General features: G+C 66.5%; 102 protein-coding genes, 1 tRNA gene, 1 pseudogene and 1 riboswitch (1 of these 105 only partly in view). Of the genes and pseudogenes, 53 read left to right on the top strand and 51 right to left on the bottom strand.

The window, feature by feature from the left end; all coding sequences use genetic code 11:
- The first annotated feature begins 63 nt into the window (after positions 1-63).
- The 6 genes from FFS09_RS04450 to FFS09_RS04475 all read left to right on the top strand — a co-directional run bounded on the left by FFS09_RS04450 (position 64) and on the right by FFS09_RS04475 (position 5,826).
- Positions 64-996 (top strand): dihydrodipicolinate synthase family protein, encoded by a 933-nt coding sequence (locus FFS09_RS04450; protein WP_137917654.1) that lies wholly within the window; start codon positions 64-66, stop codon positions 994-996.
- On the top strand, positions 993-2,180 hold the full coding sequence (locus FFS09_RS04455) for a mandelate racemase/muconate lactonizing enzyme family protein (protein ID WP_137917655.1): 1,188 nt from the start codon (positions 993-995) through the stop codon (positions 2,178-2,180). Before FFS09_RS04450 ends, FFS09_RS04455 begins: the two co-directional genes overlap by 4 nt.
- A complete protein-coding gene (locus FFS09_RS04460) occupies positions 2,177-3,097 on the top strand; it encodes a 2-dehydro-3-deoxygalactonokinase (RefSeq protein ID WP_137917656.1) in 921 nt (306 codons plus the stop codon). Before FFS09_RS04455 ends, FFS09_RS04460 begins: the two co-directional genes overlap by 4 nt.
- Positions 3,094-3,735, top strand: a complete 642-nt coding sequence (locus FFS09_RS04465) for a 2-dehydro-3-deoxy-6-phosphogalactonate aldolase (RefSeq protein ID WP_137917657.1) — start codon at positions 3,094-3,096, stop codon at positions 3,733-3,735. The genes FFS09_RS04460 and FFS09_RS04465 overlap by 4 nt, the downstream gene beginning before the upstream one ends.
- 67 nt (positions 3,736-3,802) lie before the next feature.
- Positions 3,803-4,807, top strand: coding sequence for a Bug family tripartite tricarboxylate transporter substrate binding protein (locus tag FFS09_RS04470; protein WP_252374234.1), 1,005 nt, complete (start codon positions 3,803-3,805; stop codon positions 4,805-4,807).
- A gap of 44 nt (positions 4,808-4,851) precedes the next feature.
- Positions 4,852-5,826, top strand: coding sequence for a Bug family tripartite tricarboxylate transporter substrate binding protein (locus tag FFS09_RS04475; protein WP_137917658.1), 975 nt, complete (start codon positions 4,852-4,854; stop codon positions 5,824-5,826).
- Positions 5,827-5,907: 81 nt separating this feature from the next.
- On the opposite strand, the gene FFS09_RS04480 is transcribed toward FFS09_RS04475, so the two are convergent.
- A complete protein-coding gene (locus FFS09_RS04480) occupies positions 5,908-7,593 on the bottom strand; it encodes an electron transfer flavoprotein-ubiquinone oxidoreductase (protein ID WP_137917659.1) in 1,686 nt (561 codons plus the stop codon).
- A gap of 194 nt (positions 7,594-7,787) precedes the next feature.
- On the opposite strand from FFS09_RS04480, the gene FFS09_RS04485 reads away from it, so the two are divergent.
- The 7 genes from FFS09_RS04485 (at position 7,788) to FFS09_RS04515 (ending at position 14,632) form a co-directional block, all read left to right on the top strand.
- Positions 7,788-8,570 carry an SDR family oxidoreductase gene (locus FFS09_RS04485; protein ID WP_137917660.1) on the top strand — a complete coding sequence of 261 codons (783 nt, stop codon included), beginning with the start codon at positions 7,788-7,790 and terminating at the stop codon, positions 8,568-8,570.
- Between the two features lie 320 nt (positions 8,571-8,890).
- The gene (locus tag FFS09_RS04490; RefSeq protein WP_137917661.1) at positions 8,891-10,072 is read left to right on the top strand and encodes an ABC transporter substrate-binding protein; all 1,182 of its coding nucleotides are present in this window, start codon (positions 8,891-8,893) and stop codon (positions 10,070-10,072) included.
- Between the two features lie 28 nt (positions 10,073-10,100).
- Entirely contained in the window at positions 10,101-10,961 is an 861-nt protein-coding gene (locus tag FFS09_RS04495) for a branched-chain amino acid ABC transporter permease (protein ID WP_137917662.1), read from the top strand.
- Positions 10,961-12,028 carry a branched-chain amino acid ABC transporter permease gene (locus FFS09_RS04500; protein WP_137917663.1) on the top strand — a complete coding sequence of 356 codons (1,068 nt, stop codon included), beginning with the start codon at positions 10,961-10,963 and terminating at the stop codon, positions 12,026-12,028. Before FFS09_RS04495 ends, FFS09_RS04500 begins: the two co-directional genes overlap by 1 nt.
- Complete coding sequence (locus tag FFS09_RS04505) at positions 12,025-12,792, top strand: ABC transporter ATP-binding protein (protein ID WP_137917664.1); 768 nt, start codon at positions 12,025-12,027, stop codon at positions 12,790-12,792. Before FFS09_RS04500 ends, FFS09_RS04505 begins: the two co-directional genes overlap by 4 nt.
- Before the next feature lie 2 nt (positions 12,793-12,794).
- On the top strand, positions 12,795-13,526 hold the full coding sequence (locus FFS09_RS04510; protein ID WP_171019872.1) for an ABC transporter ATP-binding protein: 732 nt from the start codon (positions 12,795-12,797) through the stop codon (positions 13,524-13,526).
- Positions 13,527-13,579: 53 nt separating this feature from the next.
- Positions 13,580-14,632 (top strand): amidohydrolase family protein, encoded by a 1,053-nt coding sequence (locus FFS09_RS04515; RefSeq protein WP_212745051.1) that lies wholly within the window; start codon positions 13,580-13,582, stop codon positions 14,630-14,632.
- Positions 14,633-14,656: 24 nt separating this feature from the next.
- On the opposite strand, the gene FFS09_RS04520 is transcribed toward FFS09_RS04515, so the two are convergent.
- Both FFS09_RS04520 and FFS09_RS04525 read right to left on the bottom strand, forming a co-directional pair.
- Entirely contained in the window at positions 14,657-15,673 is a 1,017-nt protein-coding gene (locus FFS09_RS04520) for a Bug family tripartite tricarboxylate transporter substrate binding protein (protein WP_137917666.1), read from the bottom strand.
- A 39-nt stretch (positions 15,674-15,712) separates the two neighbouring features.
- Entirely contained in the window at positions 15,713-16,462 is a 750-nt protein-coding gene (locus FFS09_RS04525) for a class II aldolase/adducin family protein (protein WP_137917667.1), read from the bottom strand.
- Between the two features lie 94 nt (positions 16,463-16,556).
- Here FFS09_RS04525 and FFS09_RS04530 point away from each other — a divergent pair, with 94 nt between their 5' ends.
- Positions 16,557-17,801, top strand: coding sequence for a LysR family transcriptional regulator (locus FFS09_RS04530; RefSeq protein WP_171019873.1), 1,245 nt, complete (start codon positions 16,557-16,559; stop codon positions 17,799-17,801).
- Positions 17,802-17,819: 18 nt separating this feature from the next.
- On the opposite strand, the gene FFS09_RS04535 is transcribed toward FFS09_RS04530, so the two are convergent.
- Entirely contained in the window at positions 17,820-18,803 is a 984-nt protein-coding gene (locus FFS09_RS04535) for a LysR family transcriptional regulator (protein ID WP_252374235.1), read from the bottom strand.
- Between the two features lie 83 nt (positions 18,804-18,886).
- Here FFS09_RS04535 and add point away from each other — a divergent pair, with 83 nt between their 5' ends.
- From add to FFS09_RS04550, 3 genes are read left to right on the top strand one after another with little or no spacing between them, the layout of a single operon-like run.
- Positions 18,887-19,987: an adenosine deaminase gene (gene add, locus FFS09_RS04540; protein ID WP_137917669.1), complete on the top strand. Its 1,101-nt coding sequence runs from the start codon at positions 18,887-18,889 to the stop codon at positions 19,985-19,987.
- Between the two features lie 9 nt (positions 19,988-19,996).
- Complete coding sequence (locus FFS09_RS04545) at positions 19,997-20,977, top strand: Bug family tripartite tricarboxylate transporter substrate binding protein (protein ID WP_137917670.1); 981 nt, start codon at positions 19,997-19,999, stop codon at positions 20,975-20,977.
- Positions 20,978-21,036: 59 nt separating this feature from the next.
- Complete coding sequence (locus FFS09_RS04550; RefSeq protein WP_137917671.1) at positions 21,037-22,137, top strand: nucleoside hydrolase; 1,101 nt, start codon at positions 21,037-21,039, stop codon at positions 22,135-22,137.
- Here the strand turns inward: FFS09_RS04550 and FFS09_RS04555 are convergent.
- From FFS09_RS04555 to FFS09_RS04575, 6 genes and pseudogenes are all read right to left on the bottom strand, one after another.
- Positions 22,134-23,579 (bottom strand): aldehyde dehydrogenase family protein, encoded by a 1,446-nt coding sequence (locus FFS09_RS04555; protein WP_137917672.1) that lies wholly within the window; start codon positions 23,577-23,579, stop codon positions 22,134-22,136. The two genes, FFS09_RS04550 and FFS09_RS04555, sit on opposite strands and share 4 nt — an antisense overlap.
- 1 nt (position 23,580) lies before the next feature.
- On the bottom strand, positions 23,581-24,534 hold the full coding sequence (locus FFS09_RS04560) for a 2-hydroxyacid dehydrogenase (protein WP_137917673.1): 954 nt from the start codon (positions 24,532-24,534) through the stop codon (positions 23,581-23,583).
- A 9-nt stretch (positions 24,535-24,543) separates the two neighbouring features.
- Complete coding sequence (locus tag FFS09_RS04565; RefSeq protein WP_137917674.1) at positions 24,544-25,125, bottom strand: amino acid synthesis family protein; 582 nt, start codon at positions 25,123-25,125, stop codon at positions 24,544-24,546.
- Between the two features lie 33 nt (positions 25,126-25,158).
- Positions 25,159-25,557 carry an NAD-binding protein gene (locus tag FFS09_RS31385; protein WP_289509289.1) on the bottom strand — a complete coding sequence of 133 codons (399 nt, stop codon included), beginning with the start codon at positions 25,555-25,557 and terminating at the stop codon, positions 25,159-25,161.
- A gap of 36 nt (positions 25,558-25,593) precedes the next feature.
- Positions 25,594-26,079, bottom strand: a pseudogene (locus FFS09_RS31390) (NAD(P)-dependent oxidoreductase); the annotation flags it as partial.
- Positions 26,080-26,204: 125 nt separating this feature from the next.
- Positions 26,205-26,477 (bottom strand): hypothetical protein, encoded by a 273-nt coding sequence (locus FFS09_RS04575; RefSeq protein ID WP_171019864.1) that lies wholly within the window; start codon positions 26,475-26,477, stop codon positions 26,205-26,207.
- Here FFS09_RS04575 and FFS09_RS31395 point away from each other — a divergent pair.
- Positions 26,469-26,603 carry a hypothetical protein gene (locus tag FFS09_RS31395; protein ID WP_289509288.1) on the top strand — a complete coding sequence of 45 codons (135 nt, stop codon included), beginning with the start codon at positions 26,469-26,471 and terminating at the stop codon, positions 26,601-26,603. The genes FFS09_RS04575 and FFS09_RS31395 overlap by 9 nt on opposite strands.
- 12 nt (positions 26,604-26,615) lie before the next feature.
- On the top strand, positions 26,616-27,617 hold the full coding sequence (locus tag FFS09_RS04585; protein WP_137917677.1) for a Bug family tripartite tricarboxylate transporter substrate binding protein: 1,002 nt from the start codon (positions 26,616-26,618) through the stop codon (positions 27,615-27,617).
- On the opposite strand, the gene FFS09_RS04590 is transcribed toward FFS09_RS04585, so the two are convergent.
- Positions 27,604-28,518 (bottom strand): LysR family transcriptional regulator, encoded by a 915-nt coding sequence (locus tag FFS09_RS04590; protein ID WP_137917678.1) that lies wholly within the window; start codon positions 28,516-28,518, stop codon positions 27,604-27,606. The two genes, FFS09_RS04585 and FFS09_RS04590, sit on opposite strands and share 14 nt — an antisense overlap.
- The gene (locus FFS09_RS04595; RefSeq protein ID WP_137917679.1) at positions 28,515-29,453 is read right to left on the bottom strand and encodes a CysB family HTH-type transcriptional regulator; all 939 of its coding nucleotides are present in this window, start codon (positions 29,451-29,453) and stop codon (positions 28,515-28,517) included. Before FFS09_RS04595 ends, FFS09_RS04590 begins: the two co-directional genes overlap by 4 nt.
- A 131-nt stretch (positions 29,454-29,584) precedes the next feature.
- Between FFS09_RS04595 and FFS09_RS04600 the strand changes: the two genes are divergently transcribed.
- The 6 genes from FFS09_RS04600 to FFS09_RS04625 all read left to right on the top strand — a co-directional run bounded on the left by FFS09_RS04600 (position 29,585) and on the right by FFS09_RS04625 (position 36,129).
- Positions 29,585-30,574: a tripartite tricarboxylate transporter substrate binding protein gene (locus FFS09_RS04600; RefSeq protein ID WP_137917680.1), complete on the top strand. Its 990-nt coding sequence runs from the start codon at positions 29,585-29,587 to the stop codon at positions 30,572-30,574.
- 62 nt (positions 30,575-30,636) lie between these two features.
- Positions 30,637-32,154, top strand: a complete 1,518-nt coding sequence (gene tcuA / locus FFS09_RS04605) for an FAD-dependent tricarballylate dehydrogenase TcuA (RefSeq protein WP_137917681.1) — start codon at positions 30,637-30,639, stop codon at positions 32,152-32,154.
- Between the two features lie 19 nt (positions 32,155-32,173).
- Positions 32,174-33,442: a 3-isopropylmalate dehydratase large subunit gene (locus tag FFS09_RS04610; RefSeq protein ID WP_137917682.1), complete on the top strand. Its 1,269-nt coding sequence runs from the start codon at positions 32,174-32,176 to the stop codon at positions 33,440-33,442.
- A gap of 25 nt (positions 33,443-33,467) precedes the next feature.
- A complete protein-coding gene (locus tag FFS09_RS04615) occupies positions 33,468-33,989 on the top strand; it encodes a LeuD/DmdB family oxidoreductase small subunit (RefSeq protein ID WP_137917683.1) in 522 nt (173 codons plus the stop codon).
- The gene (locus tag FFS09_RS04620; protein WP_137917684.1) at positions 33,986-34,969 is read left to right on the top strand and encodes a tripartite tricarboxylate transporter substrate binding protein; all 984 of its coding nucleotides are present in this window, start codon (positions 33,986-33,988) and stop codon (positions 34,967-34,969) included. Before FFS09_RS04615 ends, FFS09_RS04620 begins: the two co-directional genes overlap by 4 nt.
- Positions 34,969-36,129 (top strand): 2-methylaconitate cis-trans isomerase PrpF family protein, encoded by a 1,161-nt coding sequence (locus tag FFS09_RS04625; protein ID WP_137917685.1) that lies wholly within the window; start codon positions 34,969-34,971, stop codon positions 36,127-36,129. The genes FFS09_RS04620 and FFS09_RS04625 overlap by 1 nt, the downstream gene beginning before the upstream one ends.
- Before the next feature lie 301 nt (positions 36,130-36,430).
- On the opposite strand, the gene FFS09_RS04630 is transcribed toward FFS09_RS04625, so the two are convergent.
- Both FFS09_RS04630 and FFS09_RS04635 read right to left on the bottom strand, forming a co-directional pair.
- Positions 36,431-37,603 carry a mandelate racemase/muconate lactonizing enzyme family protein gene (locus FFS09_RS04630; RefSeq protein WP_137917686.1) on the bottom strand — a complete coding sequence of 391 codons (1,173 nt, stop codon included), beginning with the start codon at positions 37,601-37,603 and terminating at the stop codon, positions 36,431-36,433.
- Positions 37,604-37,634: 31 nt separating this feature from the next.
- Positions 37,635-39,113 (bottom strand): aldehyde dehydrogenase, encoded by a 1,479-nt coding sequence (locus FFS09_RS04635; RefSeq protein WP_137917687.1) that lies wholly within the window; start codon positions 39,111-39,113, stop codon positions 37,635-37,637.
- Positions 39,114-39,409: 296 nt separating this feature from the next.
- Between FFS09_RS04635 and FFS09_RS04640 the strand changes: the two genes are divergently transcribed.
- Genes FFS09_RS04640 through FFS09_RS04665 form a run of 6 tightly spaced genes read left to right on the top strand, consistent with a single transcriptional unit; the run spans position 39,410 to position 48,247 of the window.
- On the top strand, positions 39,410-41,047 hold the full coding sequence (locus tag FFS09_RS04640) for a GMC family oxidoreductase (RefSeq protein WP_137917688.1): 1,638 nt from the start codon (positions 39,410-39,412) through the stop codon (positions 41,045-41,047).
- Between the two features lie 41 nt (positions 41,048-41,088).
- Positions 41,089-42,072 carry a Bug family tripartite tricarboxylate transporter substrate binding protein gene (locus tag FFS09_RS04645; RefSeq protein ID WP_137917689.1) on the top strand — a complete coding sequence of 328 codons (984 nt, stop codon included), beginning with the start codon at positions 41,089-41,091 and terminating at the stop codon, positions 42,070-42,072.
- Positions 42,073-42,082: 10 nt separating this feature from the next.
- Entirely contained in the window at positions 42,083-42,847 is a 765-nt protein-coding gene (locus tag FFS09_RS04650; RefSeq protein ID WP_137917690.1) for a transporter substrate-binding domain-containing protein, read from the top strand.
- Positions 42,844-43,917, top strand: a complete 1,074-nt coding sequence (locus tag FFS09_RS04655; RefSeq protein WP_137917691.1) for a lactonase family protein — start codon at positions 42,844-42,846, stop codon at positions 43,915-43,917. Before FFS09_RS04650 ends, FFS09_RS04655 begins: the two co-directional genes overlap by 4 nt.
- Entirely contained in the window at positions 43,914-46,985 is a 3,072-nt protein-coding gene (ydiJ, locus tag FFS09_RS04660) for a D-2-hydroxyglutarate dehydrogenase YdiJ (RefSeq protein ID WP_137917692.1), read from the top strand. The genes FFS09_RS04655 and ydiJ overlap by 4 nt, the downstream gene beginning before the upstream one ends.
- Positions 46,986-47,023: 38 nt before the next feature.
- On the top strand, positions 47,024-48,247 hold the full coding sequence (locus FFS09_RS04665; RefSeq protein WP_137917693.1) for a PQQ-dependent sugar dehydrogenase: 1,224 nt from the start codon (positions 47,024-47,026) through the stop codon (positions 48,245-48,247).
- Positions 48,248-48,253: 6 nt separating this feature from the next.
- On the opposite strand, the gene FFS09_RS04670 is transcribed toward FFS09_RS04665, so the two are convergent.
- Both FFS09_RS04670 and FFS09_RS04675 read right to left on the bottom strand, forming a co-directional pair.
- The gene (locus FFS09_RS04670; RefSeq protein WP_137917694.1) at positions 48,254-48,559 is read right to left on the bottom strand and encodes a DUF5666 domain-containing protein; all 306 of its coding nucleotides are present in this window, start codon (positions 48,557-48,559) and stop codon (positions 48,254-48,256) included.
- A gap of 113 nt (positions 48,560-48,672) precedes the next feature.
- Entirely contained in the window at positions 48,673-49,251 is a 579-nt protein-coding gene (locus tag FFS09_RS04675; protein WP_137917695.1) for a peroxidase-related enzyme, read from the bottom strand.
- A 66-nt stretch (positions 49,252-49,317) separates the two neighbouring features.
- On the opposite strand from FFS09_RS04675, the gene FFS09_RS04680 reads away from it, so the two are divergent.
- From FFS09_RS04680 to FFS09_RS04705, 6 genes are all read left to right on the top strand, one after another.
- Positions 49,318-49,707: a carboxymuconolactone decarboxylase family protein gene (locus FFS09_RS04680; protein ID WP_137917696.1), complete on the top strand. Its 390-nt coding sequence runs from the start codon at positions 49,318-49,320 to the stop codon at positions 49,705-49,707.
- 56 nt (positions 49,708-49,763) lie between these two features.
- A complete protein-coding gene (locus tag FFS09_RS04685; protein ID WP_137917697.1) occupies positions 49,764-50,735 on the top strand; it encodes a Bug family tripartite tricarboxylate transporter substrate binding protein in 972 nt (323 codons plus the stop codon).
- Positions 50,736-50,932: 197 nt separating this feature from the next.
- Positions 50,933-52,642, top strand: coding sequence for an ATP-binding response regulator (locus FFS09_RS04690; RefSeq protein ID WP_137917698.1), 1,710 nt, complete (start codon positions 50,933-50,935; stop codon positions 52,640-52,642).
- A 389-nt stretch (positions 52,643-53,031) separates the two neighbouring features.
- Positions 53,032-54,249: an alpha-hydroxy acid oxidase gene (locus tag FFS09_RS04695; protein WP_137917771.1), complete on the top strand. Its 1,218-nt coding sequence runs from the start codon at positions 53,032-53,034 to the stop codon at positions 54,247-54,249.
- Between the two features lie 35 nt (positions 54,250-54,284).
- Positions 54,285-55,271 (top strand): Bug family tripartite tricarboxylate transporter substrate binding protein, encoded by a 987-nt coding sequence (locus FFS09_RS04700; RefSeq protein ID WP_137917699.1) that lies wholly within the window; start codon positions 54,285-54,287, stop codon positions 55,269-55,271.
- A 136-nt stretch (positions 55,272-55,407) separates the two neighbouring features.
- Positions 55,408-56,163: a transporter substrate-binding domain-containing protein gene (locus FFS09_RS04705; RefSeq protein ID WP_137917700.1), complete on the top strand. Its 756-nt coding sequence runs from the start codon at positions 55,408-55,410 to the stop codon at positions 56,161-56,163.
- Positions 56,164-56,171: 8 nt separating this feature from the next.
- On the opposite strand, the gene FFS09_RS04710 is transcribed toward FFS09_RS04705, so the two are convergent.
- The gene (locus tag FFS09_RS04710) at positions 56,172-57,071 is read right to left on the bottom strand and encodes a LysR substrate-binding domain-containing protein (protein ID WP_137917701.1); all 900 of its coding nucleotides are present in this window, start codon (positions 57,069-57,071) and stop codon (positions 56,172-56,174) included.
- A gap of 253 nt (positions 57,072-57,324) precedes the next feature.
- Positions 57,325-57,975, bottom strand: coding sequence for a response regulator transcription factor (locus tag FFS09_RS04715; RefSeq protein WP_171019874.1), 651 nt, complete (start codon positions 57,973-57,975; stop codon positions 57,325-57,327).
- Positions 57,976-58,284: 309 nt separating this feature from the next.
- Between FFS09_RS04715 and FFS09_RS04720 the strand changes: the two genes are divergently transcribed.
- The gene (locus FFS09_RS04720) at positions 58,285-60,054 is read left to right on the top strand and encodes a ShlB/FhaC/HecB family hemolysin secretion/activation protein (protein ID WP_171019875.1); all 1,770 of its coding nucleotides are present in this window, start codon (positions 58,285-58,287) and stop codon (positions 60,052-60,054) included.
- A gap of 18 nt (positions 60,055-60,072) precedes the next feature.
- Complete coding sequence (locus FFS09_RS04725; protein ID WP_137917704.1) at positions 60,073-69,753, top strand: two-partner secretion domain-containing protein; 9,681 nt, start codon at positions 60,073-60,075, stop codon at positions 69,751-69,753.
- Positions 69,754-69,772: 19 nt separating this feature from the next.
- Here the strand turns inward: FFS09_RS04725 and FFS09_RS04730 are convergent, their stop codons facing one another.
- A complete protein-coding gene (locus tag FFS09_RS04730) occupies positions 69,773-70,330 on the bottom strand; it encodes a PAS and helix-turn-helix domain-containing protein (protein ID WP_137917705.1) in 558 nt (185 codons plus the stop codon).
- A gap of 107 nt (positions 70,331-70,437) precedes the next feature.
- On the opposite strand from FFS09_RS04730, the gene FFS09_RS04735 reads away from it, so the two are divergent.
- The 4 genes from FFS09_RS04735 to FFS09_RS04750 all read left to right on the top strand — a co-directional run bounded on the left by FFS09_RS04735 (position 70,438) and on the right by FFS09_RS04750 (position 72,676).
- Positions 70,438-71,145 (top strand): CoA transferase subunit A, encoded by a 708-nt coding sequence (locus FFS09_RS04735; protein ID WP_137917706.1) that lies wholly within the window; start codon positions 70,438-70,440, stop codon positions 71,143-71,145.
- A gap of 1 nt (position 71,146) precedes the next feature.
- Positions 71,147-71,782, top strand: coding sequence for a 3-oxoacid CoA-transferase subunit B (locus tag FFS09_RS04740; RefSeq protein ID WP_137917707.1), 636 nt, complete (start codon positions 71,147-71,149; stop codon positions 71,780-71,782).
- 27 nt (positions 71,783-71,809) lie between these two features.
- Positions 71,810-71,982: riboswitch (yybP-ykoY riboswitch) on the top strand.
- A gap of 6 nt (positions 71,983-71,988) precedes the next feature.
- The gene (locus FFS09_RS04745; RefSeq protein WP_137917708.1) at positions 71,989-72,567 is read left to right on the top strand and encodes a TMEM165/GDT1 family protein; all 579 of its coding nucleotides are present in this window, start codon (positions 71,989-71,991) and stop codon (positions 72,565-72,567) included.
- A gap of 35 nt (positions 72,568-72,602) precedes the next feature.
- Positions 72,603-72,676, top strand: a tRNA-Gly gene (locus FFS09_RS04750).
- Positions 72,677-72,780: 104 nt separating this feature from the next.
- On the opposite strand, the gene FFS09_RS04755 is transcribed toward FFS09_RS04750, so the two are convergent.
- From FFS09_RS04755 to FFS09_RS04785, 7 genes are all read right to left on the bottom strand, one after another.
- Positions 72,781-73,074 carry a hypothetical protein gene (locus FFS09_RS04755; RefSeq protein WP_137917709.1) on the bottom strand — a complete coding sequence of 98 codons (294 nt, stop codon included), beginning with the start codon at positions 73,072-73,074 and terminating at the stop codon, positions 72,781-72,783.
- 224 nt (positions 73,075-73,298) lie between these two features.
- Positions 73,299-74,030 carry a nucleotidyl transferase AbiEii/AbiGii toxin family protein gene (locus FFS09_RS04760; protein ID WP_137917710.1) on the bottom strand — a complete coding sequence of 244 codons (732 nt, stop codon included), beginning with the start codon at positions 74,028-74,030 and terminating at the stop codon, positions 73,299-73,301.
- Positions 74,017-74,448, bottom strand: a complete 432-nt coding sequence (locus FFS09_RS04765) for a hypothetical protein (protein ID WP_137917711.1) — start codon at positions 74,446-74,448, stop codon at positions 74,017-74,019. Before FFS09_RS04765 ends, FFS09_RS04760 begins: the two co-directional genes overlap by 14 nt.
- 141 nt (positions 74,449-74,589) lie before the next feature.
- On the bottom strand, positions 74,590-75,963 hold the full coding sequence (locus FFS09_RS04770; protein WP_137917712.1) for an MFS transporter: 1,374 nt from the start codon (positions 75,961-75,963) through the stop codon (positions 74,590-74,592).
- Between the two features lie 51 nt (positions 75,964-76,014).
- Positions 76,015-76,998, bottom strand: coding sequence for a Bug family tripartite tricarboxylate transporter substrate binding protein (locus FFS09_RS04775; RefSeq protein WP_137917713.1), 984 nt, complete (start codon positions 76,996-76,998; stop codon positions 76,015-76,017).
- A 21-nt stretch (positions 76,999-77,019) separates the two neighbouring features.
- Complete coding sequence (locus FFS09_RS04780; RefSeq protein WP_137917714.1) at positions 77,020-77,547, bottom strand: aromatic-ring-hydroxylating dioxygenase subunit beta; 528 nt, start codon at positions 77,545-77,547, stop codon at positions 77,020-77,022.
- The gene (locus FFS09_RS04785; RefSeq protein ID WP_252374237.1) at positions 77,544-78,854 is read right to left on the bottom strand and encodes an aromatic ring-hydroxylating oxygenase subunit alpha; all 1,311 of its coding nucleotides are present in this window, start codon (positions 78,852-78,854) and stop codon (positions 77,544-77,546) included. The genes FFS09_RS04780 and FFS09_RS04785 overlap by 4 nt, the downstream gene beginning before the upstream one ends.
- A gap of 96 nt (positions 78,855-78,950) precedes the next feature.
- Here FFS09_RS04785 and FFS09_RS04790 point away from each other — a divergent pair, with 96 nt between their 5' ends.
- A complete protein-coding gene (locus FFS09_RS04790) occupies positions 78,951-79,913 on the top strand; it encodes a LysR family transcriptional regulator (RefSeq protein WP_137917715.1) in 963 nt (320 codons plus the stop codon).
- A gap of 27 nt (positions 79,914-79,940) precedes the next feature.
- Here the strand turns inward: FFS09_RS04790 and FFS09_RS04795 are convergent, their stop codons facing one another.
- Genes FFS09_RS04795 through FFS09_RS04805 form a run of 3 tightly spaced genes read right to left on the bottom strand, consistent with a single transcriptional unit; the run spans position 79,941 to position 83,178 of the window.
- Positions 79,941-80,933: a Bug family tripartite tricarboxylate transporter substrate binding protein gene (locus FFS09_RS04795; RefSeq protein ID WP_137917716.1), complete on the bottom strand. Its 993-nt coding sequence runs from the start codon at positions 80,931-80,933 to the stop codon at positions 79,941-79,943.
- A gap of 44 nt (positions 80,934-80,977) precedes the next feature.
- The gene (locus FFS09_RS04800) at positions 80,978-81,955 is read right to left on the bottom strand and encodes a hydroxymethylglutaryl-CoA lyase (RefSeq protein WP_137917717.1); all 978 of its coding nucleotides are present in this window, start codon (positions 81,953-81,955) and stop codon (positions 80,978-80,980) included.
- Positions 81,952-83,178: a CaiB/BaiF CoA transferase family protein gene (locus FFS09_RS04805; protein ID WP_137917718.1), complete on the bottom strand. Its 1,227-nt coding sequence runs from the start codon at positions 83,176-83,178 to the stop codon at positions 81,952-81,954. The genes FFS09_RS04800 and FFS09_RS04805 overlap by 4 nt, the downstream gene beginning before the upstream one ends.
- Positions 83,179-83,293: 115 nt before the next feature.
- Between FFS09_RS04805 and FFS09_RS04810 the strand changes: the two genes are divergently transcribed.
- Entirely contained in the window at positions 83,294-84,187 is an 894-nt protein-coding gene (locus tag FFS09_RS04810) for a LysR family transcriptional regulator (RefSeq protein WP_137917719.1), read from the top strand.
- 33 nt (positions 84,188-84,220) lie between these two features.
- On the opposite strand, the gene FFS09_RS04815 is transcribed toward FFS09_RS04810, so the two are convergent.
- A complete protein-coding gene (locus FFS09_RS04815) occupies positions 84,221-85,780 on the bottom strand; it encodes a gamma-glutamyltransferase family protein (RefSeq protein WP_137917773.1) in 1,560 nt (519 codons plus the stop codon).
- A gap of 68 nt (positions 85,781-85,848) precedes the next feature.
- Positions 85,849-87,321 (bottom strand): NAD-dependent succinate-semialdehyde dehydrogenase, encoded by a 1,473-nt coding sequence (locus tag FFS09_RS04820; protein ID WP_137917720.1) that lies wholly within the window; start codon positions 87,319-87,321, stop codon positions 85,849-85,851.
- A 168-nt stretch (positions 87,322-87,489) separates the two neighbouring features.
- Here FFS09_RS04820 and alaS point away from each other — a divergent pair, with 168 nt between their 5' ends.
- From alaS to FFS09_RS04835, 3 genes are all read left to right on the top strand, one after another.
- Positions 87,490-90,114, top strand: coding sequence for an alanine--tRNA ligase (alaS, locus tag FFS09_RS04825; protein WP_137917721.1), 2,625 nt, complete (start codon positions 87,490-87,492; stop codon positions 90,112-90,114).
- Positions 90,111-90,659: a TlpA family protein disulfide reductase gene (locus FFS09_RS04830; RefSeq protein ID WP_252374238.1), complete on the top strand. Its 549-nt coding sequence runs from the start codon at positions 90,111-90,113 to the stop codon at positions 90,657-90,659. The genes alaS and FFS09_RS04830 overlap by 4 nt, the downstream gene beginning before the upstream one ends.
- A gap of 110 nt (positions 90,660-90,769) precedes the next feature.
- Positions 90,770-91,891: a transglutaminase-like domain-containing protein gene (locus tag FFS09_RS04835; RefSeq protein ID WP_137917722.1), complete on the top strand. Its 1,122-nt coding sequence runs from the start codon at positions 90,770-90,772 to the stop codon at positions 91,889-91,891.
- Here the strand turns inward: FFS09_RS04835 and FFS09_RS04840 are convergent.
- The 5 genes from FFS09_RS04840 to FFS09_RS04860 all read right to left on the bottom strand — a co-directional run bounded on the left by FFS09_RS04840 (position 91,881) and on the right by FFS09_RS04860 (position 96,788).
- Positions 91,881-92,831: a pseudouridine synthase gene (locus FFS09_RS04840; RefSeq protein ID WP_137917723.1), complete on the bottom strand. Its 951-nt coding sequence runs from the start codon at positions 92,829-92,831 to the stop codon at positions 91,881-91,883. The two genes, FFS09_RS04835 and FFS09_RS04840, sit on opposite strands and share 11 nt — an antisense overlap.
- Positions 92,832-92,850: 19 nt before the next feature.
- Positions 92,851-93,579 (bottom strand): tRNA (guanosine(46)-N7)-methyltransferase TrmB, encoded by a 729-nt coding sequence (gene trmB, locus FFS09_RS04845; RefSeq protein WP_137917724.1) that lies wholly within the window; start codon positions 93,577-93,579, stop codon positions 92,851-92,853.
- 31 nt (positions 93,580-93,610) lie between these two features.
- Complete coding sequence (gluQRS, locus tag FFS09_RS04850) at positions 93,611-94,495, bottom strand: tRNA glutamyl-Q(34) synthetase GluQRS (protein ID WP_137917725.1); 885 nt, start codon at positions 94,493-94,495, stop codon at positions 93,611-93,613.
- A gap of 127 nt (positions 94,496-94,622) precedes the next feature.
- A complete protein-coding gene (locus FFS09_RS04855) occupies positions 94,623-95,759 on the bottom strand; it encodes an NAD(P)/FAD-dependent oxidoreductase (protein ID WP_137917726.1) in 1,137 nt (378 codons plus the stop codon).
- 81 nt (positions 95,760-95,840) lie between these two features.
- Positions 95,841-96,788, bottom strand: a complete 948-nt coding sequence (locus FFS09_RS04860) for a LysR family transcriptional regulator (protein WP_137917727.1) — start codon at positions 96,786-96,788, stop codon at positions 95,841-95,843.
- Between the two features lie 150 nt (positions 96,789-96,938).
- Between FFS09_RS04860 and FFS09_RS04865 the strand changes: the two genes are divergently transcribed.
- The 5 genes from FFS09_RS04865 (at position 96,939) to dnaE (ending at position 103,081) form a co-directional block, all read left to right on the top strand.
- Positions 96,939-97,640, top strand: a complete 702-nt coding sequence (locus tag FFS09_RS04865; RefSeq protein ID WP_137917728.1) for a pirin family protein — start codon at positions 96,939-96,941, stop codon at positions 97,638-97,640.
- A gap of 54 nt (positions 97,641-97,694) precedes the next feature.
- Positions 97,695-98,102, top strand: a complete 408-nt coding sequence (locus FFS09_RS04870) for a DoxX family protein (protein ID WP_137917729.1) — start codon at positions 97,695-97,697, stop codon at positions 98,100-98,102.
- Positions 98,103-98,176: 74 nt separating this feature from the next.
- Positions 98,177-98,731: a flavodoxin family protein gene (locus tag FFS09_RS04875; RefSeq protein WP_137917730.1), complete on the top strand. Its 555-nt coding sequence runs from the start codon at positions 98,177-98,179 to the stop codon at positions 98,729-98,731.
- Positions 98,732-98,761: 30 nt separating this feature from the next.
- Positions 98,762-99,475: a DUF599 domain-containing protein gene (locus FFS09_RS04880; protein WP_137917731.1), complete on the top strand. Its 714-nt coding sequence runs from the start codon at positions 98,762-98,764 to the stop codon at positions 99,473-99,475.
- Between the two features lie 36 nt (positions 99,476-99,511).
- Positions 99,512-103,081, top strand: a complete 3,570-nt coding sequence (dnaE, locus tag FFS09_RS04885) for a DNA polymerase III subunit alpha (protein WP_137917732.1) — start codon at positions 99,512-99,514, stop codon at positions 103,079-103,081.
- A 123-nt stretch (positions 103,082-103,204) separates the two neighbouring features.
- On the opposite strand, the gene tolA is transcribed toward dnaE, so the two are convergent.
- The 15 genes from tolA to FFS09_RS04960 form a co-directional block, all read right to left on the bottom strand.
- Positions 103,205-104,101: a cell envelope integrity protein TolA gene (gene tolA, locus FFS09_RS04890; RefSeq protein ID WP_137917733.1), complete on the bottom strand. Its 897-nt coding sequence runs from the start codon at positions 104,099-104,101 to the stop codon at positions 103,205-103,207.
- 19 nt (positions 104,102-104,120) lie between these two features.
- Positions 104,121-104,564: a biopolymer transporter ExbD gene (locus tag FFS09_RS04895; protein ID WP_137917734.1), complete on the bottom strand. Its 444-nt coding sequence runs from the start codon at positions 104,562-104,564 to the stop codon at positions 104,121-104,123.
- Between the two features lie 2 nt (positions 104,565-104,566).
- The gene (tolQ, locus tag FFS09_RS04900; RefSeq protein WP_137917735.1) at positions 104,567-105,265 is read right to left on the bottom strand and encodes a protein TolQ; all 699 of its coding nucleotides are present in this window, start codon (positions 105,263-105,265) and stop codon (positions 104,567-104,569) included.
- 46 nt (positions 105,266-105,311) lie between these two features.
- A complete protein-coding gene (ybgC, locus tag FFS09_RS04905) occupies positions 105,312-105,752 on the bottom strand; it encodes a tol-pal system-associated acyl-CoA thioesterase (RefSeq protein ID WP_137917736.1) in 441 nt (146 codons plus the stop codon).
- The gene (locus tag FFS09_RS04910) at positions 105,749-106,969 is read right to left on the bottom strand and encodes a pyridoxal phosphate-dependent aminotransferase (RefSeq protein WP_137917737.1); all 1,221 of its coding nucleotides are present in this window, start codon (positions 106,967-106,969) and stop codon (positions 105,749-105,751) included. The genes ybgC and FFS09_RS04910 overlap by 4 nt, the downstream gene beginning before the upstream one ends.
- Positions 106,966-107,484: a transcription antitermination factor NusB gene (nusB, locus tag FFS09_RS04915; RefSeq protein ID WP_137917738.1), complete on the bottom strand. Its 519-nt coding sequence runs from the start codon at positions 107,482-107,484 to the stop codon at positions 106,966-106,968. The genes FFS09_RS04910 and nusB overlap by 4 nt, the downstream gene beginning before the upstream one ends.
- A gap of 8 nt (positions 107,485-107,492) precedes the next feature.
- Positions 107,493-107,957, bottom strand: a complete 465-nt coding sequence (ribH, locus tag FFS09_RS04920; RefSeq protein ID WP_137917739.1) for a 6,7-dimethyl-8-ribityllumazine synthase — start codon at positions 107,955-107,957, stop codon at positions 107,493-107,495.
- 39 nt (positions 107,958-107,996) lie between these two features.
- Entirely contained in the window at positions 107,997-109,127 is a 1,131-nt protein-coding gene (gene ribBA, locus FFS09_RS04925; protein ID WP_137917740.1) for a bifunctional 3,4-dihydroxy-2-butanone-4-phosphate synthase/GTP cyclohydrolase II, read from the bottom strand.
- Entirely contained in the window at positions 109,124-109,771 is a 648-nt protein-coding gene (locus FFS09_RS04930) for a riboflavin synthase (RefSeq protein ID WP_137917741.1), read from the bottom strand. Before FFS09_RS04930 ends, ribBA begins: the two co-directional genes overlap by 4 nt.
- A gap of 120 nt (positions 109,772-109,891) precedes the next feature.
- On the bottom strand, positions 109,892-111,043 hold the full coding sequence (gene ribD / locus FFS09_RS04935) for a bifunctional diaminohydroxyphosphoribosylaminopyrimidine deaminase/5-amino-6-(5-phosphoribosylamino)uracil reductase RibD (protein WP_137917742.1): 1,152 nt from the start codon (positions 111,041-111,043) through the stop codon (positions 109,892-109,894).
- Positions 111,044-111,090: 47 nt separating this feature from the next.
- Complete coding sequence (locus FFS09_RS04940) at positions 111,091-111,579, bottom strand: type IV pilin protein (RefSeq protein WP_354595867.1); 489 nt, start codon at positions 111,577-111,579, stop codon at positions 111,091-111,093.
- A gap of 12 nt (positions 111,580-111,591) precedes the next feature.
- Positions 111,592-112,281 (bottom strand): hypothetical protein, encoded by a 690-nt coding sequence (locus FFS09_RS04945; RefSeq protein ID WP_137917743.1) that lies wholly within the window; start codon positions 112,279-112,281, stop codon positions 111,592-111,594.
- Complete coding sequence (locus FFS09_RS04950) at positions 112,278-113,054, bottom strand: PilW family protein (protein ID WP_137917744.1); 777 nt, start codon at positions 113,052-113,054, stop codon at positions 112,278-112,280. The genes FFS09_RS04945 and FFS09_RS04950 overlap by 4 nt, the downstream gene beginning before the upstream one ends.
- Entirely contained in the window at positions 113,051-113,581 is a 531-nt protein-coding gene (locus FFS09_RS04955; protein ID WP_171019878.1) for a PilV family protein, read from the bottom strand. The genes FFS09_RS04950 and FFS09_RS04955 overlap by 4 nt, the downstream gene beginning before the upstream one ends.
- A gap of 74 nt (positions 113,582-113,655) precedes the next feature.
- A protein-coding gene (locus tag FFS09_RS04960; protein WP_212745054.1) for a GspH/FimT family pseudopilin crosses the window boundary here: on the bottom strand, positions 113,656-113,759 show its final stretch. Its footprint extends 409 nt past the window's final position; 104 of the gene's 513 nt are visible here — the last part of the coding sequence; its start codon lies off the right edge, out of view — the gene reads right to left on this strand; the stop codon is at positions 113,656-113,658.

Here is a 113,759-nt window from a genome sequence, read left to right on the forward strand (position 1 = left end):
GATGGTCTACAATAAAAGTTCCATTCAACGGAACAAATTAACCAAACGAACTGGATCGACGACGTGACCTCTCCTGCTTCCCTCTCCGGGGTCTTCCCCGTGCTTCCCACCCCTTTCGATACCGCTGGCCAGCCCGATGAGAAGGCGCTGCGCGGTTTGGTGCGCTACCTGCTGGAGGCCGGTGTGGACGGCATCACCTACCCGGGCGTGGCCAGTGAAGTCGGCCAGCTCAGCGTGGCCGAGCGCCTGTCGCTGACCGCGGCCGTGCTGGACGAAGTGGCGGGCCGTGTGCCGGTGGTGGCGGGTGTGTCCAGCGCGCAGGCAGCGACCACGATCGAGCTGGCCAAGGCCGCGATCGCGCAGGGCGCGGTCGGTCTGATGGTGGCCGTGCCGCCGGACCGCCCCACGGCGGCCCAACAGATCGCGTACTTCCGCGAAGTCGCCACGGCCGTGCCGAGCGCCGTGCTGGTCCTGCAGAACGTGCCCATGCCCGTGGGCGCGGGCCTGGACCCCGAGGCGATCGTGGAAGTGGCGAAGGCCGTGCCCGCGATCCGCTACGTGAAGGAAGAGACCCTGCCCAGCGGCCAACGCCTGACGGTGCTGCGCGAGCAAGGCCCGGCCACGATGGTGGGCGTGTTCGGTGGCGCGGGTGGCCGCTACATCACCGACGAGCTGCGCCGTGGCGCAGCCGGCACCATGCCGGCGATCGAACTGGCCGAGGTGCACGTGGCGCTGTTCAAGGCGCACCGCGCGGGCGACGAGGCGCGCGTGCGCGCGCTGTTCACGCGCATGCTGCCCATCCTGAACGTGCAGGCGGTGTTCCGCTGGTCGCTCACCAAGTACGTGCTGAGCGCGCGCGGCCTGTTGAGCAGCGAGAACCAGCGCGCGGCCGGCCCGCGCCTGGACGCGCTGGACAAGGCCGACGTGGACGCCTTCCTGGGCGACCTGCAAGACCTGTTGTTGCCGACGCACCCGCTGCGCCGGAACGCGAGATGAGTTCCGGGTCGCGCATCGCCGCGGTCGAGACCTGCATCGTCTCGCTGCCACGCGACACGCCCTACCTCGGCCCTCTGGGCGAGGGCGAGCAGGTGAGCTCGCGGGGTTACCTGGTGCGCCAGGGCAACCGCACGATCTATCCGAGCAGCGACATGTCGGTGCTGATCCGGGTGACGGCCGAAGACGGCACCTACGGCTGGGGCGAGACCTACGGGATCATCGCGCCGGACGCGGTCACGGCCCTCATCGACGACGTGCTCGGCCCGGTGATCGTCGGGCGCGACCCGCGCGACGCGACCGCGATCCACGAAGACCTGTACGACCTCATGCGCGTGCGCGGGGCTTCGGGCGGCTACTGGGGTGACGCCATCGCCGGCATCGACATCGCGCTGTGGGACCTGGCCGGCAAGCTCGCCGGCCTGCCCGTGGCCAAGCTGCTGGGCGGCCAGCGCGCGTCGCAAGTGCCGGCCTACATCTCGGGCCTGCCGGGCAAGACGCTGGACGACAAGGTGAAGATCGCGCGCGATTTCGCCGCGCGCGGTTTCACCGCGTTCAAGTACGCGGCGGCCGTGTCGTTCGACGGCATCGTCGACGAGATGCGTGCGCTGCGCGAAGCGCTCGGCCCACGCGCGAAGCTGATGGTGGACCTGCACTGGAAGTTCGACGCGGGCGAGGCGATCCAGCTGATCGACCAGCTCGCGCCCTTCAACCCGTACTTCGTCGAAGCACCGTGCGCCGCTGAAGACATCGAAGGCCAGGCGCGCGTGGCCGCCGCCGCGCGCGTGCCGGTGGCGCTGGGCGAAGAGTGGCGTTCGGTGCACGAGGCGCTGCCGCGCTTCGAACGCCGCGCCATGTCCATCGTGCAGCCCGAGATGGGCCACACCGGCATCAGCCAGTTCATGCAGATCGGCCGCATGGCCAACGCCTTCCACATGCGCGTGATTCCGCACGCGAGCATTGGCGTGGGCATCTTCCAGGCCGCGAGCCTGCACGCCTCGGCCTCGTTGCCCAACGTACCCATGCACGAGTACCAACACTCGGTGTTCGACCGCAACCTGCAGTACGTCGACACCACCATGCGCTGCGACAACGGCGCGTTCATCCTTCCCGAAGGACCCGGCCTGGGCATCGAGCCCAAGGCCTTGCTGTGGTCCTTCCTGCGCAAGAAAGCCCAAGTTCCATGACCGCTTCCCCCTCCGCCTTGATCGCCATCGATTGGGGCACCTCCAACCTGCGCGCCAGCCTGCTTGATGCGGGCGGCGAGACCATCGAAACGCGCGCCGCGCCCGGTGGCGTCATGGCCGTGAAAGATGGCCAGTTCGCCGAGGCGCTGCTGTCGCTGTGCGGCGACTGGATCGAGAAGCGCGCGGGCGCATTGATCGCCAGCGGCATGGTGGGCAGCCGCCAGGGCTGGAAAGAGGCCGCGTACCTCAACTGCCCCGCAGGTGTCGAAGAGGCCGCCGCGCAGCTCACGCGCGTGGACGTGCTGCCGGGCGTGCCCCTGCACATCGTGCCGGGCCTGACCTGCCGCAATGCCGACGGCCAGGACGACGTGATGCGCGGCGAAGAAACGCAGATGTGGGGCGCCGATCTCGCGCCCAACAGCATCTGCATGCTGCCCGGCACGCACGCCAAATGGGCCTGGATCGGCGACACCGCCCAGGTCACGCGCTTTTCCACCTACATGACCGGCGAGCTCTACGGCCTGCTGACCAAGCACGGCATCCTCGGCCGCCTCATGACCTTTGGCCAGTCCGCGCCCGAGGCCTTCGAAGCCGGCGTGCGGCTGGGCCTGGAACAGAGCGACAACGCCACGCACGTGATCTTCGCGGCGCGCACCGCGGGCCTGATGGGCCGCGTCGCGCCCGAGGGCTTGCCCGACTACCTCTCGGGCATCCTCATGGGCATCGAGATCGCGAGCGCCACACGTGCCGAACGACCGCGCACGGTGGTGCTGCTGGGCGACGACGAGCTGTGCGACCGCTACGCGAAAGCGCTGGCGCTCGCCGGCATCGCGAGCACGCGCGCACCCGATGGCGCGACCACGCGCGGCCAATGGCGCGTGGCGCAACAGGCCGGTTTGCTGGGGCACGCGCCATGAGCGATGAGCACGACGTGAGCGAACGGGTGGCGCAGGCCCTCGCGGCCCAGCCGCTGGTGGCCATCCTGCGCGGCATCACGCCACCCGAAGCGGTGGCCGTGGGCCTGGCACTGGTCGACGCGGGCATCCGCGTGCTCGAGGTGCCGCTCAACTCGCCATCGCCACTGGAGAGCATCCGCCTGCTGGCCGACGCGCTCAAGGGCCGGGCGATCGTTGGCGCGGGCACCGTGCTGCGCGAGCTGGAGGTGGACGCCGTGGCGGCCGCGGGCGCACAACTGGTGCTCTCGCCCAACTTCAAGGCGCCCGTGGTGCGCTGCACGAAGGCGCATGGCCTGTATTCGATGCCGGGCGTGGCGACGGCCAGCGAGGGCTTCGATGCGCTCGAGGAGGGCGCCGACGCGCTCAAGCTGTTCCCCGGGGATCTGCTCGGCCCGCCGGTCATCAAGGCCTGGCGTGCGGTGTTTCCGAGCACCACGCCGATGTTCAGCGTGGGCGGCGTCAACCTGGAGAACCTGCCGGACTTCAAGGCCGCGGGTGCGAGCGGCGCGGGCATTGGCTCGGCGCTCTACGCGCCGGGCCGGTCGGCCGCCGAGACCGCGAGCCGCGCGCGCGAGTTCATCGCACGTTGGCGGGTCTGAGGGGCATTCGCCGCGCCGCCCGTTTTTTGTTTTTCTCATGTACGACGACAAACCAAGGAGACACGCCATGACCCTCAAGATGACCCGCCGCACCCTGGCCGCGGTGCTCGCGCTCGGCGCAACCGCGTTCGCGAGCGCGGCCCATGCCCAGGCCACCAACGCGGCGCAGAGCTACCCTTCGCGCGCCGTGAAGTTCATCGTGCCGGTGCCCGCGGGCGGCGCGGCCGACGTGATGTCGCGCATGATCGCCAACCACCTGCAGGCCAAGCTCGGCCAGCCCTTCGTGGTCGAGAACCGCCCTGGCGCGGGCTCCAGCCTGGGCATGGACGTGGTCGCCAAGGCCGCGCCCGATGGCTACACCATCGGCATGGGCAACATCGCGGCCAATGCGATCAACCCGGCGGTCAGGCCGGGCGCGTTTCCGTACCAGCCGGTGAAGGATTTCGCCGCCGTGTCGATGGTGGGCGTGACGCCGCTGATCCTCGTGGTCAACGCCGAGAAGGTGCAGGCCACCAGCGTGCCGGCCTTCATTGCCTACCTCAAGGCCAACCCGGGCAAGCTCAGCTACGGTTCCTCCGGCGTGGGTTCGTCGCTGCACCTGGCGATGGAGCTGTTCATGATGCGCACAGGCACCCAGATGGCCCACGTGCCGTACAAGGGCTCGGCACCGATGGTCACCGAGCTGATCGGTGGCCAGATCGAGGCTTCGATCGACGCGGCCACCACCTCGTTGCCGCAGGTGAAGGCCGGCAAGCTGCGCGCGCTGGGCGTGTCGACCAAGGAGCGCGCCTTCTTCGCCCCCGAGGTGCCGCCCATCGCCGACACCGTGAGCGGCTTCGACGTGAGTCCCTGGCACGGCGTGGTCGCGCCCGCGGGCACGCCGCAGGCCATCGTCGACAAACTGTCGACCGAGATCCAGGCCTTCTTGCGCCAGCCCGACACCGAGGCCAAACTGCGCGATGCAGGCGTGGTGCGCGTCGGCTCCTCCGCGAAGGACTTCCAGCAGGCCATGCAGGCGGATTTCGAGCTCTACACGAAAGTGGTGAAGGACGCCGGCGTCAAGGCGGACTGAGACACACCCATCGCGCAACGTTTTTTGACATGGAGATGAAACTGATGAACCCACAAATCAACCGCCGCACATTGCTCGCGGCTTCTGCCGCCGCGGTGGCCTCGGGCGCGCTGCCCAGCGCTTTCGCGCAGGGCACCTGGCCCACCAAGAACATCACCGTCATCGTGCCCTTCGCACCTGGCGGTGCGGGCAACGGCTCGGTGCGCATCCTGGCGGACATCATCGGCCCGAAGATCGGCCAGCCGCTGGTGGTGGAAAACCGCGCCGGTGGCGGCGGCATCCCCGGCACGCAGTACGTCACCAACAGCAACGACGACCACATGCTGCTGATGGGCAGCACGTCCATGACCATCCTGCCCGCGTTGCGCAACGACCTGGGTTATGACGTTCAGAAGGACCTCAAGCCCGTGGGCATGATCTCCTCGCAGCCGGTGGTGTTCGCCGTGCCCGCGAACTCGCCCATCAAGACGCTGGACGACCTGATCGCGCGCGCCAAGGCCGGTGAAGTCACGGCCGGCAACAGTGGCGTGGGCACGCTCTCGCACCTGACCACCGAACTGCTCAACCGCAAGCTCGGCCTGAAGCTGCTGGCCGTGCCGTACAAGGGTGATGCGCAACTGATCCCCGATGTGGTGGCCGGGACGATCCAGATGGCCGTGATGAACCTGCCGGTGGCGCTGCCGCTGATCCAGGACGGCCGCTTGCGCGCTGTGGCCGTGACATCGAAGGAGCCGGTGGCTTCGTTGCCCGGTGTGAAGACGCTCAACACCCTGGGCCCCGAGTTCGTGATCTCGGGTTGGGCCGCGTTGTTCGCAGGACGCAACGTGCCCGCTGCGGGTGTGGAACGCTTCGCTGCGCAACTGCGTGCGGCGCTGCAGCAGGAGAGCGTGCGCGAGCGTTTCGCGGGTTTCGGCGTCACGCCCGAGATCGCCACGCCAGCGCAAACGCGCGATTATGTCGCGGCCGAAATGGCGCGTTGGGCCGACGTGGTGAAGAGCCGGGGTATCAAGCTCGAATAAGGGCGGCGCACTTCTGCCAAAAAAATGCCTCGCGATTGCGAGGCATTTTTTTGCTCCCTCCCCGCTGGGGGAGGGGCGAATTCACATGCCCGCGTAGTTCGGGCCGCCGCCACCTTCGGGCGTGACCCACACGATGTTCTGCGTCGGGTCCTTGATGTCGCAGGTCTTGCAGTGCACGCAGTTCTGCGCGTTGATCTGCAGGCGGTCCGAGCCGTCTTCGTTCTTCACGAACTCGTACACACCCGCGGGGCAGTAGCGCGACTCGGGGCCGGCGTACTTGGCCAGGTTGATCTTCACCGGCACGCTCGGATCTTTCAGCGTGAGGTGGGCCGGCTGGTGTTCTTCGTGGTTGGTGTTGCTCACGAAGACGCTGCCCAGGCGGTCGAAGGTGATCTTGCCGTCGGGCTTGGGGTACACGATCTGTTCGCACTCGGCCGCGGGCTTCAGGTAGAGGTGGTCGGCCTTCTCGCGGTGCAGCGACCAGGGTGGCGCCTTGAAACCCAGGCGCGGCAGCAGCCAGTGTTCGATGCCGACCATGAGGCCGCCGACGATGTTGCCGTACTTGAACCAGGACTTGAAGTTGCGCGAGGCCTCCAGCTCTTCCTTCAGCCAGCTCTTGTGGAAGCCGACCGGGTAGGCCTTGAGTTCGTCGTGCTGGCGGCCGGCCTGCACGGCTTCGAACGCGGCTTCCGCGCAGAGCATGCCGCTCTTGATCGCGGCGTGGCTGCCCTTGATGCGCGCACCGTTGAGGTAACCCGCGTCACAACCGACCAGCGCACCACCGGGGAAGGTGGTTTGCGGCAGGCTCATGATGCCGCCGGTGGTGATGGCGCGCGCGCCGTAGCTGATGCGCTTGCCGCCTTCCAGGAACGCCTTGATGCGCGGGTGCGTCTTCCAGCGCTGCATTTCCTCGAACGGGCTGAGCCAGGGGTTGCTGTAGTTCAGGCCGGTCACCAGGCCCAGCGTGACCTTGTTGTCTTCCAGGTGGTACATGAAGCCGCCGCCATAGGTGTCGTTCTTCATGGGCCAGCCGGCGGTGTGGATCACCAGACCGGGCTTGTGTTTCGTGGGGTCGATTTCCCAGAGTTCCTTCACGCCGATGGCGTAGGCCTGCGGGTCCTTGCCTTCGTCGAGGTGGAACTTGGCAATGAGGCGCTTGCCCAGGTGGCCTCGCGAGCCCTCGGCGAACACGGTGTACTTGGCGTGCAGTTCCATGCCGAGCTGGAAGCTCTCGTTGGGCTCGCCGTCCTTGCCGATGCCCAGGTTGCCCGTGGCAACGCCCTTGACCGAGCCGTTGTCGTTGTACAGCACCTCGGCGGCAGCGAAGCCGGGGAAAATCTCCACGCCGAGGGCTTCGGCCTGCTGGCCCATCCACTTCACGACGTTGCCCAGGCCCACGACGTAGTTGCCTTCGTTGTGGAAGTTGTTGGGGATCAGGAACTTGGGCGTGTCGATCGCGCCGGTTTCGGTCAACCACAGCAGCTTGTCGTCGGTCACCGGCTGGTTCAGCGGTGCGCCGTCTTCTTTCCACTTCGGCAGCAATTCGGTGATGGCCTTGGGGTCCATCACCGCGCCGCTGAGAATGTGCGCGCCGGGTTCGGAGCCTTTTTCGAGCACGCAGACGTTGATCTCGCTGCCTTTTTCCGCGGCAATCTGTTTGAGGCGGATCGCGGTGGCCAGGCCGCCTGGGCCGCCTCCGACCACGACCACGTCGTACTCCATGGCTTCGCGTGGGCCGTAGGTGCTCAGGATCTCTTCGGGCGTCATGTGATGGTCTCTCTCTGGCGGGGAGAATGTCCCCGGGGGATGTTCAGGATGGCGTGGCCGTGGGACATGCCGGTATCGTGGTCATCAGGGATTTTAATGGGCCATGACGCACAATGATGTCGGGCAGGCAGTCTGGCCGCCGTGGCACCCCAGTCACCAGCAAATTCCACAGACGTGAAAGAGGAGGTTCTCTCATGGCATACAGCCTGGATCTCGCGGGTCGCGTGGCCCTTGTCACGGGTGCATCGGGTGGCCTTGGCGAGCAGTTCGCCAAGACGCTCGCGAAGGCCGGCGCGGCCGTGGTGCTGGCCAGTCGCCGCACCGACCGGCTCATGGCGCTGCGCGCCCACATCGAGGCCGCCGGCGGCGATGCGCATGTGGTGGCCATGGACGTGACCGACCACGCCTCGATCAAGGCGGCGGTGGCGCATGCCGAAACCGAGGTCGGCGCGATCGACATCCTGATCAACAACTCGGGCGTGAGCGCCACGCAGCGGTTGCAGGACGTGAGCGAAGAAGACTACGACTACATCTTCGACACCAACACCAAGGGCGCCTTCTTTGTCGCGCAGGAAGTAGGGCGGCGCATGCTGGCGCGCGCCAACGGCGCGGCGCCGGGCACCTATGTGGGGGGGCGCATCGTCAACATCGCGTCCATGGCCGGGCTCAAGGTGCTGCCGCAGATCGGTGTGTACGCCATGAGCAAGGCCGCGGTGGTGCAGATGACCAAGGCCATGGCGACGGAGTGGGGGCGCTTTGGCATCAACGTCAACGCGATCTGCCCGGGCTACATCGACACCGAGTTGAACAACCACCACTGGAAGACCGAGCAGGGCCAGAAGCTCATCAGCATGCTGCCGCGCAAGCGCGTGGGCGCGCCCACGGATCTGGATGCCCTGCTGGTGATGTTGTGCGCCACCGAGAGCCATTTCATCAATGGCGCGGTCATTGCGGCGGACGACGGATTCGCTGTCTAGCCTCGCGCGCATTCACGCCGCATCGCGCGAATTCCGACGCGCGAAACAGCGCTCGGCCAGCATGCCATTTATCGATGGCACTATGAAAAAGAATAATTCGCCGTTATGACCCTTCTCCCGCAAACTGCCGCGGTCGAAGAGTTCAACGGCGGGTTTCATCCGCGCAATGGATCTCGCATGTGAACCGTCGTTGGCGTGAATGCGCCAAGCGGGGATCGGCGATTGCCTGGGTTGTGTCTCGCGCTCTTCGAGGATTCGGAATACCCGAATTCGATCTCTCGACGATCGCGTGCATCACCAACTATTAGACCGAGGCAATCATGAAATTTCCATGGACGAGGTTTGCTCTTCGCAGTGTTCTGGCGGCGGGTCTGGTCGGATTCGGCTTCAGCGCCGCGGCGCAAACGCTGAAGATCGGCTGGCTGTCCTCCTTGACGGGACCGCTGTCCGCCGCCGCGCTGGCGGAGAACGAAGGCGTCAAGCAGGCGGTGGAAGAAATCAACCGAAGCGGTGGCGTGCTGGGCCGGCAGATCGAACTGCTGACCCGCGACACGGCGGGCGACCCCACCAAGGCGGTCAACTTCGCGCAGCAACTCGCCTACAGCGAGAAGGTGCATTTCGTCATCGGCCCGGTCAACTCGGGCGAGGGCCTGGCGACGACGCCGATTCTGGCGCGTGCCGGTGTGCCCAGCATCGTGATCAGCGTCGTGGACGAACTGGCCGACCCCAAGAAGTACCCGTTGGCCTTCCGGGTGGTCAGCACCAGCCAGCAGTGGCTGACCACGGCCAATGACTACGCCGTGAAGACCTTGAAGAAGAAAAAGATCGCCATCATCGCGGACACCTCCGGGTTCGGCACGCACAGCGCCAAGCAGGCGGCCGACATCCTGAAGAAGTCGGGCGGCGAAGCGGTGTATGTGGCGCTGGTCGACCCGAACAAGACCGACGTGACCGACGAGATCAACAAGTCCAGGGCGGCAGGCGCGGAAGTGGTAATGACCTGGACCTCGTCCACCGGCCTGCTGGCCCGCCTGCTCAACGCGCGCGGTGACATGGGTTGGAACGTGCCGGTGATCGGGCATCCGTCCCTGATGGCCACGCAGATCCGCAAGCTGCTCAACAAGCCCGAGTACTGGGCCAACACGTTCGCGCCTGGCTACGCGAGCACCACCTACGGTCCGGAAGGCTCGGTGCCCGAGCGCACCAAAGCGTTGATCGACAGAATGCGCCCGAAATTCGGTGGCGGTGAAATCGACCTTACGTTCTGGTGGGTGACCATGGGCTACGACACCGTGAAGGTGATCGAACACGCGGTGAAGACGGCCGGGTCCACCGAGCCTGCCGCGATACAGAAGGCGCTGGAAGGCACGCGCAACTTCCAGGGCGTGTATGCGAACTACACCTGGGGCCCGAACGAACGCAACGGCTTCCCCGACAGCAACATGGTGATGAACGCGGCCAACACCTTCAAGGACGGCAGCTTTCAGATGGCCCCGCGCTGAGCGCTGAATCCAGTAAAAGGTACGCAGCGTGCTCACGGTTTTTGTGACCGGGCTCGCGGTGGGCACGCTCTATGCAGCCATCGCTTTGGCCTACAACGTGATGTTCTCAACATCCAAAGTTCTGTCCCTCACCACGGGCCACCTGGCCATGTTGGGAGGGGTGTTCGGCGCCTGGTTCATCCAGGCCTGGCAACTGCCGTGGTGGATCGCCATGATCGGCTCCATGGCGGTGGGCGCCCTGTTCGGCCTGATCACCGAGTTGCTCGCGATCCGGCGCGTGCTCAACAAGAGCGACGAGCACCTGTGGCTCTTGAGCACGCTCGCCGTGGCCACCATGGTGCAGCAGGGCGTGGGGCTGTGGTGGGGCACGGAGCCCAAGCCGTTCCCGCGCCTCTTTGTGCAGGACTTCGGCGCGGGCGTGCTCGACCAGAAGTTCTGGCTGCCCATCGGCGCCACGGTCATCCTGGCGCTGGGGCTGAGTCTGTTTTACCGCCGCACGATGTACGGCAAGCTGTTTGTCGCCATGTCCGAAGACGCGTTCGCCGCGCGGGCACGCGGCATCTCCACCGACCGCATCCGCATGATGTCCTATGTGCTCTCGGGTGCGCTCGGCGGTCTCGCGGGCTTCGCGGCGGGCCAGCTCACTTTCGCGTTCTTCGCGCTGGGCCACCTGCTCACGCTCAACGGCTTCATCGCCCTGGCCGTGGGCGGCTTGGGCAGCAACGCGGGCGCTTTGCTCGGCGGTGCCATCCTGGGCCTGCTCAACGCCTTCGCCAGCTACTGGTTCGGGGGTGAATACCAGCAGACCATTGCGGTCGGCATCCTGTTGCTGGTGCTGCTCGTCAAGCCCGAAGGCATGTTCGGCTCCCGGAATGTGAGGCCCGTGTGATGAGCCCCACGACGTCTGGATTCAAACCCTACGCGCTGGCCGTTTGCGCGCTGCTCGTGGTGGCCTTGCCCTGGCTGACCAGCGACCAATACCAGTTGCACGTCGCGGCGCTGATCGCGGTGTACTGGATTCTGGTGGCCGGTCTGAACCTGGTGATCGGCTACACGGGCCAGATCTCCATCGGCCACGTGGGCCTGCTGGCGATCGGCGCCTATGCCTTCACCATCCTCACCGGCAAGCTCGAATGGCACCCGGGGCTGGCGGTGCTGGCGGCCGGTGCCTTGTGCGGCCTGTGCGGCCTGGTCCTGGGCCTGCCGTCGCTGCGCCTGCCGGGCTTCTACTTCGCCATGGCCACCATGGCCTTCGCGCTCATCGTCAACGAAGTGGTGCTGGCCAACGACGGCCTGACCGGCGGCGGCATCGGCATGCCCGTGCCGACCTTTCCCGCGCCGTTCGACACACCCGTGGGCTACTACTACCTGGTGGTCATGGTGGCCCTGGTCGTCACCTTGCTCACCTGGAACGTGGTGCGGCACATGTGGGGCCTGGGGCTGGTGTCCATCCGCGACAGCGAAGTCACCTCGCAATCGGTGGGCGTGCCCATCTTCCGCGTCAAGCTGACCATCTTCGTCTTCAGCGGCGTCGTGGCCGGTGTCGCGGGCGCGCTGTTCGCCAGCCTGCAGAGCTACATCACGCCCGACACCTTTGTCTTCGAGCTGAGCCTGTTCTTCTTTGTCAGCATCATCATCGGCGGGCGCGGCAGCATCATCGGGCCCTTGCTGGGCACGGCGGTGCTCACGGCGCTGCCCGAGGTGGTGGCGCCCTTGGCCAAGCTCGGCAACTTCTTCTACGGCCTGCTGCTGCTCGTGGTGGTGCTCGTCGTGCCCGAAGGCATCGGCCGCGTGTTCGAGCTGCTGGCCGAGCGCTGGAGGCCGCGCAAAGTGGTGAACGAAACCGTGCAACCCGATCTGGCGCGCCTGAAAAAGGCGCTGGCAGAACAGCGGCCGGGAGAGCCGCCACAGGGCGGACCGGCGCTGGTCAAACCGGCATTGGGAGAACAGGCATGAACGCGGCGAACGGATCCCTCGTGGCCGACAACCTCACCAAGGACTTCGGCGGACTCAAGGCCGTGGACGCCGTCACCCTCGCGGTGCACCGGGGCGAGGTGCACGGCCTCATCGGCCCCAACGGCAGCGGCAAGACCACCATGCTCAACATGCTCTCGGGCTACTACGAACCCACGCGCGGCTCCATCGCGCACGACGGCGCGGAGATCGCCCACACCACGGTGCAGCACCGCGCGCGCATCGGCGTGGCGCGCACCTTCCAGAAACCCCGGCTCATGCCTACGCACTCCGTGCTGGACAACGCCATCCTCGGCGCCTGGACCCACGCACGCGCCGGCTTCCTCGGCACCGCGTTCGGCCTGCCCAGCGTGCGGCGCGAAGCCAGGGCCTTGAAAGAACGCGCGCTGGAACTGCTGCACGGCGTGGGCCTGGGCCATGCGGTGCACCGGCGTGCCAACCTGCTCGGCCACGCGGAGCAGCGCTTCCTGGAGATCGCGCGCGGCCTCATGCTGCGCCCGCGTTTCATCCTGCTCGACGAACCCGCTGGTGGCCTGACCTCCCACGAGATCGAGCACCTGGGCGCCTTGTTGCAGACGATCCGCGGCGCGGGCATTGGCGTGTTGCTGGTCGAACACCACACCGACTTCGTCTTCCGCATCTGCGACCGCGTGACCACCTTGAACGTGGGCAAGATGATCAAACATGGAACGCCCGACGACGTGCGCAACGACCCGGAAGTGATCCGGGTCTACCTGGGGGCATGAACATGGAACGCACACGCCCCCCACAAGTGCTGCTGGACGTGCAGGACGTGCACGTGGCCTACGGCAAGGCCGAGGTGGTCCATGGGATTTCCATGGACGTGCGCGCTGGCGAGTTCGTCGTCATGCTGGGCCGCAATGGCGCGGGCAAGAGCACCTTGCTGCACGCCATTTCGGGCCTGGTGCCGATGCGCTCGGGCACGGTGCGCTTCCAGGGCCGCGACCTCAGCCGCGCCACACCGCGCGACATCGTGAAGGCCGGCATCGTGCAGGTGCTCGAAGGGCATCGCGTGTTCCACACGCTGTCGGTCGAGGACAACCTGTTGATCGGGACCTATGCGGCCAACCCGCGCGGCGACCGCAGCAAGCTCGACCGCATCTACGCGCTGTTCCCCGAACTCGCGGAGCGGCGGCACCAGATGGCGTCGCGCCTGTCGGGTGGGCAGCAACAGATCCTGGCCGTGGGGCAGGGCGTCATTGGCGATCCGAAGTTGCTCATCCTCGACGAACCCTCGGGCGGCCTGGCGCCGCTGGTGATCGACCGGATCCTGGAGGTGGCATCGGACCTTTGCATGAGCGGCATGGCGATTCTGCTGGTGGAGCAGTTGGTGGAAAAGGCGCTGCGGCACGCGACCTATGCCTACCTGGTCGAAACCGGGCGCATCGCGGCCTCGGCGTTTTCCAGCGAACTGCACGACGGCGACCTGCTGAAGCGCGTGTACCTCGGCGGGCACTGAAGCCCGGGGTTCGCATGCAGGCCCGCGAGACGACGCCTTCCTACCGGGGGACCTTGCACCGAAACACGCGCGAGCTGCTCGAGTGGCACGCGCGTGCGCCACGCGAAACCGCGTTGGAGCCTGATCTGCCCATCGTCGATGCGCACCACCATCTGTACGGTGGTGCGGGCGACGCGCACCACTACCGCTTCGAAGACCTGGAGCAAGACCTGGGTGGTGGCCACAAGGTGCTGGCCACCGTGTATGTGGAAGCATACGAACCCGGCTGGCGCACAGATGGGCCACCGGCTTTGCGGCCGGTGGGGGAAGTGGAGCGCATCATTAAACTGACGCGCACACCGACCCACCATGGATGCCAGGTGGCCGCCGGCATCGTGGCGCATGCCGACCTCACGCTGGGCGCTGCCGTGGCCGAGGTGCTGGCCGCACACGAGGCGGCGGGAGAAGGGCGCTTGCGCGGCATCCGCCACGTGACGCCCTACGAGGGCGGGGCCGTAGGCCGCTACGTCAAAGGCTCACCACGCGAGCACCTGCTGATGGTCCCGGCCTTTCGCGAAGGCATGGCACAGCTCGCGCGGTTCGGCCTGAGCTTCGATGCCTGGGTGTACCACCCGCAACTGCACGGGCTGTGCGACTTCGCCGCCGCGTTCCCCGACACGCCCATCGTCATCAACCACGTGGGCGGGCTGATCGGCGTGGAAGAAGACGGCTACCGCGCCGACCGGGCCGCACACCTCGCGCAGTGGCGCGGCCACTTGCGCCGACTGGCGCAGTTGCCCAACGTGTCGATCAAGATCGGCGGGCTGGGCATGCCCGTGTTCGGCTTCGGCTTCGAACACGCAGACGGGCCCGCCGCATCGGACGTGCTGGCGCGTGCCTGGGCGCCGTTGATCGACACCTGCATCGAAGCCTTCGGCACGCAGCGCTGCATGTTCGAAGCCAACTTCCCGGTCGACAAACAGTCGTGTGGTTACACGGCGCTGTGGAATGCGTTCAAGGTGGCGAGCCGCGCGCTGTCGGCAGACGAGCGCGGGGACTTGTTCTGGCGCACGGCGTGTCGCGTCTACAGACTGCCCGATGTCGCCGAACGCGCGGCGGGCGCTTAGGCGCGTGCCTCGCTTGCGGTGCCTTCAGCGGTTCGTTGCAGGCGCGTCCGTCGGCGCGTCTGAAGCCTGGATGCCAATGGCCTTGAACGTTCGCTCGGCTTGCGCCTGGGCCTGTGCCAGCTGGCTCGCAAACTGCGCGGGCGTACCGGGCAGCGGCTCCATGTAGTTCTGCGACGCGAAGGCCTGGAACGCGGCGCTCGTCACCGCCTTGTTCAACTCGGCGTTGATGCGCGCCACCACCGGTGCCGGCGTGTTCGCCGGTGCGTACAGACCCCAGAAGGTGGCCATGCCCGGGTCGCTGTCCAGTTCACCCAGGCTCGGCACATTCGGGAACGCCGGCGCGCGCTGTGTGCCCGTCACGGCCACCATTTTCAGCTTGCCCGCTTCCACCGCCGGCTTGGCCAGCGCCAGGCTGCTGAAGGCCAGGTTCACCTCGCCGGTGTTCACCGCCAGGAACGACGGGGCCGAGCCTTTGTAGGGCACCGGGGTCAGCTGCACGCCGTTCTGGCGCGCGATCCAGGCGTAGTAGATGGCCGGCACGCTGCCCGGACCCCAGGTCGCGAAACTGATCGCTTCGGGCTTGGCCTTGGCGTGCGCCATCAGCTCACGGAAGCTGTTGGCCGGCACCGAGGGGTGGGCGACGATCACGTCGTTGGGCGTGCGCACCACGCCACCGACCGGGGCGAAGCCCGTCTTCGCGTCGTACGGCAGCTTCGTGAACAGCAGCGGGTTGAACACCAGCGACTGGTTGTCCGTGAGACACAGCGTGTAGCCGTCGGCCGGTGCCCGGGCGCAGGCTGACATGCCGATCAGGGTGCCGGCGCCCGGCCGGTTGTCGATCACCACCGACTGCCCGAGTCCGTCGCTCATCAGCTTGCCGACCGTGCGCGCCACCAGGTCGGTCAGCCCGCCTGGCGAGGTCGACACGATCAGGCGGATGGGCTTGGCCGGGAAGGTGTCGGCATGGGCGGGGCCGCCGGCCAGGGCCAGCGCGGAAATGGCGATCACGGGGACGGTCTTCGACAGGGCAACGCGCATCATGGGAACTCCGGAAGTGGGTTGGAAACAGGAAACGGGCTGTCAGGAGAAGACGCGGGCATCGCCCAGGGTCTTGGCTCGAAAGTCCAGCTTGCGGCAGAAGTAGTTCCAGCAGTGCTCGATGTGCACGGTGCTCATGATCTGGCCGTGCCGATGGTCGCGCGCCGCCTGCGCCGGAAACGATGGCGCGCGGCCCGCCGCCGCGCCCAGCAGATGCAGGCGCGCGGCGCGCTCCAGGAACACGCCGATGCACACCGCATGCTCGATGCTGGTGCCGCAGAAGGTGACGCCGTGGTTGGCCATCAGCACGGCGAAGTGCGGGCCCAGCGCCTCGGCCAGCGCCTCGCCCTGGTCGGGCGTTTTGAGAAGGGCGTTCTCACCGGCGAAGCAGGGCACGTGCGAGAAGTAGTCGGCATCCAGCGTGTACGGCTGCGGCGCATCGCCGAAGGCGGACAACACGCTGGCATGCGGTGGATGCGTGTGCGCCACGACCTGCACGTCCGGGCGCGCCAGCAGGATGCCCGAGTGGATGGGCCATTCGGAATGGCGCCCGCCCTCGCCGGCGAGTTGGCGGCCTTCGTGGTTCACCAGCACGAAGTCGCTGGCGCCCAGGATCTCGCCGAGGCCGCGCGCGTTGCGCTTGAACCAGAAGCCCCGGCCGGCGGGGTCGCGCAGCGACAGGTGGCCCAGGGTCATGTCGCCATGGCCTTCCATTTCCAGGATGCGGCAGGCGCGCGCCAGCTTGTCCAGTTGCAATGGCAGTTCGGGGTCGATTCGGTCGTCGTGGTACATGGCGATGACTGTACCGACCGGGTGCCGATTCGCCCATTTCAATCGGCGTTCGATGGCATCGAATATTCTTATCGAAGGTCCTTATCATCAGGCCATGATCGAGAAGTTATCACCGCGAAACCTCCGCGTCCTGATCGCGGTGCAAGAGCGCACCAGTGTCGCCAGCGCCGCCAACGCGCTGCTGCGCGCACCCTCGGCGATTTCGCGCAGCGTGCAGGAACTTGAATTGGCTTTGGGAACCCCGCTGTTCGATCGGCTCCCCGCCGGCATGCTGCCGACCCCTGCCGGAGAGCTCGCGTACCGCCGGGCGAAGCTGGTCGAAAGCGAGTTCCTCGCCGCACATCGGGCGCTGACCGAGCTGGGCGCGGCGCGGCAGGCGCCCTTGTTCGCCATGTTGGCAAGCGTGCGGCAGATGGCCGTGCTGGTGAAACTGGCGGAACTGGGCCACATGCCCTCCGTGGCCGAAGCGCTGGGCGTGTCGCAGCCGGCGATCAGCAGCGCGCTGCGGGAAGTGGAGCAGTCGCTGAAGCTGCCCTTGTTTGACCGGGGGCTGCGGCGCATGGTGGCCACACCGGCCGGTGAACTGCTGGTGTTCCGGCTGCGGCGCGTGCTCAGCGAGATCGGCCACCTGCGGGCCGACGTGGGCAGCCTGCTCGGCGATGTCAGTGGCCGGGTCACCATGTCCATGCTGCCGTCGTCCCGCACCTGGCTGATGCCGCAGGCGATCGCGAATGTGGTCGGCCGCCATCCCGGCGTGCAGGTGTCGGTGGTCGATGCCCCGTTCGATGTGTTGTTCGCCGGCCTGCAGTCGGGCGAGATCGATTTCATCTACACCGGCATTGGGCCCGAGTACCGGCACCGCGACCTCCGGGTCGAGCCGGTGTCGCAGGACCGGCTGGTGGTGGTGGCCCGTGCGGGCCACCCGCTGGCGCGCAAGGCGAAGCTGAAGGCGAGCGACCTGTCGCGGTTCCCCTGGGTGTTGCGCGATCCCAGTGCGCCCTCGCGCCAACTGCTGGACCACGTGTTCCGCCGCATAGGGCTGGACTCCCCCCGCGTCGCCGTGCAGGCCGGCGACCTCGGGCTGCTGCGCGGGCTGCTGATGCAGAGCGACATGCTGACCGCCGTGTCGCCGCAGCACCTGCTGCACGAGCTGCAGGCCGGGACCCTGGCTGCGCTCGACATCGACCTGCCCGACAGCGTGCGCGAGGTCGGCTTCGTGCTGCGCAAGGACGCACAGCCCTCCGCACCCTGCGTGCTGCTGATGGAGGAAATCCTGGGCGCGGAGAAAAGGCGGCTCTCGCCCGTCAGGCCTGGACGAGCGCGGGCTTCACGGCCGTGAACGCGGCCCACCCGCCCTTCAACGTGCTTTGTCCAGGGTGCCACCCGGTTTGGCGTGCCCGCTTCGACGCGACATTCGCCTCACGCTCCGCTTCGTCGCCCCCGTCAGGTGTTCGCGTAGAAATTCGATGAAGTCTCGAGCCGCGGCATTGCGGATGGGGCCCTGCCGATAGACCAGCACCACACGCCGCTCGATGCGGGGCTCCTGCAGCGCGAGCACGGTCAACTCGGGATCGTGCAACGAGGTGGTGTAGAGCTGGGGCATGAGTCCGAGCGCCATGCCCCCGCGCACCAGCGCATAGAGGGTTTCCGAGTACTGCACGTGATACGGAGCCTGCGTGCCCTGGCCGAATTGCGCGCGCGCCGGCTCGCCGATCGCGGGCATGCTGCCGCTCTCGAACAGCACCAGGCGTTCATGGCCGATGTCCTTCCAGCTGGCTTTGCCATCGCGGGCCATGGGATGGTCGCGCCGCACCACCAGAACCAGGGGGTCCTGGAACAGCTCAATGCAGGTCAGGCCGTCGGGCGGCTCGGTGATGGCCGCCAGCGCCAGATCGAGCCGGCCCTCGCGCACCTCCTGCAGCAGCACGGTGGAGGGCGCATCGCGCCAGGTGAACTCCACCGCGGGTCCCGCGGCGGGCTTGAAGGCGTTCACTGCCATGGCCATGCGGGTGCTGGCCGAGGGGATGACGCCCATGCGCACCAGTGACCGGCCCCGCTGCACGACCTGCTGGATGTCCTGCAGCGCGAGGTCCACCGTGTTCACCAGGAAGTCGGTGCGCGCCAGCACTTCGGTGCCCAGCTGGGTGATCTCCAGCCGGTGCGTGGTGCGCGTGAGCAGCTGCGCGCCGAGCAGCTTTTCCATCTGTTTGATGGCGTTGCTCAAGGCCGGCTGCGTGATGGCCAGCCGCTGCGCCGCGCGGCCGAAATGGCCCTCTTGCATGAGCACGGAAAAGAACTGCAGGTGGCGCAGCGTCAGCGCCCGGATCGCGGGATCTTCCACCGACTTCCTTGATAACTTGGATGAATGAAATTATAGAAACATAAAACTTCTCTTATCACGAAGCCCTGCCTAGACTGGCCGGCATGTCTTCCACAAACGACCCCGCGGCACACGCGCTCGATCGCTTTCTTCTGGCGATGCCGAAGATGGAGTTGCACTGCCATCTGTTTGGCACGGTGCGGCGCCAGACGTTTGCGGAGTTGAACCGCCGCGCGGGCGCCCCCTTGACCGATGACGAGGTGAGCGGCTTCTACACCCGGGGCGAAAAACCCGTGGGTGTGTTGCGCGTGCTGCGCTCGCTGGACGCGCAACTGGTGCGCTCGGCGGCCGACCTGCACCGCCTCACGCTCGAATACCTGGAAGACGCTGCCGCGCACAACGTGCGCTACGCCGAGTTCTTCTGGAACCCGACCGGCACGGTGCAGGCGTCCGGCATTCCCTATGCCGCCGCGCAGGACGCGATCGTGCAGGCCATCCGCGACGCCGAGCGGCCATTCGGCATCATAGGCCGCCTGATCGCCGCCGTGGACCGCGAAGCGAGCCCCCAGGCGGCTGCCGAGATGGTGGAATGGGTGGCGGCGTACCGGTGCGATGAAGTGATCGGCATCGGCATCGACTACCGCGAGAACGACCGCCCGCCCGAGCTGTTCGCCCAGGCCTATCAGGACGCCCGGCGCGCCGGCCTGAAGACCACCGCGCACGCCGGCGAGTTCGGCATGCCCTGGACCAACGTGCGCACCGCGCTGGACTTGCTGCAGGTCGATCGCATCGACCACGGCTACACGGTGGTCGACAACCCGGCCTTTGCGCAGCAATGCGCCGAGCGCGGTGTGCTGTTCACCGTGGTGCCCACCAACTCCTATTACCTGCGCACGCTATCACCCGAGCGCTGGGCGCTGGACCACCCGATCCGCCGCATGCCCGGCCTGGGCCTGCGCATCCACCCCAACACCGACGACCCGACCCTGCACCACGTGACGCCCACCGGCGCGTGGCAGATGATGGTGCGCGACTTTGGCTTCGGCCTCGACGACCTGCGCGGCTTCATGCACAACGGCCTGGAGGGCGCCTGGATCGACGACACGCAGCGCCGCCGCTGGAACGCGGAGTGGAGCACGGCGTTCGATGTGCTGCGCGCGGCTTTTTGCAAATCTCTTGCCTCTTCTTCTCCCCACCTCTCCTGAAAGACCACCATGGCCCTCGACCGCTCACGCCTCGTCTTTGCCGCCTCGCTGCTGCTGGCCTTCTCGGCCCATGCCCAGGGCCCCGCCTGGCCCGCCGCCAAACCGGTGACGCTGATCGTGCCGTTCACGGCCGGCGGCAGCGTGGACTTCATCGCCCGCCAGGTGGCCACCAAGCTGGGCGAGCGCATCAACCAGACCGTGGTGATCGAAAACGTGGCCGGTGCCGGCGGCGCCATTGGCCTGCAGAAAGCCGTGAACGCGGCACCCGACGGCTACACGCTGGTGGCAGGGCCCGACAGCGCGATCGCCATCGGCAAGCTGGTCAACCCCGCTGCCTACCGCTTCGATCCGCTCAAAGACCTGGTGCCGGTGGGCATGCTGAACACCGCGCCCATGCTGCTGGTGTCGCGCACGGACCTGCCGATCAAGAACTACGCCGACTTCGTCAAGCTCGCCAAAGCCGAGCCGGGCAAGTACACGTACGCCACCTCGGGTGTCGGCACCGTGCTGCATCTGGCGATGGAACAGCTCAAGCAGCGCTCGGGTATTTTTGTGACGCACGTGCCCTACCGGGGCGGCGCGCAGATCGCCAACGACGTGATGGGCAAGCAGGTGGACCTGGCCATGCTGGTGAGCGCGAGCAGCATCCCCCACGTGCGCAGCGGCGGTCTCAAAGCCATGGGTGTGACGGGCAAGCAGCGGCTGGCCTCGCTGCCGGACGTGCCCACCTTCGACGAGTTGCCCGGCCTCAAGGGCTACGACGTGCTGAGCTGGACCGGCATCTTCGCGCCCAAGGGCACGCCGGCCGCCATCGTGAAACAGCTCAATGAAGCGCTCAACGACGCGTTGAAGGACAACGACGTGCGCGCGCGGCTCGCGGAGCAGGGCGCGTTGCCGGGCGGCGGCTCCGCCGAGGCGCTGGGCAGCTTTGCCCAGGCCGAGTTCGCCCGCAACCAGAAACTGGTGCCGACCCTCAACCTGAAGGAATGAGCGGCACGCGCGCTCGCCGATCCCGCCTCTTTTTTAAAACCCTCTCGGACATCGAACCCATGCCCCTGGACATCTCCTCTCGCCGTGGTTTTCCCTCCACCGGTTCGCTGGCCCTGGCCAGCTGGGCAACCACCGGCCTGCTGCCCGCCGCCGCGCAAGATGCGCAGACCCAGGTGCTGCTGGGCGTGGCGCCGCAGCAGTTGCCCGCGATCCCCGCGACGAAGCGCACCGTGATCATCGACACGGACCCGGGCCAGGACGACGCCATTGCGCTCCTGTTCGCGCTCGCCGCGCCCGAGCGGCTGGACGTGCGCGCGCTCACGGTGTCGGTGGGCAACATGCCGCTGAGCGTCACGGAGAAGAACACGCGCCGGGTGCGCGACTGGGCCGGGCGCACCGATGTGCCGGTGTATGCCGGCTATCCCCGGCCGCTGATCCGCGAGCCGATCTTCGCGGACGACGTGCACGGCAAGACGGGCCTGGATGGTCCGGCGCTGCACGAGCCGCGCGGCCCGCTGGCGCAAGGCCATGCGGTGGACTACCTCATCCAGACCTTGCGCGGCGCCGCGCCCGCCAGCGTGGTGGTGGTCGGGCTGGGTCCGCTCACCAACATCGCGGCGGCGCTGAACATGGCGCCCGACATCAAGCCGGCGATCAGCGAGATCGTGGTGCTGGGTGGATCCTGGGGTGTCGGCGGCAACATCACGCCGGCCGCCACGTTCAACCTCTATGCCGACCCGGAAGCGGCGTCGGTGGTGTTCCGCAGCGGCGTGCCGGTGACGGCGGTGTCGCACGACGCCGCGCGGCGCGTGCTCGTCACGCCCGAGCGCATCGCGCCGTTCCGCCAGATGGGCAACAACGCCGGCAAGGTGGTGGCCGACATCCTCGATTCGGCCATGGACTACGCCATGCGCCGCCGGGGCGTGAAGGTGGGTCCGATGTACGACCCCTGCGTGATCGCGTACCTGCTGCAGCCCGAGTTGTTCAAGGGCGCGCGCGTGCCGGTCGACATCGAAACCCGAGGTGAGTTCACCTCCGGCGCCACGGTGGTGGACTTCCGGGGCTACACCAAGCGAAAGGCCAACACGCTGTGGATCAGCGCGGTGGACATCGATGGCTTCTACCGCCTGCTGGGCCAGCAGATCGCGCGTCTGCCCTAACCTTGTACGTACGCCGTCTTCACCGACGTGAAGAACTCCTGCGCATAGCGGCCTTGCTCGCGCGGCCCATAGCTGCTGCCTTTGCGCCCACCAAACGGCACGTGGTAGTCCACACCGGCTGTGGGCAGGTTCACCATCACCATGCCGGCCTGGCTGTGGCGCTGGAAATGCCGCGCGTGGCGCAGGCTGGTGGTGGCGATGCCCGATGACAGGCCGAACGGCGTGTCGTTCGCCACCGCCAGGGCTTGTTCATAGTCGCGCACGCGGATGACGCTGGCCACGGGGCCGAACACTTCTTCGCGGTTGATGCGCATGGACGGCGTGGTTTCTGTCAGCAGGGTGGGGGCGACGAAGAAGCCGCGTTTGCCACTGTTGGTGTGGCAGTCGGCCGCGCCGCCACCGGCCACCAGCACGGCACCCTCGGTGCGCGCGCCTTCCACATAGTCCAGGTCCTGCCGAAGTTGTGCCTCACTCGCAGCGGGGCCGATGTGGGTGTCTGCGTGCAGCGCGTCGCCCACGCGCAGACCCGCCATGCGTTGCGCCATCGCTTCGACGAAGCGGTCGTGGATGCCCTCGGTGACGATCAACCGGCTCGCGGCGGTGCAGCGTTGCCCGGTGGAGAAGAAGGCGCTCTGCACGCACAGCTCCACCGCCTGGGGCAGGTCGGCATCGTCCAGCACCACTTGCGGGTTCTTGCCGCCCATCTCCAGTTGCACCTTCTTGCCGCGTTCGGCGCATTGCACGGCGATGCGGTGGCCCACGTCGGTGGAGCCGGTGAAGCTCACGGCGTCGATGCCCGGGTGCGTGACGAAGGCATCTCCGATCACGCTGCCGCGCCCCATCACCAGGTTGAAGACACCGGCGGGCAAGCCGCAGCGGTGGATGATCTCGGCCAAGGCCCAGGCCGATGCCGGCGTGAGGTCGGCGGGCTTGAGCACCACGCAGTTGCCCCAGGCGAGCGCGGGTGCGATCTTCCACGCGGGGATGGCGATGGGGAAGTTCCAGGGGGTGATGAGGGCGACCACGCCCACGGGTTCGCGCGTGATCTCCACGCCCACGCCGGGCCGCACCGAAGGCAACAGCTCGCCGCTCAGGCGCAGGCACTCACCCGCGAAGAAACGGAAGATGTGGCCGGCGCGGGTGACCTCGCCGATGGCCTCGGGGCGCGTCTTGCCTTCTTCGCGCGCGAGCAGCGCGCCGAGTTCTTCGCGGCGCGCCAGGATTTCGGTGCCGATACGGTCCAGCGCGTCGGACCGCGCCTGGATGCCGCCGGTGGACCACGCGGGAAACGCGGCGCGCGCGGCTGCAATGGCGGCGTCGAGCTGGTCTACGCTGGCTTGCGCGTATTCGCCGATGACGTCGTTCGGGTCGGACGGGTTGCGGTTCAGGCCCGCGGTGGCGCCTTGCACCCACTCACCGGCCACGAGGTTGCAGTAGGTCATCTCAGTTCACCGGGGTGAGCAGGGGTTGGCCGGCGAAGTGCCGGGTCGCATTGTCGATGAAGCGCACGACCGAGGCGTGGATGGCTTGCGGCGAGATGCCGGCAATGTGCGGTGTGAGGATGGCGTTGTCGAATGCCAGCAATGCCGCGGGCGGCAGCGGCTCGCCTTCGTACACATCCAGCGCGGCGGCGCAAATGCGCTTCTCGCGCAGCGCATCGGCCAGCGCGGCGGTGTCCACCAGCGAGCCGCGCGCCACGTTCACCAGCACGCCGTCCGGACCGAGCGCGTCGAGCACGGCGCGGTTGACGATGTGGTGGGTGTCGGGCCCGGCGGGCGCGCAGATCACCAGGTAATCGCACCAGGTGGCCAGGGCGTGGATGTCGTCGAACCAGCGGTAGCCGGTTTCATCGCGCCGCGTGCGGCTGCAGTAGCCGATGTCCATGTCGAAACCGTGCGCGCGCCGCGCCATCTGGCGGCCGATGGCGCCCAGGCCGAAGATGCCGAGCTTGCGGCCCGACACGTGGGGTGGGCGCGGGATGTCGTCGCGCCACAGGCCGTTGCGCACGCCGCTGTTGAGGAAAGGAATGCGGCGAATGGCGGCCAGCAGGATCGCCATCGCATGATCGGCCACCGCCGCGTCGTTGGTGCCGGCTGCGTTGCACACGCGGATGCCGCGCGCGGTCGCCACATCCACCGGAATGTGCTCGTAACCCACACCCAGGCTGCACACCAGTTCGAGCGCGGTCAGACCCGCGAATTCGTCGGGCGTGAGACCGGTCGCGCCGTTGGTGAGCACCACGCGAAAGTGGCTGCCGTGCGCGGCGATGAGTGCCGCTGCGGCCGACCGGTCCACGCGCGGTTTTTCGATCGGCGCGTAGACCATGTCGAACTGCTCCGCGACAAGCGCACGGTGTTCTTCGGACAGGTAGACCAGGACGAGGAGCTTGGGTTTCATGGTTGCAGCTTAGCGCTGGCCGTCACCGACGGAGATCTGGTCGACGCGCAGGCCACCCAGGCGCTCGTGCACGCGGCCACCGGTGGACATGACCAGCGCATACAGGCATTCGTTCGGGCGCGGGCCGTCGATCGCGCCCACGTCCATGGTGCTGAAGTGGCTGCGCACGTAGGCCGCCTCGATGTTGTGCATGGGAATCGGCAGCCGGAATCCGGCGCTCGCGACGACCTTTGCCGTCGGCACGATGGACTTGGCCTTGGGCAGGTTCGCGCGCATGGACCAGCCACCTGCCTCGTGCCAGATGGCACCGTGCTCCAGCTCGCCGTTCACACCGACGATCGCGCCCTTGCCGTAGGCCTGGATGCGGTCCGCACCGCCCATCGCGTTCAGCAGCTCGGGCACGAGTTCCTTGGCCAGCACCTTCGCGGCTTCCACCAGCTCGGTGAGGTCTTCGACATAGCGCCCGGCGTAGGGGTTGTTCACCACCGCCACGATGGAGCCCATGAGGATGGGCTCGGCGCGGGCAGGGCCGCCTTCGTGGTAAACGGTTTCGAGGGTCAGCAGCTTTTTGCGAACGTTGATCAGGGACATGGTGCGGTGCTCCGGAGTTTGAATGAGGGGATGTCAGACGGCGTCCGGCGCGCTGCCGAACTGCACACCCGCCCATTGCTCGAAATGGCGAATGGGGAAAACGTTGTCGCGCGGCCCGTCGCCCTGGGTGATGGCGAAAGCGAGGAACTGCCGCGCGGCCGGGCTCACCAGCATGGGCACGCCGAGCTTCTCGGCCTCGTCGATGCACATCTTGATGTCCTTGTGCAGCAGCTCGGTGGTGAAACGCACCGGAAAGCTGCGGTCGAGCACGCACTGCGGAATGCGCTCCAGCGTGGCGAAGGAGCGGCCGCTGGAGGCGTTGAGCACGTCGAGCATGGTCTTGGCGTCCAGGCCGGCCTTCACGCCATAGACCAGCGCTTCGCAGCTGGCCACCATGCTGGTGGCGTAGAGCGTGTTGTTGATGATCTTCATGGTCTGGCCCAGCGTGGGGTCGGCGCCGAGGTAGAAGATGTTCTTGCCGATCACGCGCAGCAGGGGCTCGACCTCTTCATACGCCGCTTGCGCACCCGCCGGCATCACCGCCAGCGTTCCTTTTTCCGCGGCGACCGTGCCACCGCTGACGGGGGCGCTGACGAAGGCGATCTTGCGCGCTTCGAGTGCGGTCGCGATCTCGCGCGTCACCGACGGGCCGGTGGTCGACAGGTCCAGCACCAGGCGCACCTTGCTGCCGTCGATCACGTTGCCCGCGCCGATGGCCACGTCCTTCACGATGGCGGGCATCGGCAGGCACAGCAGCACCATCTCGACCTGCGAGGCCAGTTCGTGCGCGCTGGTCGCCACCGTGGCGCCCTTGTCGGCCATGCGCTGTTGCGCGGGTGCGCTGCGGTCGTGCACCACCAGCTCGTGGCCCGCGGCCAGCAGGCGGGTGCCGAAGTGCACCCCGATGTTGCCCAGTCCTATCAGTCCGATCTTCATGGCGTTTGGTCTCCTGGATGTGCGTCGCCCCGGGTGTCGGGGTGCTTGCTGCGCATCCTAGGAGTCGCGGCGCTGTTGCGCCATTGCCAATTCGGCGGTGGGGTATAGCCCGGTGTTAAGTGGCCGTCGCGGGGCGTTCGGCGTCAACCGCCCAGGCGCGGCAAACCGTCGACCCGGCCCACGGAGCCCCGCCGCCGGCCACCGTGGCGGCGGTCCGCTTTCTCCTCGAGTGGGCTGGACTTGACCAGCGCGTCCGCCGCGCCCGTGAGCTTGGTCAGGGCCTTGTCGAACGCCGCAAGCTCCGACGCGCTCAGCGTGGCCAGCACGAGGTTGTTGAGCCGTACCGATTGCGGGAAGAACTCAAGCGCATGTGGCTGGTGCAGCGCTTCGCCGCCGGCCTTTGCACCATGGTGCACAGCTTCTCCGGCGACAGCTCGTTCGTGCGGCGCCTGCAACGCGCCGACCTCGACTACATGACCGGCACCACCGCCGGCCGCCTGCAGTTTTCCGAGAATTTCACCGGTCTTCCCATCGACGCCTGAAGGAGCATTTTCATGACAAAAATGCCCGCCATTTCTTCTTCGGTGCGCCGAGCCCTGTTGGCCAGCGCCAGTGCCGGCATGCTGCTGCTGGCCATGCCTGGTGCCGCGCTGGCCCAGGCCTGGCCGTCCAAACCGGTCCGCATCGTGGTGAACTTTCCACCGGGCAGTTCGCCCGATGTGCTGGCGCGCGCCATTTCACAACCGCTGCAGCAGGCCCTGGGCCAGCCCGTCATCATCGAGAACCGCGCGGGCGCCAGCGGCATGATCGGCGCCGAAGCGGTGGCCAAGGCCCCGGCCGACGGGCACACGTTGTTGATGACGGCGGGCAGCGCCATCACCACCAACCCGTTCATCTACGCCTCGATGCCCTACGACACGGAAAAGGACCTCACGCCGGTGGCCGCAGTGGCGCGCATCGTGTTGTTCCTGGAGGCCAAAGCCAGTCTGCCGGTGAAGGATGCAAAAGAGTTTCTCGCCTATCTCAAGGCCAACCCCGGCAAGCTGAGCTACGCGTCGGCCGGCAACGCGACCGGCCTGCACCTGGCGGGCGAAATGCTCAAGAGCCAGGCGGGCGTGTACGCGCTGCACGTGCCCTACCGGGGCTCCGCCCCCGCGCTGCAGGATCTGCTGGCCGGCCAGGTGGACTTCTTCTTCGATCCGGGCATTGGCCTGACCCACGTGCGCGCCGACAAACTGCGCCTGCTGGCGGTGGCCGGCATGCGGCGTTCCGCTGCGTTCCCCAATGTGCCGACGCTGGATGAAGTCGGCCTCAAGGGTTTTGACGCCGGCCAGACCCACGGCTTCTACGCACCGGCCGGCACGCCCGCGCCAGTGGTGGAGCGGCTCAACCGCGAGATCAACCGCATCCTGGCGATGCCGGCGGTGAAGACGCAGATCGAAACCATCGGCGCCGAGGCCACCCCGCTGACGGTGCAGCAGTTCGCCACCGTGATGGCCGACGACAGCAAGCGTTATGGCGCGATCATCAAGGAACGGCAGATCAAGGCCGATTGACCTGGCGCTGCTTGTCTTCGGCCACCTGCTGGTGGAGCACCTCGATGAACTTGTCCGCATGGGTGGTGCGCTGGTCGAACACCGAGCGCACCACGCTGGGCGTGAGCACGATCTCTTCCACCAGGGGCAACACCTGCAGGTCGGGCCAGTCCATGCCGTCCACGGTGAACTCGTCCACCAGCGCCACGCCGGCACCCGAGCGCACCAGTGAGCAGGCCACCTCGGTCTGCTGGATGTCGATGCGAGACGCCAGCTCTACATCGGCCTTGCGAAACGCCGCCGTGACGAGTTGGCCAAAGGCAATGCCGCGCTCGTGCGCGATGAGCGGGTAGCGCGCGAGATCGGCGATGGTGACGGCGGGCAGCTGGCTCAGCTCGTGCCCGCGCGGCATCACACAGACCATGCGGCCTTCCGTCAAGGGCGTGGTCTGCAGGTTGGGATGCTGCAATGGCATGACCGAGACCGCCAGGTCCACCTTGTGGCCCAACACCTCCGCCGCCATGTCGGCCAGCAGGGTGACGTGGTAGCTCACCCGGATCTGTGGGTAGCGCTGCACGAAGCGGGTGATGGCGCGCGCCATGAGGCCGCGGCTCAGGCACGGGCTGGAGCACAGGTTGAGCGTGCCGGTGGAGCCGTGCGCGAGGTTGCGCGCGAACTCGTCGACCCGCAGGGCCTGCTGGTAGAACCCGTCCACTTCGCGAAACAGCGCCTCGCCCTCGGGCGTGGGCACCAGCTTGCCTTTGGCGCGGTTGAACAGCGAGAGGCCCAGCGTCTGCTCGGTGTGCGCCACGATGCGGCTGACGGCGGGCTGCGAGATGAACAGCAGCTTCGATGCACCGTTGATGGAGCCGGTCAACATCACCGCGCGAAACACCTCCATCTGCCGCAGCCGGAATTTCATCGCTCGGTCTCCGCCTGCTGCTCGATCGCGGAGCGCACATAGTCCTTGGTGAGCTTGGGTGTGAACAGGCGCAGGAAGTCGTAGGTGTGGTTGCGCAGGTAGCTGTTGGCGCGCACCGAGATCGACAGCATGCTGGACTTGAACAGGTGGCTCGCGTCGATCGCGCGCAGGCCCTGGTCCTTGCGCCGGTCGTAGGAGACGGCGGTCATCACGGCGATGCCCATGCCCAGTTCCACATAGGTTTTGCTGACGTCGGCGTCTACGGCGCCGAACACGATGTTGGGCTCGATGCCGACCTTCTGGAAGGCTTCCATCACCTTCCAGCGGCCACTGAAGGCCGGGTCGTGCGTGATGATGGGATACGCCGCCACGTCGTGCAGCGTGGGCTTGCGGATCTTCAACAGCGGATGGCCCGCCTTCACGATGATGATGCGCTCCAGCTCGAAGCAGTCCAGCCGCACCAGGGCGGGAAAGGCCCGCATGGTCTCGGTGCCGATGGCCAGGTCGGTCTCGCCGGCCTCCACCATTTCGCAGATCTGCGTCGGGTTGCCCTGACGCAGGTGGAGCTGCACATTCGGGTGGCGCTGGATGAAGCGCTCGATCACCTTGGGCAACACGTAGCGCGCCTGCGTGTGCGTGGTGGCAATGGCCAGGCTGCCGGTGTCGCGCGCCGAAATTTCCTCACCCAGGCGCTTGAGGTTGTCGATGTCGCCGACGACCCGCTTGGCGATCGTGACCACCTCACGGCCCGGCTCGGTCAGGCCGACGATGCGGTTGCGTTTGCGGGCAAAGATTTCGAAGCCGAGCTCGGCCTCGATCTGCTGGATGTGCTTGCTGATGCCGGGCTGCGAGGTGTGCAGCGCTTCGGCCGTGTTGGAGATGTGGTTGCCGTGGCGGTGGACTTCCAGTACGTAGCGCAGTTGCAGCAGTTTCATCGGTTTCCCAGCATGAATGGATTGAATATTGTGATAACACAATATTCTGGCAGTGAATTCACAAGAGCGCTATCGTGCCGCAACGCGATGAAAAAGGGGCAAATATCTTGTCCCGATCGAAGGAGACCACGATGGAAAAAGCGATGGGGCAGGGCCGGTACTGGCTCGGCAGGTTTGTGCTCGCGGCGGGCATGTTGTGCGTGACGGGTGCCGCCGTGGCACAGGCGCCGTTCCCGAACCGGCCGATCCGGCTGGTGTCCGGTTTTGCGCCGGGTGGAGCCACCGACGTGGTGGCGCGCCTGATTGCCCAGAGCATTTCCGATGCACTGGGCCAGACCGTCATCGTGGACAACAAACCGGGCGCGGCCGGCAACATCGGCGCGGACTTCGTGGCGCGTTCACCCGCCGATGGCCATACCCTGTACCTGGCGAACGCAACGTTGGCCATGCCCTCGATGTTCCCCAAGATCACCTTCGACGTGAAGAAGGACCTGGCGCCGGTGTCCATGATCGCCTGGGGCCCATCGGTGCTGGCGGTGAACCCCAGGTTGCCGGTGCGCTCGGTGAAGGAACTGATCACGTACGCGCAGCAGAACCCCGGCAAGCTCGACTTTGGTTCCGGCGGCATCGGCAACATCACCCACATGTCCATGGAGTTGTTCAACTACATGGCCAAGGTGGACATCAACCATGTGCCCTACAAGGGCGGCGCACCGTCCACCACCGCGGCGGTGGGCGGCGAGGTGCAGGTGCTGATGGCGGCGGCCGCCAACACCATTGCCCACATCAAGGCCGGCACGCTGGTGCCGCTGGCGGTCACGGGCCGCACCCGCACGCTGGCGCTGCCCGATGTGCCCACGATCGCCGAGGCTGGCGTGCCCGGCTACGAGGCCAGTTCCTGGTACGGCATCGTCGTGGCCGCTGGAACGCCCAAGGCCGTGGTCGACAAGCTTGACGGCGCCATCCGCGCCGGGGTGAAAAAGCAGGAGGTGCGCGACAAGATGCAGGCGCAAGGCATGGACCCGGTGGAGATGGGGCCGGACGAGTTCGGGCGCTTCCTCCAGACGGAGATCACCAAGTGGGCCGGGATCATCGCCCGCGCCAACATCCGCGCCGAATGAGCCTGCCGCTTGAACCCCAACAAAGGACATACCTGAACGTGACCGAACGTGAGACTGAACCAATGAACTACGAAGAGAAAAAATACGATGTGGTGATCGTGGGAGGCGGCAATGCCGCGCTGTGTGCCGCGATATCGGCGCGCGAACAAGGTGCGGATGTGCTGTTGCTGGAACGCGCGCCGTTTGCCGAGCGCGGTGGCAATACCGCCTACACCGACGGCAAGATGCGCTTCGCCTACGAGGGCGTGGACGACATCATTGCGCTGTCCGGCGATCTCACCGCCGACGAAATCGCGAACACCGATTTCGGGTCGTACCCCGAAGCCGACTTCTTCGACGACATGGCCCGCGTCACCATGCACCGCACCGACCCGGACCTGTGCGAAATCCTGGTGCGCAACAGCAACGCGGTGATGCGCTGGATGAACGCCAACGGCGTGAAGTTCCAGCCCAACTATGGCCGCCAGGCCTACAAGACCAACGGCCGCTTCACGTTCTGGGGCGGCGCGCCACTGGCCACCTACGGCGGTGGTCCTGGCCTGGTGGAAGCGCTGTACAAACAGGCCGAAAAGAAGGGCGTGCAGATCTGCTACGACGCCTGGGTGAAAGAGCTGATCCACGACGTGGACGGCGTTCACGGTGTGGTGGTGCGCATCGATGGCCGCATGCAGAACGTTGCCGCGCATGCGGTGGTGCTGGCCTGCGGTGGTTTCGAGGCCAACAGCGAGTGGCGCACGCGCTACCTCGGCAAGGGCTGGGACCTGGCCAAGGTGCGGGGCACGCGCTTCAACACGGGCGACGGCCTGGCGATGGCGCTCAACATCGGCGCGCAGCCGTATGGCCACTGGTCCGGCTGCCACGCGGTCGGGTGGGAGCGCTACGCGACGGATTTCGGCGACCTGGATGTCACGCCGCATTTCCAGCGCCACAGCTACACCTTCAGCATCATGGTCAACGGCGATGGCAAACGTTTTCTGGACGAAGGCGCGGACATCCGCAACTTCACCTATGCCAAGTACGGCCACCTCATCCTCGACCAGCCCGGCCAGTTCGCCTGGCAGATCTACGACGACAAGGTGTCGCACCTGCTGCTCGACGAGTACCGCACCAAACACGTCACCAAGGTGAAGGCGGACACGCTGGAAGAACTCGTGCGCAAGCTCGACGACGTCGACCCGGAGCAGTGCCTCAAGACCATCCAGGAGTACAACGCGGCGGTGGACGAGAGCGTGGCCTTCGATCCCAACATCAAGGACGGCAAGGGCACGAGCGGGCTTGCGGTACCCAAGACCAACTGGGCGCTCAAGCTCGACAAGCCGCCCTACCAGGCGTTCGCCATCACCTGCGGCGTGACCTTCACCTTCGGCGGTCTGAAGATCACCAACGAGGCCCAGGTGGTCAACACCAACCACGAACCCATCCAGGGCCTGTACGCGGCCGGTGAGATGGTCGGTGGCATTTTCTACTTCAACTACCCCGGCGCCAGCGGCCTCACCAGCGGTGCGGTGTTCGGCCGCCTGGCCGGCGCGAGCGCGGGCACGTTTGCCCGAAGCCGCAAACCGATCGCCGCCAACGCCTGACCCGCATCCGAAAGCCTTCATGACCCGTCAAACCATTGCAGAAAAGATTCTCGAGGCGCACCGCCTCGACGACCGCGACCGCGTCGAACCCGGCGACGTGGTGCGCGCCCGTGTGGACATGGTGTTGCTCAACGACGCCAACGGCCCCGTGGCCTTCCGCCACTTCGCCAACATGGGTGGTGGCAAGGTGGTGAACCCCGACAAGGTGATGATGGTCTGCGACCACTTCGCCCCGGCTCCGAGCGCCGCGGGCGCGCGCATGCTGGGGGACATGCGCCGCTTCGCCACGTCCAAGGGCATCGAGCATTTCTACGACGTGGGCAAGGGCGGCATCGAACACACGCTCATGCCCGAAGTGGGCCTGTGCGGCCCGGGCGATCTGATCGCCGGGGGCGACTCGCACACCGGCACCGCCGGGGCCTTCAACGCCTTTGGCACCGGCATGAGCTGGGCCGGCATGGCCGCGATCATGCAGATCGACGAAACCTGGTTCCGCGTGCCCGAATCGATGCGCTTCAACCTGCACGGCAAGAAGGCGGTGCACGTGACCGGCAAGGACGTGATCCTGCAGATCCTGCAGGACATCGGCGTGGACGGCGCGCTCTACCGCTCCATGGAGTTCGCCGGGCCGGGCCTGGCCGACATCAACATGGACGAGCGCATGGGCATCTGCAACATGGTGGTGGAGGCGGGCGCGAAGACCGGCATCGTCGAGTTCGACGACATCACGCGCGCCTGGGCCGAGGCCACCTGCAAGCGGCCCTGGACCGCGACCGTGGCCGACGCCGATGCGCAATACCACTCGCGCCACGACATCGACCTGGCCCGCATGCGCCCCATGGTGGCCAAGCCGTATTCGCCCGAGAACGTGGTATCGGTCGACGACATCCGGCATGTGCATGTGGACCAGGTCTACATGGGCAACTGCGCCAACGGCACCATGACCGACCTGCGGCAGATCGCCAGCGTGCTCAAGGGCCGCAAGGTGGCCAAGGGCACGCGCGCCATGATCGTGCCGGCCACGCAGAAGATCTACCGCGAGGCCATGGCCGAGGGTTTGATCGACATCTTCATCGAAGCCGGCGCGGCCGTGAGCACGCCGACCTGCGGCGCCTGCTTCGGTGGCCACAACGGCGCGCTCGACGACGGCGAGGTGGGCTTCGCCACCATCAACCGCAACTTCAAGGGACGCGGCGGGCACGCCGGTGCCCAGGTCTACCTCGGCAACTCCTATGTCGCCGCCGCCACCGCCGTCGCTGGCGAAATCATCGACCCCGCCCTCTTGTGAGCGCGCAGACAAGGACAACGACGCCATGAAATTCAAAGGCAACGTGCAGAAGCTGGGCGACAGCGTGGACACCGACGTGATGGTGCCGGGCCGCTACCTTTCGCTGATGAACCCGGCGGACATCGCCAAACACATCTTCGAAGAGGTCGACCCGGGCTTCGTGGGCCGGGTGAAGCCGGGCGATGTGATCGTGGCGGGCCGCAACTTCGGCTGCGGCTCGGGCCGCGAGCAGGCACCGTTCGGGTTGAAGGCACTGGGCATCAGCTGCATCGTTGCGGCGAGTTTCTCGCGCACCTTCTACCGCATGTCCATCGACCTCGGCCTGCCCATCATCATCAGCCCGGAAGTGGCGCAAGCCGCGAGCCAGGGCCAGTCCATCGAGGTCGACACGGTCACCGGCCATGTGCTGCTCGATGGCCGCGTATACCGCGCCGAGCCGCTGCCGGCGTTCATCCAGCAGATCATCGACATGGGGGGCGTGACCGACTGGGTCAAGCAGGAGCTGGTGCGCCGCGCTGCTGCGCAACCGGCGGGGTCTGCGGCATGAAGCGCCGTCGGGTCGCCGCTGCCGCCGCAGCGCTGCTGTTCGCTTCCGCGGCGATGGCACAAACCGCTGCGCCGGCGGCGGCGGACTGGCCCAACAAACCCGTGCGCATCGTGGTGGTGTACCCACCGGGCGGCGGCATCGACCTGATCGCGCGCAACCTCGGTAAGAAACTGTCCGACCTGTGGAACGTGCCGGTGGTGGTGGACAACCGCCCCGGCGCCGGCACCACCTTGGGCGCGGGCGTAGTGGCCAAGTCGCCGGCCGATGGGTACACCTTGTTGATGACGGACGTGAGCTTCGCCATCGCACCCGGCCTGTACAAGAGCCTGCCCTACGACACGCTGCGCGACTTCGCACCGGTCACTTTGCTCAACACGGTGGACGACATCCTCGTGGTCAACCCGTCCGTGCCCGCCAACAACGTGCGCGAACTGGTGGCACTCGCGAAGGCGAAACCCGGTACGTTGATGTATGCCTCGGCGGGCAACGGCACGCTCAACCACCTCGCGCCCGAGATGTTCAAACAAGCCGCCGGCATCGACATGATCCATGTGCCGTACAAGGGCGCACTCGCGGCACTGACCGACGTGATGGCCGGGCAGGTGCAGGTCTATCTCGGCGCGTTGGGCTCGGTGGTGCCGCAGATCAAGGCCGGCCGGCTCAAGCCGATTGCCGTCACCGGCACGCGCCGTTCGCCGGTGCTGCCGGATGTGCCCACGGTGATCGAGTCCGGTGTGCCCGGTTACGACGTGGCGGCCTGGTACGGTTTGCTGGCGCCGGTGGGCACGCCCGATGCAATCGTCGACAAGATCCAGCGCGACGTGGCCCGCTTCGCCCGCGAGCCGGCGTTCCGGCAGAGCCTGTCGGCCGACGGCAACGAGGTGGTGGCGGGAACGCCCGCCGAGTTTTCCAGCTTCCTCGAACGCGAGGTCGCCAAGTGGCGAAAAGCGGTGGTGGACGCGGGCGCAAAGGTGGATTGATGCTTCAGACCAAACTGCCCGCCGTCTTCGTGCGCGCGGGCACCAGCAAGGGCCTGCTGTTTCACACCCGCGATCTGCCGGCCGACCGCGCCCATTGGGACGCGCTCGTGCTGGGCGCCATGGGAAGCCCGGACCCGTATGGCCGCCAGCTCGACGGCATGGGTGGCGGCTTGAGTTCGTTGTCCAAGGTCTGCGTGATCGGGCCGCCGAGCCGCCCCGACGCGGACGTGGACTACACCTTCGGCCAGGTGCAGATCAAGACCGCGCAGGTGGATTGGCAGCCCTTGTGCGGCAACATGTCCGCCGCCATCGGCCCGTTCGCGGTGGACGAGGGTTTGATCCGCGTGCCCGACGGCCCGGCGGCGGTCCGCATCCACAACACCAACACCGGCAAGATCATCGTGGCGCACTTCGACGTGCGCGGCGGTGTGGCCGAGGTGGACGGTGATCTGGAGATCCCCGGCGTGGCCGGCACCGGTTCGCCGCTGCGCCTGGACTTTCTCGATCCCGGTGGCGCGTCCACGGGGCACCTGCTGCCCACGGGCAACGTGGTCGATGTGTTGCAGGTGCCGGGTGTGGGCGCGATCGAGGCTTCACTGGTCGATGCCAGCAATGCCTGCGTGTTTGTGCGCGCGGCGGATGTCGGTCTTAAGGGCACCGAGTCACCGACGCAAATGGAGGAAGACAGCGCCTTGATGCAGCGCCTGGCGGCCATTCGCATCGAAGCTTCGCAGCGCATGGGCCTGGCGGCCGATGCCGAAGAGGCGGTGCGCCGCACGGCAGTGCCCTTCATTGCGGTGGTGGCGCCCCCGACGGATTCGGTGACGCTCTCGGGCGATGCGGTGGTGGCGGGTTCGGTCGACTTGCTGGCACGCGCGCTGTCCAACGGCCAGCCGCACCGCGCCTTGCCGTTGGGGGTGTCGATGTGCATGGCCACGGCCGCGCGCATTGGGGGCTCCGTGGTGAACCAGGTGTGTGCCGTGGCCGCACGCGAAGGCGGCGGGCCATTGCGCATTGGCATGCCGTCGGGCGTGTTACAGGTGGCGGCGGATGTGAAGCGGCGAGAGGATGGCCACTGGCATGTGGAGAGCGGCGGGTTTTACCGCACGCAGCGGCGCTTGTTTGAAGGAACCCTGCTGGTGCGTGCCACAGCAAGTTGAGCGCCCGTTCCCGCTCCCGCTCCCGCTCCCGCATCTTGCCGTGGGGCCGGGCTGAGCAGCGCAGGGGTGCGGGGAAAAAGAAGTTCGCGTGTTTGAGCGAAGCGAGTTGCGAACTTCTCCCCGCACACCGAGCAGCGCAAGGAACCCCGCAGGGGCCCGGACCTCGGCTCGCCTTTTCTTTGCTTACTTTCTTTTGGCGAAGCAAAAGAAAGTGAGTCGGCCGCCGGGCCGAGACCCGGCCAGCCACGAAAGAAAAGATGTCTCTGCAATGAAGAAGATCCGGGGGGAACGAGAAGAGACCCTAAGCCTTCACCACCTCATGCAACAACGTGTACTTCCTCAACGCATCCTCATCAATGATCACCCCCAACCCAGGCCCCTTAGGCACCTCCACACAACCATTGCGAATCACGAAGTCGGTCTCCGGAACGAGGGGATCCGGCGCCGTCGTATTCAGCCCGAACACGAACTCCCCCGCCCCCATCATCCGGCGCTGCGGCACGCTGGCATAGAAGTGCGCGGCGGCAGCCGCCTCCAGTTGCGACTGCGTCGCCAGACCGCCCACATTCAGCATGATGTCCGCCGCCTCCGCCACGGCCGCGATCTTGCGCGCCGGTGTGAGCCCGCCAATCTTGTAGAGCTTGATGCACAACGCGTCCGCCGCACCCGCTTCGGCCAAGGCATACGCATCCTGCAAGGTGAAGATGCCTTCGTCCGCCATCACTGGCACACCCGCCGCCTCGCGCCGCACGGCGGCCATGCCGCGCAGATTGCGCCGCGCCACCGGCTGCTCGATATAGCCCAGGTCAAACGGCCGCAGCGCGTGCGTGGCCGCAATGGCGTCGGCCACCGACCAGCCGGTGTTCGGGTCCACGCCGATCACCACGTCATCCCCCACGGCCTTGCGCACGGTTTCGAAGTTGCGCACGTCCTGCCGCCAGCCGCGCCGGTCGGCCGCCTTGAGGCACAGCACCTGGATGCCGAACTCGTCCACCGCGCGCGTGGCCTCGGCCACCATCACGCCCACGTCGTCGGCCAGGCTCACCGACCACTCCAGCGGGATGTTGGGTTGGCAGGCACCGCCGATCAGCTTGTGCACCGGCAGGCCGACGGCTTTGCCCATGGCGTCGTGCAGGGCGATGTCGAGCACGGCGCGCGCGGCCGGGTTGCCGGCCAGGCGCAGGTCGAAGCTCTCGTTGATGCCTTCGATGTCGAAGATGTCGCGGCCCAGCAGGTCCGGCCCGTAGATCTCGCGAATGGCGGCGACCACACTCTGCGTGGTGTCGGACACGAAATGTCCGGGCGCGATGGGGCGGATCTGCGCGCAGCCCACCACGCCATCGGCGTGGATGCGCACCAGCACCGGTTTGCCCAGCACCCGCCCGAGAGGGCCGGTGTCGTAGCTGCCGCTGGAGAAAATCCGCTTCAGGCGGACGGGGAGTTCGGTGACGAAAATCTCGATGCGATCGATCATGTGTGTGCGCTCGTGTGGTGTTCGGTTGGGTTCAGGCCTTGATGGCGAACGGGTCGCGCACCTCGTCGGAAAAATCGATCATCACGTTCTTGGTGATGGTGAATTCGTGCAGGCCCGCCTCGCCGCGCTCGCGGCCGTAGCCGCTTTCCTTCACGCCGCCGAACGGGCCTTGTGGCGAGACCATGCGGTAGGTGTTGACCCAGACCACGCCGGCGCGCAGTTCGCGCGTCATGCGCATGGCGCGCGAGATGTCTTGCGTCCACACGGCCGAGGCCAGGCCGAAACAGGTGTCGTTGGCGATGGCGAGGGCTTCTTCCTCGGTGTCGAACGGAATCATCGACAGCACCGGGCCAAAAATCTCCTCTTGCGCCAGGCGCATGCGGTTGTCCACGTCGGCAAAGATCGTGGGCTGCACGAAGAAACCGCGCGCCAGCGCCGGGTCGGTGCTCGGCCCGCCACCGGTGATGAGGCGCGCGCCTTCTTCGCGGCCGCGCTCGATGGACGCGAGGATGCGGCGAAAGTGCGGCTCGTTCGCGGCGGTGCCCATCTCGGTGCTTTGGTCGAGCGGGTTGCCGAGCACGATACGCTCGGCGCGCTCGGCCAGGCGCCTGGCCATGATCTCGTAAAGCGGGCGCTGCACCAGCAGGCGCGAACCCGCGATGCAGGTCTGCCCCGCCGCCGCGAAGATGCCGGCCAGCGCGCCGACCAATGCCTTCTCCACGTCGGCGTCGGCGAAGACGATGTTGGGCGATTTGCCGCCGAGCTCCAGCGTCACCGGAATGAGCTGTTTGCCGGCCATGGACGCGATGTCGCGGCCCGCATGCCCGCTGCCGGTGAAGGTGATCTTGTCGATGCCGCCACCCCCGACCAGGGCGCGACCAATGGTCACATCGCCCGTCACCACGTTGACCACGCCGGATGGAAAGCCCGCTTCTTCGACCAGCTTGCAGAACTCGAGTGTGGTCACCGAGGCATGTTCCGAGGGCTTGATGACCACGCAGTTGCCGGCCGCGAGCGCGGCGGGCAGCTTGTTGCCGAGCAGGGCGATGGGCGAATTCCAGGCCGTGATCACGCCCACCACGCCATAGGGCTCGCGCACCGCGTAGTCGAACACGTCGCGCTGGTCCAGCGGGATCACCGAGCCCCAGATCTTGTCGGCATAACCGGCGAAGAAACGGAAGATGCGCGCCACGTACAGCATCTGTGCGTGCGTCTCGCGGATGGTCTTGCCGTTGTCGGTGCTCTCCAGCTGCGCCATGCGCGGGGCTTCGCGCTCCAGCAGTTCGGCGAGTCGGTGCAGCAGCGCGGCGCGTTGGGTGCCACTGGTCTTGCGCCAGGTGTTTTCGTAGGCGCGCCGTGCCGCGGCGACAGCGTCGCGCACATCGTCTTCCGAGGCCTCGCACACCTGCGCCCACACGGTCTGGTTGTAGGGGTTGACCGCGTCGAAGCGGCGGGCCTGCGCGCCTTCGCGCCATTGGCCATCGATGAAAAGTCGGTAGGGGTCGGTCATGTGTGATGTCTTCTCTTGTCTTGTTTTCTTCCGGGCAAGCGTGGCTCTTCGGCGGGCGCGGTGCGTCCTGGGTCAGGACCCTACCTCGTCCCCAGCATCGCTACAAATAATCCTTTGGCATCCCAGTATGTGAGCAAGGCATTCTGGGTGCCGGACCATGGCTTTTTCGGCATTCGATCTCGCGATGGAACGATGCCCAAATATTATTTTTGTTCATGGTCGTGTTGCGGCAGACTCCGCTCCGGTTCACGCCGAGAGCCGCTTGAGCCTTTCACAAAACGAAGGAGACAGAACCGATGTACGTTGATTCGCTGCCCGCCGATGCGCAGTTCGATTTCATTGTGTGTGGCGCTGGCAGCGCTGGCTGCATCGTCGCCGAGCGGCTTTCCCAGAATGGCCGCCATAGCGTGCTGTTGATCGAGGCCGGCGGGCGCGACAACAACCTCAACATCAAGGTGCCGTTGCTGGTGGTCAACCTGATCAACAACCCCGACGTCACCTGGCCCTACATGACCGAGGCGCAGCAACACCTCAACGGCAAGCCCCAGCGCTGGACGCGCGGCCGCGTGATCGGCGGTTCGGGCTCCATCAACGGCAACCTGTTTGCGCGCGGTGATCCGGCCGAATACGACCACTGGGTTGAGCTTGGATGCCCCGGCTGGGGCTATGCCGACATGCTGCCGGTGTTCAAGCGCATGGAAGATTTTCCGCAAGGCGATCCCGCGCTGCGCGGCCGTGGCGGCCCGATCCACTGCACGCGGCTGGACCGCTTCGACAAGCTCTCCGGCGCCTTCGTCAAGGCCTGCACCGAGGCAGGCTACCGCGAGCTGCCGGACTACAACGATGGCAGCTACGAAGGCGCGTTCTATCTGCAGTACTCGACGCGCAAGGGCTTTCGCAACAACTCCGCCGCGGGCTACCTGAAGCCGGCACGCAGGCGCAGCAACCTCACCATCCTGCCCAACACCACGGTGTCGCGCCTGGTGATGGAAGGGCGCACGGCCGTGGGCGTGGAACTGCTGCACACCGGTGGTGCCACCTCCACGGTGCGTGCGCGCAAGGAAGTGGTTCTGTCGGCCGGGCCACTGGCCACGCCACCGCTGCTGGAGCGCTCGGGCATTGGCCAGGAGGCCGTCTTGCGTCAACACGGCATCGCCGTGCTGCACCACTTGCCGGGTGTGGGCGAAAACCTGCGCGACCACCCCAACACGCGGCTGACCTTCGAGTGCAGCGAGAGGATCACCGTGAACGATGTGTTGCGCAGCCCGCTGCGCAAGATGCGCGAAGGCCTGCGCTTCATCTTCAAGCGCGAAGGCCTGCTGACCATTTCATCGTCCACCGCGCAGATGAACTACCGCAGCAGCCCGGACAAGAAACAGGCCGATCTGGTGCTGCGGCTGCAACCGCTCTCCGGTGGCGACCGCTACGCGCGCACGCCCGGCACCGGCATGGACATGTTCCCAGGCTTCACCTTCGGCGTGACCACGCTGCAGCCCAAATCGATCGGCACCCTGCACATCCGCTCCACCGATCCGCGCGAGCAGGCCAGCATGGACCCGCGTTATCTGTCGAACGAAGAAGACGCCCAGCTGTTTCTGCGCGGCATGCGCATCTCGCGCGGCATCGCGGCCATGCCGGCCCTCACACCGCTGGTGGTGCGCGAGACGCGCCCCGGCCCTGGCGTGGTGGACGACGCGGACATGCTCGCCTACATCCGCGAGACGCTGCAGACCTCCTGGCACATGGTGGGCACTTGCAAGATGGGCACGGACGGCATGGCCGTGGTCGACCCGCAACTGCGGGTGCACGGCATTGAACGGCTCCGGGTGATCGACTCGTCGATCTGCCCGACGCTTCCCTCGTCGGGCACCGCCGTGCCCACCATGGCCATCGCGGAGAAAGGCGCGGAGATGGTTCTTTCCGCGCACCCCTGAGCTGGCCTTAACCCAAGCGCCACCGAGCGCAGGAGACAAACATGCAGACACAAAAATTCAACCGCCGCACGGCGCTCGGCCTGATCGCCATCACCGTGACCGCAGGCGCGCGCGCCCAGAGCGGCGACTACCCCAACAAGCCGGTGAAGATCGTCGTGGGTTTCACTGCGGGCGGGCCGACCGATCAGGTGGCCCGGATCATCGCCAACCACCTGAACGAGAAGCTCGGCCAGTCGGTGATCGTCGATGCACGGCCCGGCGCGGCAGGTTCCATTGGCGCGGCCTACACCGCCAAGCAACCCGCCGACGGCTACACGCTGTACCTGGCGGTGCAGACCACGCACGCGGTCGCGCCCTATCTGTACCCCAACGTCGGCTACGACGCGGTGAAGGACTTCACCGGCATCGTCCGCGTGGTGCACAACCCGCTGTTGATGGTGGTGCACCCGTCGTTCCCGGCCAAGAACCTGGCCGAGCTGGTGGCGTACGCCAAGGCCAACCCGGGCAAGATCAACTACTCCACCGGTGGCATCGGTTCTTCGCCCCACATGTCGATGGAGCTGTTCCGCAAGGCGGCGGGCGTGGACCTCACCTCGGTTCACTACAAGGGTGACGCGGCCGCGCTGGTGGATCTGATGGGCGGGCAGGTGCAGATGATGATGTCCAGCATCGCCGGCCTGCTGCCCACGGTGCAGCAGGGCAAGCTGCGTCCGATCGCGGTCTCTGGCCTGCAGCGCTCGCCCATGGCGCCGGACATTCCAACCGTCGCCGAATCCGGCTACCCCGGCTTCGAGGTGATCACCTGGTTCGGGCTGGTGACCGTGACCAAGACGCCCTCGGCCATCGTCGAGCGCATCAACCGCGAGACCCTGGCCATCCTGAAGCAGCCCGAGGTGCGCGATCAGTTCACCAGGATGGGCTTCGAGATCGTGCCCAACTCGGCCGCCGAGTTCACGCGCTTCATCGCCGAAGAAAACGTGAAGTGGGGTGGCCTGGTGAAGCAGCTGGGTTTGAAGGCCGAGTAAAAATGCGCTGATGAACCCTCAACACCCCCACACCCATCCCGCCGTCCTCGCCCCCGAGGCCGTCCGCCGCGCTTTCGCCCCCGAGGGCCGCTTGCGCGTTTCCATCAACGCCGGCAATGCCGTGCTCGCGCGCCGCGACCCCGACGGGCCGGGCGGCGTGTCGGTCGATCTGGCGCGCGCCTTCGCCGCCGAGCTGGGCGCGGAGATCGATTACGTGGTGTTCGATGGCGCAGCCAAGTCGGTGGAGGCCTTGCGCGAAGAGCGCGCGGACATCGGTTTCTTTGCCATCGATCCGGCGCGCAGCCAGGGCATCCGCTTCACGCCGCCCTATGTGTTGATCGAAGGGAGTTACCTGGTGCGCGACGGTGCCGCGATGGTGTCCGGCGACGAGGTGGACCACCCCGGTGTGCACGTGGTGGTGGGCAAGGGAAGTGCCTACGACCTGTTCCTCACGCGCGAGCTGCGGCATGCCACGCTGGTGCGCACCGCGACCTCGCAGGAGGTGGTTGACACCATGCTGTCCGAAGGCCATGCCGTGGCCGCTGGCGTGCGGCAGCAGCTGGAGCTGGACGCGGCGCGGCTCGGCGGCGTGCGCATGCTGCCGGGCAGCTTCATGGTGATCCGCCAGGCCATGGGTTGTCCGCAGTCCAAGGGCGATGCCGCGGCCGCCTACCTGAGCGACTTCGTGGAACGCATGAAGGCCACCGGCTTCGTGCACGAGGCGTTGCGGCGCAACGGCATCCAGGGCGCCTCGGTGGCTCCGGCCGGCGCATGAGGCCTGCGGTCCACGCGTATGTCGGCGCGCGGACCGCGCGCGAGCGTGGTGGACGGGGCGATGGCATCACCGTGTTTCGGGTGGACGCGGACAGCGGCGCGCTCGAGCCTGTGCAAGTGGTGGGCGATGTGCTCAATCCATCGTTCCTGGTGCTCAACCGGCGGCGCGACCGGCTCTACACCGTGCACGGCGATGGCGACGCGGTCAGCGTCTTCGCCGTTGAAGAGCAGGGCGCGCGCCTGCGTTTCCTGCAGCGCGAAAACTGCGGTGGCCAGAACCCGGTGCACGCCGCGCTGTCGCCCGACGAGCGCTGCCTGGTGGTGTCCAACCACGCGGGGCCGGACGGGGGCAGCGTTGCGGTGATGCCGCTCGACCCGCACGGTGCGCTCGGCGCGCCGGTGCAAGGGATCGGATTGCCCGGATCGCCCGGCCCGCACCGCACCGAGCAGAAGTCCTCGAGGCCGCACGCCAGCGTGTTCGATCCGACGGGTCGCTTCGTGCTGACCCTGGACAAGGGCCAGGACCGCGTCTTCTGTTTCCGATTCGAGCAAGGCCGCCTGCAACCGGCCGAGCCACCCTGGGTGGACACGCGCCAGGGAGCAGGCCCACGGCTGGCCGCGTTCCACCCCACCGAGCCGTTCGTGTACGTCGTCAACGACCTCGATTCGACCGTGGCCACCTCCCGGTTCGACGCAGACACCGGCGCGCTTCGGCCGTTGCAGGTGCTGAGCACGCTGAGCGACGCCTTCACCGGCAACAGCCGGGCGGCGACCGTGGCGGTGTCGCCCGATGGGGCGCGCGTGCATGTGTCCAACCGTGGCGAAGACAGCATCGCGGCCTTCGCGGTGTCGCCAGAGACGGGGTTTTTGCGCGCTCTGGCGCCCACACCCAGCGCCGGCAAGACGCCGCGCTTCTTCACCTTCGATCCCACGGGGCGGTGGGTGTATGCCTTGAACGAGGCGAGCGACACCATCGTCGCGTTTCGCGTCGATCCCCGCAAAGCGCGGCTCGTGCGCGCATCGACCACGCCCTGCGGCAGTCCCATCTGCATGGTCTTTCAAACCACATGACAAGCGCCGCGACCACCGAACGCCGACCCGCCATCGTGCCCATTCGCGCACCGGAAGGCGCGGCCACGCGCTACCGGGCGTTCCTCAAGGCCTTGGCCGAAGCGGGCTTCGTTGGCGAGATCAGCAGCCGCTGGGCCGACCGCACGGTGCTCGCCACCGACAACTCCATCTACCAGCGCGTGCCGCAGGCCGTCGTGTTTCCGAAACACGCCGAAGACGTCCAGCTGCTGGCGCGCCTGGCCGACGAGCCCGCGCACCGCGGCATTGCGCTGACCGCGCGCGGCGGCGGCACCGGCACCAATGGCCAGTCGCTCACCGACGGCGTCGTGGTCGACCTGTCTCGGCACATGAACCGCATCCTGTGGATCGACCCCGCCGCGCGCCGGGTGCAGGTGCAGAGCGGCGTGGTGAAAGACCAGCTCAACGCCGCGCTCAAGCCGCATGGCTTGTTCTTCGCGCCGGAGCTCTCCACCAGCAACCGCGCCACCATCGGCGGCATGGTCAACACCGATGCCAGCGGGCAGGGCAGTTGCACCTACGGCAAGACGCGCGACCACGTGCACGCGCTGGACTGTGTGCTGCTCGGCGGCGAGCGCTTCGAGAGCCAGGCGCTGTCCGAGGAAGAATTCCAATCGCGCCTGGCGCAACCGGGCCGCGTGGGCGATGCCTACCGCTGCGCGGCCCACATCGCCGACACGCAGGGCGCGCTCATCGCCGAGAAATTCCCCCGGCTCAACCGCTGCCTCACGGGCTACGACCTGGCCCACCTGCGCGAACCCGACGGCCGCTTCAACCTCAACAGCGTGCTGTGCGGCGCGGAAGGTTCGCTGGGCTTCGTCGTCGAGGCCGAGCTCCATGTGCTGCCGATCCCGCGCTACGCCGTGCTGGTCAATGTGCGCTACGCGACCTTCATGGACGCGTTGCGCGATGCGCAGGCGCTGATGGCGCACCAACCCCTGTCCATCGAAACCGTGGACTCCAGGGTGCTCCTGCTGGCCATGCAGGACATCGTGTGGAACAGCGTGTCGCCGTACTTCCCCACGGCCAACGACGCGGCCGAGACGCGCGGCATCAACCTGGTGGAGTTCAGCGGCGACGACGTGGCCGACGTGGACGCGCGGGTGGCGGCGTTTGCCGCGCACCTGCAAACCGACACCAGCGTGGTGCGCCTGGGCCACACCCTGGCCGCAGGCCACGAAGCGGTGGAATGCGTGTACGGCATGCGCAAGCGCGCCGTCGGCCTGCTGGGCAACGTGCAGGGCGAAGTGCGGCCGCAGCCCTTCGTGGAAGACACGGCGGTGCCACCCGAGAAGCTGGCCGACTACATCGCCGAGTTCCGCGCGCTGCTCGACGGCCATGGCCTGAGCTACGGCATGTTCGGCCACGTCGATGCCGGCGTGCTGCATGTGCGGCCCGCGCTGGACATGAAGGACCCGGCCCAGGCCGCGCTGGTGCGCGTCGTCTCCGACGGTGTTGCCGACCTCACGCAGCGCTACGGCGGTCTGCTGTGGGGCGAACACGGCAAGGGCGTGCGCAGCGAGTACGCGCCGAAGTTCTTTGGCGAGCTCTACCCCGCGTTGCAACAACTCAAGGCCGCCTTCGACCCGCACAACCAGTTGAACCCCGGCAAGATCGCCACGCCCGCGACCCTGCCGCAAGCGCAGCTGTTGAAGATCGACGGCGTGCCCCTGCGCGGTGAAGCCGACCGCACCATCGACGAGCGCGTGTGGCAGAGCTTTGGCACCGCCATGCATTGCAACGGTAATGGTGCCTGCTACAACTTCGATCCGGACGACGCCATGTGCCCGTCGTGGAAGGGCACGCGCGAGCGCCGGCACTCACCCAAGGGCCGGGCCTCGCTGATGCGCGAGTGGCTGCGCCTGCAGGGGCAAGCCGGTGCCGACGTGTTGCAGCGGCCTTCCACGGGCTTCTGGTCGGGCCTCGTTCGGCGCTGGCGCCACACGCGCGACCACCAGGACGATTTCTCGCACGAGGTGTACGAAGCCATGTCCGGTTGCCTCGGTTGCAAGAGTTGCGCGGGCCAGTGTCCGGTCAAGGTCAGCGTGCCCGAATTCCGCTCGCGCTTCCTGGAGCTCTACCACCAGCGCTACCTGCGGCCGCTGAAGGACTACTTCATCGGCTCGCTGGAGTCGACGGTGCCCTGGCTCGCGCGGCTGCCCGGCGTCTACAACGGTGTGATGGCCGCCCCCTGGGTGCGCCGCGCGCTGGACCGGCACGCCGGCATGGTCGACAGTCCGCTGCTCAGCCGTTTCGATTTCGCGGCCACCTGCAAACGCCTGGGTTTGCGCCAAGCCACGCCGCAGGTGCTGGAGGCGCTCTCCGCCGACGAGCGCCAGCGCAGCGTGGTGCTGGTGCAGGACGCTTTCACGCGCTGGTTCGACACGCCGGTGTTCGCCGCCCTGGCCGAGCTGGCTGTGCGCCTGGGTGTCACCGTCTACCTCGCGCCATTCCGGCCGAACGGCAAGCCACTGCACGCGCAGGGATTTCTGCAACCGTTCGAACGCGCGGCGCGCCGCAACGCCGCGTTGCTGGCCTCCTTGGCGCGGTCCGGCATTCCTCTGGTGGGAATGGATCCCGCGATGACGCTGGTCTATCGACAGGAGTACCTCAAGGTCCAGGGTGCCGAGCACTGTCCCCAGGTGCTGCTGCCGCAGGAGTGGTTGCTCGCGGCGTGGCCGAAAACCCTGCGCGCCGCGCAGCCCGTGGCCTACCGCCTGCTCGCGCACTGCACCGAAAAAACCACCGCGCCCGCCAGCACCGCGCTGTGGCCGACCTTGTTCGCCCAGGCCGGGCTGGTGCTGACGCCACAGGCCAGTGGGTGCTGCGGCATGTCCGGCACCTACGGCCACGAGTCGCGCAACGTGGCAACGTCGAAAGTGATCTTTGACCAGAGCTGGCGGCCGCTGCTGCAGGCGCCGTCGCCCCCCGAGGGCGAACTGTTGGCCACCGGCTATTCCTGTCGCAGCCAGGCGCAACGCCTGGTGGAGCGGCGCTTGCGCCATCCGGTCGAGGTGCTGCTGGAGGTCGCGCCGGGTTTGGTGCGATAGCGCACCGACGGCCGACAAGGCTCGACTAGCATGGCACCATGCGTGCCGTTCCTCTGCATCCGGCGTTGCTCGCCGCCCTGGGCCTTTCGATGGGTCTCTTGAGCGCGTGCGGGGGTGGTGGCGGCGATTCGAACGGTTCCGGCAACGCGCCGCCCGGCTTCGTGCCCACCACCGGCGCGGTGGCGGTGACCGAACTCGCCACCGGCCTGCCCAACCCCTGGAGCCTGGCCTTCCTGCCCGATGGCCGCATGCTCGTGACCGGGCGCACCGGCAGCTTGCGGCTGTACGCGGCGGATGGGCAGTCGTTCAGCAACATCAACCTCGTCGGCCTCTCGGGGCTGACCACCGCGGGGCAGGGCGGCCTGCTGGACGTGGTGGTGGACCCGGCATTCGGCAGCAACCGCCGCATCTACTTCAGCTTCTCGGAGACGGACAGCGGGAACCCGTCGCTCAACGGAACGGCTGTGGCGCGCGCCGAACTCGACACCGGTGCCCTGACCCTGGTGAACTGGCAGGTCATCTACCGCCAGCTGCCCAAGGTGGCGAGCACCGCGCATTTCGGTTCGCGCCTGGTGTTCGATCGCAACGGCCATCTCTTCGTCACCATGGGCGACCGGCAAAGCAACGACCAACGCGTGTTCGCGCAGGATGTGGGCCGTGGCAACGGCAAAGTCGTGCGCATCACCACCAGCGGCGCGGCCGCGCCGGGCAACCCGGTGATCGCCGGCGCGATCACCGGCCTGTGGAGCTACGGCCACCGCAACCCGCAAGGCGCCACGCTGCATCCGGACACCGGCGAGCTGTGGACCCACGAACACGGGCCGCAGGGTGGCGACGAGGTCAACCTCACCTTGCCCGCGCGCAACCACGGCTGGCCGGTGATCAGCTACGGACAGGAATACGGCACCACGACGCAGGTGGGCGAGGGCACGGCCAAGGCCGGCATGGAGCAGCCGGTGGCGTACTGGGAAACGATCGATGGCGCGCCGTGGACCGGTGGCCAGAAGTCGTCCATCGCGCCCAGCGGCATGGCCTTCTTCACGGGCACCTTCCCCACGAACTGGAGCGGCAGCCTGTTCGTGGGTGCCTTGGCGGGCACGGCTCTGTGGCGCCTGCAGTTCGATGGCGCGCGCGAGGTGGGCCGCGAACGCCTGCTCGCGAACCGCAACGAGCGCATCCGCGATGTGCGCCAGGGGCCCGATGGGCGCCTCTACCTGCTCACCGATGGCGGCAGCGGCAAGCTGCTGCGCATCGGTGGCTGACGGGCGTTATTGCTTGTTTTCCTTGATGTTGGACTTGTACTCGACGTCGTCGGCGTAGAGGCGACCATCCTTGCGGTTGATGTCGACCTCCACGTAGTGCCCTTGGCGCAGATCTTCGAAACGCTTGTAGTCGTTTTCGTAGTCGGTCTTGTCGGTCACGTAGATGGTTTCGCTGTTGACGGTGAAGGTCTTGGCCGTGGTGTCGATGGCCGTGATGCGGCCCTTGATGTCTTCGGCAAATGCCGCGCCGGTGCCCAGGGCGAGAGCGGCGGTGAGCAGGAAGGCGCGGGTGATGGATGGTTTGATCGACATGTAAACACTCCTTGCGTTGTGGTGTGCCCTTGATTGAACCGTGTCGGGTCAAAAAGTGCTGTCGGTCTTGTCCGATTTCGACGATACGGCGTTGTCCTACACAAACGACCCCGTCACTTGGCCTTGGCCTTGGGCACACGACCCATCAGATAGAACTCCGGGTTGGGCATCATGTTGCTGAAGCTGGCGATGCGGTTGGACAGGCCGAAGAAGGCGGTAATGGCGGCGATGTCCCAGATGTCTTCGTCGGAGAAGCCATGCGCGTGCAGCGGTGGGAAGTCGTCGTCGTTGACCTCGTGCGACCGCTCGCACACCTTCATCGCGAAATCGAGCATGGCCTTCTGGCGCGGCGTGATGTCGGCCTTGCGGTAGTTCACCGCCACCTGGTCGGCCACCAGCGGCTTCTTTTCGTAGATGCGCAGGATCGCGCCATGCGCCACCACGCAGTACAGGCACTGGTTGGCCGCGCTGGTGGTGGTCACGATCATTTCGCGCTCGCCCTTGGTCAGCGAGCCGTCTTCCTTCAGCATCAGCGCGTCGTGGTACGCGAAGAACGCGCGCCACTCGGCCGGCCGGCGCGCCAGCGCCAGGAACACGTTGGGCACGAAGCCGGCTTTTTCCTGCACCTCGAGCACTTTGGCCTTGATGTCGTCGGGCAGGTCGTTGATGTCGGGGGCGGGGTAGCGGTTCATGGGGTCTCCTTCGTCGGTGTCCCTCGAATGTAGCGACTATGCTGGCGTCTTTTCAGGAGACCCGGTATGAACCCACCCACCCACGACAAAGACTTTGACAAAGGCCTCGCCACCCGCAAGCGCGTGATGGGTGAGGACTTCGTGGCGCAGGCCTTCGGCAATGCAACGCCCTTCACCGAACCGATCCAGCAGTACATCACGCGCAACGCCTGGGGCGACGTCTGGCAGCGCCCGGGGATCGATCTGAAGACCCGCAGCCTCATCACCGTGTCCATGCTCATCGCATTGGGCAAGCAGCACGAGCTCAAGGGCCATGTGCGCGGCGCGCTCAACAACGGCGTCACGCCCGAAGAGCTGCAAGAGGTGCTGCTGCACGCCAGCATCTACTGCGGCGTGCCCACCGCGGTCGAGGCGTTCCGCACGGCGGCAAGCGTGGTCGACGGCGACAAAGCCTGAGCCCGGGTCCGGCGCTACGATCGGAGGGTTTCAACCCTACCCTCCGGAGTTTCGTCATGACCGCTTCACGCCCCTCCCTGCTCCGCCGCGCGCTGCTGGCGGCCGGCCTGGTCTGCACCGTCGGCCTGGCCCAGGCGCAGTCCACCGTCCGCATCCTCGTGGGCTTCCCGCCGGGCGGCGGCACCGATGCGATCGCGCGCATCCTGGGCGAACGCCTCAAGGACGAGCTGGGCCATGCGGTGGTGGTGGACAACAAGCCCGGCGCGGGCGGCCAGCTCGCCGCGCAAGCGCTCAAGGCCGCGCCCGCGGATGGCAACACCCTGTTCCTCAGCCACGACCACAGCATCACCATCCTGCCGATGGTGACCAAAAACCCCGGCTACGACTCGGCGAAAGACTTTGTGCCGGTGGCCGGCTTCGCCACCTTCGTCAATGCGTTCGCCGTGTCCAACGGCACGCCCGCGCAATCCTTCAAGGCCTATATCGACGGCGTGAAGGCGGCCGGTGGCAAGAGCTCGGTGGGCATTCCCGCGCCGGCTTCGGTGCCGCAGTTTCTGGTCGAGGTGATCGCCAAGCAGAACAAGCTGGACCTGGTGGCCGCGCCATACCGCGGCAGCGCGCCCATGATGGGCGACATGCTGGGCAACCAGATTCCGGCCGGTGTGGCCTCGATCCCCGATTTCATCGAGAACCACAAGGCGGGCAAGCTGCGCGTGGTGGCGGTGATGGGTTCGCAGCGCCAGGCCGCCATGCCCGAGGTGCCGACCTTCTCCGAACTCGGCCTCAAGGGGTTTGAGGACGTGCCGTACTACGGCCTGTTCGCGCCGGCCGGCACGCCCAAGGCCGCGATCGATCGCATCGCCGCCGCGGTGCAGAAAGCGATCGCGCAACCCGACGTGCGCGAAAAGCTCACCGCCATGGGTCTGACCGTGGGCTTCATGACCGGCGAACAACTCGGCGCGCGCGAGCAGGCGTATGGCAAGGTCTGGGCGAAGATCATCAAGGACAGCGGCTTCCAGCCGCAGTGAGCTGTTGACCCCTACGCTCCACCGCTGTGCGCGTCATCTCCGGGGCGAGATGAATTTTCCAGAGCACGCAGGGAACCGGCTTCGCCGGGCCGTTGCGTGCGCCCCCCCTCAAGGGGGGACGCGCGCAGCGCGGCGGGGGGTGGCCCATAGCCTCTGAGCGCGTCCGCGCCGAACTTGTCCAGTCGCAGTACGCCCGCATGCCGGTCTCGGCGCTGGGCGGTGCTCTGGGTGCGTGTGGGTTTCTGGTGGTGGCCCATGCGTTGATTCCCACCGGGCAATGGATGCTGTGGGGCGCGCTGATGGTGGGCCAGGCGCTGGCGCGTCTGGGCCTGTGGCTCGCTTACCGGCGCACGCACCGCAGCGCCTCGCACGAGGTCGGTGATTGGGCCTGGTACGCCGCGCTCGGTTCCGCCGCGGGCGGCGTGATCTGGGGCACCGGGGCCTGGCTGGTGATCCCGCCGAACGATGTCGAATACCAGCTGGTGTTCGTGCTGCTCACGTCCACCCTGGGTTCGATCTCCATTGTCGCGTCGGCCTCGCTGCTGCGCGCGTTCTACGCGTTCACCCTGCCGGCGTGCATTCCCGTGGGCATCTGGATGGTGCTGCACGAGGCGCCGATGATGCGCGGCCTGGGTTGGGTGGGGCTGGCCTCGCTGCCGCTCCTGAGCGCCTACGCCCACCAGTTGCACCGCTCCATGGCGCGGTCGCTGCGCCTGCATGTCGAGAACACCGATCTGCTGCGCGAGGTGATGGTGCGCAAGGAGCAGGCCGAAGCGGAGAACCGCAAGAAGTCCCTGTTCCTCGCCGCCGCCAGCCACGACCTGCGCCAGCCGCTGCACGCGATGGCGTTGCAGGCCCACGTGCTCGAAGGCACGCCGCTCTCGACCGAGCAGAAGCCGATGGTGGGCAGCCTGCGCGCCTCCATCGATGCCTTGGCGGGCTTGTTCAACGCCTTGCTGGACATGTCGCGCCTGGACGCCGGTCTGGTCGAGGTGCGCGAGGCGCCGCTGTCGCTGCGGGCGCTGTTCCTGCAGATCGAGCGCGAACACCGGGCGTCGGCCGAGGCCAAGAAACTCAAGCTGCGTCTGAACACGGGCGACTGGGCGGTTCATTCCGACCACCAGCTGTTGGTGCTGCTGCTGGGCAACCTGGTGTCCAACGCGATCCGCTACACCGACCATGGTGGTGTGCTGGTGTCGGCACGGCGGCGCGGCGAGCGCGTGTTGATCGAGGTGTGGGACACCGGCCAGGGCATGTCACCCGCGCACCAGCGCGAGGTGTTCAAACCGTTCTACCAGGTGGGTGAGGTCCAGCCCCACCGCTCGCACGGCCTCGGTTTGGGGCTGGCCATCGTGCACCGCCTGGCCCACCGGCTGGGGCTGCAGGTGGCGCTGCGCTCCGAACCGGGCCGGGGCAGCCACTTTTCGGTGTCGCTGCCCACCACCACCGTGCAGCCGCCCAAACCGGGGCTTGGTGTGAACGCCAGGCCGCTGGAGCCCGCCCGCTTCAACGGCGCGCACGTGATGGTGGTCGATGGCGAGGCCGACATCCGCGCCGTCATGGAAACGCTGCTCACCGACTGGGGTTGCAGCGTGAGCACGGCCGCCACGCCGGAGCAGGCGCTGTCCAAGGCGGCGGAGATGGCGCGTGCGCCGCAATTGCTGATCAGCAACCACAGGCTCTCACCGCAGGTCACGGGCCTGCAACTGATCGAGCGCTTGCGCGACGAGTTCAACGCCGACCTGCCCGCGCTGGTGGTGACGGGTGACACCAGCGCCGATGTCGTGCGCGCCGTGCAGCAGGCCGAATGCGATCTGCTCTACAAGCCGGTGGACCCAGGGGCGCTGCGGCGCAGTATCCACGGCTTGTTGGACCAGCACCGGTTGACGTGCAGGTTGCCAGAATAGTTGCACCGGCACTCGCGCACCACACGGTCGTGAGCGAGTCCGTTTCGAGAACCGTTTGTCCACCCCGCCCGGCAGCAGGTGGTTGTCGAGCAAGAAGTCGAGTTGTAGCCAGGCAACTCTTCCATTTGGCGGTTTTCCAACCAACGGGGCCGACGGTATAGCTCCGCTGTCGCATTCGCTGTCAGCCCAAGAAAAAGTTGTGCTGGACTGCACAAAAACTCGATTTCGCGTTTTTGCGAGCTTCGCCAGAATCCAGTCCCATCCAAGCAGTCCGCCTTCAGCGGCATGCGAGGACCAAGCAATACCTGGACAGCAAAAACACCGTGGCTACAACGCTCTTATCGACAGCCGAAACATCGGGCAACGACGGCAAACCGAACACCCCGGAGGTGCAGCCGCTGGACGCGGCGCTGCGGTTCAAGCCTTCGCTGCGACGCCTGCTGAGTCTCAACGACTTCGACGCGGCCGCCCGACGGCACCTGCCCCATCCGCTGTATGCGTACGTGTCGGGCGGCGTTGAAGACAATCTTTCGCGGGAAGAAAACCTCAACGCCTTTCAAACACTCGAATTCGCGCCCCGAGTACTGCGTGACGTGTCTCGTCGAACGATGGCGACGAATCTGCTGGGCACGTGCTACCAGGCACCTTTTGGCATTGGTCCCATGGGCATCTCGGCGCTCGTCGCCTACGACGGCGACAACGTCATGGCTCGCGCCGCCACAGCAGCAGGCGTTCCAATGGTGCTCAGTGGCGCTTCGCTCACCCCGCTCGAAGAAGTTGCCGCGTCGTCAGAGGGTCAGGCGTGGTTCCAGGCCTACCTGCCCGGCGACGAGGCTCAAATCCGATCCATGTCGGCGCGGGTTCACAACGCGGGCTTGGGAACGCTCGTGTTGACCGTGGACACTGCTGCAAGGGCCAACAGAGAAAACAACATCCGTGCCGGGTTTTCGACGCCGTTGCGGCCCAGTCTGAGACTGGCCTGGGAGGGCTTGACGCACCCCTCCTGGCTGACTGGGACGCTTGGAAAAACGTTGCTGCAGCGCGGAATGCCGCATTTCGAGAATGCTGGAAGTGGCCGTGGCGTGCCGATCATCTCGAACGAGGCCGTTCGCCAGTTCAATCGCGACTCGCTGGACTGGAACCACGTGGCCGTGATGCGCGAATGCTGGAGAGGGCGCTTGGTACTCAAGGGGGTGCTGCACCCCGAGGACGCGGCAACGGCGGCAAAGCTGGGCGTGGATGCCATCGTCGTATCCAACCATGGCGGGCGTCAGTTGGACGGGGCCGTCGCTCCACTCAAAGTGCTTTCGTCGATTCGCGCGGCGACGGGGTCGCTGCCACTCATCTACGACGGCGGCATTCGCCGTGGCAGCGACGTGCTGAAAGCGTTGGCGCTCGGCGCCGATTTTGTGCTGGTGGCGCGACCCTTCCTCTATGCCGCCGCCGTTGCCGGGCACGCGGGCGTCACCCATGCGATCTCACTGCTCAAGGAAGAGGTGAAGCGCAACATGGCATCGCTGGGCCTCACGTCACCTGGAGACGCCGGACCCCACATCCTCCACAACGCCGACTTCCGACCGCCAAGTCCACTTCATCGTTCCTGCTGACTCAGCTTGCCAATTCACCCATCAAGGAGACACTCATGCACACAAAACGCCAAGCCATTCAAATGATCGTCGGTGGGGCCGCCGGGCTACTGAGCCCCTTCCACGTCGCGTCGGCCTCGAAATATCCGTCAAAGCCGGTGCGCATCATTGCGCCCTATGCGTCCGGGGGAACGACGGACTTCATTACCCGTCTCTTCGCGCAGAGTCTTCAGGATGAGCTGGGGCAAAGCTTCGTTGTGGAGAACCGTCCTGGTGCCGGTGGCAACATCGGTGCGAACCTGGTGGTGAAGTCGCCTGCTGACGGGTACACGTTGCTGGCAGGCTCGCTGTCCACATTCGCATTGAACGCTGCCGTGTACGACAACCTTGGACACGACCCACTGAGCGACCTGGTGCCAGTGGCTGTCACCACACTGGTGCCTGGAGCAATCGTGGTCTCATCGTCGCTCGGTGTTCGCGACCTCAATGGTCTCGTCAAACTGCTAAAGTCCCAACCCGGAAAGCTCAACTACGGCTCGGCCGGTAACGGTACATCCAGCCATATCGCATTGAGCATGTTTCTGGAGCAAACCGGCACACATGCAATGCATGTTCCGTACCGAGGTGTCTCGCAAGCCGTCGTCGACCTGCTGGGCGGCAACATCTCAATCCTGTTTACGTCACCCACCACGGTGCTTGAATACCTGAAGGATGGCCGCGTTGTCGCATTGGCGGCCGTCGCACCGAAGCGACTGAAGGCCATCCCGCAGGTCCCCACTGTTGCAGAAGCGGGGTTTCCCAAATTCGACGCGTATTCCTGGAACTGCCTCTTTGCGCCCAAAGGCACGCCACGGGCCATTACTGACGTGTTGTTCGGGGCAATCGACCGCAGCCTGAAGAAGCCTCAGGTGCTGGCGAAGCTTGAGGAGCAGGGAATGCTGCCCGTTCAAGGGCAGACCCCCGAATCGACGGTCCGCTACACGCGAGCCGAGTTCGAGCGCTGGGTTCCCTATGTTCGCAAGATGAACATCAAGGCCGACTAGGCGCGAAGTCGACGGGGGCGTCTGAGGCCCTCTCATCTCTCTTTCATCCCCCATCCAGTCCACCCATCAAGGGCTCCCGCGTATCGCGGGTGGCTCGGGCCGCTGCATTCGTCAACACCTTCAAGGAGCCGCCTCCATGTCTGAATCGCAAGTCCAATGGCAACACATCCTGCCGGAGATCGGTGCCGAGGAGATCGAGCGCCTGGCGCCTTCCAGAACACTGCGCATCGGGGTTTATTCGGGCTCCCCGACCTCCTTCGTGAGTGGTCCGCAAGGCGAAAAGGCCGGTATTGCCTGGGAGCTGGGGCACCGGTTGGGGAGGTGGCTCGATGTTCCGGTGATGGAGGTTCAATTCACCCGAGTGGCCGAGATCGTCGAGGCGCTGACACGCAGCGAAGTTGATTTCACTTTCACCAACGCCACGGCGCGGCGCGCGTCCATCGTTGCCTTCACGGAGCCGTTGCTGAGCCTCGAACTTGGCTACCTTGTGCGGTCTAGCGGCGATGTCATTTCCTCGGATCGCATAGACCAACCGGGCGTGTGCGTCGGGGTCAGCGAGGGCAGTTCGTCTCAGATCGCACTTGGGAAGGCGTTCAAGCATGCGCGAGTGATTCCTGTGGAGTCGTTGGGAATGGCGGCGCGAATGCTGAAGGATGGTCGCCTGCACGCGTTTGCGACCAACAAAGGCATCTTGAACGAGCTTGCTGACACGGTAGGCGGGTCACGCGTTCTTGACGACCGCTGGGGGCTGGAACACATGGCCATTGCGGTCCCCAAAGGCCGAGAAGCGGGGCTTCCTTTGCTGAATCTGTATGCACAAGCTGTCCGATGCAACGGCGTGCTTTCCGGTGCGATACGCCGGTCCGGGCTGCGCGGCGTCTTCGGCACTTGAGGATCTTTCTACCGAACGGTTTGACCCGAGACGGACAGCGCGTCGAGTAGCCACGCTCGGAACAAACGAAGAGCGCGGGAGGCCGGCCGCGAAAGCGGACTCACAAGGTGGTAGCCGCCCGGCAGGGTCAGTGAATGGTCAATGGGGGCCACAAGGACTCCCGAAGCAAGGTAGTGCTCCACCAGGACCTTGACGCCCAGCGCTACCCCCGCCCCCTGGATCGCAGCCTCGAAAGCCAATGCGGAGCTTTCGAACTTGTGTCCTCGACTTCCGTCCAGGTGACCTAAGCCCGCACTGCGAAGCCAATCGTTCCAGCCGCTAGGCCGAGACATCGAGTGAAGCAATTTGAGGCGCGACAGATCGACGACACCTCCCGGTTGCCGATCCAGCAACGCGGGACTGAGGACCGGGACAAGTTCTATGGGGGTCAAGAAATCCGTCTGGATACCACCGGCCTCGATGGTGCCGGAGTAGATGGCTGCATCGATTCCCTGCTGCTCGAAGTTCACCTGTGCTGACGACGCGGAGAGTCTGACGTCGATGTCGGGGTGCAACTCCTGGAACTCCGATAGCCGGCGAATCAGCCAGCATTGAGCAAAAGTGCTGTACGCCTGAATCGACAAGACTTCCTGACTGCGGCGCCGACTTACCTCCTGGGTCGCTCTTGACATGTCGTCGAGAGCCTTGCTGATCGCGGGATACAACCTGGCGCCGGCTGCCGTGAGCTCAATGGACTGAGCCTGCCTGTTGAACAACGTCTGACCCAGGTATTCCTCCAGCACGCGAACCTGGCGGCTGATCGCTGCCTGCGTCACGTTGAGTTCCTCTCCCGCTACCGTGAAGCTCAGCAACCGGGCTGCTGCTTCGAATGAGCGCAGCGGGTTCAGAGGTGCGAGAACGCGCTTCATGGAAGGCTCTCCACGCCACTCCGCGGATACGGTGATGATGTTTCCTTCGCGGATGCGGTGACACGGCAGGGTTCGCAGAAGTAGCCAGGATCTGCATGCATCTTGAGCGCAAGGGTCATGAATCCAGTGTACTGTGCCACCCGCGGAACAACGAGGTACCCGCGTTCCGCGAGGCCGCTTCCCTGCGTGGCTGATCAGACCGTGCAGCCGCCTGCGGTGTTCACGAAACCGGCGGCGACCCGACGCCTATCTCTTACATGAGAGGCGAAGAGGGCGGCGCCGCTTCGTGGATCAGGCCCAGCCGCCGCGCGGCCAGACTGGCCTGGGTGCGGTTGGCCACGCCGAGTTTTTCGAAGATCGCGCTCACGTGCGATTTCACCGTCTTCTCGGTGATCTGCAGGCGCAGCGCGATGGTCTTGTTCGGCAGGCCTTCGCACAAGGCGACGAGCACGTCGAACTGCCGGGTGCTGAGGGCACCGCGCCGCGGCAGGTCGGCCTCGGACACGTCGCGCTGTTCGGTGGGCGTGATCAGCACCCGCTGGCCATTGGCCAAGGCGTGCAGACCGGCAATGAGGTGTTCGGGGCGCGCCGCCTTGGAGGCGAAGGCGTGCGCACCGGCCGCCCAGGCGGACTCCTGGTCGTGCAACTGGTCGCTGGCGGAGATCACCATCACGCAACCGCCGGGCACCGCCTTCACGATGCTGCGGATCGCCAGGGCGCTGGGCACATCGGGCAGGCCCGGGTCCAGCAGGACCAGATCGGGCGGGCATTCGTGTTGTGCGATGCGATGCCCTTCCGCGAAGCTGCTCGCCTTGAGCACGGTGTGCTGCGGTAGTGCCTGGGCCGCCAGTTGCGCCAGGCCTTCCAGCATCACAGGGTGGTCATCGATCACGAGTAGTTTCATCGGCGAACAGTGCGAGCGCGTGCCAAGCGAGGAGATGCAAGGCTTGCGTGCTACAGAAATTGCAAACAAGCGTTCGATGATATCCACATACCTCAGGGGGATGGGTACACCGCTGGGCCGTCGACAAAGACCGGCCATCGGTAGGTCGCGCCTTCGTGCCGCCCCATCCGTGACATCGATCACGGATTTTTGGCCGCTTGCGCCTTTGGTCGCATGGCGCTCTCTGTAACAAATACGCACACTTCGACCTCATTTTTTGGGACGGGACGTCAGCACCAACGCTGCACGCTCCACGAGTGCGGAGTGCATGTGGGTATCGACAGAACAAGTGCAGGCAGGGGACGGTTCGCGGCGATCGCGTGGCTGGGTTGGGTGATCGCCTGCACGGGTGTGCAGGCCCAGCCCGTCGGGCCCACGCCGCAGCAGATCGAACAGATCCGGCAGCAGCAGGAGCAACTGCAGCGTGAAGAGCAGCAGCGCCGCGACGCCTTGCTGCGCGAACAGGATGCCGCGCGCCGCCTGCCGGGCACCGTGGACATTCAGGGGCCCTCGGCCCCACCCGAGTTGCCCGACGACGGCACCTGCTTCACGGTCCAGCGCATCGAGCTCGACGGCGCGGCGCACCTGAGCGCGGCCGACCAGGCCGGCCTGACGCAGCCCTTCATCGGCCAGTGCGTGGGCCTGAAGGGCATACGCGACCTGATGCGCGGCATCACCAACCGCTATGTCGAGGTGGGCTTCGTGACCTCGCGCGTCTACATCCCCCAGCAGGACATGGGCCAGGGCCTGCTCAAGCTGCTGGTGCTCGAAGGCAAGGTGGGCGCGATCACCTTGAGCGACGAGCAGGCCGGGGTGGACCTGGCCTCCGCGTTCCCCGGCCTCACCGGGCGTGTGCTCAACATCCGCGACATCGAACAGGGGCTGGACCAGATCAACCGCCTGGGCTCCAACAACGCCACCATGGAGCTGCAGCCGAGCGACGAGCCGGGCCTGACCCACGTGGTCATCAGGAACCAGCCGCGCGAGCGCGTCAACGGCGGCTTCACGGTCGACAACTACGGCAGCCCGTCCACCGGCGACCTGCGCGGCAGCTTGAACCTGTCGGTGGACAACCTCTACGGTGTCAACGACGCCTGGTTCGCCAGCTTCTCGCGCAACCTCGACGCGAACCCGCGCAGCCGCCTTTCCGAGAGCTACATGATCGGCGCCAACTACCCTTACGGCTACTGGAACTTCAGCGCCAACATCAGCAAGAGCGCCTACGCCAGCACGGTGCGCAGCTTCACGCAGCAGTTCCGCAGTTCGGGCAACACCGAAACCTTCAGCGTGGGCGCGCAGCGCGTGCTCATGCGCGGACAGACCAGCAAGCTCACGCTCAACACCGGCTTGGCGCACAAGGACTCGCGCAACTACATCGAAGGCAGCCTGCTCACGTCCAGCAGCCCCAAGCTGACCGACTTCAACCTCGGCCTGACCTCGGTGTTCTCCACCGGCGCGGGCACCTGGACCATCGACACCTCGTTGAACAAGGGCCTCAAGGCTTTCGGCGTCGAAGCCTTGCCCGGCGCGGGCACGAACAACGTGCCCACACCCACCGGCGTGCGCTACAACGCCGGCATTTCCTACTTCCGCCCGCTGCGCCTGGGCTCGCTGGACGCCACCTGGTCCAGCAGCCTGCAGATGCAGACCAGCCCGCACAACCTCTACGGCTCGGAGCAGATGTCCGTCGGCGGCCTGCACACGGTGCGCGGCTTTGACGGCACCTCCGCGTCGGGTGAGCGCGGCGCCTACTGGCGCAACGACGTGGCCATCACCTTGCCACCGCCTTCGGACGCGTTGACCGCGAAGTGGTTCGGCCGCCTGCAGGCCTACGCGGCCATCGACACCGGGCGCATCTACGGGCGCGAAGGCCAGTTCACCGGCAGCCTCGCCGGCATGGTGATCGGCGTGCGCGGCGTGGGCGGAAAGATCGGTTTTGACATCGCCTACGGGGAACCACTGCGCGCGTCCACGTCGATCCAGGCGCGCGGCGACATCGAAGGCTATGCGCTCTACGCGCGCGCCTCGATCGCTTTTTGAGAACAGGGAGAACACGACATGAAGATCACCATGAAGGCCACGCTCAAGGCCGCGTTCACGGGCGCCGCGATGGGCATGATTCCGGTGCTGCACGTGAGCCATGCGCAGCAGGTGGTGGACCCGGCGGCCGCGGCGGCAAAACAATCCACCCTCACGCAGTCGCTCAACGGCACGGCGGTGCAGAACATCGCCGCGCCCAACGCGTCGGGTCTGTCACACAACCAGTTCAGCACGTTCAACGTGAACACGCAGGGCCTGGTGATCAACAACTCCAATGTCAACGCGATCTCCCAGATTGGTGGCGCGGTGGTGGCCAACCCGAACCTGGCCGGCGGCCAGGCGCGGCTGATCCTCAATGAAGTCACCAGCGGCAACCGCTCCATCCTGCAAGGCACGCAGGAGCTGTTGGGTGGGCAAGCGGCCTACATCCTGGCCAACCCCAACGGCATCAGCTGCGATGGCTGTGGCTTCATCAACTTCCCGCGTGCCACGCTCACCACGGGCTCACCGCTCTTCAACGGTGACAACCTCATGGGCTTTCGCATCGACGGCGGCGACGTGAGCATCGGCGCGGGCGGCCTCAACGCCACCGGCGTGGACTTCTTCGACATCCTCACGCGCTCGGCGCAGATCAACGGCCAGATCAACGCCAACGACCTGTCGCTGCGCCTGGGCAGCAACGACGTGGACTACGCGACCTTGACGGCGACCGCGCGCGCACCGGTCGGCGCGGCGCCGTCCTTCGCGCTGGACTCGTCCGCGCTCGGCGGCATGTACGCCGGCCGCATTTCGCTCATCGGCACCGAGGCCGGCGTGGGTGTGCGCATGCTCGGCAACGTGGCCGCGTCGGTGAGCGATGTCGAGCTCGACGTGAACGGCAGGATCTCGATGAAGGACAACGTGGTGGGCGCGCAGCGCAATGTGACGCTGCGCTCCACCCAGCTCGCCGCCGCACCCGGCTTCGAGCTCGAACTCGACAACGTGCAGCTCAGCGCGGCCGAGCAGCTCCGCCTGGAAGGTGGCGATGTGCAGGTCAACGGCGGCAAGGCCGTGGCGGGCACGAACCTGACCGTGGATGCGGCTTCGCTGCAGAGCACCAGCGCGCAGATCGAGGCGCGCCAGGATGTGTCCATCACCACCACCGGCGCGGCGAACGTCAGCGGCGGCACCGTGCAGGCCGATCACCAGCTGACCGTGAACGCGGGCGCCATGGCGCTGGCCTCGGGCGCCAAGCTCATGGGCGAGGCCGATGGTGTCGGGCCCCTCGGCGGCACCACGGTGAACGTCACCGGCACGCTGGACCTGACCGATGCGGCCCTGTTCAGCGGCGCCGCCCTGAATGTGACCGCGGGCGCCTTGAACGTCGGCGCGGCGAGCAACGCCGGCGGCACCAAGGGATTGCGTGGCACCGGCGCGGTGGACGTCAACGCCACCACCATCACCAACGCAGGCTTGCTGGCCAGCGACACGACCCTCACGCTCGACGCCAGCGGCACGCTCACCAACAGCGGCACGGTATACGGCAAGACCGCCCTCGGCTTGACCGCGGGCACCCTGAGCAACAGCCACCTGGTGGAGTCGGGCGCCGCGCTCACCGTGGACGCCGACACCGTCACCAACACCGGCAAGTTGTACGGCCAGACCGGCGTCACGCTGACGGCCGACACCTTGAACAACAGCAAGCTGGTGGAGTCGGGCGCGGCCATGACGCTCAACGTGGCCGACCTCAACAACGTGTCCACGGCAACGTCCAAGGCCGAGCTGTATGCCGTCGGCAACCTCACCATCCAGGGCAACCACACGCTGGACAACACCGCCAGCGCGCAGCACACCGCGGCCATCGTTTCGCGCGACGGCCAGCTCGGCATCGACTCGCGCAGCGGGGCTGCGGGCAGCCAGGCCGTGTCCAACGCCGGTGGCCTGCTCTTCGGTGGCAATGGGGTAAGCGTGCTGGTCTCGCGCCTCTTCGAGAACAAGCTCCACGCCGGCAAACGGGCCACCACCTTTGCCAACAACGGCAACGTCCTGCTCGGTGCTCCCAGCCAGGCGGCGGTGGAGGGCGCGGCGCAGGACATCACGGTCGTCAACACCGACGCCGACATCGAGGCGCGCACCGGCAACATCAACATCTACACCAGCTACCTGCGCAACACGACCAACAACGTGCCGGTGGTGAACACCGGTGCCTGGGTGTCCAGTGGCGCGTCGAGCTACGACCACGACAACAACCCGGCCACGCCGGACATCACCATCGAGGACGACTGCGGCCACTACGAAGACCACTTCAACAAGGACGTGGTGGGCAAGGTGTGCGCGCGTTGGGTGGAAACCCGCTCGCAGACCCTGGCCAGCCCCGACCTCTCGCCCCGGGGTCGCATCATCGCCGGCAACGACTTCACGGCCTGGATCGAGAAGGAAGCGCTCAACTACATCAGTCTGATCTCGGCCGGCAACAACATCACCCTCAACGGCAGCGGCACCGCGCAATTCGAGAACCGCTCGGTGGAACTGCGCCACGACAAGAACGCGCTGGTGTTCCGGTACGAAAACGGTGGCGAAGTGGCGTGCGCGGCCGGCCAGGACTGGTGCTTCTACGACTTCCCCTCCTACTACCGCAAGAAATTCGTCGACATCTCGCCCGGCGTCCTCAGCACCTACACCGTCGGCATGGCCTCCACCGTGCAGTCGGGTGGCGCGATCAACGTCAACATCGGCCGCGTGACCAACGGCAGTGGCTTCCGCGGTGAAAGCCAGAACGTCACCATCATCCCCGGCACAGGCCCGTCCAGTGGCGCACCCACCGGCGGCACCCCGGGTGCGGTCCCCGGCAGCGGCATCGGCACCCTGACGGGCAGCCCGTTCTTCGTGCCCAGCCGCAACCCGACCTCGCCCTACCTGTTCGAGACCGACCCGCGCCTCATGAACCTGGCCGGCCTGTATGGCTCGGACCTGTTCCTCAACAGCCTGGGCCTGGACCCGACGGACTACCTGCGCGTGGGCGATCCGTACTTCGAGCAGCAACTGCTGCGCCAGCAACTGCTGGCCGAAGCCGGCCAGTTGTTCGTCGCCGATGGCATGGCCAGCGAGAACGAGCAGTTCAAATACCTGATGGACAACGCCGTGGCGGCCCAGGACGACCTGCAGCTGCGCGTGGGCGTGGCGCTGACCAAGGAGCAGATCGCCAACCTGCAGAAAGACATCGTCTGGATGGTCGAGGTCGAGGTCAACGGCAAGAAGGCGCTGGTGCCCCAGCTCTACCTGTCGGACACCACCAAGGCCAGCCTGGCCCAGGGCGCGCGCTTCGTCGCGTCCAACATCAACGTGAAGACCGAGAGCGAGTTCGTCAACAGCGGCGCCTTCGTGGCGTCCAACAACCTCAAGGTCGACGCCGGCACCACCTTCACCAACACCGGCGGCACGCTGGTGGCGGCCAATGGCTTGAACATCCAGGCGGTGGGCGACATCCTGAACCAGAGCGGCACGATCCGCGGGGGCGATGTGTCGGTGACCTCGACCGAGGGTTCCATCGTCAACGAAACGCTAACGGCCACCCAGCGTTTCGGTGACCAGGGCAATGTGACGCACCTGGGCCCGACCGCCACCATCGAGTCCACCGGCAACCTGAACCTGAACGCGAAGAACGACATCGTCTCGCGCGGCGGCAACCTCCATGCGGCAGGCGACGCCAACCTGACCGCCGGCCGGGACATCACGCTCACAGCGGTCAAGCAGGAGACCTTCTCCGCGGTGCAGGAGAGCAGCCGCGCCGGTGGCCACCGCACCACGACCACCACGACCGAGAACATCACCCGCCAGGTGGGCTCGGGCCTGAACGTCGGGGGCAACCTCAACGCCACCGCGGGCAACAACATCAACATCGAAGCCAGCACGGTGGACGTGGCCGGTGGCGGGCGCCTGGACGCCGGCAAGGACATCAACATCGTTGCGTTGGCCGAAAACCGCAAGACGGAAACGTCCACCTCGACCCGGAGCTGGAACAGCAGCTACGAGCAGGACACGTCCATCGACCACACCACGGGCAAAGCGTCCACGGTGAACTTCGGCGGTGACCTGGCGATGGCGTCGGGCAACAACACCAACCTCATGGGCTCTCAGCTCGCGGTGGGTGGTGACCTGAACGTCGAGCGCATCGGCGGTGACCTCAACGTGACCACCTTCGAGGAAAAGCTCAACGTCACGCAGACCACGCGCACCTCCAGCGTCTTCGGCGGCGAGGCCAAGGCCGACGCGGGCAAGAACATCGCGGCCAGCGAAGTGTCCGCCACGGGCACGCTGTTCAGCAAGACCAAGGAAACCACCACCGTCGACGCCACCACGCACCTGCGCTCGGGCATCGCCGTGGGCGGCAACCTCAACGCGGGTGAGGGCGCCATCGCCGGCAATGTGAACATCACGGGCTCCAACATCGCCACCGGCGGCGACATGAACCTCAAGGCCGGCGGGGACATCAACATGCTCGCGACGAACGATTCGGTCACGGTGGAGACGACGCGTTCGAGCTCGTCGTTCGGTGTCACGGCCAATGCCTCGGTGGCCGGCGCCGGCGTGTCGCTCAATTTCCAGAACGAGCGCAGCAACAACGAAGTCACGCAGACCACGGCCCAGGTGTCGGGCCTGAGCGCGGGCGGCAACATCAACCTCGACGCGGGTGGCAACTTCCGCGAGCAGGGCACGCAGGTGGCCGCGGGCGGCGACATCGGCGTCGCGGCCAAAACGATCACCAGCGAAGCCGCGCAGAACACCTACACCGAGAGCGGCAGCTCGACCTCGGTGAGCGTGGGCCTGGGCGTGAAGGCGGAGACCGGGCTGGATGGCCTGGTGTCGAGCTTCATCAACCCGGCCACCAACAAGGCCGGCTTCGACATGGCCGGCGCGGCCCAGGGCATCAACGCGCTGAGCGCGCCCGACCCAGGCCAGGTCAAGGCCGAGTTGAGCGTGACGGTGACCAAGACCAGCAACACCGGCAGCGGTTCGCAAGCCATTGCCTCGGGCTTCAACAGCGGTGGCAACGTGTCGTTCACCGCACGCGACGGCGACGCCACCTTCCACGGCACGAACGTGGACGCGGCCGGCAGCATCAACGTGACGGCGGACAAGGGCGCGATCAACATCCTGACCGCCGACAGCCACGACACCGCCACACAGAACCGCTCGGAAACCAACGTGACCGTGGGCGTGTCGGGCGACGGCACGGTGTCCGCTTCCGGCTCGGGCGAACGCTCGACCGCCACGCAAAGCTCCACCTCGCAGCAGGCGGCTTCCTTCAAGGCCGGTGGCGACATGAACCTGAGCGCCAGGGACGACGTGACCCTGCGTGGCACGAACCTGGAAGCCGGCGGCACGGCGTCGGTCGAATCGCGCGAAGGTGGCATCCGGTTCGAAGCCGCGCAGGACACGACGAACTCGTCGAGCTACGAGATGTCCGCGCATGCGAGCGTCTCGGTCAACGTCGCCCAGAAGTCGGGCAGCGTGGGCGGTGGTGGCAGCGAAATGTCCACCCGCGAAAGCTCGACCACGGGCAAGGCCGGGTCGATCAACGCGGGCAACATCGTGCTGAAGTCGAAGAACGACATCACCCTGGTGGGCACGAACCTCACCGCGCAGGACTCGGCCACGCTCCAGTCCCGCGACGGCAAGGTCGACTTCCAGGCTGTGCAGGACACCCACACCCGCACGGCCGACGGCTGGTCGATGGATGTGAGCGTCGAAGCGGGCAAGACCGGCGGCAGTGTCCAGGCCGGCGGCAGCCGCACCGACGAGTTCGAGAGCAGCACCACCCGCACGGGCGGTTCTCTCACGGCGAAGAACCTCACCATCAGCGCGGGCTCGGGCGTGCGCCTGGAGGGCACGCAGGTCAACGTGAGCGAGAACGCCAACATCGACACGGGCACGGGCGCGCTGACGCTGGAAGCCGCGGTCAGCACCAGCGAAAAACGCATCAACAACACCGCGGTGGAGGTGGCGGGCGGCGTGGACACGAAGGAGAAGAGCGGCCACGGCAGCCTCAAGGCGCAAGGCGAGAGGACGAACGAGAACAAGGTCACCAACAGCAACGCCGTGCTCAACATCGGTGGCACGGCCGACATCAAGGCCGCCGGTGGCATCGACATCAAGGGCAAGGACATCGCGGGCGTCGAGAGCATCATCCAGGCGGGCACGACGAACCTCAACGGCGCGAACGTGTCGATCGAACAGCTCAAGGACGTGGACGAGTCGTCGTCGAACAAGTTCGGCGTGAGCGTGGGTGTGTACGTGCCGGGCAAGAAGGCGCGCGACATGGTCGCCGACAAGGCCCGCAGCGTGCGCGACAGCGACACCGTGGCCGCGATCAGCAACAAGCTGACCAACGCGGGCGCGGGCCTGAGCAACGCGGCCGACTCGGTGAAAAACACGGTGCGCAACGTGGGCGCGGACGCGGCCACACGTGCCCAAAACAACGCCGACCTGGCGGCCACGAAGCAGGCCACCAAGGACGCCGCGACCGCCACGAAGCTGGACCGCAACAACCGCCAGGCCGATCGCGCGGCCACGCAGGCAGAAACGGGCATCAAGTCCGATCAGTCGAAGAAGGACCAGAAGGCCGACTTCGACCGCCAGCAAGGCGACGACAAGGCCGCGCGCGAACGCGACCAGCTCCTCGCCAGAATCGACCCCACCTCGGCGACGGCCAGCCAGGAGCGAGCGACCGCCGACAAGCAGTTTGAAGACGCCAAGGCCGCGAACCAGAAGTCGGCCGAGGACGCCAAGCGCAAGAACGCCTCGGACGCGGCGGACCTGCGCGAGAAGGCGTTGGATGACATTGCCCAGCGCAAGCGCGACGCCGAGAACAAGGCGGCCGATTCCACCATCCGCCGCCAGGAAGCCGCCGGCAATGCCGAGCAGGCCGATGCGCTCAAAGCCGCCAAGGCCGAGCGCGAGTCGAACATGAAGGCCGACACCGACAAGGCCAAGGACGACAACGCAGCGCAGAAGCAGCGCACCGACAGCGACTTTCAGGCCCAGCGCGATGCGGACGACCGCATTCGCCGGGCGCGCGAGAAGCAGGCCGCCGACGACGCGAAGGCGGACGCCGATGCGACCCTGAGCGACGCGCAAAAGCAGCAGGCCAAGGACGCCAACGCCAAAACCGCGAAGCAGGCGATCGACGACGCCGACCAGAAACGGGACGATGCGAAGCGCGACAACGCCGAGAAGGCGGCGGACGCGCAACTGGCCGCGCGCAAGAAACAGGAGCAGGCCAGGATCGACGCCGAGAAGGCCAAAAGGGAAGCGTTGGCGGAGGCCGCGCACCAGCGCGATGCGGGCAAAGACGATGACACCCAGAAGAAGGCCGTTGCCGATGCCGCCACGGCATTGAAGGACGCCAAGACCCAGGCCGACGCGGACCTGAAGACCGCGCAGGACAAGGCCGAGACCGATCGCAAGGACAAGGCGACCGGCATCGACGCGGACCGCGTGGCGGCCGAGAAGGCGGCCGACCAGAAGCGCGACAAGGCCGTGGATCCGGCCCGCAAGGCTCTGGACGCGGCGAAGAAAACATCCGAGACCGACCGCGATGCCGCGTTGAAGAAGATCGATGCCGACACGGCACTGAGCGACGATCAGAAGAAGACCGCGCGCGAGAAGGCCAACACCGAACACGACCAGCGTGTGAGCGACGCGCAGAAGACGTTCGACACGGTCAGCGACGCGGCGGACAAGACCCGCGTGGCCGAGAAGGAGAGCGCGGCGAAGGACGCCGACCAGAAGAAGCGCACCGCCGACACCGAGGTCGCGACCGCGAAGAAGGACGCGGACGACGCGCGCGCGAAGGCCGAGGCAGACGCCAAGACCGCGCACGACGACGCGGTGGCCAAGGCCAAGGCAGACCAGACCACGCGGCTGGAAGACCGCAAGAAGGCCGAGATAGCCCAGGCGGCCGCGGACGCCCGGCACAAGCGCGAACTGGCCGATCTGGACGCGGCGGAGCGCGAGGCGCTGGCCAAGGCCGACCGCGAAGCCGCCCAGGCCGAGGTCGACATCGACCGCAACGGCGCATGGACCGCTGCGCAAAAGGCCGACCGGCGCAAGGCGGTGGCCGACAAGCAGGCCGCCGAACGCGAGAAGGCTGCGCAGGAGCGCGCCGACAAGGCCGCGGCCAAGGAGCAGGCGCGCGACGACCTTGCCCGGCAGACCGAAGTCGACGCCATCGACCCCCAACTGAGCGCTGCCGACAAGACGGCCAAACAAAAGGAGATCGACGACAAGTACGCCGACCGCACAACCGAGCGCGAGACCGCCCGCGACAAGGTGAAGGACGCCGCCACCGATCAACGCAAGGCCAGCGAAGCCAAGGCCGAACTCGATCTGGCCCAACGCAAGGCGCAAGCGCAAGCCGACGCGAAACGCGACACCGACGACGCCACGGCCAGCACGGCCCACGACGACGCGGTGACCCGGGTGGACGACAAGCTCAGGGTCGATTCACAGAACAAGACGCCCGATGAGATCGCTCGGCTCACCACGCAAGCCGAACAGGAGAAGCGCAAGCTGCAAGCCGACCGCGATGCCGCGACGGCGGAGCACAAGCGCATCGCCGACGACGCGCGCGCCACGGCCGACGCGGACCGCGCGAAGAAGGAGGCGGAGCAGGCCCACCAGCGTGAGACCGATCGCCTGGCCGCGCTGACGCCGCCGCCGGCAGATCTGGCCACCCAGAAGAAGGCCGCGGACGACCAGCGCGACGCCGCGAGGAAGAACGCCGACGACCGCCTGGCCGCTCAGCAGAAGGACAACGCCGCAACAGAGGCCGACACCAAAGCCCAGGTGGCGCGCGAGCAGCGCGATGCCGACATCGACGCCGACACCGCGCTCAGCGCGACAGAAAAGGAACAGAAGAAGAAGGACAGCGAGCGCACCTTCCTCACGGACCAGAAGGCCGCGCAAACCGAGCACGACGCTGCCGCCAAGAGCCTGGAAGCCTTGATGACGCCAGCCGAGAAAGCGGCGGCGCAGAAGGCCGCCGAGGCCGCCGAGAAGGAGGGCGCTCGCGTGAAGAACCCGTACGCCCTCGGCACGCGGGTCAAGGCCATGGCCAAGAAGGGCGAGAAGTGGAAAGAAGTGCTCACGTCCTTCGGCTTCCACCACACCAGCCAGTTGCCGGCGGAAGAGGACGAGGAGGAACCTGCCCTGCCCCTGGACACGCTCGTGCGCCTGGCCGGTCAGTTCCCGATCGCGGACCAGGGCAACATGCTGTCGCTGCTGGGCGATGCGGACGTGCAGAAGACGGCCGCGATCACCGCCGCGCTCGATGCGATGCGCAGCGAAGCGCGCGGCGAAACGCTCAAGGCCTTGCAGCAGCAGTACACCGGCAAGGAACTGGGTGTGCTCACGGTGGTGCAGCAGCGCGAGGCCTTGTCGGACCTGGGGTTGGAGCTGCCCGCGGGCCTGCCGTCGGCCGAGGTCACGCGCCGCTTCAACGCGTTCCTCGATGCGGCGGTGTCCTCGCTGCAACCCGATGAAGCCCAGATGAAGGCCATTCTGGAAGGCGCGGGCGTGGCCTTGAAGAAGGACGACGACGTGGCGAAGAAGTACCAGGACGCGCTGAGCAACGGTTTGAAGAAGGCGCGCGACCAGGCGTCGGGCATGGGCATGTCGGCCGCCCAGGTGGACGCGCTGGTGGGGCAGTTGCAACCCTGAAACCGAAGGGGGCCGGCGCTCAGCCGCCGGTCAACAAACGGTGCACCAGATCGGGCGTGCTGTGCGCCTGGTACTTGCGCATCAGCCGCGCGCGGTAGATCTCCACCGTGCGGTGGCTGATGTCCAGTGCCTTGCCGATCTGCTTGCTGGTCAGGCCGTCCATGAGAAAGGCGGCCACCTCGCGTTCGCGCGGCGTGAGCTCGGCTTTCACCGCGCGGGTGGAACTCAGGTCCTCGAAACTCCAGATGCCTTCGGCGTGCGGCGCGTCCAGCCGCAGCGCGCGCCCCGTCACGTGGCACCAGAAGGTTTCGCCCTGCCACTGGCCGCCAACGCGCTTCATGATGCGGTTGTCCGCGTAGGTGCCTTTGCGGCCGAGCAGGGGCGTCATCCGCGCGCCGATGCGCTCGTACTCGTCGGCGCTGGGGTAGAGGATCTGAAAGCTCTGGCCCACGAGTTGCTCGCGCGTGGCGCCGAACATGTCGCACAGCACCTGGTTGCAGTCGACCATGGTGCGCTCGCGCGAGAGCGCCAGGCCCACCGGGGCGAGGTCGAAGGCGAGTCGGTAGTCGATCTCCATGGCGGCTGGGCAAGTGTTGAGGTGAGGGTTTGGCTTTACGAAATACTACGTATGTCGTTACGTAGTATCGTAGCCAGCTTCCACGGTTCAACCCAGGAGACTTCGACGTGAACAAGATTTACCCGAACGCGGATGCCGCGCTCAAAGGCATCGTGGCCGACGGCCAGTTGCTCGCTGTGGGGGGCTTTGGCCTCTGCGGCATTCCCGAGGCTTTGATCGACGCGCTGCACGACAGCGGTGTGAAGAACCTCAGCGTGATTTCCAACAACGCGGGCGTCGACGGCTTCGGCCTGGGCAAGCTGCTGGAGACGCGGCAGATCACCAAGATGATCGCGAGCTACGTGGGCGAGAACAAGGAGTTCGAGCGCCAGTACCTCGCGGGCGAACTGCAGCTCGAATTCACGCCGCAGGGCACGCTGGCCGAGAAGCTGCGCGCCGGTGGCGCCGGCATCCCGGCCTTCTTCACCAAGACCGGCGTGGGCACCCTGGTGGCCGAAGGCAAGGAACTGCGCGAGTTCGACGGCGAAACCTACGTGATGGAACGCTCGCTGGTGCCCGCCGTTTCGCTGGTCAAGGCCTACCGAGCCGACAAATCCGGCAACCTGCAATTCCGCCTGACCGCGCGCAACTTCAACCCCGCCGTGGCGATGGCCGGCAAGATCTGCGTGGTCGAGGTCGAGGAAATCGTGGAGACCGGTGCGATGGATCCCGACCAGATTCACCTGCCCGGCATCTACGTGCACCGCATCGTGCACAACCCGAATCCCGAGAAGCGCATCGAGAAGCGCACCATCACCGAAAAGGCAGGAGTTTGATATGGCCTGGACCCAAGACCAGATGGCCGCGCGCGCGGCACAAGAACTCGAAGACGGTTTCTACGTGAACCTCGGCATCGGCATCCCGACGCTGGTGGCCAACCATACCGGCACGAAGGAAGTGTGGTTGCAGAGCGAGAACGGCATGCTCGGCATCGGCCCGTTCCCGACCGAAGACCAGGTGGACGCCGACCTGATCAACGCCGGCAAACAGACCGTGACCACGCTGCCCGGCTCGAGCATCTTCGGCAGCCACGACAGCTTCGCCATGATCCGCGGCGGCAAGATCAACCTCTCCATTCTGGGCGCGATGCAGGTGAGCGAGAAGGGCGACCTGGCCAACTGGATGATCCCGGGCAAGATGGTCAAGGGCATGGGCGGCGCGATGGACCTCGTGGCCGGCGTCAAGCGCGTGATCATCCTCATGGAACACGTCGCGAAAAAGAAGGACGGCACCGAAGACCTGAAGATCCTGCCGACCTGCACGCTGCCACTCACCGGCGTGGGTGTGGTCGACCGCATCATCACCGACCTGGGTGTGATGGACGTGACACCCCAAGGCCTCAAGCTCGTGGAGATGGCGCCCGGCGTCACGCGCGAGTTCATCCAGTCCAAGACCGGCGTCACGCTGGTCTGAGAACCGGGGCGGGTATACTCCCGCCCTTCACCCGTCATTGGGGAGTAGCCGCCCTGCAACCTGCAGGGGTCTGCGTCAACACACTTGGCCCCCACGGCCATGGCGCAGACAGCTCCAGCCTGGCAAGACCTTTGACCACACTGCCTCCGGATGGGCCGGGGATGCCGTGTGGTCTTTTGGTTTCTGCCGGCCCTCGGAGCATTGTTTTGGACGCATTTCTCATCTCCACCGGCATCGTCGCGCTCGCTGAAATGGGCGACAAGACGCAATTGCTGTCGCTTGTGCTCGCCGCGCGTTTCAAACGGCCCTGGCCGATCGTCTGGGGCATTCTGGCGGCCACCTTGCTCAACCACGCCTTGGCTGGCACGGCGGGGGCGTGGATCATGGCGGCGGCGGGCCCGAATGTGATGCGCTGGGTGCTGGGCGTGTCGTTCATCGCCATGGCGGGGTGGATGCTGATCCCCGACAAGCTCGACGACGACGAAGCCGTGCCCAAGCGCCAGATGGGCGTGTTCTTTGCCACCACCTGGGCCTTCTTCCTGGCCGAGATGGGCGACAAGACACAGATCGCCACCATCGCCCTGGGCGCGCAGTACGAGCCGTTGATTGCCGTGGTGCTTGGCACCACCTTCGGCATGATGCTGGCGAACGCGCTGGTGGTGTTTTTTGGCGATGCGATCACGCGGCGCGTGCCGATCAAGATCGTGCACGTCATGGCGGCGTTGATCTTCGCCACGCTCGGTGTGCTGGCGTTGTTGGGCGTGGGTTCGTCGATCACCGGCTGAAGGTCCGGATTCGGGCGCTAGAATGGCGGCCTGCTGCGGGTGTAGTTCAATGGTAGAACGGCAGCTTCCCAAGCTTCATACGAGGGTTCGATTCCCTTCACCCGCTCCATACAGCAAGCCCTCATGCTGAGTGTTTCCCCAGCGTGATGCCACTGCAGGCCCTTCGGGGCCTTTTTTCGTGGGTGCTCCCGAATCCCCCGGGCGCATGAGCAGCTACTTTCGGGCAAGTTCCAGGTACAGAGCGAATGCGCCATCGGCAACCGAGTCGAGGGGATTGTTTTTGCAGTAGTTGTCCATCCACAAAAACATCTGATTCGCCGTGTTCAGTTTGTCGAGCGGGTCGGCGGGGCTGCTGATGCCTTTCATGTGCACGGAGTTCATCCCTGACATGAAGCCGAGAAGCCACGCCTTGCGTGGCTGGGTGTTCTCTTTCACCCATTGCCCACAATCGGGCACGCCGAACACCACTTGCGCCTCCACAGAAGCAGCCACCAACAGCGTCAGCAAGACACCAGCTCGAACAAATTTCACAGCACGCATTCTTAAATAGTGGCTCGTACCATTCGCGGGAAAACGCAAGTGTCGCATCCGGATGCGAATCCGCGGTGGCTTGAAGTCTTGCTCCCCCGCGGGGTGAGGGTTGGGGTGAGGTACGTTTGAAGTGATGTGGTCGGCGCACGTGCCCCCGTCCCAGCCTTCCCCCAAAGGGGAAAGAGAAAATCCACGCCGTCTCAGAGATCGCGGGGGTCCCGACGTTTCATAGCCTCGATCGCATCGCGTGCGACCTCCTGCTCGATGAGATCGCGGGTCTTGATGAAGAACTGCCGCATCGTCTCCAGCGTGGGCGGGTTCTTCACGAGTGTCTCGTAGCCTTCGTCGTTCAAGCCCGGCTTTCCGGAGCAGAGTCGCATCATTGCAATGTCGTATTTACTGGGCGCCCCAGCGCGTTCAAACGCTCGCATGACCTCGATGGGTTTGAAGTGTTTTTTCTTGAGCAGCAGGTAGAGGTCGAACCAGTCGCGTGTCTTGGAGCGCTCGGCGGTGACGATGCATTTGAGCCGGAATATCTCCGCCAGACTGGCCACACGAGGACCGGGACTTTCCACAGGTTCCAGTTGCTTCGCGCTTTCTGACTCGGGCGCTACGAACGTCACCTTCACCGACCCGTTGACGACGTAGTCCTGTTGGTAGTCGTTGAAGTCCAGGCCGGCGTTGAGGAACTCTTCCACGCCGGCGGGTGCATCGTTCGCCATGAATTCGAAGCCGGCTTCAAGCGCACGGCGCTTGAGGGCCTCGATCTGCGCCTTTGGCAGCTTCTTGCCGAGGTACATGAAATCGAGATCTTCACTGAGTCGGTGGTGCAGGTGCATGGCCAGAGCGGTGCCGCCCACCAGCACAAAGCCCTTGAGGGCGGGCTCCGATTGAAGGTGGGCCCAGAGTTTTTGGGTATCAGGCCTGAGCACGGGAAATCCCTTTCTGGATGTTGTGCAATTGCCGCTCCACCTCGGTCTGCATGCGGGGTTTCAATTCGGACTTCACCTTGCCCCACTGCGCCAGAACTTCTTCAAGCCCATGCGCCTTGACCGCTTCCAGCAGCAGCAGGAAACCACCCTTGGCGAGCGCGTTGCGGATCAAGGTCTTGTGGTCGATCGCGGCGTTGGACCATGCCAGTCCCCACTTCGGATCGGCCAGCGGGGATCGCGTGGAGGTCGCTTTCACCATCACCGGGCGTGGCTTCGCGATGGGTGCCAGACCGATCTGAAGGCCCGCGGCCTTGGCCAATGCGTCAATGGACGCCAGGTCCATCGTGCCTCTGCTTTTGGCCCGGGAGATGGTCTCCGGCGCCAGGCCCGCCACGCGCGCCAGCTGCGCCTGGTCCATTCCTGCTTGCTGGGCGGAGGCGAGTACCTGATCTAGAAGATGAGCGGCAATTGACATGTAAGTCAATTTTAGATTGATTGATCTTTATGTCAATTCGAATCCGGCTTGGGATGGCCGACGGCTAACGCCGAACAGAAAGGTTCAGGCCTGATGCCCGCTGAGCTGGCTGCCCGCGTCCTTGCGCAGGCGCAGGCACGCGGGCGTGGCCAGGGCGCCGATGCACGCCAGGATCACGAAGGCGATGCTGAAGTCCATGGGGACGGCGCTGGCCCGGCCGGCGCTGCGCGAGGCGAGCGTGACCACCACCGAAGAGAGCGCGATGCCGAACATGATGGCGAGTTGCCACATCATGGTGTTGAGCGTGGTGGCCGCGCCGATGCGCGCGGGCGGCACCTCGGCATACGCGATGGCCGTTACCGCGTTGAACTGGATCGCGCGCACGAAGCCCACGGTGCACACCGTGAGCGCGATCGCGCCCAGGCCCCAGTCGCTGCGGAACAGCGCGCACACCAGCAGCCCCACCACGCACAGCGCGCCATTGACCAGCATGACGCGCCGAAACCCCCAGCGCCGCAGGATGGTGGTGGTCTGCGTCTTGGTGAGCATGGCGACCAGGCCGCTGGCCAGCAGCACCAGGCCGCTTTGCACCGGCGAGTAGCCCAGGCCGAGCTGCAACATCAGCGGCAACAGAAAGGGCAGGGAGCCAAAGCCCACGCGCAGCAGCGAGCCCGACCAGAACGAGGCGGCGAACGTGGGCACGCGCAGCAGCGAAAAATCGAGCATGGGCAATGGCGTGCGGCGGCTGCGCCACCAGTAGGCCAGTGCCAGCACCGCCGTGGGCACCAGCCACACCAGCTTGTCCAGATGACCGCCGCGCAGGCCTTCGAACGCGACGATGGCCGTGCCCAGCGTGCCGCCGAGCAGCAGCCAGGACAGCAGGTCGAAGCGGCCGTCCGATGGTTGTTTGATTTGCGGCAGCGAGCGCGCGGCGCCCAGGAAGCACAGCAGCGCGATCGGCACGTTGATGAGGAAGATCCAGTGCCAGGAAAGCCAGGTGGTGATCAGGCCGCCCAGGGGCGGGCCGAGCATCGGGCCCAGCATGGCCATGGTGATCATCCAGGCCAGCGCGTTCACCAGTTGGGGTTTGGGCGTCACGTGCACGATGGAGGTGCGGCCCACGGGCACCATGAGCGCGGCCGAGGCGCCCTGCACCGCGCGCGCCGCCACCAGCATAGGCAGGCTGGTGGCCAAGGCGCACAGCACCGAGCTGAGCGCGAACAGGACGATGGCCGACTGGAACACGGTGCGCGTGCCAAAGCGCGAGGCCAGCCGGTCGCCAGCGGGGATGAAGGTGATGCTGCACAGCAGGTAGACCGTCATCGTGAGGTTCAGGCTCAGCGGCTCGACACCCAGGCTGGCGGCGATGTCGGGAATGGCGGGCGCGATGATGGTCGAGTCCAACTGCTCCATGAAGAAGGCCAGACCCACGGTGAGGGACAGCAGGCGCTGGTTCATCGGCGATGGAGTTCCTCGGGCATGCGACGCGTCAAAAAGAAAAGAAGGATGTTACTGGGTGACCTTGATGCCGCTGGTGCGCACGAAGTCCGACCATTTTCGCGCGTCGCCCGCGACCTGTTTGGCGAAGTCGGCCGGCGAGTTGCCGCCGGGCTCGGCGCCCACGGTTTCCATGCGCTTGCGCATCTCGGGCGTTTGCAGGGCAGGGCGCAACACGTTGGCAATGCGCTCGATGACGGCCGGCGGCGTGCCCGCGGGTGCGAACAGGCCGCTCCAGCCCGTGACGTCAAAACCCTTCACGCCCGATTCGGCAATGGTCGGGATGTCGGGCGTCTGCGGGAAGCGGCGCGCCGTGGTCAACGCGATCGGGCGCAACTTGCCCGACTGCATCCAGGTAAGCGCGTCGGAGTAGTTGGCGAAGGTCAGGTGCACGTCGCCCGCCGCGGCGGCGGCCACGGCCGGTGCGCCGCCCCGGTAGGGCACGTGGATCATGTCCAGGCCGAGTTGGTATTTGAGGATTTCACCCGCGAACTGCGTGAGGCCACCCGCGCCGCCGAAGTTGAGCTTGCCCGGGTTGGCCTTGGCGTAGGCCACGAACTCCTTGAAGTTGTGCACCGGCAGCGAGGGGTTGACCATCAGCACCAGCGGGTTGGTGTTGATGAGCGTGATGGGCGCGAAGTCCTTCACGCCGTCGTAGTCGACCTTGAAGATGTACTGGTTGAGCGTTTGCGGCGCGGCCAGCGCGAGCAACAAGGTGTAGCCGTCGGGCGGGCTCTTGGCGACGAACTCGGTGCCCAGGCTGCCCGCGGCGCCGGGCTTGTTCTCGATGACGATGGGCTGCTTCAGCTCGTCTTGCAGGACGGGCTGGATCATGCGGGCCACGATGTCGCCGATGCCGCCGGGCGCGTAGGGCACCACGATGCGGAGGGCTTTGGTGGGCCAGGGGTCGGCGGCCATGGCCCATGGCGCGGTGAGCGAGAGGCCGGTGCCCAGCAGGGCAAGTGTGGCCTTGCGGCGTGAGATCGTGGTGTTCATGGCGTGCTTTCCGGGAATGGGTCAGAGCGGATAGACGAGCAAGGTGTCGAGCATCCGCGAGTCCAGCACAACGCGTCTCTGCGCGAATTTCCATCCCTGGGGGCCTGGTTTGAGCACGTCGTCGTAGCGGCCGATCGCGAAGACCTCGGTCGCGCCCGTGTACATCGTCCGGTAGATCACGAAGGACGATCGCACGTCGCAACCACCATCGGCGCGCGGCTCGATCAGCGGGCGTCCGAGCACATGCCGGTGCGTGTGGCTCTCGAAGATGTTGGCGATGCGCAGCGCCTTGACGCGGTCGTCCATCATGCCGCGGCCTTCGCACAGCACGATGCCGATGGGGCGGCCCGCGGCGACGTTTTCGCGTGTGGTGATCTGGTAGACAGCGGCGGTCTCGAAGAAGCCGCTCCATTCCTCGACGCGGTCGTCGTCGAGGGCGTGGGCATAACGCTCCAGCAGGTCGGCGATCTCGTCGCGCTGGGCCAGGCTCAACGCGGGCGGGATGGTGGTGGCGGCGCGTGGGTGCGCCAGGGTGGCTGCGGCGTTCATTCGTGGAACCCCATGATGGTCTTGTAGCCGTGCCAGAAACCGCGCACGGCGGCTTCGGTGGCGCGAGACGACTCGTTCGATTCGGCGAGCGTGCCGCCCATCTCGATGAAGGAATTCACGTCTGCCGAGCCGTGCGTGCCGCGTTGCACGAAATTGTTGATGCAGCCGTCTTCGAGCGCCACCAGGCCGGCCGCACCGGTGAGGTTGGCCTGCATCACGCGCATCTTTTCCTGCTCGGGCGTGTCGGTTTCGTAGCCGAGGAACACCCAGAACAGCTCGGTCTTGTCGACGCCCCGGGGTACCACGAAGCGCACCGCCAGCGAGTTGAGCGTGAGCTGGCTCACCAGGGTCGGGAAGATGGTCTGGATGCTGTGCGTGATCTGGTCGTCAAAACCTTCCCAGGCCTTGAGCAACTCGGGCCCGTCGAGCGCGGAGTTGTACTGCGCCGAATGCACCTTCGCGTCCTGGTACTCGGCGGCGGCTTCCAGCGTGGCACGCTTGCTGTAGCTGATGTGGTGCCACTTCTTTTCCGAGAGGATGATGCCGCCGTCCATGTCGAGCCGGTTCACCTTGAACGTGGTGTAGAAGGTGTGCAGCAGCGTCGCGTGGTACGAGTCGCGCACGTTCTCGCAATAGAGCTTCCAGTTGTTGTGGATCATCTGGCTGTGCGTGCCGAGGATTTTCAACGGGTGGTCCATGTTGCGCTTGAGGAAGGCGGTGATGCGCTCGCCCAGATACTCTTCCAGCGGCGGTGTGTCGTCCGAGAAGGTGCCGAAGACGATGCCGGCCACCATGGCCACGCGCACGGGCTGCAGGCGGTGCTGGGCCGTGTCGAAGGTCTCGGGCATGCCGCCCTTGCCCTTCACGCCTTTTTGAAACACCACGCTGCGCAGCGTGCCATCGAGCCGGTAGTTCCACGCGTGGTACACGCAGGTGAGCGAGGGCTTGTTGTCGTGGTCTTTCAGTACCACCAGCGCGCCCTTGTGCGCGCAGCGGTTGACCATGGCGTGCACCACACCGTTGTCGTCGCGCGTGACGATGATGGGCGTTTCGCCGATCCAGGTGGTCTTGATGTCGCCCGGGTTGCGCACCTCGACTTCCAGGCAGAGGTAGTTCCAGACCGGGCCGCGGAAGATCTTCTGCTGCTCCATCTGGTAGATGGCCTCGTCGGAGAAGACGCGGTAGGGCACGCGGGCCGCTCCGCCTTCGGGCCAACGCATGTCGACCGTCGAAGCCGCGTCGGCCTCGGCGGTCGCGTGGCCCGGGCACGCGTGGGCATGGCGCGGATCGCTGTGTGCTGTTTCCATGGATCGTGGGATTTGGAGGTTCGGGTGGATGGATGCTAGGGACGCGGGGCTCATAAGTCGATAAGATGAGCGTGAACCGCGATATCTGTTTGGCAGATGACCCAAGACCTGTTCCCACGTTTCGATCTGAACCTGTTGCGCGTCTTCCTCGCCGTGTACGACGCGCGCAGCGTGGGCGGCGCGGCGCAGGCGCTCAACATGAGCCAGCCGGGCCTGAGCACCGCCCTGGCGCGCCTGCGCAAGCAGTTGGGCGACCCGCTGTTTCTGCGCGGCGCCAGCGGCATGGAGCCCACCAGCCGGGCGCGCAGCCTGGCCGATGCGGTGCGCGGCATCCTGCGGGCGGTGGACAGCGAGGTGCTCAAGCCGCCGGTGTTCGACCCCACGACCTCGCGGCGCGAGTTCCGCCTGGCGCTGACCGACATTGCCGAGGGCATTTATCTGCCGATCGTGTTGCGCGCGCTGAAGGAAAGCGCTTCGCGCATGAGCTTGCGCTCGGTGTTCATGTCGCCGCGCGAACTGGCGGGCGCGATGGCGGCCGGGGAAGTCGACATGGCGGCGGGGTTCTATCCCGACATCAAGGGCTCTGCCTTCATGCACCGGCGCATCGGTTTGCACTCGTTCGCCTGCCTGGCCAGCACGCGGCACCCCGAGCTGGGATCGCGCATGACCCTGGAGCAGTTCTCCCGGCTGCCGCACGTGGCGGTGGAGTCGACCGGGCGCAGCCAGGAGGTGTTCGATGTGTTCCTGCAGCGCAAGCAGTTGCAGCGCGACGTGGTGCTGCGCGCGCCGCACTTCATGAGCGTGCCGGTGATCGTGGCCGAAAGCGATGCGGTGGCCGTGGTGCCGCAGGCGCTGGCCGATTTCATGATCGACCACCCGCGCATCAAGCAGGTGAAGCTGCCGTTTCGGCCACCCACCTTCCAGGTGAATCTGTACTGGCACCGAAGTGCGCACACGGACCCGGCCAACCAGTGGTTGCGCCAGGCGCTGATCCGCGAGTTTCCGGCGCTGCAGGCCCGTCGTTACGACCGCAACGGGCAGGCGACGCCGTCACGTTGAGCAGATCTCCCTGGGTGACCCGAACGTTTATTCCGCCTCGATCTTCGAGCTGCGCACCACATCGGCCCAGCCTGCGAGGTCGGCCTTCACCTTGTCGCCCAGTTGCTGCGGGGTCTGGTAGTCGGCCGTGGCGCCTTGCTCTTGCGCCTTCTGCTTGAAGGCCGCGCTGTGCACCACGGTGCGGATATCGGCGGTGAGCTTGTCCACCACGGGCTTGGGCGTGGCGGTGGGCACGAACACCGCGAACCAGGAGGTGGCGTTCACGCCGGGGTAGCCCGCCTCGGCGGTGGTGGGCACGTCGGGCAAGCTCGCCAGGCGCTCCTTGCCCGTCACCGCCAGCACGCGCAGCTTGCCCGCGGTGATGTGCGGCATGAACGGCGGCGCGGTGCCGAAGGTCAGGTCGACCTGCCCACCCAGCAGATCCTGCAGCGCGGGACCCGTGCCCTTGTAGGGCACATGCACCATCTTGATTCGGCCTTGCTGTTCCAGCATGGCGCCCGTCACGTGTTGCAGCGAGCCGTTGCCCGACGACGCGTAGTTGAGCTTGCCCGGGTGGGCCTTGGCGTAGGCGATCAGCTCGGCCAGTGTCTTCACGGGCAGGTCGTTGCGCACCACGATGATCTGCGGCGCCGAGATCACGTTGGCCACGGGCTGGAAGTCCGACTGGTCCCACTGCTTCTGCCGGGTGAGGTGGGGCGAGATGACGTGGTAGCCCGAGTACTGCATGAGCAGCGTGTAACCGTCGGCCTCGGCGCGCTTGACGGCGCTGGCCGCGATGTTGCCGTTGCCACCGCCCTTGTTGTCCACCACCACCGACTGGCCCAGCACGGGGCCGAGCGCCTGCGCGAGCATGCGCGCCGACAGGTCGGTGGTGCCGCCCGTGGCGGTGGGCACCACCATGACCACGGGCTTGGCGGGATAGGCGCCCTGTGCCCAGGCGGAGGCACTCGGGCCCAGGCCCAGGCCCAGGGCGATGGCGCCAAGGGTCAGCGTGGTGAATTGCTTGCGGGTGGTTGTCATGTGAAGTCTCCTGGTTGCTGTCGTTGAATCAAAAGAACAAAAAATCAAGGCTTGGCCAGCGCGCGCGCGCGGATCGCCTCGAAGTCCGCGGGCACCGGGTGCAGCGCCAGGCGCGGCCCGGCCTTGGTGATCTGGCTGGGAATGTCGTGGCCGATGAGCGCGGGCAGCCGCTGCGCCGCGGCCAGCAGGCGCGGCAGATCCACGCCGGTGTCGTAGCCCGTCAGTGCCAGCGCGTGCACGATCTCCTCGCTGCACACGTTGCCGCTGGCACCCGGCGCATAGGGACAGCCGCCCAGGCCGCCCAGCGATGCATCGAAACGATCGGCGCCCGCGTCGATGGCCGCCAGCACGTTCGCCAGCCCCATGCCGCGCGTGTTGTGGAAGTGCAGTGTGAACACCACGTCCGGCCAGCGCGCACGCGCCGCCGCCGTGATGTGCGCCACCTGCGCGGGGTAGGCCATGCCCGTGGTGTCGCACAAGGTGACGCCGCTGACACCGATGTCCACGAAACGCTGCACCCAGCCGAACACGGTGTCGCTGGCCACGTCGCCTTCCATGGGGCAGCCAAACACGCACGACAGCGATATGTTGACGGCCACGCGCGCGGCCTGTGCCGTGGCCACCACCTGGGCCAGGGCCGCGAAGGACTGTTCCTGCGTCATGCGCAGGTTGGCGAGGTTGTGCGTGGCGCTGGCCGACATGACGAGGTTCAGTTCGTCCGTGCGCGCCTCGATGGCCCGCTCGGCGCCGCGCACGTTGGGCACCAGGGCGCTGTACACCGTGCCGGGGCGGCGGGTGATCTCGCGCATCACGATCTCGGCGTCCTTCAGCGCGGGTATGGCGGTGGGCGAGACGAAAGCCGTGACCTCGATCTTCGTCAGGCCTGCATCCGACAGCGCATTGGCCAGCGCGATCTTGTCCTGCGTGGGCACGAAAGCCTGCTCCATCTGCAGGCCGTCGCGCAAGCCGACTTCCTGCATGTGGATGCGGCGGCCGGCGCCGTTCCAGGCGTTGTGGCTCATTGAATCACCTTCTTGTCGCGCAGCAGCGCGATCTGCTGCGCCGTCAGGCCGGCCTCGGCCAGCACGGCGTCGGTGTCGTCGCCCAGGCGCGGTGCGTTGCTGCGGATGGTGCCGGGCGTGGCCGAGAGCTTGGGCACGATGCCCGGCACTTCCAGCGTGTGGCCATCGCGCGTGGTCTGCGTGAGCAGCATGTCGCGGGCGCGGTAGTGCGGGTCTTCGGCGATGTCCCTGGCGGTGTAGACCTTGCCCGCTGGTACGCGGGCGGTGGCCAGCGCATCGAGCACCTGCTGCACGCTGCGCGTGTGGCTCCATGCCTGAAGGGCGGCGTCGATCTCCTGCACGCGCGCCACGCGGCCCGCGTTGTTGGCGAGATCGGGCGCGTCCCCGAGGTCGGGGCGCCCGATGACGTCCATGAGCCGCTTGAAGATGCTGTCGCCATTGCCGGCGATGAGTACCCAGCCGTCGGTACACGGGTAGGCGTTGGAGGGTGCGATGCCCGGCAGCGCGCTGCCCGCCGCCTCGCGCACCGCGCCAAAGGCGCTGTATTCGGGGATCAGGCTTTCCATCACGTTGAACACCGCCTCGTGCAGTGCCACGTCAATCACCTGGCCCTGGCCGCCGTTGACCTTCCGGTGGTACAGCGCCGTGAGAACGCCGATGGTGCCGTGCAGCGCGGCCAGCGTGTCGCCAATGGACACGCCCACGCGCACCGGCACGCGGCCCGGCTCGCCCGTGAGGTGGCGCAGGCCGCCCATGGCCTCGCCGATGGCGCCGAAGCCCGGCAGGTCGCGGTAAGGACCGGTCTGGCCGTAGCCCGAGATGCGCAGCATCACAAGGCCGGGGTTGATGCGGTGCAGTTCCTCGGGCGACAGGCCCCAGCCTTCGAGCGTGCCGGGGCGGAAGTTCTCGATCAGCACATCGGCCTCTGCGATGAGCTTGCGCGCGATGTCCTGCCCGTCTTTCTGGCGCAGGTCCAGCGTCACCGAGCGCTTGTTGCGCGACTGCACCTGCCACCAGACCGAGGTGCCTTCCTGGATGAGCCGCCAGTTGCGCAGCGGGTCGCCGGTGCCGGGCGCTTCGATCTTGATGACCTCGGCACCGAACTCTCCCAGCGTCTTGCCGCAGAACGGCCCGGCGATGAGCTGCCCCATCTCGATCACGCGCACGCCATGCAGCGCGGTGGGGGGAATGGTGGCGGCGGATGGGGAATGCGTTGAATCCATGGGTTTGTGTCTCCTGCGGCGTGAATGATGCGCACAGCCCGTTCGACCGCAAAACGCTGATGCGCGAAGCTGCCATCGCCATTCGGCATGGCACAGGCGCTACGATGGATGCCCCATGAAGCTCGATCCCGTCTCCCTGCGCCTGTTCGTGGCCGTGATGGAGGAAAACACCATCGCCGCCGCCGCCGCGCGCGAACACCTGGCCGCATCGGCCGTCAGCCGCAGGCTGGTCGACCTGGAGGACGCACTGCGCGTGAGCCTCTTCACCCGCAGCAACAAGGGCACCGAACCCACGGCCGCCGCCTTCGCGCTGCTGAACCTCGCGCGCGGCGTGCTCAACGACCTCGACGGCATCGCCAGCCAGATGCGCGAGTACGGCAGCGGCGTGCGCGGCCACGTGCGCGTGGTGGCCAACATCTCGGCCATCACGCAGTTTCTGCCCGCGGACCTGCAGCGCTTCATGGCGCTGCACCCGCAGGTGGATGTGCGGCTGCAGGAGCAGATCAGCACCGCGATCGCCCATTCCGTGGCCGAGAACGCGGCCGACGTGGGCATCCTCAACGACGGCCACTATGGTGAGCGCGTGGTGCTGCTGCCCTACCGCAGCGACGAACTGGTGCTGGTCGTGCCCACCGGCCACGCACTGGCCCGGCGCAAGTCGGTGCGGCTGGCCGATGCGCTGGCCTTCGACTTCGTGGGTGCGCACCCGGGCAGCGCCATCAACAACCAGCTCACCAAGGCCGCGGCGGCGGCGGGCCTACCGCTGAAGCTGCGCATTCAGGTCACCAGCTATGACGCGCTGTGCCTCATGGTCAACGCCGGCTTGGGCGTGGGCGTCATGCCGCGCGGCAGCGCCGCGCTCTACAAAAACGCGCTGGCGATCCGCACCATCACCCTGAACGAGCCCTGGGCACGGCGGCAACTGGCGCTGTGCGTGCGGTCGGAAGAGTCGCTGTCCAGCGTCGCCCGGCTGCTGGTGGACCACCTGCGCGCGGCCACCCCGGCCTGACACCGCTGGGCCGGGCGGGAGGTGCTCCCTTCCTCAGAAGCCCACCGCCTGCCCATCCCGCCGCGAATCGCTTGCGGCCACATAGCCATCTTCGAGGTCGTCGCTCAGCCGCGCGATGAACTGGCCGCTGCCGAAGTCGAGGTAGGTGTCGGCGGTGGGTTCGAAGCGGTGGCCGAGCGCCTTGAGGCCGTCGCGCAGCGTCGGCGCCATGGTGGTTTCGAAGTCCACGTCCAGACCCTTGCCCCATTTCCAGCGCGGCGCATCGCACGCGGCCTGCGGTTGCTGACCGTGCACGAGCATGCGCACCAGCGTCTGCACATGGCCTTGTGGCTGCATGTTGGCGCCCATCACGCCAAAGCCCATCACCGGTTGCCCCTCGCGCGTGAGGAAGCCCGGAATGATGGTGTGGAAGGGGCGCTTGCCCGGGGCCACCTGGTTGGGGTGGCCGTCCTGCAGCGTGAAACCGTGGCCGCGGTTGTGCAGGCTCACGCCCCAGCCGGGCACGACCACGCCACTGCCAAAGCCCAGGTAGTTGGACTGGATCAGGCTCACCATGCGGCCTTGTGCGTCCGCTGTGGTGAGGTAGACCGTGCCGCCGCTGGGCGGCTTGCCCGGCCCGGGATCGATGGCGCGCTTGGGGTCGATGAGCTTCGCGCGCTCGCGCAGGTAGGCCGGGTCCAGCAGGTCGGCCGCGCGCACCTCGGTCATGAAGCGCTCGTCGGCCACCCAGCGGTAGGTGTCGGCAAAGGCGATCTTCATGGCCTCGATCTGCAGGTGCTGGCTTTCGATGCTGTCGACACCGAAGCGGCCGATGTCAAGTTGTTCGAGCATGCCCAGCGCCATCAGCGCGGCGATGCCCTGGCCGTTCGGCGGCAGCTCGTGCACGCGGTGGCCGGCGAACGCCACGTCGATCGGTTGCACCCATTCCACGCGGTGCGCGGCGAGGTCGCTGGCGCGCAGTTGCGCGCCGTGTTCGCGCGCAAAGGCGTCGATGGCGGCGGCGATCTCGCCCTGGTAGAAGGCTTCACCGCCCGTCTCGGCGATACGGCGCAGCGAGCGGCCCGCATCGGCGAAGCTGAAACGTTCGCCCGGCAGCGGCGCGCGGCCGCGCGGCAGGAAGGCCTGCGCGAAGCCGGGCTTGTCGTGCAGCAGTGGCATCGCCAGGTCCCACTTGTGCGCGATCACGGGTGTCACCGCGAAGCCGCGCTCGGCCAGTTCGATGGCGGGTTCCATCAGGTCGGCGAAGGGCAGGGCGCCAAAGCGCTCCGACAACGCGGCCCAGCCCGCCACGGCACCCGGCACGGTGACCGCGTCGAAGCCGCGCAGCGGAATCTGGCCGCCGTGCTTGTTGTCGAAATAGCTTTTGCTCCAGCCCGCTGGCGCCACACCCGAGGCGTTCATGCCGTGCAGTTGCTGGCCGTCCCAGACGATCGCGAAGTTGTCGCTGCCCAGCCCGTTGGAGCAGGGCTCGACGACGGTGAGCGCGGCCGCAGTGGCAATCGCCGCATCGATCGCATTGCCGCCCTTGAGCAGCATGCGCAACCCCGCCTGCGCGGCCAGGGGTTGCGTGGTGGCGACCACATTGCGCGCCATCAGCGGCGCGCGGGAGACGGGGTAGGGGTTGTGCCAGTCGAAGTTCAAAAGATGCTTTCCTTGCGAGTTCACTTCAAAACATCACCGATGCAGAGGTATTTGATTTCTACGTAGTCGTCCATGCTGTGGTGCGATCCTTCACGGCCCAGGCCCGATTGCTTTACGCCGCCGAAGGGCACGTGTTCACTGGCGATGATGCCGACATTGATGCCCACCATGCCGTACTCCAGCGCCTCGGCCACGCGGTAAATGCGGCCCACGTCGCGGCTGTAGAAATAGCTGGCCAGGCCGAACTCGGTGTTGTTGGCCGCGTCGATGGCCTCCTGCTCGGTCTTGAAACGGAACACCGGCGCGAAGGGACCGAAGGTTTCCTCCTTCGCGCACAGCATGTCGTTGGTCGCCTCGGCCACCACCGTGGGTTCGAAGAACTGGCCTTCCAGTTTCTTGCCGCCGGTGAGCACCTTGCCGCCCTTGGCCACCGCGTCCTCCACGTGCCGCTGCACCTTGGCCACGGCCGCGTCCTCAATCAGTGGGCCTTGCACCACGCCCTCGGTGAAACCGTTGCCGACCTTGAAGGCCTTTACCTTGGCGGCGAACTTCTGCACGAAGTCGTCGTACACGCTGTCCTGCACGTAGAGGCGGTTGGCGCACACGCAGGTCTGGCCCGCGTTGCGGTACTTGCTGGCGATCGCCCCGTCGACCGCCGAGTCGATGTCGGCGTCGTCGAACACGATGAAGGGCGCGTTGCCGCCCAGTTCGAGCGAGAGCTTCTTCACCGTCGGCGCGCACTGCGCCATGAGGATGCGGCCGACCTCGGTGGATCCGGTGAAGCTGAGGTGGCGCACCACGTCGCTGGCGCACAGCACCTTGCCCACGGCGCTGCTGTCGTCGCTGGTGATGACGTTGAGCACGCCGGCGGGAATGCCGGCGCGAATGGCCAGTTCGGCGGCGGCCAGCGCGGTCAGCGGCGTGAGCTCGGCCGGCTTGATGATCACCGGGCAACCCGCGGCCAGCGCGGGCGCGACCTTGCGCGTGATCATCGCCAGCGGGAAGTTCCACGGCGTGATGGCCGCGCACACGCCGATGGGTTGCTTGAGCACCATCAGGCGGCGGTTGTTGTCGAAGGTGGGCAGGGTTTCGCCGTTGACGCGCTTGGCCTCTTCGGCGAACCACTCGACGAAGCTCGCACCGTAGGCCACCTCACCCTTGGCTTCGGGCAGCGGCTTGCCTTGTTCGGCGGTCATGAGGCGGCCCAGATCGTCCTGGTTGGCCATCAGCAGGTCGTACCACTTGCGCAGGATGTTGCTGCGCTCCTTGGCGGTTTTGCCTTTCCAGGCCGGCCAGGCGGCGTTGGCGGCGGCGATCGCGGCCTCGGCGTCCTTCGGGCCGAGGCTGGCCACGTCGGCCAGCTTCAGGCCGGTGGCGGGGTCGAGCACGTCGAAGCGGCTCGAACCCTTGACCCACTGCCCGTTGATCAGGCCGTCGGTCTTGAGCAGGGTGGGGTCCTTGAGCAGGGCCAGGGGGGAGGTCTTGGTGTCCATGGCGTGTCTCCGTCAAAAAATGTCGTGCACGAAAAGGCGTCTGTCGCCCACGGGATCCGGTCGATTTTGCCGCGCTTGGGCCAGGGGTGCCCGGCATGTTGGAAAATACAGGGTTTCGCGCGCGCGAGCGCCGCACCGCACCCATACCGACGAACCCACAAGGCCAACATGACCCGCCCCGCTGTTTCCGTTGCCGACATCCGCAAGACCTTCCTGGACTTCTTCGCTTCCAAGGGCCACACCGTGGTCCCGTCCAGCCCGCTCGTGCCCGGCAACGACCCGACGCTGATGTTCACCAACTCCGGCATGGTGCAGTTCAAGGACGTGTTCCTCGGCACCGACAAGCGCCCCTACGTGCGCGCCGCCTCGGTGCAAGCCTGTCTGCGCGCCGGTGGCAAGCACAACGACCTGGAAAACGTGGGCTACACCGCGCGCCACCACACCTTCTTCGAGATGCTGGGCAACTGGTCGTTCGGTGACTATTTCAAGCGCGAGAGTCTGAAATGGGCGTGGGAGCTGCTGACCGAGGTCTTCAAGCTGCCGCCCGAGCGCCTGCTGGCCACGGTGTACGCCGAGGACGACGAGGCTTTCGACATCTGGACCAAGGAAATCGGCCTGCCGCCCGAGCGCGTGATCCGCATTGGCGACAACAAGGGCGGCCGCTACAAGAGCGACAACTTCTGGATGATGGCCGACACCGGCCCCTGCGGCCCTTGCAGCGAAATCTTCTACGACCACGGCGACCACATTGCCGGCGGCCCGCCCGGCAGCCCCGATGAAGACGGCGACCGCTTCATCGAGATCTGGAACAACGTGTTCATGCAGTTCAACATGGACGAGACCGGCGCGGTCACGCCGCTGCCCGCGCCCTGCGTGGACACCGGCATGGGCCTGGAGCGCCTGGCCGCGATCCTGCAGCATGTGCACAGCAACTACGAGATCGACATCTTCGACGCGCTCATCAAGGCCGCCGCGCGCGAGACGCACATCAGCGACCTGGCGAACCCCTCGCTCAAGGTGATCGCCGACCACATCCGCGCCACCGCCTTCCTGGTAAGCGACGGCGTGATCCCGAGCAACGAAGGCCGGGGCTATGTGCAGCGCCGCATCGTGCGCCGCGCGATCCGCCACGGCTACAAGCTGGGCCAGAAAACGCCGTTCTTCCACAAGATGGTGGCGGATCTGGTGAAGCTGATGGGCGCGGCGTATCCGAACCTGGCGAAGCAGGAGCAGCGCATCACCGAGGTGCTCAAGGCCGAGGAAGAGCGCTTCTATGAAACGCTGGCCAACGGCATGGAAATTCTGGACGCGGCGCTGGCCGGTGGCGAGAAGGTATTGCCCGGCGATGTGGCCTTCAAGCTGCACGACACCTACGGCTTCCCGCTCGATCTTTCGGCCGACGTGTGCCGCGAGCGCGGCCTGTCGGTGGACGAAGCGGGCTTTCACGCCGCGATGGACAAACAGAAGGCGCAGGCCCGCGCGGCCGGCAAATTCAAGATGGACAAAGCACTGGAGTACAGCGGCGCGGGCAACCAGTTCCTGGGTTACGAGCAGCTCGAAGCACCGGGCAAGATCGTGGCGCTGTACCTCGACGGTACGTCGGTCGCCGCGCTCAAGACCGGCCAGAGCGGTGTGGTCGTGCTGGACAACACGCCGTTCTATGCCGAGAGCGGCGGCCAGGTGGGTGACGAAGGCGTGATCACCAGCGGTTCGGCGCGTTTCGCCGTGGGCGACACGCAGAAGATCAAGGCCGACGTGTACGGCCACCACGGCAGCGTGGAGCAGGGCACGCTCAACGTGGGCGACAACGTCAACGCGAGCGTGAACACCGCCCTGCGCGCCGCCACCGTGCGCAACCACAGCGCCACCCACCTGATGCACAAGGCCTTGCGCGAGGTGCTGGGCGATCACGTGCAGCAGAAGGGCTCGCTGGTGAACGCCGAACGCACGCGCTTCGACTTCACCAACAACGCGCCCGTGACGGACGCGCAGATCCGCGCCATCGAAGCGCTGGTGAACGCCGAGATCCTCGCCAACGCGGCCACGCAGGCGCGCCTGATGGACATCGAGTCGGCGCAGAAAACCGGCGCGATGATGCTGTTCGGCGAGAAGTACGGCGAAACCGTGCGCGTGCTCGACATCGGCACCAGCCGCGAACTCTGCGGCGGCACGCATGTGCAGCGCACCGGCGACATCGGCTTGTTCAAGGTGGTGGGCGAGAGCGGCGTGGCCGCCGGCGTGCGCCGCATCGAGGCCATCACTGGCGCGAACGCGCTGGCCTACCTGCAGTCGCTCGAAGACACGGTGGCGCAAGCGGCCGGCACGCTCAAGGCACCGACCGCCGAACTCAACGTGCGCATCGGCCAGACGCTGGAGCAGGTGAAGGCGCTGGAGAAGGAAGTGGCCGCGCTCAAGGGCAAACTGGCTTCCAGCCAGGGCGACGAACTCATGGCGCAGGCGGTGGACGTGAAGGGCATCAAGGTGCTGGCCGCCGTGCTCAACGGCGCCGATGCCAAGACCCTGCGCGACACGCTGGACAAGCTGAAGGACAAACTCAAGTCCGCCGCCATCGTGCTCGCCGCCGTGGACGGCGCGAAGGTGCAACTGGCCGCGGGCGTCACGGCCGACAGCATGGGCAAGGTCAAGGCCGGTGAGCTGGTGAACTTCGTGGCCCAGCAAGTGGGTGGCAAGGGCGGCGGCAAGCCCGACATGGCCATGGCCGGCGGCACCGATGCGAGTGGCCTGCCGAAGGCGCTGCAGTCGGTGCAGGGCTGGGTGGCCGAGCGCCTGTGAAGGCCTTGAACCGCCGCCAGTGCCTGGGCGCTCTCGGCGCCTGCGGTGCGGCGGCGGCGTTCGCGCCCGCCTCGGCGGTGACGGCAGGTCCGAAGCCCGCGTTCGAGCTCAGTGACTGGCCTCGCGGTACGCCCACGCCGGCGCTGACCACCCTGGACCTGCAAGGCCAGTCGGTGAAGCTCGCCGATTTCAAGGGCCGCGCCGTGCTGCTCAATTTCTGGGCCAGCTGGTGCGAGCCCTGCCGCACCGAAATGCCGCTGTTGCAGGACTTGCCCGGGTTGATCGGCGAAGACCGCCTGGCGGTGATCGCGCTCAACTTCAAGGAGCCGCCGCAGCGTGCGTTGCGCTTCGTGTCGCAGACGCAACTCGGCCTGCCGGTGTGGCTGGACCCGTTGGGCGAACACGCCCGTGCCTGGGGTGTGCGCGTGTTCCCCACCACCGTGCTGATCGACCGCCAGGGCCGCGCGCGCCAGCGGGTGCGCGGCGAGGTCGACTGGACCGGCCAGGAAGCGCTGGGCTGGGTGGATCGCCTGCTGGCGCTCTGACGCACATAATCCTTTTCCCTTGCGCGACCCGTCGTGCGAGGTTCCCCCGGCGATGCACCGCACCCTGTGTGTGCGGTTCCGCCGTTTTCCCCTATTCCGGAGTTCTCTTCATGACCCCCGATCGCCGCCTCTTCCTGCAGCGCGCCGCCACGTCCGTGGCCGCCGCATCGCCGCTCTTCCACGCCGCCGGGGCGCTGGCCCAGACCAGCCCGGCGCAACGCGAATTCAACCCCCAGCCCGGCGCCTGGCGCACCTTCGACGTGACCACCCGCGTCGACATCGAACTGCCCCGCGGCGCCAGCCAGGTCTGGTTGCCGCTGCCCTCCGTCGAGAGCGACTGGCAGAAGTCCTTCACCAGCGACTTCCGCACCAATGGCACCGCGCGCCTGACCGAAGAGGTGCACTACGGCGCGCGCATGCTGCATGTGAGCTTTGCCGAAGGCGGCCCCACGCCCACCGTGGAACTCACCAGCCGCGTGCAGACGCGCAACCGCGCGGCCGACCTCGCGCAGAAAACCGCCAGCACCGAAGACGCGGCCACCCTGCGCTTCTGGACGCAACCGACCGACCTGCTGCCCACCGATGGCATCGTGCGCGAGACCGCGTTGAAGGCCACGCGCGGCGCGCGCACCGACGTGCAGAAGGCACGCCAGATCTACGACTGGGTGGTGGCGAACACCTACCGCGAACCCAAGGTGCGGGGCTGCGGCGAAGGCGACATCAAGACCATGCTGGAGACCGGCAACCTCGGCGGCAAATGCGCCGACCTCAACGCCATCTTCGTCGGCCTGTGCCGCTCGGCCGGTTTGCCGGCGCGCGACGTGTACGGTATTCGCCTGGCGCCCTCGGCCTTTGGCTACAAGGAACTCAGCGGCAACCCGGTCAGCCTCAAGGGCGCGCAACACTGCCGCGCCGAGGTGCACCTGGCGGGCCACGGCTGGGTGGCGATGGACCCGGCCGACGTGGCCAAGGTCATGCGCCTGGAAACGCCCGAGTGGATCAAGACCACCCAGCACCCGGTGGTCACGCCGGTGAACCGCGCGCTGTTCGGTGGCTGGGAAGGCAACTGGATGGCCTGGAACATGGCGCACGACGTGAAGCTGCCCCGGGCCCAGGGCCCTCAGCTCGGCTTCTTCATGTACCCGGTGGGCGAGACCGGTGGCCAGCGCCTGGATTCCTACGCGCCGGACGACTTCAAGTACCAGATCACGGCGCGCGAAATCAAAGCCTGATGGCGCTGGCCTGCTCAGGCCAGTCCAGCGCCCGCTGGCTGTCAAAAGTCCGTGCCTCGCCCGTCACCGGGTCGGTGAAAGCGATGGACCGGGCGAGCAGGCGCAGCGGGTTGGAAAAATCTTCGGCTTCGTCGGGCCCGCGCAGCACGCGTGGGTAGAACTGGTCGCCCGCGATCGGCAGACCGAGGGCGTTCATGTGCACGCGCAACTGGTGGCGTTTGCCCGTCAAAGGCTCCAGCCGGTAGCGCGCCCAGGCGCCTTGCACTTGCAGCACGTCAAGGCGTGTTTCGCTGTTGGGCTCGCCTTCGGTCTCGTTCATGCGAAAGAACGCGTCGTGCGCTTCTTCGATGCGGCTGCGGCGCACGATCGGCCCCTGAATCGACGCGTCGTGCCGCGCGATGGCTTCGTACACCTTGTGCACAGCGCGGTCGCGGAACAGCGCCTGGTACGCGGCGCGTTCTTCGGGCCGCACACTGAACACCACCAACCCGGCGGTCTCGCGGTCGATGCGGTGGATCGGGCTCAGCGTGTCGATGCCCAGCCGGTTCTTCAGCCGCACCAGCAGGCTCTGCTGCACGTAGCGCCCACCGGGTGTGACCGGCAGGAAGTGCGGCTTGTCGGCCACGAGCAGGTGATCGTCCTGAAACAACACCACGTCCTCGAACGGCACCTCGGGTTCGTGGTCGAGTTCGCGGTAGTAGTAGACGCGGATGCCGGGGGTGAAGCGCGCGTCGGGTGGCAGCGCCTGGCCCAGGTCGTCGAGCACCTCGCCACGCGCCATGCGTTGCACCCACGCCTCGCGGGTCACGGCGCCCAGGCGTTCGGCCAGGAAGTCGATCAGCAGCGGCCAGGGTGCGGCCTTGTCGTACGGCAGCGCGATGCAACTCGCGGACACGCCCCGGCGCGAAGGGATGGCCGGGTTTTTCGGGGGGCGGGCCATGGCGGCCTGGCGCGTGGGTTCAGGTGCGGCGAAACACCAGGTCCCAGACACCGTGGCCCAGCTTGAGGCCGCGGTTCTCGAACTTGGTGAGAGGCCGGTAGTCGGGCTTGGGCACGAAGCCGTCGCCGCCGGCCGCGGCGGTGTTCTGCAGCAAGGGCTCGGCGTTGAGCACCTCGAGCATCTGCTGCGCGTAGGGTTCCCAGTCGGTGGCCAGGTGCAGATAACCACCGGGCTTGAGGTGGCGCGCCAGGCGGTTCACGAACGGCCCCTGGATCAGGCGGCGTTTGTGGTGGCGGCTCTTGTGCCAGGGATCGGGGAAGAAGATGTGCACGCCGTCCAGCGACGCCTCGCCGAGCATGTGGTCGAGCACCTCGACCGCGTCGTGGCGCAGGATGCGGATGTTCTCCAGCCCTTGTTCGCCCACGAGCTTGAGCAGTGCACCCACGCCGGGTTCGTGCACTTCGCAGCACAGGAAATTGTCCTGGGGCCGCAAGCCCGCGATGTGCGCGGTGGCGCTGCCCATGCCGAAGCCGATCTCCATGACGAGCGGGCCCGCGCGGCCGAAGGCGGCCGTTGCGTCGAAGGCGTCTGGTGCGTAGTTCAGCAGGAAACGCGGACCGAACTGCTCGAACGCGCGCGCCTGACCTGGGCCTACGCGGCCCGTGCGCAGGACGTAGCTCTTGATCTCGCGCAGGTAGGTCGTGTCGCTGGGTGGGGGGCGCGGCTGCGCGTGGCGGGGGTCGGTCATGGCTAAGGTTCGGTCGGCGAAGGGACGGATTTTAGGCGTCCCAGGCCTCGGTCCAGTGCGCCAGCGCCTGCGGCACGGTGGTCGCCGAGGTCGGTGACAGCCTCAGGGTGCGTGCGGCATGCGCGAGGGCGGCGATTGGATCGCTCAGGTCCAGGGCCTGCGCGCCGTTCTGCTTGCTGAGTTTTTCGCCGTTCTCGCCCAGCACCAGCGGCGTGTGCAGGTAGATCGGTTGGGGCAGGTGGAGCGCCTGCTGCAACAGCATTTGACGTGCTGTGTTGTCGGCCAGGTCTTCGCCGCGCACGACATGCGTGATGCCTTGCGCCGTGTCGTCCACCACCACCGCGAGCTGGTAGGCCCAGAGGCCGTCGGCGCGCTTGAGCACGAAGTCGCCGACCTCGGTGGCCACTTTTTGTTTTTGTGCGCCGAGGCGTCGGTCGAACCAGTGGAGGTTGCCGGGGCTTGCGATGGCGAAGCGCCAGGCCCGCGCGGATTTGCCTTGCAAACCGCCGTGGTCCGGGCGGCAGGTGCCGGGATAGACCGCGCCGTGGTGGCGTTCGCGTGTGATGCCCTCGGCCAGCAGCGCTGCCTCGATGTCCTTGCGCGAGCAGCCGCAGGGGTAGGCATCGCCTTGTTCGATGAGCGCGTCGAGCGCGGCCTGGTAGTGCGCACCGCGCTGCGACTGCCAGACCACGGGCTCGTCGCTGACGAGGCCGCAGGCGGCGAGTTGCTCAAGGATGAGCGCGTCCGCCCCTGGCATGCAACGCGGGGTGTCGACGTCCTCGATGCGCACAATCCACGTGCCGCCGTGCGCGCGCGCATCGAGCCAGCTCGCGAGGGCGGCGACGAGCGAACCGGCATGCAGAGGGCCAGTGGGGGAAGGGGCGAAACGCCCCCGGTACGTGGCGCTGGCGGTCATGCTGCTTCCAGCTAGGCAGAGCGTCTCCGGCGCGGCGTGCCTGCTCCAGAGCACACGAGGAACCGGCTTTGCCGGGCCTCAGGGTGCGCCCCCCTACCAGGGGGGACGCGCGAAGCGCGGCGGGGGGTCATTCCGCAATTTTCAGCGCCATTTCCAGACCGGACACGAACGCGTCTTCCACGCGGTGGCCCAGGCACCAGTCGCCGCACGCGCCAATGCCCAGTGCGCCGTCATACAGGTGGCTGGTGCCCAGAGGGGTCTGCGTCTGCGCGAAGCGCCAGCGGTGCGCGACCGCGTGGGTGGGGGTGGCGCGGATGCCGGTGATTTCGGCGAAGCCCTTGAGCAGCTTGGCCTTGGCGCGCTCGCTGTCGTCTTCCAGGTGCTTGGTCGACCACGCGGGGCTGGCCTGCACGGTCCAGCGCTCGATCGGGTCCCGGCTGGGCTTGCTCGATTCGCGGGCCAGCCAGCTGATGCGGTGGTGCGTGCTGCGCGCGGCGTTCCATTGCGGACCGAGGTGGGGCAGGCCGGGTTGCATGGCCTGCGGGTAGGCCACCATCAGCGTCCAGCAGGGCGCCACATGCACGGGGGTGAGCGACTTGCGCAACTCGGGTGCGAGGCCCGAGGCGAGCAACAGGTCGTGGATCTGCGGGTGTGGCATCGCCAGCACGACGCGGTCGAAACCACCGATGACCTGCTGACCGCCCTGGGCGTCTTCCGCGCGCAGTTGCCATTGCTCGGGGTGCAGCGCGTCGCGCTCGATGCGGGTCACGCGCGTGTCGAGCAGGGTTCGCGCCAACAGGCCGCCATGCAGCTCGGGATGGGCCAGCGGCTGCGCCCAGAGATTGACCAGGGCGCTCATGCCGGGCGAGGCGACGAAGTGCGGTTCGGTCGGCGGTGGTGCGCTGGCCAGCACGCGGCCCAGCTCGTCGAGCACGCGCACGGTGCTGGCGCTCCAGGGGCGCACCACGGCGGTGGCGTTGCTGCGCAACGCGGTCTCGAAACGCTTGTCGCGCACGGTGAAATACTGTGCGCCATGGTCGAAGCCCCCGAACTCGGTGCGCTGCGTGGCCATGCGCCCGCCGAACTCCCGGTTCTTCTCGAGCAGCGTGACGCGGTGGCCCGCCTGCACCAGCGTGCGCGCGGACACCACGCCGGCCATGCCGCCGCCGACCACCGCGATGTGCAGAGGTGTTGTGGTGATCTTCGCGGTCTTCGATCGGGTGGCGGATGCGGATGTTGCGCGTGGGCGTTGGGTGTTCGTCATGGCTCTGTGCGCTTTGAAATAGGGGGTGTTGCCGACTGTATCAGCGAAGCGCGCCACGGGTGAGGCTGCGCAAGTCCTGCGTCAAACCTGATGGTGGTTGTTGAGCAGCGCGCTGCGCGTTTTCGGGTGCTGCAGGCGATCGAGCCACCAGCGCAGAGCGCGCCCGGTGTCGCTGGCGCCACCGGGCTGGCGCCAGGCATAGGCCACGCGCAGCGACCGGTTGGGCCGCTGCACGTTTTTCACCACCAGACGCCCGGCGTTGATGAAGGGCTGCGCCAGCGACAGCGGCAGAAAGCCACTGCCGAGGCCGCGCAGTTGCGCTTCGAGCTTGTGCTGCATGGTCGGTACGGTGAGCACGTCCTGCCCGGGCAGCAGGTTGTGCGTGACGCCGCGCCCGCGCTGCGCGCTATCGGCCACGGCCACGGCGCGGTGCTCGCGCAATTCTTCGTCGCGCAAGGCGTGGGTGGCGGCCGCCAGCGGGTGGTGCGGCGCGACGGCGTAAACGAAAGACAGCGTGCCCATGGGCGCGGACTGGAACTCGTGCAGGGACACCTCGCTCGTCACGCCCAGCGCGATGTCGGCCTGGCCGCTTTGCAAGGCCTCGACCGTGCCCGACAGCGTTTCGGCGCGCAGCTTCAGCCGCGTCGGTGCGCCTTCGGCATAGAAAGCCTCGCACAGCTCGTACAGCGTGGCGCGCGCGATGATCGCGTCGGCCGCGATGGTGAGCTGCGGTTCCCAGCCGGTGGCCACGCGCTTGACGCGCTGGGCGACCGCATCGAGCTCGTTCAGCAAATACTGTCCCGAACGCAGCAACTCGGCGCCGGCCGGCGTGGGCACGGCGCGGCGCGCGCTGCGGTCGAACAGCAGCACGTCCAGCGCGTCTTCGACCTGGCGGATGCGGTAGGTGAGGGCGCTGGGCACCATGCCCAGTTCGCGCGCGGCAGCCGCCATGCTGCCCAGTCGGGCAACGGCTTCGAGCAGGCCCAGGTTTTCGGGCGAGAGGGCGGCGCGGGGTGTAGATGCGGCCATGGAGGTACTGCCTGATCATTCAAATGATTTGAATGATGCCATCAAAACCGTGCGATCAAAACGGGTGTTGGCCCCCACACAATTCACACCATGCCAGACGACATCCCTTCGGTTGCCGTCCAGCCCCACAGATGATGGAAAGGAACCACCATGCTCCAGATTCGACGCTCCGATGCCCGCGGTTATGCCGACCACGGCTGGCTCAAGAGCCACCATTCGTTTTCGTTTGCCGAGTATTTCGACCCCGCCTGGATGGGCTGGGGCAACCTGCGCGTGATCAACGAAGACCGTATCGCCCCGGGCACCGGCTTCGGCACGCACGGCCACCGCGACATGGAAATCATCAGCTACGTGCTGCAGGGCAACCTGGCGCACAAGGACAGCATGGGCAACATCAAGGGCATTCCGCCGGGTGACGTGCAGCGCATGAGCGCGGGCAGCGGCGTGCGCCACAGCGAGTTCAACCACGCGCCCAACAGCACCACGCATTTCCTGCAGATCTGGATCGAACCCAATGTGACGGGGATCGAACCCGGCTACGAACAAAAGAGCTTCGCCGACGCGGAAAAGCAAGGCAAACTGCGCCTCGTGGCTTCGCCCGACGGTGCGCAGGGCTCAGTGACGATCCATGCCGATGCATCCATCTACGCCGGTCTGCTGACGGGCGAAGAGACCGCCGAGCTGGCGCTGAACCCGGCACGAAAGGCCTATGTGCACCTGGTGCGCGGCGAGCTGGACGTGAATGGTGAGCGCCTGCGAGCGGGTGACGCCGCCGTGCTGGCCAGTGAGAGTCGTATCCAGCTTGCCAAGGCGACCGATGCCGAAGTGCTGGTGTTTGACCTCGCGCCCTGAACCTGTTTCCCCCTTCCATTAACCTTCCAACTTTTTCAACCAAGGAACCTCACCATGAATGCTCTGCAAAATCCCCTGGCCCTGATCGGCCGCATCCTGTTGGCCATCATGTTCGTGCCAGCGGGCTTCGGCAAGATCGCCGGCTTCGCCGGCTCGGTGGGCTACGCCACCGCCATGGGCTTGCCGATGCCGCAGGTGGGCGTGGCGATCGCGCTGGTGATCGAGCTGTTTGGTGGCCTGGCGCTGTTGATCGGCTACCGTACCCGCATCGCCGCGATCGCACTGGCGGTGTTCACGCTGGTCGCGAGCTTCTACTTCCACGCCTACTGGTCGCTGCCCGCCGAGCAGCAAATGATGCAGCAGCTCATGTTCTTCAAGAACCTCGCCATCACCGGCGGCCTGCTCGCCTTCGCGGCCTTCGGCGCCGGCGCGTTCAGCGTGGATGCGCGCCGCAAGGTCTGAGCGACACCCGGCCGATGCACAAGCGCGGCGCCTTGGCGCCGCGCCTTTTTTTTTGAACCCAGCAAAACATCCCTATGTCCCACATCGTTGTGGTTTACCACTCAGGCTACGGTCATACCCAGCGCATGGCGCAATCCGTGGCGCAAGGCGCCAACGCCGAACTTCTCGCGATCGACGCCGACGGCAACCTGCCCGATGGCGGCTGGGAAACGCTGGAAGCGGCCGACGCGATCATCTTCGGCGCGCCCACCTACATGGGCAACGTGAGCTGGCAGTTCAAGAAGTTTGCCGACGCGTCGAGCAAACCCTGGTTCGCGCAGAAGTGGAAAGACAAGATCGCGGCCGGCTTTACCAACAGCGCGGGCATGAACGGCGACAAACTGAGCACGCTGAACACCTTGTTCACGCTGGCCATGCAGCACGGCATGATCTGGGTCAGCCAGGGCCTGATGCCCAGCAACACCAAGGGCGCGCAGCGCAACGACGTGAATTACCTGGTGAGCTACAGCGGTGCCATCGCGCAGAGCCCTTCGGATGCGGGGGCTGGCGATATGTCGCCGGGTGACCTGGAAACCGCGCGCTTGTTTGGCGAGCGCGTGGCCTCGGTGGCCGAGCGGTTCCATCGCTGAGGCGCGGGCTCGCGGCGTAACATCCGCAGCATGAAAGTCCTTACCATCATTCCTTGGGCAGACTGGCTCGCGCTGGTCTGCTTTTTTGCGTTGTGGCTGGGCTACGCCTGGTTTGCCCGCGAGTGGGGCCGCAAGATGGGCTCGCTCCTGCACACCACCAACCGCTACCGCGGGTACTGGATGACCCAGACCACCGCGCGCGACCCGCGCATGCTGGACGGGCTCATCACGCAAACGCTGTCGAACACGCCGGCGTTTTTCTCGTCCACGTCCATCCTCGTCATCGGCGGTTTGTTCGCCTTGCTCGGCACCACCGACAAGGCCACCGAGCTGATGAGCGAAATCCCCTTCGCGCAGACCACCACGCTGATCGTTTTCGAGTTCAAGATCCTCGTGATGGTGGCGATCTTCGTCTACGCCTTCTTCCGCTTTTCCTGGTGCATGCGGCAATACACCTTCGTGGCGCTGATCATCGGCGCCATGCCGCCGGCGGAAGACTTCGACGCGGGCAAGCACGACCGCCGCGCCTTCGCCCTGCGCGCCGCGGCCATGGTCGCGGCGGCAGCCGAAACGTTCAATGATGGCCTGCGCGCTTACTACTTTTCGTTTGCTGCGCTGGCCTGGTTCGTCTCGCCGGTGGTGATGGTGGTGGCCACCCTGGCGGTGGTGGCCATTCTTTATTTCCGCGAATTCCGATCCGAGGTGCTGAGCATCCTGAAGGATGAAATGCCGCCGCTCCATTGAGCCGTTGGGGGGCTGCGCGCCTTCTAAAATGGCCCGATGTTCACCCATCTGCGCCTGCACACCGAATTCTCCGTCGTCGACGGCACCAACCGCATCGATGACGTCGTGGCCGCAGCGGCCGCCGACGGCCAGCCCGCGCTGGCCATCACCGATCTCAGCAACCTCTTTGGCGCGGTCAAGTTTTACAAGGAAGCGCGCGGCGCGGGCATCAAACCCATCATTGGCGCCGAGGTCATGCTGCAAGGTTTCAGCGAAGAAACCGCTGGCGCCATGCCCGGCGCCCACCAGCCTGCCGCACCGCGTGTGCTGCTGCTGGTGCAGGACAAACAGGGTTACCTGAACCTCAGCGAGCTGCTCGCGCGGGCCTGGACGCGCAACGACGGCCGTGGCGGGGCGCTGGTGCAACGCGACTGGCTGCAGGAGTGCAACGCGGGGCTGATCATGATCTCGGGCGCGCAGGCCGGCCCGGTGGGGCAGGCGCTGGTGCAAGGCGATGCCGAGCGCGCGGCCGACCTCGCGCTGCAGCTCTCGACCATCTTCACGCACCGCTTCTACATCGAACTGCAGCGCGCCGGGCGCGCCGATGACGAGCGCCACGTGACGGCGGCGGTGCAGCTCGCCGCGCGCCTGCACCTGCCGGTGGTGGCCACGCACCCGGTGCAGTTTCTCGAACCCGACGACTACGAATCGCACGAGGCGCGCGTGTGCATCGCCGAGGGCGAGATCCTCGGCAACAACCGGCGCGTGCGCCGCTTCACGCGCGAACAGTACTTCAAGAGCGCCGAGCAGATGCAGGCGCTGTTTGCCGACGTGCCCTCCGCCGTGGCCAACTCGCTGGAGATCGCCAAGCGCTGCAACCTCACGCTGGTGCTGGGCAAGCCACAGTTGCCCAACTTCCCCACACCGGTGATCGACGGTGTGCCAATGCCCATGTCGGACTTCTTCCGGCAGTCGTCGTTCGAAGGTCTGGAAGAGCGTCTGGCGCACCTGTACCCGAACGAGGCCAAGCGCGATGCCGAGCGCCCGCGCTATGTGGCGCGCCTGGAGTTCGAGATCAACACCATCTTGAACATGGGGTTCCCGGGCTACTTCCTGATCGTGGGCGACTTCATCAACTGGGCCAAGAACAACGGCTGCCCGGTCGGGCCGGGCCGGGGCTCGGGCGCGGGTTCTCTCGTGGCCTACGCGCTGAAGATTACCGACCTCGACCCGCTGCAATACAACCTGCTGTTCGAGCGCTTCCTGAACCCGGAGCGGGTGTCCATGCCCGACTTCGACATCGACTTCTGCCAGTCCAACCGCGACCGCGTGATCGACTACGTCAAGGACAAGTACGGCAAGGAAGCGGTGAGCCAGATCGCCACCTTCGGCACGCTGGCCGCGCGCGCGGCCATCCGCGACGTGGGCCGCGTGCTCGACTTCTCTTATGGTTTCTGTGACGGCATCTCCAAGCTGATTCCGAACAAACCGGGCATGTCGGTCACGCTGCAGTACCCGCCGGTGCCGAAGAAGGACGGCGACAAGAACAACTACGCGATCGAGATGGAGCCGGTGCTGGCCGAGCGCATCCAGAAGGAAGACGACGTCAAGACGCTGATCGAGATGGCGCAAAAGCTCGAAGGCATGACGCGCAACATCGGCATGCACGCCGGTGGCGTGCTCATCGCGCCGGGAAAGCTCACCGACTTCTGCCCGCTGTACGCGCAGCCGGGCAGCGACTCGGCCGTGAGCCAGTACGACAAGGACGACGTGGAGGCCATCGGCCTGGTGAAGTTCGACTTCCTGGGCCTGGCCACGCTGACCATCCTGGAGATCGCGCGCGAGTTCATCATCAAGCGCCACCCCGGCCAGGAGAACTTCCGCTTCGAGGACGTGCCCCTGGACGACCAGCGTGTGTACGCGCTGTTCTCGCGCGGGCAGACCGAAGCCGTGTTCCAGTTTGAAAGCCGCGGCATGCAAGGCATGCTGAAAGACGCCAAGCCCTCGCGCCTGGAAGACCTGATCGCCCTCAACGCGCTGTACCGACCGGGCCCGATGGACCTGATTCCCAGCTTCGTGAACCGCAAGCACGGCAAGGAAACCATCGAGTACCCGCACCCGGCGGTGGCCGAGATGCTGTCCGAAACCTACGGGATCATGGTCTACCAGGAACAGGTGATGCAGACCGCGCAGATCCTGGGCGGCTATTCGCTCGGTGGCGCCGACATGCTGCGCCGCGCGATGGGCAAGAAAAAGGCCGAGGAGATGGCCGAGCACCGCGACAAGTTCCGCGCCGGTGCGCTTGCCACCCATGGCATCACCCAGGAGAAGGCTGACGAAGTTTTCGACTTGATGGAGAAGTTCGCGGGCTACGGCTTCAACAAGTCGCACGCCGCCGCGTACTCGCTGCTCGCGTACCACACCGGTTGGCTCAAGGTGCACTACACCGCCGAGTTCTTCTGCGCCAACATGACGGTGGAAATGGACGACACCGACAAGCTCAAGGTGTTGTACGAAGACGCGCTGAAGATGGGCATTGCCTTCGAGGCACCCGATGTGAACCGCGGCTTCCACCGCTTCGAGCCGATCACCAACAAGTCCATCCGCTATGGCCTGGGCGCCATCAAAGGCACGGGCCAGCAGGCGATCGAGGCCATTGTGGCCGCGCGCGAAGGCCGAGGCGAAGGGCCGCGTGGTGATGAGAAGGGCCCGTTCAAAAGCTTGTTCGATTTCTGTGTGCGCGTCGACCGCACGCGTTTGAACAAGCGCACGGTAGAAGCGCTGATCAAGGCCGGCGCGTTCGACTCGCTGCACCTGAACCGCGCGGAGATGTTGGCCTCGGTGAACCGCGCGTTCGAGTTCGCCGCCGCCAGCCTGGCCAACGCCAACCAGGGCGGTCTGTTCGACGTGATGGGCGACGACGACCATGGTTCGAGCACGCAAGAACCCGATCTGGTGGCCACCACGCCCTGGGGCATCAAGGAGCGCCTGACGCTGGAGAAGACCGCGATGGGCTTCTACTTCTCCGGCCACCTGTTCGACGAAGTGGAGCGCGAGGTGCGCCGCTTTGCCCGCAGACCGCTGGGCGACGTGGTGGAGAGCCGCGACCCGGTGATCCTCGCCGGCATCGTGACCGATTTCCGCGTCATCAACGGCCAGCGCGGCAAGCTCGCGCTGTTCAAGCTCGACGACAAGACCGGCGTGTTCGAAACCAGCGCCGACGAGAACCTCATCAACCTGCACCGCAACCTGCTCAAGGACGACGAGCTCATCATCGTGCAGGCGGTGGCGCAGCCCGACCGTTTCTCTGGCGGTGTGCGGCTGAAGATCCAACAGGTCTGGGACCTGGCCGCCGCGCGCTGCCGTTTTGGCAAGTACCTGCGCGTGGCGGTGAACGGCACGGCGCCATCCATTGCCGAGCTGGTGCGCGAGTTCCCGCCCAAGCGCGAGCTCACCGACCAGGGCGAACTGGTGCGGGGCTTGCCGGTGCGGTTGGCGCTGTTGCGCGAAGGCGCGCAGTGTGAACTGCAACTGGACGATCGCGCGCTGTTCTTCCCCACGGACGCGGCGCTGGCCAGCTGGATGGCGCAGGCGCATGAGCAGCGGGCGGAGATTGTGTTTGACTAGTTTGGAATGACCCCCTGCGCCGCTGCGCGGCTTCCCCCTGAAGGGGGACAACGCCTGCGGCCCGGCGAAGCCGGTTCCGCGGTGTTTCTGGATCGCGGGGGTCTCGCGCCGGAGAGGCCTCTGTCAGTCGAGCGGTCGAAGCCCGATCACCAGCGATGACGGTACTGTGCCATTGGTGTCTTTCGGCAACGAGCTCGTCCGGTCGATCGCTCGGAGCACCGCATCGTCCCAGTCCTGGTTACCGCTGCTCTTGACGAGGCGGCGGGAGGTGATCGTGCCGTCGGGTGAGGTTCGCACTTCGACCTCAGCGCGCGGGTTGCCGGGCGCAACATCCGTGAACACCACGTTGGGCCGGATGCGCGCCGCCACGCGGCCCGCGTAGCCCGGCGTTGGGCCGCTGGACTGTTGGGCGGTGCCGGTGCTCTGCGGGCCACCGCTGGCGCCGGCCTGGCCCATCATGCGTTTGATCTGGTCTTCGCGGATCTGCGCCAGGCGCTTTTCTTCTGCCGCTTCCTTGCGCTCCTGCTCGCGCTTGTCGGCCGCGAGTTTTTGCTGGCGTTCCTTTTCTGCGGCTGCCTTTTCCGCCGCGGCGGCTTTCTTCTCGGTCGCTGCTTTTTCTGCAGCCTTCGCAGCCGCGACCTTCTTGGCCTCCTCTTCACGTTCCTTCTTCTCTGCCTCGGCCTTCTTCTTGGCTTGCGCGGTCGCGATCTCGGCTTGCGTGGGGCCTGGTGGTGGCGGCGCGGGCGCTGGCGCCGGTTTTGGCGCGGGAGCCGGTGTAGGTGCAGGCGTGGGCTGTGGCGGTGGAGGAGGGGGTTCCACCGCGCGCGGCGCCGCCTGCTGCGGCGTGCGCGACCAGAGTTCGGCTTCCACGGTGACCGGCTCGCCGTCCTTTTCCCATTGCACGCCAAACGTCAGGGCGATGATCAGGATGCCGTGCGCGATCAGCGCGAGCCCCACAGGGCCGAGCCAGCGTCCGCTGCGTGGCGGGGTGAGGTCGAGGTGGTCGGCGGTGGTCTGCATGGCTGGACGGTGGCGTGTTTCAGCGTGAGGTTTGCACCGAAAGGCCCACGCGCGCAACGCCGTTGCGCTGCAAGGTGTCCATCACGCGAACAACGGCTTCGTACTTGACGTTCTTGTCGGCGCTGATGACCACCGGCACACCGCCTTCGGGTGCGCTGCCCCGGCTGGCTTGCAGTTGCTGCACGCGCGCGACCAACTGGCCCATGGACACCGGTTGCGGTTCGCCGCTGGAGGAACCTTCGCGCACGGAAATCTTTTCGTCCTTGTCGATCACCACGGCCACGAAGCGGTCTGGCTGGCGCCCCGCCTGGCCTACGCTGGGCAGGGCGATCTGGCTCGGCGTGATCAGCGGCGCGGTCACCATGAAGATGATCAGCAGCACCAGCATCACATCGATGAACGGGACCATGTTGATCTCGTTGATGGTGCGGCGGCCTCGGCCGCGTGAGGAGACGGCTGGCATGTTCAGTGTCCCGACGGCGTCTGAGCGTGCGCGCCCAGGTTGCGTTGGAGGATGTTGGAGAACTCTTCCATGAAGGTCTCCATGGCATTGGCCACGCGGTCGATGTCGTGCGAGAAGCGGTTGTAGAACACGACCGCGGGAATGGCGGCGAACAGGCCGATGGCGGTGGCGACCAGGGCTTCGGCAATGCCCGGTGCCACGGTGGCCAGGGTCACTTGCGCCAACGCGGCCAGGCCAGTGAAGGCGTGCATGATGCCCCAGACGGTGCCGAACAGGCCCACATAGGGCGAGACCGAGCCGACCGAGCCGAGGAAGGAGAGGTTGGTTTCCAGTGCGTCCAGTTCGCGCTGGAAGCTCGCGCGCATGGCGCGGCGCGCGCCGTCGAGCAGGGCACCGCTGTCGGTGATGCGGCGCTCGCGCAGCTTCTGGTACTCGCGCATGCCGCTGGCGAAGATGCGTTCCATCGGTCCGCCATGCTTGGCGTTCTGAGCGGCGCCGGCGTACAGGTCGTTGAGGTTGGTGCCCGACCAGAACTCGCGCTCGAATTCATCGTTGTGGCTGCGCACGCGCTTGAGCGCGAACACCTTGCGGAAGATCGCCGCCCAACTGACCACGGAGACCACCACCAGCAGGGCCACGACAGCCTGGACCACCCAGCTCGCGTTGAGCATCAATTGAACGATGGAAAGATCTTGGGTCATGGAGGTTCGGATGCGGTAGGTAACGGAAAAGTTTCAGGAGGACGGCTCAGGCCGGCTGTGCCTGGAGCGCCTGCAAAACCAGGGTGGGGATGCGCTGGGGGCGCAGGCTGGCGGCATCCACCCAGCCAATGCGGATGGTGCCCTCGCACAGCAACGCAGGCGACGCACCGGCTTCGTGGGCCTTCACCAGCGCGCTCTGCTGGATTGTCAGCGAGGCGCGGCCCGCTTCACGGACACAGGCTGTAACGAGAAGCAAATCATCCAGGCGCGCCGGGCGGTGGTAGCGCAGTTGGGTGTCGGTGACCACGAACATGCCGCCGACCTCGTCGCGCAACCGCTGCTGTTCGACGCCCAGGTGCCGCAGCCACTCGGTGCGCGCGCGTTCGAAGAACTTGAGGTAGTTGGCGTAGAAGACGATGCCGCCCGCGTCGGTGTCTTCCCAGTACACGCGCACGGGCCAGGTGAAGGGGGCGGCGGTCTCGTTCACAAGGCTTGTTCCAGGCGGGCCACCGCTTCTTGAAGCTGTGCCATCGAGTTGGCGGTGGAGAAGCGCAGGTAGCGGCCGGGTTCAGCGTTGCCAAAGTCGCGCCCTGGGGTGGCGGCCAACTGGCAGCGCTTCATGAGCTCGAACGCAAGCGACCAACTGCCACCTTCGTCGGGCCGCGCGCCCTGTGGCGCAATGCCCCAGCGCTCGCAGAGCCCGCGCACGTCGGCCCAGGCATAGAACGCCCCATCGGGCATCACCGGCACATTCAGACCCAGACGGTCCATGGCGGGAATGAAGAAGTCCCGCCGCGCCTTGAACTCGGTGCGCCGGCGTTCGTACTCGGCGAGGCTGTCGGGTTCGAAACAGGCCAGCGCGGCGTGTTGGGCGATGGTGCTGGCGCAGATGAACAGGTTCTGCGCCAGGCGTTCGACGGCAGGCACCAGGGCAGGGGGCAGCACCAGCCAGCCCAGGCGCCAGCCGGTCATGTTGAAGTACTTGGAGAAGCTGTTGATGCTGATGACCTCGTTGCCCAGGCCATCGGGCAGGCCCAACGCGCTGTGGCCGTACTCGTCGTCAAAACTCAGGCCGAGGTAGATCTCGTCCACCAGTGTGATGCCGCCTTTGTGGCGAACGAACCGCGCAATGCGCTCGAGTTCGTCGCGCGCGATGCTGGTGCCGGTGGGGTTCGACGGCGATGCCAGCAACACACCGCGCGTCGCGGGGTTCCAGGCGGCTTCGACCTGTTCGGCGCTCAATTGAAACCGTTGCGCCGGGCCGGAGGGAATCAACACCGCACGGCCTTCCGCGGCCTGCACGAACTGCCGGTTGCAGGGATAGCTCGGATCGGGCATGAGCACTTCGTCGCCCGCTTCGATGAGCGCGAGGCAGGCGAGTTGAAGTGCGGCAGAGGCACCGGCGGTGACGACGATGCGGGCCGGATCGATGCGCAGACCGAAGCGCGAGGCATACCAGCCGCTGATGGCTTCGCGCAGCGCGGGCAGGCCGGTGGCCTGCGTGTACTGGCTGCGGCCGTCGCGAATGGCGCGTTCGGCTGCGGCTGTGACCAGCGGTGGCGCCGTGAAATCGGGTTCGCCGATGTTGAGGTAGATCATCGGCCGGTCGTGGGGACCGGCCTGGGCCGCCATGGCAGAGGCGGCCTTGGCCAGCTCCATCACGTAAAACGGCTCGACGCGCTGTGCGCGCTGGGCGATCCTCATGGAGCGGGTTTGCGCGACGGGCCGCGCGTGGCCGGCGATGCAGCCACTTCGGCGGGGCGCAATTGCGAGGCCAGTTGGTGCAACACGCCGTTGACGTACTTGTGGCCGTCGGTGCCGCCGAACGATTTCGCCAGCTCGATGCACTCGTTGAGTACCACGCGCCAGGGCACGTCGAGGCAGTGCTGGAACTCGTAGGCGCCGATCCAGAGCACGCCGTGCTCGATGGGCGAGAGCTCGGCCAACGGCCGGTCCAGGCGGGGCGTGATCAGCGCGTCCATCGCCGCGGCCTCGGCAATGCAGCCGTGCAAGAGCGCGTCGAAGTGCACGCTGTCGGCCTTGTGAAAACCCGCGAGGTCGCGCGTGAACGTATCGATGTCGACGGGGGCATTGCGACCCACCAGGTGCTGGTAGATCGCCTGCAATGCGAATTCGCGCGCGCGGGTGCGGGCGGACTTGTCGGCCGCCTTGCGAACCGCGCTCTTGGCGCTGGAGGAGGGGGTATCTGCTGCGGACATGGTGTGGTTCAACCGATTTCTTGAAGCAGATGGGCCATTTCCACCGCCACACGGGCAGCATCGCGGCCCTTGTCGGTCTGGCGGGCCACGGCCTGCTCCAGGTTCTCGGTGGTCAGGATGGCGTTGGCAATGGGGATCTGGTAGTCGAGCGACAAGCGCGTCACACCAGCGCCGGACTCGTTGGCCACCAGTTCGAAGTGGTAGGTTTCGCCGCGGATGATGCAGCCCAGTGCGATCAGCGCGTCGAAATCGTCGCGCTCGGCCATGGCCTGCAGGGCCACCGGCACTTCCAGTGCGCCGGGCACCTTCACGTGGGCGATGTTCTTGTCCTGCACGCCCAGCGCCAGCAACTCCGCGAGGCAGGCGTTGAAGAGGGCGTCTGTGATGCCTTCGTTGAAGCGGGCTTGCACGATGCCGATGCTGAGTTTTTTTCCGTCGGGCACGCTGGAGGTGCCTTTGTCTGCGCCGAACATGTGGGGGGCCGTTTCCGAGTAGAGAGAGGTTGGGGGGTTTTAGTCGTCGTGGCCGATATAGCCCGTGATCTCGAGGCCGTAGCCGGTCATGCTGGGCATGCGCCGCGGGTTGCCCAGCAGTTGCATGCGGTGCACGCCGCAGTCGCGCAGAATTTGTGCGCCCACGCCGTACGTGCGCAAGTCCATGCGGCCGCGCTCGGGTGCCTGGGCGGGGCGCGCCGTGCCCTCGAACTGCTCCAGCAATTGCTCGGCCGTCTCGCCGCAGTTGAGCAGCACGGCCACGCCTGCGCCAGCCTGGGTGATGTGGCGCAGGCTCGCCTCCAGACTCCAGGAGTGCATGGAGCGGCCCACTTCCAGCGCATCGAGCACCGACAGCGGTTCGTGCACGCGCACGGCCACACTGTCCTCTGGACCCCACTGGCCCTTGACCAACGCAAGGTGCAGTGCGCCGCTGGGCTGGTCTTTGAAGGCCGTGGCCTGGAACTCGCCGAAGGCGGTGTTCAGGGTGCGGGTGCCGAGTTTCTGCACCATGCGTTCGTTGCGGCTGCGGTGCTCGATCAGATCGGCGATGGTGCCGATCTTCAGGCCGTGTTCGGCGGCGAACGCTTGCAGATCGGGCAAGCGGGCCATGGTGCCGTCGTCTTTCATGATCTCGCAGATCACGGCGGCGGGGCTGCAGCCGGCCATCTGGGCCAGATCGCAACCGGCTTCGGTGTGGCCTGCGCGCATGAGCACGCCGCCTTCCACAGCCTGCAACGGGAAGATGTGGCCGGGTTGCACCAGGTCGATCGCTTGCGCGTTCGATGCCACGGCAGCTTGCACGGTGCGCGCGCGGTCGGCGGCGGAGATACCGGTGGTGACGCCCTCGGCGGCTTCGATCGACACCGTGAACGCCGTGCCCATCTTGGTGCCATTGCGCGGCACCATGGGCGGCAGACGCAGGCGCTCGCAACGTTCGCGGGTGAGGGTGAGGCAGATCAGGCCACGACCGAAGCGCGCCATGAAATTGATGGCTTCGGGCGTGACGTGGTCGGCCGCGAGCACCAGATCGCCTTCGTTTTCGCGGTCCTCTTCGTCGACCAGGATCACGATGCGCCCGGCGCGCATGTCGGCGACGATGTCCTCGACCGGGGAAATGGCCACTGGGGCCGGGGTTTCGGGGGCGTTCATGCGGAGTGTTCCTTGGTGGGATGTGCGCCGGCGCTGAGCATGCGCTCGACATAACGCGCGACGGTGTCGATTTCGAGGTTGACCGAACTGTCTTCGGTCAACTCGCCCAGCGCGGTGTTCTGCACCGTGTGGGGAATGAGGTTGATGCTGAATTCACAGCCCGTCGCGCCATCGGCCACCTGGTTGACCGTGAGGCTCACGCCGTTGACCGTGATCGAGCCCTTGTAGGCGAGGTACTTGCCGAGTTCGGCCGGCGCCATCACACGCAACTCCCAACTTTCGCCGACCTGGGCGAAGCGGGTGACTGTGCCGACGCCATCCACGTGGCCGGAGACGATATGCCCACCTAGGCGATCGTGGGCGCGCAGCGCTTTTTCCAAGTTGATGCGGCGGCCGGGTTGCGCCAGACCCGTGGTGCGGGTCAACGACTCGGCTGAAATATCGATGGTGAAGTGGTGCTGGGGCAGATTCAACGACGTGACGGTCATGCAAGCGCCATTCAGCGCAATGCTGTCGCCCAGACCGACGTCGTCGAGGTAGCCCGGCGGCGCCTCGAGGGTGAGTCGCTTGCCGTGTTCCAAAGAGCTGCCCAGGTCGTGGAGGTCGGCGATACGCCCCACGCCGGTGATGATGCCGGTAAACATCCGGCTATTTTCGCAGGGTTTTGAACGGCGGGGTTTGTGCCGGGTGGGGCAACGTCCAGGGATGCTCCCGACGACGATGGGAACCGCACCGAAAAACGGGCTTTGGCGCGGGGGGGGCTGTCAGGTTGCGGGGTGCAGAAACCTGTCGCGGCCTTGGAATCGGGCCAGGATACGCAGGTCTTGGCCAACAGGTTCGACCGATTCGTAGCGAAGCCTGGGGCCATCGCTGAGCTGTTCCAGCGGGCCAAAGTTGGCCACGCCGGCACCGCGCCCCAGCAGTTGCGGCGCGACATAGAGAAGGAGTTCGTCCACCAATCCTTCGCGCAGAAGCGAGCCATTGAGTTTGTGACCCGCTTCGACGTGCAGTTCGTTCACTTCTCGGCGCCCGAGGTCGTTCAGCAGACCCGGCAGGTCGACCTTGTCGTTGGCACCCGGCATTTGCACGAGGGTAGCGCCCTGCGCCTGCAGTGCCGCCTCCTTGGCGGCGTTTCGGGTTGCGTGGTAAATCCAGATCTGACGCGAATGCCCATCGGCCGGCGCCCGAAACAATCGTGCGGTCAGCGGTGTCTGAAGGCGGCTGTCCACCACCACAAGATGCGGTTGGCGTGGGGCGTCGACAAGTCGCACATCGAGCGAAGGGTCGTCCTCGAGGACCGTGCCGATGCCCGTGAGCACCGCGCAGGCGCGTGCGCGCCAGGCGTGCCCGTTGGCACGGGCCGCTTCGCCGGTGATCCACTGACTGGCGCCGTTTTCCAGAGCCGTGATGCCGTCCAGGGAGGTTGCTGCCTTCATGCGCACCCACGGCGTGTGCCGGATCATACGGCTGAAGAAGCCGATGTTGAGTTCACGCGAGGCACGGGCAGCGGCGCTGTTGGGTGGGAGCACGTCAACCTCGATACCTGCGGCTCTCAGGCGCTCGATGCCTTGGCCGGCGACGAGCGGATTGGGGTCGCCGGTGAAGACCACCACCCGGGCCACCCCTGCCGCGATGAGTGCATCGCAACAGGGCGGGGTGCGGCCGTGGTGGGAGCAGGGCTCTAGTGAAACGTATGCCGTTGATCCTTGAACGGAATGCCCACGGGCCTGCGCATCCCGCAAGGCCATCACTTCCGCGTGGGGTCCGCCGGCCTTTTGCGTATGGCCCTCGGCCAGAACGCGGCCTGCGCCGTCTGAAATGACGCAACCCACACGCGGGTTGGGATTGGACAGTCGCTGTGCCTGCGCGGACAACGCATGGACACGATCCAACAGTTCCGTGTCGTTGAGGGGCATGAAATTGTGGCGGGGCCGCTGGCGGCCACGCGGTAGTGGAAGAGGGGTCAAGACCCTTTGAAGCAATTGGCCAAAGAGGTACCTGACGCATTGTTGCTGATCGAACGCGCCCCCGTGTGCGTGATCGTCAGATTGCCACAACGGTCGCCGGCCATGGCGTTGGTAGGCGTGGCTCGGAGTGAGTAGCTGGTTTCGACGGTGGTCTTGTCCACGGCTTCTCCGTCTTCCATCAGGGAAATGGTGTAGGCCGGGGCAGGACCGTCCCTGGGGGAGCGAGCGAGGTCCGCCGGGAGGGTCGCGCCCTCGAAAGTGTCGCGTGCACTGTAGTAGCGCCTCATGTATTGCTCGGCCTCGGACAGCGCGCGTTGCACGTCAGCCCGGCGCGATGCGCGTACATGTTCTGTGTAGGAGGGGTAGGCAATGGCCGCAAGAATGCCGACGATGGCCACCACGACCATGAGTTCGATTAAGGTAAAGCCGCGAGCAGGAGTCGAGCGGCGGGATGGGACGGTCCGTTGGCATAAACGCATGGGCATGGCACGGCTTGCTCAATTGGATGGGGGGCGACTGAGCTGGTATTGGGTGCGGCTCCATCCGCATTCGATGTTGAAGTCTTGCGGATTGTTTCCCGTGCCTAGTGTTTTGCCGGACTCAGCTCTGCAGCCCTGGGGGGTGGGGTAGCCTTCTCCGTTTTGGCCGTCCACGGCGCGGTACGTGCGCTCGCTAGGCGTCCATCCAGAGCTTTTCCGCATAAGCTGCATTCCGCGCGAATAGCCGCCCTCTCCCGCCAGTACCACGGAACCATAGACCACCTTCCCGTCGAGTTTGCTCACAAAGAAACGCGTGGACGCGCCATCGAGCGCGTTCAGCGCATACAGGAAGTTCGGTGGCAACGCAGCGGCGGTACAGGTTTCTTCGCCTGTGCTGCTAGGCGCCGTGAGCACGGTGGTGGCAATGAGCACCGACCGACCCACGTTGCGAATCTGATCGAGCGAGCGTTCCCCCTCGTGCGTGCGCCCCAGTGGCACTGTCCAGCCGCGGTGCAATTTCCAGTCGATGACGTTTTTGCTCGCGTTGTAGAACGTGTCGTTGCCCACGGCAATGGCGGTGTCTTTCAACACCGTCTGCTGAAGAAGTTGCTCCACGGCTATCGGCGTGAACGAGGCAACATCCTCTTTGCCAATAGGTGTCGGATCCCAGACGCCATAAATCGCTTCGTTGATCTTTGTGTCGCTCAAATCTCCATCGCTGAGCAAAATGCCTGTGGCCACCACCACGATGGCCCCCCCCTTGGGATGCGGTTGCCATGCAGGAGATCCGTAGATGGGGCGGTTGTCACCGCATAGGTGATCTGCATGTCCTCGATGTTCGGAATGAGCGCCGTGGCCGCCGCGAAACCGCCACTTGTGGGGGATCCGTTTTTGCCTTTGCAAAACAGCGTCGGAACACCGTCGTTGTTGCCGTCGGCAGCTATGTAGTAACGGTTGTCCGCCAATGGAATGGTGACCCCTGCGCCAATGTCCCATGCAGAGATGCCGATGAAGCTGCAGTTGGCCGGCTGTAGAACCGAGGTTGTCAAGTCGGTGACGGGTTGCGTATTCAACAGCGTTGCCTCATAGCGGACCGCAATCGCGTCGGGGCCGGTGCTGGCGGTGCTACATGCCATCGCATCGAAATCCTGATCGGCGGTGTTGTCGGAAAATCCCCCGTCGCAACCGCGCGCACCCACGCCTCGAAATTTGCGTTCGCCCTTGGCATCCAGGTCTGAATAGCCGGCAAGTCGGAGCTGCTGCTGCAGTATTTCCAGCGCCAGGCTGGCGTCTTCGTTCATCTGGGATTCCAACGTGCTGGCGCGCGAACCATTCGCGGCGGCCACATAGATGGCCGCGACCGCTCCTACCAGGAAGAGGCCAATGGCCATGGCTACCATGAGCTCCACAAGGCTCATCCCGCGTTGATGGACAACGAAGGACGGTGCGTGTCGGGTTGTGCGGCGCGGAAACAGTCTCATAGTCCGACCTTGAAATACATGCAGCTGTAGATGGCTTTGTCGGCGGCGCTCAGATTGCTGGGACAGTTGAACTGACCCGCCAGGAACAAGCTATCGCCCGTCGTAGTGGTGGGCTCCTGCCAGAGCAACCAGACATCCAGATTGCGAGCCTGGGCGGTAGGGTTTGTGATCACAACGGCACGTCCCTGGGGGAGTTGGTTCGCCACCGTGCGCTGAAAAAGTCCGCGGTCGAAGATGGCCACCTTTTCGGCAGCGGTGGATACAACGACTTCGTTGGCTTGCATGCCCGTTTGGGCCTCATCCATTTCGTCGTCCGTAGGGGCCTCATCCGACAGCGCTATGGCGTATTGGCCAAGGTCGTAGCCATAGATGTTGAGTCGGGCACGATCGGCGTAGTCGTTGACCAGACTCAGACCCGTGAGGCGCAATTGGGCGGCCTTGTTGTAGCCAAAGGTGGCTGCTGTCAAGCCGCCGATCCCCAGCAGACCAAACGAGACAAGCAGCAATGCGACCAGAATTTCGATCATGCTGGCGCCGCGGTGACGGAAGGTCTTCCTGGCTCGCCGAGGCGCTGAGGCGGGAATCGAGAAGGCTTGCATCGTCAGGCCTTCTGCGGCTGGTCTGTCGATCTGATGTACGGCCGGCCTACTCGATTCAGAACCACTTCGTTCATCTTGAGCGTGCGGCTCGCAGGGATGACACTCA

The sequence above is a fragment of the Hydrogenophaga sp. 2FB genome (assembly GCF_005503365.1).
Lineage (GTDB): Bacteria > Pseudomonadota > Gammaproteobacteria > Burkholderiales > Burkholderiaceae_C > Hydrogenophaga.

Bases quoted from the DNA above. Each gene is read 5' to 3' on its own strand.
- FFS09_RS04530 (WP_171019873.1), top strand. From the start codon at position 16,557: ATGATCGAGAAGTTATCACCGCGAAACCTCCGCGTCCTGATCGCGGTG.
- FFS09_RS04665 (WP_137917693.1), top strand. From the start codon at position 47,024: ATGCGTGCCGTTCCTCTGCATCCGGCGTTGCTCGCCGCCCTGGGCCTT.
- FFS09_RS04625 (WP_137917685.1), top strand. From the start codon at position 34,969: ATGCTTCAGACCAAACTGCCCGCCGTCTTCGTGCGCGCGGGCACCAGC.
- FFS09_RS04560 (WP_137917673.1), bottom strand. From the start codon at position 24,534: ATGAAACCCAAGCTCCTCGTCCTGGTCTACCTGTCCGAAGAACACCGT.
- FFS09_RS04780 (WP_137917714.1), bottom strand. From the start codon at position 77,547: ATGAACGCCGCAGCCACCCTGGCGCACCCACGCGCCGCCACCACCATC.
- FFS09_RS04955 (WP_171019878.1), bottom strand. From the start codon at position 113,581: ATGATCGAAATTCTGGTCGCATTGCTGCTTGTCTCGTTTGGTCTGCTG.
- FFS09_RS04635 (WP_137917687.1), bottom strand. From the start codon at position 39,113: ATGACCGACCCCTACCGACTTTTCATCGATGGCCAATGGCGCGAAGGC.
- FFS09_RS04485 (WP_137917660.1), top strand. From the start codon at position 7,788: ATGGCATACAGCCTGGATCTCGCGGGTCGCGTGGCCCTTGTCACGGGT.
- FFS09_RS04930 (WP_137917741.1), bottom strand. From the start codon at position 109,771: ATGTTTACCGGCATCATCACCGGCGTGGGGCGTATCGCCGACCTCCAC.
- FFS09_RS04590 (WP_137917678.1), bottom strand. From the start codon at position 28,518: ATGAAATTCCGGCTGCGGCAGATGGAGGTGTTTCGCGCGGTGATGTTG.
- FFS09_RS04765 (WP_137917711.1), bottom strand. From the start codon at position 74,448: ATGGACCAGGCGCAGCTGGCGCGCGTGGCGGGCCTGGCGCCGGAGACC.
- FFS09_RS04670 (WP_137917694.1), bottom strand. From the start codon at position 48,559: ATGTCGATCAAACCATCCATCACCCGCGCCTTCCTGCTCACCGCCGCT.
- FFS09_RS04710 (WP_137917701.1), bottom strand. From the start codon at position 57,071: ATGAAGCGCGTTCTCGCACCTCTGAACCCGCTGCGCTCATTCGAAGCA.
- FFS09_RS04835 (WP_137917722.1), top strand. From the start codon at position 90,770: ATGACCCCCGATCGCCGCCTCTTCCTGCAGCGCGCCGCCACGTCCGTG.
- FFS09_RS04880 (WP_137917731.1), top strand. From the start codon at position 98,762: ATGAAAGTCCTTACCATCATTCCTTGGGCAGACTGGCTCGCGCTGGTC.
- FFS09_RS04615 (WP_137917683.1), top strand. From the start codon at position 33,468: ATGAAATTCAAAGGCAACGTGCAGAAGCTGGGCGACAGCGTGGACACC.
- trmB (WP_137917724.1), bottom strand. From the start codon at position 93,579: ATGACCGACCCCCGCCACGCGCAGCCGCGCCCCCCACCCAGCGACACG.
- FFS09_RS04565 (WP_137917674.1), bottom strand. From the start codon at position 25,125: ATGTCCCTGATCAACGTTCGCAAAAAGCTGCTGACCCTCGAAACCGTT.
- FFS09_RS04775 (WP_137917713.1), bottom strand. From the start codon at position 76,998: ATGAACACCACGATCTCACGCCGCAAGGCCACACTTGCCCTGCTGGGC.
- FFS09_RS04810 (WP_137917719.1), top strand. From the start codon at position 83,294: ATGAAGCTCGATCCCGTCTCCCTGCGCCTGTTCGTGGCCGTGATGGAG.
- FFS09_RS04950 (WP_137917744.1), bottom strand. From the start codon at position 113,054: ATGAGACTGTTTCCGCGCCGCACAACCCGACACGCACCGTCCTTCGTT.
- FFS09_RS04520 (WP_137917666.1), bottom strand. From the start codon at position 15,673: ATGATGCGCGTTGCCCTGTCGAAGACCGTCCCCGTGATCGCCATTTCC.
- FFS09_RS04855 (WP_137917726.1), bottom strand. From the start codon at position 95,759: ATGACGAACACCCAACGCCCACGCGCAACATCCGCATCCGCCACCCGA.
- tolA (WP_137917733.1), bottom strand. From the start codon at position 104,101: ATGCAGACCACCGCCGACCACCTCGACCTCACCCCGCCACGCAGCGGA.
- FFS09_RS04730 (WP_137917705.1), bottom strand. From the start codon at position 70,330: ATGGAGATCGACTACCGACTCGCCTTCGACCTCGCCCCGGTGGGCCTG.
- FFS09_RS04465 (WP_137917657.1), top strand. From the start codon at position 3,094: ATGAGCGATGAGCACGACGTGAGCGAACGGGTGGCGCAGGCCCTCGCG.
- FFS09_RS04795 (WP_137917716.1), bottom strand. From the start codon at position 80,933: ATGACAACCACCCGCAAGCAATTCACCACGCTGACCCTTGGCGCCATC.
- FFS09_RS04610 (WP_137917682.1), top strand. From the start codon at position 32,174: ATGACCCGTCAAACCATTGCAGAAAAGATTCTCGAGGCGCACCGCCTC.
- FFS09_RS04675 (WP_137917695.1), bottom strand. From the start codon at position 49,251: ATGAACCGCTACCCCGCCCCCGACATCAACGACCTGCCCGACGACATC.
- FFS09_RS31385 (WP_289509289.1), bottom strand. From the start codon at position 25,557: ATGAAGATCATCAACAACACGCTCTACGCCACCAGCATGGTGGCCAGC.
- FFS09_RS04620 (WP_137917684.1), top strand. From the start codon at position 33,986: ATGAAGCGCCGTCGGGTCGCCGCTGCCGCCGCAGCGCTGCTGTTCGCT.
- FFS09_RS04895 (WP_137917734.1), bottom strand. From the start codon at position 104,564: ATGCCAGCCGTCTCCTCACGCGGCCGAGGCCGCCGCACCATCAACGAG.
- FFS09_RS04685 (WP_137917697.1), top strand. From the start codon at position 49,764: ATGACCGCTTCACGCCCCTCCCTGCTCCGCCGCGCGCTGCTGGCGGCC.
- FFS09_RS04505 (WP_137917664.1), top strand. From the start codon at position 12,025: ATGAACGCGGCGAACGGATCCCTCGTGGCCGACAACCTCACCAAGGAC.
- gluQRS (WP_137917725.1), bottom strand. From the start codon at position 94,495: ATGACCGCCAGCGCCACGTACCGGGGGCGTTTCGCCCCTTCCCCCACT.
- FFS09_RS04655 (WP_137917691.1), top strand. From the start codon at position 42,844: ATGAGGCCTGCGGTCCACGCGTATGTCGGCGCGCGGACCGCGCGCGAG.
- FFS09_RS04640 (WP_137917688.1), top strand. From the start codon at position 39,410: ATGTACGTTGATTCGCTGCCCGCCGATGCGCAGTTCGATTTCATTGTG.
- ydiJ (WP_137917692.1), top strand. From the start codon at position 43,914: ATGACAAGCGCCGCGACCACCGAACGCCGACCCGCCATCGTGCCCATT.
- FFS09_RS04595 (WP_137917679.1), bottom strand. From the start codon at position 29,453: ATGAAACTGCTGCAACTGCGCTACGTACTGGAAGTCCACCGCCACGGC.
- FFS09_RS04715 (WP_171019874.1), bottom strand. From the start codon at position 57,975: ATGAAACTACTCGTGATCGATGACCACCCTGTGATGCTGGAAGGCCTG.
- FFS09_RS04820 (WP_137917720.1), bottom strand. From the start codon at position 87,321: ATGGACACCAAGACCTCCCCCCTGGCCCTGCTCAAGGACCCCACCCTG.
- FFS09_RS04470 (WP_252374234.1), top strand. From the start codon at position 3,803: ATGACCCTCAAGATGACCCGCCGCACCCTGGCCGCGGTGCTCGCGCTC.
- FFS09_RS04525 (WP_137917667.1), bottom strand. From the start codon at position 16,462: ATGTACCACGACGACCGAATCGACCCCGAACTGCCATTGCAACTGGAC.
- nusB (WP_137917738.1), bottom strand. From the start codon at position 107,484: ATGTCCGCAGCAGATACCCCCTCCTCCAGCGCCAAGAGCGCGGTTCGC.
- FFS09_RS04700 (WP_137917699.1), top strand. From the start codon at position 54,285: ATGCACACAAAACGCCAAGCCATTCAAATGATCGTCGGTGGGGCCGCC.
- FFS09_RS04600 (WP_137917680.1), top strand. From the start codon at position 29,585: ATGGAAAAAGCGATGGGGCAGGGCCGGTACTGGCTCGGCAGGTTTGTG.
- FFS09_RS04545 (WP_137917670.1), top strand. From the start codon at position 19,997: ATGGCCCTCGACCGCTCACGCCTCGTCTTTGCCGCCTCGCTGCTGCTG.
- FFS09_RS04490 (WP_137917661.1), top strand. From the start codon at position 8,891: ATGAAATTTCCATGGACGAGGTTTGCTCTTCGCAGTGTTCTGGCGGCG.
- FFS09_RS04475 (WP_137917658.1), top strand. From the start codon at position 4,852: ATGAACCCACAAATCAACCGCCGCACATTGCTCGCGGCTTCTGCCGCC.
- FFS09_RS04550 (WP_137917671.1), top strand. From the start codon at position 21,037: ATGCCCCTGGACATCTCCTCTCGCCGTGGTTTTCCCTCCACCGGTTCG.
- FFS09_RS04860 (WP_137917727.1), bottom strand. From the start codon at position 96,788: ATGGCCGCATCTACACCCCGCGCCGCCCTCTCGCCCGAAAACCTGGGC.
- FFS09_RS04680 (WP_137917696.1), top strand. From the start codon at position 49,318: ATGAACCCACCCACCCACGACAAAGACTTTGACAAAGGCCTCGCCACC.
- FFS09_RS04785 (WP_252374237.1), bottom strand. From the start codon at position 78,854: ATGGAAACAGCACACAGCGATCCGCGCCATGCCCACGCGTGCCCGGGC.
- FFS09_RS04555 (WP_137917672.1), bottom strand. From the start codon at position 23,579: ATGACCTACTGCAACCTCGTGGCCGGTGAGTGGGTGCAAGGCGCCACC.
- FFS09_RS04805 (WP_137917718.1), bottom strand. From the start codon at position 83,178: ATGGATTCAACGCATTCCCCATCCGCCGCCACCATTCCCCCCACCGCG.
- FFS09_RS04645 (WP_137917689.1), top strand. From the start codon at position 41,089: ATGCAGACACAAAAATTCAACCGCCGCACGGCGCTCGGCCTGATCGCC.
- FFS09_RS04815 (WP_137917773.1), bottom strand. From the start codon at position 85,780: ATGGCGCGCAATGTGGTCGCCACCACGCAACCCCTGGCCGCGCAGGCG.
- FFS09_RS04705 (WP_137917700.1), top strand. From the start codon at position 55,408: ATGTCTGAATCGCAAGTCCAATGGCAACACATCCTGCCGGAGATCGGT.
- ribBA (WP_137917740.1), bottom strand. From the start codon at position 109,127: ATGAACGCCCCCGAAACCCCGGCCCCAGTGGCCATTTCCCCGGTCGAG.
- FFS09_RS04725 (WP_137917704.1), top strand. From the start codon at position 60,073: ATGAAGATCACCATGAAGGCCACGCTCAAGGCCGCGTTCACGGGCGCC.
- FFS09_RS04790 (WP_137917715.1), top strand. From the start codon at position 78,951: ATGACCCAAGACCTGTTCCCACGTTTCGATCTGAACCTGTTGCGCGTC.
- tolQ (WP_137917735.1), bottom strand. From the start codon at position 105,265: ATGACCCAAGATCTTTCCATCGTTCAATTGATGCTCAACGCGAGCTGG.
- FFS09_RS04500 (WP_137917663.1), top strand. From the start codon at position 10,961: ATGAGCCCCACGACGTCTGGATTCAAACCCTACGCGCTGGCCGTTTGC.
- tcuA (WP_137917681.1), top strand. From the start codon at position 30,637: ATGAACTACGAAGAGAAAAAATACGATGTGGTGATCGTGGGAGGCGGC.
- dnaE (WP_137917732.1), top strand. From the start codon at position 99,512: ATGTTCACCCATCTGCGCCTGCACACCGAATTCTCCGTCGTCGACGGC.
- FFS09_RS04865 (WP_137917728.1), top strand. From the start codon at position 96,939: ATGCTCCAGATTCGACGCTCCGATGCCCGCGGTTATGCCGACCACGGC.
- FFS09_RS04585 (WP_137917677.1), top strand. From the start codon at position 26,616: ATGACAAAAATGCCCGCCATTTCTTCTTCGGTGCGCCGAGCCCTGTTG.
- FFS09_RS04870 (WP_137917729.1), top strand. From the start codon at position 97,695: ATGAATGCTCTGCAAAATCCCCTGGCCCTGATCGGCCGCATCCTGTTG.
- FFS09_RS04875 (WP_137917730.1), top strand. From the start codon at position 98,177: ATGTCCCACATCGTTGTGGTTTACCACTCAGGCTACGGTCATACCCAG.
- FFS09_RS04770 (WP_137917712.1), bottom strand. From the start codon at position 75,963: ATGAACCAGCGCCTGCTGTCCCTCACCGTGGGTCTGGCCTTCTTCATG.
- add (WP_137917669.1), top strand. From the start codon at position 18,887: ATGTCTTCCACAAACGACCCCGCGGCACACGCGCTCGATCGCTTTCTT.
- FFS09_RS04690 (WP_137917698.1), top strand. From the start codon at position 50,933: ATGCCGGTCTCGGCGCTGGGCGGTGCTCTGGGTGCGTGTGGGTTTCTG.
- FFS09_RS04650 (WP_137917690.1), top strand. From the start codon at position 42,083: ATGAACCCTCAACACCCCCACACCCATCCCGCCGTCCTCGCCCCCGAG.
- FFS09_RS04460 (WP_137917656.1), top strand. From the start codon at position 2,177: ATGACCGCTTCCCCCTCCGCCTTGATCGCCATCGATTGGGGCACCTCC.
- FFS09_RS04630 (WP_137917686.1), bottom strand. From the start codon at position 37,603: ATGATCGATCGCATCGAGATTTTCGTCACCGAACTCCCCGTCCGCCTG.
- FFS09_RS04840 (WP_137917723.1), bottom strand. From the start codon at position 92,831: ATGGCCCGCCCCCCGAAAAACCCGGCCATCCCTTCGCGCCGGGGCGTG.
- alaS (WP_137917721.1), top strand. From the start codon at position 87,490: ATGACCCGCCCCGCTGTTTCCGTTGCCGACATCCGCAAGACCTTCCTG.
- FFS09_RS04740 (WP_137917707.1), top strand. From the start codon at position 71,147: ATGGCCTGGACCCAAGACCAGATGGCCGCGCGCGCGGCACAAGAACTC.
- FFS09_RS04480 (WP_137917659.1), bottom strand. From the start codon at position 7,593: ATGACGCCCGAAGAGATCCTGAGCACCTACGGCCCACGCGAAGCCATG.
- ribH (WP_137917739.1), bottom strand. From the start codon at position 107,957: ATGTTCGGCGCAGACAAAGGCACCTCCAGCGTGCCCGACGGAAAAAAA.
- ribD (WP_137917742.1), bottom strand. From the start codon at position 111,043: ATGCCCCTCAACGACACGGAACTGTTGGATCGTGTCCATGCGTTGTCC.
- FFS09_RS04510 (WP_171019872.1), top strand. From the start codon at position 12,795: ATGGAACGCACACGCCCCCCACAAGTGCTGCTGGACGTGCAGGACGTG.
- FFS09_RS04800 (WP_137917717.1), bottom strand. From the start codon at position 81,955: ATGAGCCACAACGCCTGGAACGGCGCCGGCCGCCGCATCCACATGCAG.
- FFS09_RS04910 (WP_137917737.1), bottom strand. From the start codon at position 106,969: ATGAGGATCGCCCAGCGCGCACAGCGCGTCGAGCCGTTTTACGTGATG.
- FFS09_RS04455 (WP_137917655.1), top strand. From the start codon at position 993: ATGAGTTCCGGGTCGCGCATCGCCGCGGTCGAGACCTGCATCGTCTCG.
- FFS09_RS31395 (WP_289509288.1), top strand. From the start codon at position 26,469: ATGGTGCACAGCTTCTCCGGCGACAGCTCGTTCGTGCGGCGCCTGCAA.
- FFS09_RS04940 (WP_354595867.1), bottom strand. From the start codon at position 111,579: ATGCCCATGCGTTTATGCCAACGGACCGTCCCATCCCGCCGCTCGACT.